Origin of the sequence: Brevundimonas sp. UBA7506, assembly GCF_002479495.1 — a bacterium.
Classification (GTDB): domain Bacteria; phylum Pseudomonadota; class Alphaproteobacteria; order Caulobacterales; family Caulobacteraceae; genus Brevundimonas.
The window spans coordinates 1-112772 of the sequence record NZ_DLNQ01000001.1 but is presented as its reverse complement, the minus strand read 5'-3'; the positions used below and the strand labels follow the sequence as shown (position 1 = coordinate 112772).

General features: G+C 67.7%; 100 protein-coding genes and 1 pseudogene (1 of these 101 running past the window's edge). 55 read left to right on the top strand and 46 right to left on the bottom strand.

Annotated elements, in window-relative coordinates:
• From bioA to B3K53_RS00485, 5 genes are all read right to left on the bottom strand, one after another.
• Positions 1-558 carry the 5' portion of an adenosylmethionine--8-amino-7-oxononanoate transaminase gene (gene bioA / locus B3K53_RS00505; protein WP_292081926.1) on the bottom strand. It extends 732 nt beyond the left edge of the window, so 558 of the gene's 1290 nt are visible here — the first part of the coding sequence; it begins with the start codon at positions 556-558; its stop codon lies beyond the left edge, outside the window.
• Positions 558-1178 (bottom strand): dethiobiotin synthase, encoded by a 621-nt coding sequence (gene bioD, locus B3K53_RS00500; protein ID WP_292081923.1) that lies wholly within the window; start codon positions 1176-1178, stop codon positions 558-560. The genes bioA and bioD overlap by 1 nt, the downstream gene beginning before the upstream one ends.
• Complete coding sequence (locus B3K53_RS00495; RefSeq protein WP_292081921.1) at positions 1175-2311, bottom strand: 8-amino-7-oxononanoate synthase; 1137 nt, start codon at positions 2309-2311, stop codon at positions 1175-1177. The genes bioD and B3K53_RS00495 overlap by 4 nt, the downstream gene beginning before the upstream one ends.
• Positions 2308-3306: a biotin synthase BioB gene (bioB, locus tag B3K53_RS00490; protein ID WP_292081919.1), complete on the bottom strand. Its 999-nt coding sequence runs from the start codon at positions 3304-3306 to the stop codon at positions 2308-2310. Before bioB ends, B3K53_RS00495 begins: the two co-directional genes overlap by 4 nt.
• A 219-nt stretch (positions 3307-3525) precedes the next feature.
• The gene (locus B3K53_RS00485; RefSeq protein ID WP_292081918.1) at positions 3526-5127 is read right to left on the bottom strand and encodes a M20/M25/M40 family metallo-hydrolase; all 1602 of its coding nucleotides are present in this window, start codon (positions 5125-5127) and stop codon (positions 3526-3528) included.
• Between the two features lie 153 nt (positions 5128-5280).
• On the opposite strand from B3K53_RS00485, the gene B3K53_RS00480 reads away from it, so the two are divergent.
• The gene (locus B3K53_RS00480) at positions 5281-6756 is read left to right on the top strand and encodes a cobyric acid synthase (protein WP_292081915.1); all 1476 of its coding nucleotides are present in this window, start codon (positions 5281-5283) and stop codon (positions 6754-6756) included.
• A 6-nt stretch (positions 6757-6762) separates the two neighbouring features.
• Here B3K53_RS00480 and B3K53_RS00475 read toward each other — a convergent pair whose 3' ends face one another.
• The 3 genes from B3K53_RS00475 to B3K53_RS00465 form a co-directional block, all read right to left on the bottom strand.
• Positions 6763-7161, bottom strand: coding sequence for an OsmC family protein (locus tag B3K53_RS00475; RefSeq protein ID WP_292081913.1), 399 nt, complete (start codon positions 7159-7161; stop codon positions 6763-6765).
• A 14-nt stretch (positions 7162-7175) separates the two neighbouring features.
• Entirely contained in the window at positions 7176-8072 is an 897-nt protein-coding gene (locus B3K53_RS00470) for a pirin family protein (RefSeq protein WP_292081911.1), read from the bottom strand.
• Positions 8073-8135: 63 nt separating this feature from the next.
• Positions 8136-8990 carry a pirin family protein gene (locus B3K53_RS00465; protein WP_292081909.1) on the bottom strand — a complete coding sequence of 285 codons (855 nt, stop codon included), beginning with the start codon at positions 8988-8990 and terminating at the stop codon, positions 8136-8138.
• On the opposite strand from B3K53_RS00465, the gene B3K53_RS00460 reads away from it, so the two are divergent.
• On the top strand, positions 8967-9905 hold the full coding sequence (locus B3K53_RS00460; RefSeq protein WP_292081907.1) for a LysR substrate-binding domain-containing protein: 939 nt from the start codon (positions 8967-8969) through the stop codon (positions 9903-9905). The two genes, B3K53_RS00465 and B3K53_RS00460, sit on opposite strands and share 24 nt — an antisense overlap.
• Entirely contained in the window at positions 9905-10453 is a 549-nt protein-coding gene (locus B3K53_RS00455; protein ID WP_292081906.1) for an NADPH-dependent FMN reductase, read from the top strand. The genes B3K53_RS00460 and B3K53_RS00455 overlap by 1 nt, the downstream gene beginning before the upstream one ends.
• A gap of 68 nt (positions 10454-10521) precedes the next feature.
• Here the strand turns inward: B3K53_RS00455 and B3K53_RS00450 are convergent, their stop codons facing one another.
• A complete protein-coding gene (locus B3K53_RS00450; protein ID WP_292081905.1) occupies positions 10522-13380 on the bottom strand; it encodes a TonB-dependent receptor in 2859 nt (952 codons plus the stop codon).
• 347 nt (positions 13381-13727) lie between these two features.
• On the opposite strand from B3K53_RS00450, the gene uxaC reads away from it, so the two are divergent.
• From uxaC to B3K53_RS00435, 3 genes are read left to right on the top strand one after another with little or no spacing between them, the layout of a single operon-like run.
• Positions 13728-15143: a glucuronate isomerase gene (gene uxaC / locus B3K53_RS00445; protein WP_292081904.1), complete on the top strand. Its 1416-nt coding sequence runs from the start codon at positions 13728-13730 to the stop codon at positions 15141-15143.
• Positions 15140-16609, top strand: coding sequence for a mannitol dehydrogenase family protein (locus B3K53_RS00440; protein ID WP_292081903.1), 1470 nt, complete (start codon positions 15140-15142; stop codon positions 16607-16609). The genes uxaC and B3K53_RS00440 overlap by 4 nt, the downstream gene beginning before the upstream one ends.
• Before the next feature lie 3 nt (positions 16610-16612).
• Positions 16613-18112 carry a UxaA family hydrolase gene (locus tag B3K53_RS00435; protein WP_292081902.1) on the top strand — a complete coding sequence of 500 codons (1500 nt, stop codon included), beginning with the start codon at positions 16613-16615 and terminating at the stop codon, positions 18110-18112.
• A 19-nt stretch (positions 18113-18131) separates the two neighbouring features.
• On the opposite strand, the gene B3K53_RS00430 is transcribed toward B3K53_RS00435, so the two are convergent.
• The 4 genes from B3K53_RS00430 to kduI form a co-directional block, all read right to left on the bottom strand.
• The gene (locus B3K53_RS00430; protein ID WP_292081901.1) at positions 18132-19781 is read right to left on the bottom strand and encodes a pectate lyase; all 1650 of its coding nucleotides are present in this window, start codon (positions 19779-19781) and stop codon (positions 18132-18134) included.
• Between the two features lie 128 nt (positions 19782-19909).
• Positions 19910-20956, bottom strand: a complete 1047-nt coding sequence (locus B3K53_RS00425) for a sugar kinase (protein ID WP_292081900.1) — start codon at positions 20954-20956, stop codon at positions 19910-19912.
• Between the two features lie 21 nt (positions 20957-20977).
• A complete protein-coding gene (gene kduD, locus B3K53_RS00420; protein WP_292081899.1) occupies positions 20978-21736 on the bottom strand; it encodes a 2-dehydro-3-deoxy-D-gluconate 5-dehydrogenase KduD in 759 nt (252 codons plus the stop codon).
• A 12-nt stretch (positions 21737-21748) separates the two neighbouring features.
• The gene (gene kduI / locus B3K53_RS00415; RefSeq protein WP_292081971.1) at positions 21749-22594 is read right to left on the bottom strand and encodes a 5-dehydro-4-deoxy-D-glucuronate isomerase; all 846 of its coding nucleotides are present in this window, start codon (positions 22592-22594) and stop codon (positions 21749-21751) included.
• A gap of 177 nt (positions 22595-22771) precedes the next feature.
• Between kduI and B3K53_RS00410 the strand changes: the two genes are divergently transcribed.
• Positions 22772-23413 (top strand): RpiB/LacA/LacB family sugar-phosphate isomerase, encoded by a 642-nt coding sequence (locus B3K53_RS00410; RefSeq protein ID WP_292081898.1) that lies wholly within the window; start codon positions 22772-22774, stop codon positions 23411-23413.
• Positions 23414-23483: 70 nt separating this feature from the next.
• Here B3K53_RS00410 and B3K53_RS00405 read toward each other — a convergent pair whose 3' ends face one another.
• Complete coding sequence (locus B3K53_RS00405; protein ID WP_292081896.1) at positions 23484-24533, bottom strand: LacI family DNA-binding transcriptional regulator; 1050 nt, start codon at positions 24531-24533, stop codon at positions 23484-23486.
• Between the two features lie 171 nt (positions 24534-24704).
• Between B3K53_RS00405 and B3K53_RS00400 the strand changes: the two genes are divergently transcribed.
• The 3 genes from B3K53_RS00400 (at position 24705) to B3K53_RS00390 (ending at position 27976) form a co-directional block, all read left to right on the top strand.
• A complete protein-coding gene (locus B3K53_RS00400; RefSeq protein ID WP_292081894.1) occupies positions 24705-25532 on the top strand; it encodes a 2-keto-4-pentenoate hydratase in 828 nt (275 codons plus the stop codon).
• Positions 25533-25673: 141 nt separating this feature from the next.
• A complete protein-coding gene (locus B3K53_RS00395) occupies positions 25674-26924 on the top strand; it encodes an MFS transporter (RefSeq protein WP_292081970.1) in 1251 nt (416 codons plus the stop codon).
• Between the two features lie 71 nt (positions 26925-26995).
• Entirely contained in the window at positions 26996-27976 is a 981-nt protein-coding gene (locus B3K53_RS00390) for an alpha/beta hydrolase (RefSeq protein WP_292081892.1), read from the top strand.
• Here B3K53_RS00390 and B3K53_RS00385 read toward each other — a convergent pair.
• Positions 27973-29529, bottom strand: coding sequence for a carboxylesterase/lipase family protein (locus tag B3K53_RS00385; RefSeq protein WP_409515791.1), 1557 nt, complete (start codon positions 29527-29529; stop codon positions 27973-27975). The two genes, B3K53_RS00390 and B3K53_RS00385, sit on opposite strands and share 4 nt — an antisense overlap.
• Positions 29530-29698: 169 nt before the next feature.
• On the opposite strand from B3K53_RS00385, the gene B3K53_RS00380 reads away from it, so the two are divergent.
• The 5 genes from B3K53_RS00380 to B3K53_RS00360 all read left to right on the top strand — a co-directional run bounded on the left by B3K53_RS00380 (position 29699) and on the right by B3K53_RS00360 (position 36945).
• Positions 29699-30592, top strand: coding sequence for an ABC transporter ATP-binding protein (locus B3K53_RS00380; RefSeq protein ID WP_292081888.1), 894 nt, complete (start codon positions 29699-29701; stop codon positions 30590-30592).
• 10 nt (positions 30593-30602) lie between these two features.
• Positions 30603-34178 (top strand): ABC transporter permease/M1 family aminopeptidase, encoded by a 3576-nt coding sequence (locus B3K53_RS00375; RefSeq protein WP_292081886.1) that lies wholly within the window; start codon positions 30603-30605, stop codon positions 34176-34178.
• 135 nt (positions 34179-34313) lie between these two features.
• Positions 34314-34688: a BlaI/MecI/CopY family transcriptional regulator gene (locus B3K53_RS00370; RefSeq protein ID WP_292081884.1), complete on the top strand. Its 375-nt coding sequence runs from the start codon at positions 34314-34316 to the stop codon at positions 34686-34688.
• Positions 34685-36352 (top strand): M56 family metallopeptidase, encoded by a 1668-nt coding sequence (locus B3K53_RS00365; protein WP_292081881.1) that lies wholly within the window; start codon positions 34685-34687, stop codon positions 36350-36352. Before B3K53_RS00370 ends, B3K53_RS00365 begins: the two co-directional genes overlap by 4 nt.
• A gap of 95 nt (positions 36353-36447) precedes the next feature.
• Complete coding sequence (locus B3K53_RS00360; protein ID WP_292081878.1) at positions 36448-36945, top strand: DUF4136 domain-containing protein; 498 nt, start codon at positions 36448-36450, stop codon at positions 36943-36945.
• Here the strand turns inward: B3K53_RS00360 and B3K53_RS00355 are convergent.
• The 4 genes from B3K53_RS00355 to B3K53_RS00340 all read right to left on the bottom strand — a co-directional run bounded on the left by B3K53_RS00355 (position 36942) and on the right by B3K53_RS00340 (position 42357).
• The gene (locus tag B3K53_RS00355) at positions 36942-39215 is read right to left on the bottom strand and encodes a CHASE2 domain-containing protein (RefSeq protein ID WP_292081876.1); all 2274 of its coding nucleotides are present in this window, start codon (positions 39213-39215) and stop codon (positions 36942-36944) included. The two genes, B3K53_RS00360 and B3K53_RS00355, sit on opposite strands and share 4 nt — an antisense overlap.
• A 3-nt stretch (positions 39216-39218) precedes the next feature.
• A complete protein-coding gene (locus B3K53_RS00350; protein ID WP_292081874.1) occupies positions 39219-40562 on the bottom strand; it encodes a FecR domain-containing protein in 1344 nt (447 codons plus the stop codon).
• On the bottom strand, positions 40559-41308 hold the full coding sequence (locus B3K53_RS00345; protein ID WP_292081872.1) for a response regulator transcription factor: 750 nt from the start codon (positions 41306-41308) through the stop codon (positions 40559-40561). The genes B3K53_RS00350 and B3K53_RS00345 overlap by 4 nt, the downstream gene beginning before the upstream one ends.
• A 164-nt stretch (positions 41309-41472) precedes the next feature.
• On the bottom strand, positions 41473-42357 hold the full coding sequence (locus tag B3K53_RS00340; protein ID WP_292081870.1) for a LysR family transcriptional regulator: 885 nt from the start codon (positions 42355-42357) through the stop codon (positions 41473-41475).
• Positions 42358-42460: 103 nt separating this feature from the next.
• Here B3K53_RS00340 and B3K53_RS00335 point away from each other — a divergent pair, with 103 nt between their 5' ends.
• Positions 42461-43963: a CoA-acylating methylmalonate-semialdehyde dehydrogenase gene (locus B3K53_RS00335; protein WP_292081868.1), complete on the top strand. Its 1503-nt coding sequence runs from the start codon at positions 42461-42463 to the stop codon at positions 43961-43963.
• Positions 43964-44173: 210 nt separating this feature from the next.
• Here the strand turns inward: B3K53_RS00335 and B3K53_RS00330 are convergent, their stop codons facing one another.
• Positions 44174-45583, bottom strand: coding sequence for a short-chain fatty acyl-CoA regulator family protein (locus B3K53_RS00330; protein WP_292081866.1), 1410 nt, complete (start codon positions 45581-45583; stop codon positions 44174-44176).
• A gap of 131 nt (positions 45584-45714) precedes the next feature.
• Here B3K53_RS00330 and B3K53_RS00325 point away from each other — a divergent pair, with 131 nt between their 5' ends.
• The 6 genes from B3K53_RS00325 (at position 45715) to mce (ending at position 53441) form a co-directional block, all read left to right on the top strand.
• Complete coding sequence (locus B3K53_RS00325) at positions 45715-47250, top strand: acyl-CoA carboxylase subunit beta (RefSeq protein ID WP_292081865.1); 1536 nt, start codon at positions 45715-45717, stop codon at positions 47248-47250.
• A 9-nt stretch (positions 47251-47259) separates the two neighbouring features.
• Positions 47260-49236 (top strand): acetyl-CoA carboxylase biotin carboxylase subunit, encoded by a 1977-nt coding sequence (locus B3K53_RS00320; protein WP_292081864.1) that lies wholly within the window; start codon positions 47260-47262, stop codon positions 49234-49236.
• A gap of 95 nt (positions 49237-49331) precedes the next feature.
• Positions 49332-49487 (top strand): hypothetical protein, encoded by a 156-nt coding sequence (locus B3K53_RS00315; protein WP_292081863.1) that lies wholly within the window; start codon positions 49332-49334, stop codon positions 49485-49487.
• Entirely contained in the window at positions 49484-50863 is a 1380-nt protein-coding gene (locus B3K53_RS00310) for a methylmalonyl-CoA mutase family protein (RefSeq protein ID WP_292081862.1), read from the top strand. The genes B3K53_RS00315 and B3K53_RS00310 overlap by 4 nt, the downstream gene beginning before the upstream one ends.
• Positions 50860-53019 (top strand): methylmalonyl-CoA mutase, encoded by a 2160-nt coding sequence (gene scpA, locus B3K53_RS00305; protein ID WP_292081860.1) that lies wholly within the window; start codon positions 50860-50862, stop codon positions 53017-53019. Before B3K53_RS00310 ends, scpA begins: the two co-directional genes overlap by 4 nt.
• Positions 53019-53441, top strand: a complete 423-nt coding sequence (gene mce / locus B3K53_RS00300) for a methylmalonyl-CoA epimerase (protein ID WP_292081858.1) — start codon at positions 53019-53021, stop codon at positions 53439-53441. The genes scpA and mce overlap by 1 nt, the downstream gene beginning before the upstream one ends.
• Positions 53442-53479: 38 nt before the next feature.
• On the opposite strand, the gene B3K53_RS00295 is transcribed toward mce, so the two are convergent.
• Entirely contained in the window at positions 53480-56011 is a 2532-nt protein-coding gene (locus B3K53_RS00295; RefSeq protein ID WP_292081856.1) for a TonB-dependent receptor, read from the bottom strand.
• Positions 56012-56210: 199 nt separating this feature from the next.
• Positions 56211-58286 (bottom strand): TonB-dependent receptor domain-containing protein, encoded by a 2076-nt coding sequence (locus tag B3K53_RS00290; RefSeq protein WP_292081854.1) that lies wholly within the window; start codon positions 58284-58286, stop codon positions 56211-56213.
• Between the two features lie 129 nt (positions 58287-58415).
• On the opposite strand from B3K53_RS00290, the gene B3K53_RS00285 reads away from it, so the two are divergent.
• Together B3K53_RS00285 and B3K53_RS00280 are read left to right on the top strand one after the other, a co-directional pair.
• Entirely contained in the window at positions 58416-59273 is an 858-nt protein-coding gene (locus B3K53_RS00285) for a DUF4232 domain-containing protein (protein WP_292081852.1), read from the top strand.
• 45 nt (positions 59274-59318) lie between these two features.
• Positions 59319-60521 (top strand): glycine C-acetyltransferase, encoded by a 1203-nt coding sequence (locus tag B3K53_RS00280; RefSeq protein WP_292081849.1) that lies wholly within the window; start codon positions 59319-59321, stop codon positions 60519-60521.
• Between the two features lie 12 nt (positions 60522-60533).
• On the opposite strand, the gene B3K53_RS00275 is transcribed toward B3K53_RS00280, so the two are convergent.
• The 3 genes from B3K53_RS00275 to B3K53_RS00265 all read right to left on the bottom strand — a co-directional run bounded on the left by B3K53_RS00275 (position 60534) and on the right by B3K53_RS00265 (position 62548).
• Entirely contained in the window at positions 60534-61184 is a 651-nt protein-coding gene (locus B3K53_RS00275) for an exosortase H-associated membrane protein (protein WP_292081847.1), read from the bottom strand.
• The gene (gene xrtH, locus B3K53_RS00270) at positions 61184-61726 is read right to left on the bottom strand and encodes an exosortase H (protein ID WP_292081846.1); all 543 of its coding nucleotides are present in this window, start codon (positions 61724-61726) and stop codon (positions 61184-61186) included. The genes B3K53_RS00275 and xrtH overlap by 1 nt, the downstream gene beginning before the upstream one ends.
• A gap of 90 nt (positions 61727-61816) precedes the next feature.
• Positions 61817-62548 carry an IPTL-CTERM sorting domain-containing protein gene (locus B3K53_RS00265; protein WP_292081845.1) on the bottom strand — a complete coding sequence of 244 codons (732 nt, stop codon included), beginning with the start codon at positions 62546-62548 and terminating at the stop codon, positions 61817-61819.
• Between the two features lie 128 nt (positions 62549-62676).
• On the opposite strand from B3K53_RS00265, the gene tdh reads away from it, so the two are divergent.
• On the top strand, positions 62677-63711 hold the full coding sequence (gene tdh / locus B3K53_RS00260; RefSeq protein ID WP_349680912.1) for an L-threonine 3-dehydrogenase: 1035 nt from the start codon (positions 62677-62679) through the stop codon (positions 63709-63711).
• Positions 63712-63770: 59 nt separating this feature from the next.
• Here tdh and B3K53_RS00255 read toward each other — a convergent pair whose 3' ends face one another.
• Positions 63771-64175 (bottom strand): hypothetical protein, encoded by a 405-nt coding sequence (locus B3K53_RS00255; RefSeq protein WP_292081843.1) that lies wholly within the window; start codon positions 64173-64175, stop codon positions 63771-63773.
• An 80-nt stretch (positions 64176-64255) separates the two neighbouring features.
• A complete protein-coding gene (locus B3K53_RS00250; RefSeq protein WP_292081842.1) occupies positions 64256-65278 on the bottom strand; it encodes a DNA topoisomerase IB in 1023 nt (340 codons plus the stop codon).
• Positions 65279-65367: 89 nt separating this feature from the next.
• Here B3K53_RS00250 and rlmJ point away from each other — a divergent pair, with 89 nt between their 5' ends.
• Positions 65368-66189 (top strand): 23S rRNA (adenine(2030)-N(6))-methyltransferase RlmJ, encoded by an 822-nt coding sequence (rlmJ, locus tag B3K53_RS00245; RefSeq protein WP_292081841.1) that lies wholly within the window; start codon positions 65368-65370, stop codon positions 66187-66189.
• Here rlmJ and B3K53_RS00240 read toward each other — a convergent pair.
• Complete coding sequence (locus tag B3K53_RS00240; protein ID WP_292081840.1) at positions 66186-66503, bottom strand: antibiotic biosynthesis monooxygenase family protein; 318 nt, start codon at positions 66501-66503, stop codon at positions 66186-66188. The two genes, rlmJ and B3K53_RS00240, sit on opposite strands and share 4 nt — an antisense overlap.
• 83 nt (positions 66504-66586) lie before the next feature.
• Here B3K53_RS00240 and B3K53_RS00235 point away from each other — a divergent pair, with 83 nt between their 5' ends.
• Positions 66587-67318, top strand: coding sequence for a type 1 glutamine amidotransferase (locus B3K53_RS00235; protein WP_292081839.1), 732 nt, complete (start codon positions 66587-66589; stop codon positions 67316-67318).
• 76 nt (positions 67319-67394) lie between these two features.
• Entirely contained in the window at positions 67395-69878 is a 2484-nt protein-coding gene (locus B3K53_RS00230; RefSeq protein ID WP_292081838.1) for a hybrid sensor histidine kinase/response regulator, read from the top strand.
• A 7-nt stretch (positions 69879-69885) separates the two neighbouring features.
• On the opposite strand, the gene hemF is transcribed toward B3K53_RS00230, so the two are convergent.
• Entirely contained in the window at positions 69886-70740 is an 855-nt protein-coding gene (hemF, locus tag B3K53_RS00225; protein ID WP_292081967.1) for an oxygen-dependent coproporphyrinogen oxidase, read from the bottom strand.
• Between the two features lie 179 nt (positions 70741-70919).
• Between hemF and B3K53_RS00220 the strand changes: the two genes are divergently transcribed.
• On the top strand, positions 70920-72197 hold the full coding sequence (locus tag B3K53_RS00220; RefSeq protein ID WP_292081837.1) for a dipeptidase: 1278 nt from the start codon (positions 70920-70922) through the stop codon (positions 72195-72197).
• Between the two features lie 3 nt (positions 72198-72200).
• Here B3K53_RS00220 and B3K53_RS00215 read toward each other — a convergent pair whose 3' ends face one another.
• Together B3K53_RS00215 and B3K53_RS00210 are read right to left on the bottom strand one after the other, a co-directional pair.
• Positions 72201-72614, bottom strand: a complete 414-nt coding sequence (locus B3K53_RS00215; protein WP_292081836.1) for a DUF2726 domain-containing protein — start codon at positions 72612-72614, stop codon at positions 72201-72203.
• A gap of 315 nt (positions 72615-72929) precedes the next feature.
• On the bottom strand, positions 72930-73388 hold the full coding sequence (locus B3K53_RS00210) for a tRNA (cytidine(34)-2'-O)-methyltransferase (protein WP_292081834.1): 459 nt from the start codon (positions 73386-73388) through the stop codon (positions 72930-72932).
• 194 nt (positions 73389-73582) lie between these two features.
• Between B3K53_RS00210 and petA the strand changes: the two genes are divergently transcribed.
• The 7 genes from petA (at position 73583) to B3K53_RS00175 (ending at position 81027) form a co-directional block, all read left to right on the top strand.
• Positions 73583-74137, top strand: coding sequence for a ubiquinol-cytochrome c reductase iron-sulfur subunit (gene petA / locus B3K53_RS00205; RefSeq protein WP_292081833.1), 555 nt, complete (start codon positions 73583-73585; stop codon positions 74135-74137).
• A gap of 17 nt (positions 74138-74154) precedes the next feature.
• Entirely contained in the window at positions 74155-75450 is a 1296-nt protein-coding gene (locus B3K53_RS00200) for a cytochrome b (protein WP_292081831.1), read from the top strand.
• Between the two features lie 5 nt (positions 75451-75455).
• Positions 75456-76334 carry a cytochrome c1 gene (locus tag B3K53_RS00195; RefSeq protein WP_292081829.1) on the top strand — a complete coding sequence of 293 codons (879 nt, stop codon included), beginning with the start codon at positions 75456-75458 and terminating at the stop codon, positions 76332-76334.
• 114 nt (positions 76335-76448) lie between these two features.
• On the top strand, positions 76449-77027 hold the full coding sequence (locus tag B3K53_RS00190; protein ID WP_292081826.1) for a DUF1579 domain-containing protein: 579 nt from the start codon (positions 76449-76451) through the stop codon (positions 77025-77027).
• An 84-nt stretch (positions 77028-77111) separates the two neighbouring features.
• Positions 77112-78752, top strand: a complete 1641-nt coding sequence (locus tag B3K53_RS00185) for a M28 family metallopeptidase (RefSeq protein WP_292081824.1) — start codon at positions 77112-77114, stop codon at positions 78750-78752.
• Between the two features lie 113 nt (positions 78753-78865).
• Positions 78866-80476: a M28 family peptidase gene (locus B3K53_RS00180; protein WP_292081822.1), complete on the top strand. Its 1611-nt coding sequence runs from the start codon at positions 78866-78868 to the stop codon at positions 80474-80476.
• A 101-nt stretch (positions 80477-80577) separates the two neighbouring features.
• Complete coding sequence (locus B3K53_RS00175) at positions 80578-81027, top strand: hypothetical protein (protein ID WP_292081819.1); 450 nt, start codon at positions 80578-80580, stop codon at positions 81025-81027.
• Positions 81028-81030: 3 nt separating this feature from the next.
• Here the strand turns inward: B3K53_RS00175 and B3K53_RS00170 are convergent, their stop codons facing one another.
• The 6 genes from B3K53_RS00170 to B3K53_RS00145 form a co-directional block, all read right to left on the bottom strand.
• Positions 81031-82302: an O-acetylhomoserine aminocarboxypropyltransferase/cysteine synthase family protein gene (locus B3K53_RS00170; RefSeq protein WP_292081818.1), complete on the bottom strand. Its 1272-nt coding sequence runs from the start codon at positions 82300-82302 to the stop codon at positions 81031-81033.
• A 90-nt stretch (positions 82303-82392) separates the two neighbouring features.
• Positions 82393-83490: a redox-regulated ATPase YchF gene (gene ychF, locus B3K53_RS00165; RefSeq protein ID WP_292081815.1), complete on the bottom strand. Its 1098-nt coding sequence runs from the start codon at positions 83488-83490 to the stop codon at positions 82393-82395.
• A gap of 109 nt (positions 83491-83599) precedes the next feature.
• Positions 83600-84064, bottom strand: coding sequence for a copper chaperone PCu(A)C (locus tag B3K53_RS00160; RefSeq protein ID WP_292081813.1), 465 nt, complete (start codon positions 84062-84064; stop codon positions 83600-83602).
• A gap of 16 nt (positions 84065-84080) precedes the next feature.
• Positions 84081-85418, bottom strand: coding sequence for a PepSY-associated TM helix domain-containing protein (locus tag B3K53_RS00155; RefSeq protein WP_292081811.1), 1338 nt, complete (start codon positions 85416-85418; stop codon positions 84081-84083).
• Between the two features lie 35 nt (positions 85419-85453).
• Positions 85454-87517, bottom strand: coding sequence for a TonB-dependent receptor family protein (locus B3K53_RS00150; protein ID WP_292081809.1), 2064 nt, complete (start codon positions 87515-87517; stop codon positions 85454-85456).
• An 80-nt stretch (positions 87518-87597) separates the two neighbouring features.
• The gene (locus tag B3K53_RS00145) at positions 87598-87984 is read right to left on the bottom strand and encodes a hypothetical protein (protein ID WP_292081807.1); all 387 of its coding nucleotides are present in this window, start codon (positions 87982-87984) and stop codon (positions 87598-87600) included.
• Positions 87985-88101: 117 nt separating this feature from the next.
• Between B3K53_RS00145 and B3K53_RS00140 the strand changes: the two genes are divergently transcribed.
• Together B3K53_RS00140 and B3K53_RS00135 are read left to right on the top strand one after the other, a co-directional pair.
• Complete coding sequence (locus tag B3K53_RS00140) at positions 88102-89511, top strand: DUF4139 domain-containing protein (RefSeq protein ID WP_292081804.1); 1410 nt, start codon at positions 88102-88104, stop codon at positions 89509-89511.
• Positions 89512-89515: 4 nt separating this feature from the next.
• On the top strand, positions 89516-91144 hold the full coding sequence (locus B3K53_RS00135) for a DUF4139 domain-containing protein (RefSeq protein ID WP_292081802.1): 1629 nt from the start codon (positions 89516-89518) through the stop codon (positions 91142-91144).
• Between the two features lie 44 nt (positions 91145-91188).
• Here B3K53_RS00135 and pth read toward each other — a convergent pair whose 3' ends face one another.
• From pth to B3K53_RS00115, 4 genes are all read right to left on the bottom strand, one after another.
• Positions 91189-91794, bottom strand: a complete 606-nt coding sequence (gene pth, locus B3K53_RS00130; protein ID WP_292081800.1) for an aminoacyl-tRNA hydrolase — start codon at positions 91792-91794, stop codon at positions 91189-91191.
• Between the two features lie 87 nt (positions 91795-91881).
• Complete coding sequence (locus tag B3K53_RS00125; protein ID WP_292081799.1) at positions 91882-92490, bottom strand: 50S ribosomal protein L25/general stress protein Ctc; 609 nt, start codon at positions 92488-92490, stop codon at positions 91882-91884.
• A 145-nt stretch (positions 92491-92635) separates the two neighbouring features.
• Positions 92636-93670, bottom strand: coding sequence for a hypothetical protein (locus tag B3K53_RS00120; protein ID WP_292081797.1), 1035 nt, complete (start codon positions 93668-93670; stop codon positions 92636-92638).
• Positions 93671-93778: 108 nt separating this feature from the next.
• On the bottom strand, positions 93779-94714 hold the full coding sequence (locus tag B3K53_RS00115) for a ribose-phosphate pyrophosphokinase (RefSeq protein WP_292081794.1): 936 nt from the start codon (positions 94712-94714) through the stop codon (positions 93779-93781).
• Positions 94715-94955: 241 nt separating this feature from the next.
• Between B3K53_RS00115 and B3K53_RS00110 the strand changes: the two genes are divergently transcribed.
• The 3 genes from B3K53_RS00110 (at position 94956) to B3K53_RS00100 (ending at position 97867) form a co-directional block, all read left to right on the top strand.
• The gene (locus tag B3K53_RS00110; protein ID WP_292081965.1) at positions 94956-95771 is read left to right on the top strand and encodes an outer membrane protein assembly factor BamD; all 816 of its coding nucleotides are present in this window, start codon (positions 94956-94958) and stop codon (positions 95769-95771) included.
• Positions 95772-95858: 87 nt separating this feature from the next.
• Positions 95859-97556 carry a DNA repair protein RecN gene (gene recN, locus B3K53_RS00105; RefSeq protein ID WP_292081792.1) on the top strand — a complete coding sequence of 566 codons (1698 nt, stop codon included), beginning with the start codon at positions 95859-95861 and terminating at the stop codon, positions 97554-97556.
• A 5-nt stretch (positions 97557-97561) separates the two neighbouring features.
• Entirely contained in the window at positions 97562-97867 is a 306-nt protein-coding gene (locus B3K53_RS00100; RefSeq protein ID WP_292081791.1) for a GIY-YIG nuclease family protein, read from the top strand.
• 158 nt (positions 97868-98025) lie between these two features.
• On the opposite strand, the gene B3K53_RS00095 is transcribed toward B3K53_RS00100, so the two are convergent.
• The 4 genes from B3K53_RS00095 to B3K53_RS00080 all read right to left on the bottom strand — a co-directional run bounded on the left by B3K53_RS00095 (position 98026) and on the right by B3K53_RS00080 (position 101395).
• Positions 98026-98946: a cobalamin biosynthesis protein CbiG gene (locus B3K53_RS00095; protein WP_292081788.1), complete on the bottom strand. Its 921-nt coding sequence runs from the start codon at positions 98944-98946 to the stop codon at positions 98026-98028.
• 78 nt (positions 98947-99024) lie between these two features.
• Positions 99025-99540 carry a hypothetical protein gene (locus tag B3K53_RS00090; protein ID WP_292081786.1) on the bottom strand — a complete coding sequence of 172 codons (516 nt, stop codon included), beginning with the start codon at positions 99538-99540 and terminating at the stop codon, positions 99025-99027.
• A gap of 3 nt (positions 99541-99543) precedes the next feature.
• Positions 99544-100329, bottom strand: coding sequence for an exodeoxyribonuclease III (locus B3K53_RS00085; RefSeq protein ID WP_292081784.1), 786 nt, complete (start codon positions 100327-100329; stop codon positions 99544-99546).
• Between the two features lie 103 nt (positions 100330-100432).
• On the bottom strand, positions 100433-101395 hold the full coding sequence (locus B3K53_RS00080) for a hypothetical protein (protein ID WP_292081782.1): 963 nt from the start codon (positions 101393-101395) through the stop codon (positions 100433-100435).
• A gap of 131 nt (positions 101396-101526) precedes the next feature.
• On the opposite strand from B3K53_RS00080, the gene B3K53_RS00075 reads away from it, so the two are divergent.
• Genes B3K53_RS00075 through B3K53_RS00050 form a run of 6 tightly spaced genes read left to right on the top strand, consistent with a single transcriptional unit; the run spans position 101527 to position 106395 of the window.
• Positions 101527-102600 carry an MBL fold metallo-hydrolase gene (locus B3K53_RS00075; protein ID WP_292081780.1) on the top strand — a complete coding sequence of 358 codons (1074 nt, stop codon included), beginning with the start codon at positions 101527-101529 and terminating at the stop codon, positions 102598-102600.
• The gene (locus B3K53_RS00070; protein ID WP_292081778.1) at positions 102597-103373 is read left to right on the top strand and encodes an enoyl-CoA hydratase; all 777 of its coding nucleotides are present in this window, start codon (positions 102597-102599) and stop codon (positions 103371-103373) included. The genes B3K53_RS00075 and B3K53_RS00070 overlap by 4 nt, the downstream gene beginning before the upstream one ends.
• Positions 103374-103424: 51 nt before the next feature.
• The gene (locus B3K53_RS00065) at positions 103425-103934 is read left to right on the top strand and encodes a GNAT family N-acetyltransferase (protein WP_292081775.1); all 510 of its coding nucleotides are present in this window, start codon (positions 103425-103427) and stop codon (positions 103932-103934) included.
• Between the two features lie 48 nt (positions 103935-103982).
• Entirely contained in the window at positions 103983-104534 is a 552-nt protein-coding gene (locus B3K53_RS00060) for a DUF1285 domain-containing protein (RefSeq protein ID WP_292081773.1), read from the top strand.
• The gene (locus tag B3K53_RS00055; protein WP_292081771.1) at positions 104531-105193 is read left to right on the top strand and encodes an NUDIX hydrolase; all 663 of its coding nucleotides are present in this window, start codon (positions 104531-104533) and stop codon (positions 105191-105193) included. The genes B3K53_RS00060 and B3K53_RS00055 overlap by 4 nt, the downstream gene beginning before the upstream one ends.
• The gene (locus tag B3K53_RS00050; RefSeq protein WP_292081769.1) at positions 105190-106395 is read left to right on the top strand and encodes a CCA tRNA nucleotidyltransferase; all 1206 of its coding nucleotides are present in this window, start codon (positions 105190-105192) and stop codon (positions 106393-106395) included. The genes B3K53_RS00055 and B3K53_RS00050 overlap by 4 nt, the downstream gene beginning before the upstream one ends.
• On the opposite strand, the gene B3K53_RS00045 is transcribed toward B3K53_RS00050, so the two are convergent.
• The gene (locus B3K53_RS00045; protein WP_292081767.1) at positions 106370-107329 is read right to left on the bottom strand and encodes an endonuclease/exonuclease/phosphatase family protein; all 960 of its coding nucleotides are present in this window, start codon (positions 107327-107329) and stop codon (positions 106370-106372) included. The genes B3K53_RS00050 and B3K53_RS00045 overlap by 26 nt on opposite strands.
• Positions 107330-107550: 221 nt before the next feature.
• Between B3K53_RS00045 and B3K53_RS00040 the strand changes: the two genes are divergently transcribed.
• The 8 genes and pseudogenes from B3K53_RS00040 to B3K53_RS00005 form a co-directional block, all read left to right on the top strand.
• On the top strand, positions 107551-109050 hold the full coding sequence (locus B3K53_RS00040; RefSeq protein ID WP_292081765.1) for a DUF2793 domain-containing protein: 1500 nt from the start codon (positions 107551-107553) through the stop codon (positions 109048-109050).
• A 5-nt stretch (positions 109051-109055) separates the two neighbouring features.
• Complete coding sequence (locus B3K53_RS00035; RefSeq protein ID WP_292081763.1) at positions 109056-109211, top strand: hypothetical protein; 156 nt, start codon at positions 109056-109058, stop codon at positions 109209-109211.
• A complete protein-coding gene (locus B3K53_RS00030) occupies positions 109208-109480 on the top strand; it encodes a hypothetical protein (RefSeq protein WP_292081761.1) in 273 nt (90 codons plus the stop codon). Before B3K53_RS00035 ends, B3K53_RS00030 begins: the two co-directional genes overlap by 4 nt.
• Positions 109477-110232: a M15 family metallopeptidase gene (locus B3K53_RS00025; RefSeq protein ID WP_292081759.1), complete on the top strand. Its 756-nt coding sequence runs from the start codon at positions 109477-109479 to the stop codon at positions 110230-110232. Before B3K53_RS00030 ends, B3K53_RS00025 begins: the two co-directional genes overlap by 4 nt.
• A complete protein-coding gene (locus B3K53_RS00020; RefSeq protein ID WP_292081757.1) occupies positions 110165-110443 on the top strand; it encodes a hypothetical protein in 279 nt (92 codons plus the stop codon). Before B3K53_RS00025 ends, B3K53_RS00020 begins: the two co-directional genes overlap by 68 nt.
• 234 nt (positions 110444-110677) lie before the next feature.
• A complete protein-coding gene (locus B3K53_RS00015) occupies positions 110678-111535 on the top strand; it encodes a flagellin (protein ID WP_292081754.1) in 858 nt (285 codons plus the stop codon).
• A gap of 109 nt (positions 111536-111644) precedes the next feature.
• Positions 111645-112454 carry a flagellin gene (locus tag B3K53_RS00010; RefSeq protein WP_292081752.1) on the top strand — a complete coding sequence of 270 codons (810 nt, stop codon included), beginning with the start codon at positions 111645-111647 and terminating at the stop codon, positions 112452-112454.
• 110 nt (positions 112455-112564) lie between these two features.
• A pseudogene (locus B3K53_RS00005) lies at positions 112565-112772 on the top strand (flagellin); the annotation flags it as partial.

Below are 112772 nucleotides of genomic sequence, written 5' to 3'. Positions count from 1 at the left end.
CCAGTCGGCGCCGAAGGGGATGGGCGGGGCGGCGACGAAGTGTTCGACCTGCAACGCGCGACCGTACTGGCCGTGCATGCCGGTGTCGGGGTCGCACAGGCTCATCGCCTTCCAGGTGTCGCCGTGATATCCGCCGCGCACGGTGGCGAAGGCGGTGCGGGCGGGAAAGCCACGCGCCACCTGGGCCTGAAGCGCCATCTTCAGCGCCACCTCGACGGCGACGGAGCCGCTGTCGGAATAGAAGATGCGGTTCAACCCGTCGGGCAACATCGCGACCAGCCGCCGCCCCAGATCGATGGCGGGATCATGGGTCAGGCCGCCGAACATGACGTGCGGCATGCGGTTGAGCTGAGCCGTCATGGCGGCGACGATCTGCGGATGGCGATGGCCGTGGGCCGCGCACCACCAGGAGGACATGGCGTCGATCATCCGAGTGCCGTCGGCCAGGGTCAGCCAGACGCCCTGGGCTTCGACCACGTGATGGACCGGGCCGGGTTCGCGCATCCCGGCGTAGGGGCGCCAAAGGTGGCGACGGTCGAAGGCGATGGCGTCGTCCATCACAGGGTCTCGCGGATGGCGGCGACGTCGATGGCCTCGAAGGCGGCGGTCAAGGCGTCAGGGGTCAGGTCAGCGAGGAAGGGCAGCCGGCCCAGATCGCGCGCCTGGCCCATCTCGGCGATCGTGCGGCGGCTGTCGGCCATCTCCTCGCCGACGAAGGCGACGCCCGCGACCGTGCAGCCCCTGGCGCGCAGGGCGGTCAGCGACAGCAGGCTGTGGTTGATGGTGCCCAGACTGGTGCGCGCCACCAGAACCACGGGAGCCTTCCATCCGGCGATGACGTCGAGGAAGAGGTGCTGCCGCGTCAGCGGCGCCATCAGCCCTCCGGCGCCCTCGATCACCAGCGGCCCCTCGACCGGGGGCGGGGTCAGGCGGGCTATGTCGATCTCGACACCCTCAGCCTCCGCCGACAGGTGGGGGGAGGCGGGCATCTGCAGGCGATAGGCCTCGGGCAGGACGGGGCAGCCCGACAGGCACGCCACAGTTTCGCTGTCGGTGGCTTCTTCCAGCCCGGACTGGACCGGCTTCCAGTAGGTGGCGCCGAGCGCGCGGGTCAGTCCGGCGCTGAAGACGGTCTTGCCGATGCCGGTGTCGGTGCCGGTGACGATGACAGTGCTCATAGGTAGGCGGATCCGACGTTTGACAGGGTTTCGAACAGGCCGGTGACGGCGGCCTGATCCGCGGCGCCGGTCAGCGAGATGCGCAGGCGCGCCGTGCCCTTGGGCACGGTCGGCGGGCGCACGGCGCGCACGTCGTAGCCGCGCGATTGCAGCGTCCGGGCCAGGGCGACGGCCTCGCCGTCCGCGCCGACATGGATCGGCAGGATCTGGCTTTCGAAGCCGTCTAGCCCGCACAGGCGCCGGGCCTCGGCGTGGGCGTGGGCGATGCGGGCCCAGGCGCGCTCGCGCAGGTCGGGCCGGTCGTGCAAGGCTCTCAGGCTGGCGCGCACCACGGCGGCGTTCAGCGGCGAGGGGGCGGTGGCGAAGATGAAGGGGCGGGCCTTGTTGACCAGGGTCTCGATCAGGACCGCGTCGCCGCAGATCAGGGCGCCGACCGCCCCCAGCCCCTTGCCGCAGGTGTGCAGGGTCAGCAGGTTCGGGTCATGCGGCTGCGCCAGAGCGCGGCCCGCGCCCATGGGGCCGAACAGGCCTGTGGCGTGAGCCTCGTCCACCACCAGAACGGCGTCGTGGCGGCGGGCCAGCGCCGCAAGCTGATCCAGCGGCGCGAGGTCGCCCTCCATCGAATAGAGGCTCTCTACCGCCAGCCAGACGCGGCCCGTTCCGCCCGCAGAACGCCAGGACCGGATCTCGGCCTCGGCGGCGACGACGTCATTGTGGGCGAAGGCGCGGGTCTCGGCCCGGCCCAGCCGCATCCCGTCATGGGCGCTGGCGTGGATCAGGGCGTCGTACAGGATCAGATCGCCCTGCATCGGCAAGGCCGAGAAAAGAGCGTGGTTGGCCTGAAAGCCGCCGCCGATGAAGAGGGCGGCCTCGGCGCCGAAGAAGGCGGCGGCTTCTTCCTCCAGAGCTTCGTGTTCCGGGTGGTTGCCGCGCAGCAGCCGCGACCCGGTCGCGCCCACAGGCACGCCCCGGTTCAGGGCGTCGAGGGCGGCCTGTTTCAGCAGCTCGGACCCGGCCAGCCCCAGATAGTCGTTGGAGGCGAAGTCGAGTCCGGCCGTCGGGGCTCGGGCCCGCAACCGATCGCGCGCGGCCAGGGCGTCCAGGCCGGCGCGATGGCGCGGGTGGGCGATCACGCGGCCTGCTCTTGGGCCTGCTCCTGGGGCTGCTCCACGGCTGGCTTGGGGCAGGCCGGGGCGACCTCGGCGCGCAGGTTCAGCTTGTTGAACAGCAGGGCGTCCTTGTCCTGGCCGGGGTTGTCGGCGGTCAGCAGGGTGTCGCCGACGAAGATCGAGTTGGCGCCGGCGAAGAAGCACATCGCCTGAAGCTCGTCGCTCATCTCCGAACGGCCAGCCGAAAGGCGAACATAGGCGCGCGGCATCAGGATGCGGGCCGTGGCGATGGTGCGGACCATCTCGATCGGGTCCAGCGGGGCCATGTCGGCCATCGGCGTGCCCTTCATCGGCATCAGCATGTTGATCGGCACGGATTCCGGCGGCTCTTCCATCTCGGCCAGGGTGCGCAGCATGTCGATACGGTCGTCGGCCGTCTCGCCCATGCCGACGATGCCGCCCGAGCAGACGTTGATCCCCGCCGCGCGGACGCGGTCCAGCGTGTTCAGCCGGTCGGCGAAGGTGCGGCTGGTGATGACTTCGGAATAGTAGCGCTCCGAGGTATCGATGTTGTGGTTGTAGTAGTCGAGGCCAGCCTCGCGCAGCTGGGCCGCCTGGTCGTCGCTGAGCATGCCCAGGGTCATGCAGGTCTCCAGACCCATGGCCTTGACGCCCCTGACCATGGCCAGGACGCCCGGCATGTCGCGTTCCTTGGGCGAGCGCCAGGCGGCGCCCATGCAGTAGCGCGTCGCGCCCGCCGCCTTGGCCTTGCGCGCCTCGTTCAGAACCTTCTGGACCTCCATCATCTTGGAGGCTGACAGCTCGCTGTCGTAGCGCGCCGACTGCGAGCAGTAGGAGCAGTCCTCGGGGCAGCCCCCGGTCTTGATGGACAGCAGCTTGGAGCACTGGATCGTGCTCGGATCGAAGTGGGCCCGGTGCACCGTCTGGGCCCGATAGAGCAGTTCCATGAATGGCGCGTTGTAGATCGCGGCTGCGTCGGGTTTTGAATTATCTATCATTTTGAGCGCTCAAACTGCAATGCCAGCGACAGCGATCTAAATGATAGATATGATTCTGTAAAATCGGGTACTTACGCCAATATTATATATCATTTTGATTGGGGAAGGGGCGATCAGTCTTGGCAGCGGTCTTCGTTTTCAAAAAAAGGCGGCGCTAAACGAAAACACCCCCGCACGAGGTGTGCGGGGGTGTCCGACCGTTTCGCTTGTCAGTGCGCCTTAGTCAGCCGGGTACGCGAACGGGTCGGTCGGCGTCGGTTCGGTCGGCAGCGGCATGCGCGGCAAGGGGGCGTCGCGGTTGGCCGCGTTCAGCAGGAAGCTGGCCAGGATGATCGCCGCCTGACGCAGGTCTTCGGGCTTCAGGTGGTCATAGCTGTCGATGCTGGTGTGGTGGATGCGGCTGGAATAGTCGAGCGGGTCCTGGATGAACTGATAGCCGGGCACGCCGACCGTCTGCATATAGACGTGGTCGGTGCCGCCCGAGGGACGCAGCGAGACGGTGGTGGCGCCCATGCTGGCGAACGGCGCCAGCCATTCCTGGAAGATGGGGGCGGCGGCGACATTGCCCTCGGCGTTGATGCCGCGAATCTTGCCCGAGCCGTTGTCCAGGTTGAAATAGGCGACCAGGTCGCGATAGCCGGGGCGCGGCTCGACCGGCCAGCGGTTGCGCCAGGTGCGGTTGCCGGGCAGGGCGGCCAGGGCCGGGTCCGACGCGGGCGCGCGCGTGGCCAGATAGCGGTCGACATAGGCCAGCGAGCCCAGGATGCCCTGTTCCTCGCCGTTCCACAGGGCGAAGCGGATGGTGCGCTTGGGCTTGACCTTCATCTGCGACAGGATGCGGGCGGCCTCCATGACCACGGCGCTGCCGGCGGCGTTGTCCTGGGCGCCGTCCGAGGCGACCCAGCTGTCGAGGTGGGCGCCGGCCATGACGTATTCGCCCGAACGGTCCGAGCCGGGAATGTCGGCCAGGATGTTGTAGGCGTTGACGTCTTCGTCGTGGAACTGGACCTCGCTGAGCAGCGACAGCATCGGCGGGGTGTCGGTCAGGGCCAGGCGGGCGAGGCGACGATAGTCCTCGGCCGCGATCTCCATGCCCGGCAGCTTGGGCGTGGCGCCGACCTGATAGGTATAACCGGTGCCGTGCAGCAGGCCGCCGTCACGTTGCGACATCCGCACCCAAGCCAGGGCGCCTTCGTCAGCCAGGAAGGCGTCGAGGCGGGCGGCGAACTCGGCCATTTTCAGCTGGCGTTCGACGGGGACATGGGCGTGTTGCGGCTGGACGTAGGTGTTGCGGTCGCGCAGTTCGGCGTCGGTCCAGCGACGGAAGGCCGGCTCGGTCGGCTCGGAGCCGGTGTCGGGACGGGACAGCATGACGATCTTGCCCGACAGCTTGCCGCGCCACTTGTCGAAGTCCTCGACCTTGGTGATCGGGGCGACGACGACGCCGGCGTTGATGGTCCCGTTGGTCGAGGGGGTCCAGGCCACCGGAATGGCGCGCAGTTCAATGCCGCGAGGCGCGGTCATCCGCGCGCTGGAGCGGACGATGGACCAGCCCCGGCCGAACTCGAACCCTTCGGCGCGGACGTTCGACAGGCCCCAGTCGCGGAACTGCTGCTGGCTCCACTGCTCGGCCTGACGCATCTGCGGCGAGTTGGTCATCCGCCCGCCGATCCGGTCGGTCAGATAGGCGGCGGTCTGCATGACCTCGCTATGGTTCAGGCCCTGATCAATGATGCCGTTGATGGCGACCCGGTCGACCGACTGCGCCAGGGCAGGCGTGGCGATGCACAGGGCCGACAGGCCGACGAGCAGACGTTTCATGTGTGGAAGCCCCCGAGAATCAAAACTGCGGGGATTTGACGCCATGCGCGGGCGCTCTGCAAATCGCGGCGATGCTGGCGTCCGGTCTTTGGTTGACCCAGACCAGGGCGCGGCCCTAGGTCCAATGATGAACGGGATGTACGCGGAGGGCCGATGGCGGCGCTGATGATTCAGGGCTGCGGCTCGGACGTGGGCAAGTCCGTGCTGGTCGCGGGTCTGTGCCGGCTGTTCGCCAATCGCGGCCTGACGGTGCGGCCGTTCAAGCCGCAGAACATGTCCAACAACGCTGCGGTCACCGCGCCGGACGCCGAAGGCTATGTGGGTGAAATCGGCCGCGCCCAGGCGCTGCAGGCCCTGGCCTGTCGCACCCCGCCGACCGTGGACATGAACCCTGTCCTGTTGAAGCCGCAGAGCGACACGGGGGCTCAACTGATCGTGCGCGGCCGGGTCGAGGGCGTCTGGCAGGCGGCGGGCTATCAGGACCGCAAGGCCGCTCTGCTGGACGTGGTGCTCGACAGCTTCCGTCACCTTCAGGCCGAGGCCGATCTGGTCATCGTCGAGGGGGCGGGCAGTCCGGCGGAGACCAATCTGCGTGCCGGCGACATCGCCAACATGGGCTTCGCTCGCGCCGCCGATGTGCCGGTGGTGCTGGTCGGCGACATCGACCGGGGCCATGTCATCGCCGCCCTGGTCGGCGCGCATGCCGTTCTGGATGAGGGCGACCGGGGGATGATCCAGGGCTTTCTGATCAACAAGTTCCGGGGCGATCCATCCCTGTTCAATGAAGGTCGAGCCGAGATCGAACGCCGCACCGGCTGGGCCGATCTGGGCATGGCGCCCTGGCTGGCCGATGCGCGATCCCTGCCGGCCGAGGATGCGGTAGTGCTGGATCGGGCCGCCGGGCGCGGGGCGGCGCGGCGCGTGCGCATAGCCGTGCCCATGCTGTCGCGCATCGCCAATTTCGACGACTTCAATCCCTTAAGGCACGAGCCGGGCGTGGACTTCGACTTCGTCCCGCCGGGGGCGGCCCTGCCGGGCGACGCCGACCTGATCATCCTGCCGGGGACCAAGGCGACGTTGGCCGATCTGGCCTTCCTGCGCGCTCAGGGTTGGGACGTCGACATCGCCGCCCACGTGCGGCGCGGCGGTCGGGTGCTGGGCGTCTGCGGCGGTTATCAGATGCTGGGCCGCATGATCAGCGACCCTGACGGCGTCGAGGGCGTGGCGGGCTCGGCGCCGGGCCTTGGTTTGCTCGACGTTGAGACCGTGCTGGCCGGTGAGAAGACTCTGCGCCAGACCACGGGGGCGCTGGCGGCCTCTGACGCGGCCTTCGCGGGCTATGAGATCCACATCGGCCAGACCGACGGCCCGGATACGAGCCGCCCCTTCGCCCGCATCGAGGGGCGTCCGCATGGCGCGATGTCGGCCGATGGTCGGATCGCCGGCCTCTATGTCCATGGCCTGTTCGATCAGGCCGAGGCGCGGGCGGCGATCTTGGCCGATCTAGGGGCTTCGTCGGACGGGGTGGACCAGAGCGAGCGCGTCGACCGTGCCCTGGACCGGATCGCCGAGGTGCTGGAAGCGCACTTCGACATTCCGGCCGTCAGCCGGATCGCCGGCCTGACCTGAGCGGCTCTAGGCGACCAGGGTGGTGTGGACCGGCACGCCGTTCTTGATCGCCAGGGTGACGGGCGTGCGCTCGGCCACCTCGGCCAGACGGGCGCGCTGGGCGTCGTCCAGAGGCCCTTCGGGCGTCAGCACGCGTTCGATGCGCGGCGGGGTTTCGCCGCCCCGGTATTCCAACTTGACGTCCAGGCCCTCCAGCGGCCAGCCCTTCTTCTCGGCGTACATGGTCAGGGTGATGGCGGTGCACGCCCCCAGCGCCGAAATCAGCAGATCGAACGGGGCAGGGCCGCTGTCTGCGCCGCCCAGGCGTTCGGGCTCGTCCGCGGTCAGTTCGTGTTTCAAATCTCCGCCCGTCCGGATCGAGGTCCGGTAGCGGGCGGTTCCGATATGGGCGTGGGCGATGGCCATGTTGAGGGCTCCGGTCAGGACATCGGAGGGGCGGAATCGGGGCGATCGGGCGGCAGGGGAATGAACTCCTGATCGTCCATGTCGGGCAGCTTCATGCGCCCGGCGCGCCAGTCAGCCTTGGCCTGTTCGATGCGGTCCCTCGACGAGGAAACGAAGTTCCATTCGATAAAGCGTTCGCCCACCGGCTCGCCGCCCAGCACCATGACGGTGGTCGGTTGCAGGGCGTGGATCACCGACGGGGCTCCCCTGGACAACACCGCCATCTGGCCGTGACCCAGAGGCTTGCCGTCGTCGATCTCGACCAGACCCTGGACGACGTAAACCGCGCTTTCCGAATGGTCGGTCGGAGTCTGGAAGCGGGCGCCGGGCTCCAGTTCCAGATGCATGTAGTGCAGGGGCGAGAAGGTGCTGACCCCCGCCTTCATGCCCATGGTTTCGCCGGCGACCAGACGCCCCTTCACGCCGTTCTCGATCCAGGTGGGCAGGTCGGCCGATCCGACGTGCTGGAAGGACGGGTCGATCTCTTCCTGACCATTGGGCAGGGCCAGCCAGGCCTGGATGCCCTCCAGCCGCAGACCTTCCATGCGGGCACGTTCGAAGCGCTCGGAATGGGTCACGCCGCTGCCGGCGGTCATCCAGTTGACCTCGGCCGGGCGGATGTCCTGCTGCACGCCCAGGCTGTCGCGGTGCGTGATTTCGCCGTCGAACAGATAGGTCAGGGTCGAGATGCCGATGTGCGGGTGCGGGCGCACATCGACGCTGCGCGGGATGCCGGCTGGCATGTCGACCGGCCCCATGTGGTCGAAGAAGACGAAGGGGCCGACCATGCGGCGCTTCGCATAGGGCAGGACGCGCCCCACCTCGAAGCCGCCGAGATCCTTGCGACGCTGGTCGATGACGAGTTCGATCATGGTGTTTCCTCGATTGGGGGCGGCGGTCCGGGGAACGCGCCGGACCGCCTGTTGTTCAGCTTGTCACACGGCGGCGGGAATGTCGCCGAAGCGGCCGCTGTTGAAGTCCGTGATCGCCGTGCGGATCTCGTCCTCGCTGTTCATCACGAAGGGGCCGTAGCCGACGATGGGCTCGTCGATCGGCTCTCCGGTCAGGATCAGCAGGGTCGTGTCCGCATCGGCGTGCAGGGTGACGCTGTCGCCCTGGCGGTCCAGCAGCAGGGCCTCGGCGGACCCGGCGGGCTGATCGCCGTTGACAGTGACGTGGCCCGACAGAACCACCACCATGGCGGTGTGGCCTTCCGGCAGGTCCAGCGTCGTCTCGGCGTCCCGGTTCAGCCGCACGTCCCACACATTTATGGGGGTGAAGGTGCTGGCCGGACCTTTCGAGCGGTCCATGGCGCCGGCGATGATCCGGGCCGTGCCTGCGTTGTCGGGCAGGGATACGGTCGGAATGTCGGCGTTCAGGATCGACTGGTAGCCGGGGCGGGTCATCTTGTCCCTGGCGGGCAGGTTGACCCACAGCTGCACCATGCGGAACGGACCGCCGGTGCGCGAGAAGGCCGGAGAATGGAACTCCTCGTGCAGGATGCCGCCGCCCGCCGTCATCCACTGGACGTCGCCGGGGCCGATGATGCCGCCCTGACCGGTCGAGTCGCGGTGCTCGACCTCGCCGTCATAGACTATGGTCACGGTCTCGAAGCCGCGGTGCGGATGCTGGCCCACGCCGCGCCGCTCGGTCGTCGGCTCGAAGTTGTAGGGGCCGGCGTAGTCGAGCAGCAGGAAGGGGGTGACGTGCTTGCCTGCGGCGTCATAGGAAAACAGCGAGCGCACCGGGAAGCCGTCGCCGACCCAGTGGCTGTCCAGGTGGTGGATCACGGCGGCTTCGCCCCCGCGGCGCGGGCTCTGGGGACGCAGAAGTCCAAGCTGAGCCGACGTATCGCCTTTCTGGAGGACCAGCTGGGCACGCGCCTGATCCAGCGGTCGTCGCGCCGTTTCTCGGTCACCGAGGTCGGTCAGGAATACTACCGGCACTGTCTGGCCATGCTGGTCGAGGCCGAGGCGGCGCAGGCCGTGATCGACGGGGCCCGATCCGAGCCCTGCGGCACGGTCCGCGTGGCTTGCGCGCCGGGACTGCTGACCTATCAGATGGGCGGGCTGATCGCCCGCTTCATGGCCCGCTATCCCGAGGTCGATGTGCAACTGGACAGCACCAGCCGCCGGGTGGACGTCATCGGCGAGGGCTTCGACCTGGCCATCCGCGTGCGCGAGCCGCCGCTGGAGCAGACGGATCTGGTCATGCGCAAGCTGGACGAGAGCGTGCACCGTCTGGTCGCGGCGCCCGACCTGATCGCGCGGTTCGCGGCGCCCGCCGGCCCCGCGGACCTGGCCGGCTGGCCCAGTCTGGACTTCGGTCCGGCGCATCGCGACCACGTCTGGGCCCTGCACCACAGGGACGGGATGACCGCCTCGGTGCGTCATGCGCCGCGGCTGGTGACCGACGACCTGCATATGCTCCACGAGGGTGCGCGTCAGGGACTGGGCGTGGCCCTGCTGCCGACGGTGGCGGTGGCCGGCGACCTGGCGGCCGGGCGGCTGATCGACATCCTTCCGGACTGGCGGCCCAGGAAGTGGATCGTCCACGCGGTCTTCCCGTCGCGGCGCGGCCTGCTGCCCTCGGTGCGGCTGTTGCTCGACTTCCTCGCCGAAGGTTGCGCCGAGCAGCAGATTCACGGTGAAACGCCTGCGTCGCCGCGCGCGACTCCCTATGCCTTTGCGGAGACGAAGGACTGATGCGTCTGGTCGGAGTGTCGGGCAGCCTGCGGGCCGCCTCCTATAACAGCGCCCTGCTGCGGGCGGCCCAGGGCATGACGCCCGAGGGCGTGGACCTGATCGAGGGCTCGATCAGGGGGATTCCCCTCTATGACGGCGACGTCGAGCGGGATCAGGGCCTTCCCGAGGCGGTGGTCGCGCTGAAGGATCTGATCGCCGACTGCGACGGCCTGCTGCTGTTCACGCCCGAGTACAACAATGGCGTTCCTGGCGTGTTCAAGAACGCCATCGACTGGCTCAGCCGTCCAGCCTCGGACATCGAGCGGGTGTTCGGCGGGCGGCCGGTGGCGGTCCTGGGCGCCTCGCCCGGTCCCTTCGGCACGATGATGAGCCAGGCCGCCTGGCTGCCGGTCCTGCGGACCCTGGGAACCGCGCCCTGGTTCGGCGGGCGCATGATGCTGCCTCACGCGGGCTCGGCCTTCGACGCGGACGGTCAGCTGACGGACGAGGACGCCCGCCGCCGTCTGGCGCGCTTCATCAATGGCTTCGTCGAGCACTGCCGGACATAAAAAGAAGGCGCTGGCGGTCAGACCGCCAGCGCCGAAGTTCACCGCTCAGGAGTGCGATGTAAGTCGGATCAGAACTTGTAGCGGGCGCCCACGAAGATCTGGCGGCCTGTGTGGTGATAGACGTAGGTGCTGTCACGCACGCCATCGAGTTCGCTGTGGTTCTGACGGTTGAACTCGTCGGTCAGGTTGATGCCCTCGATTGACAGGGCCAGCTTGTCGTTGACGTCGAAGGAGGCCGAGGCGTCGATGCTGAGGGTCTCGGTCTTGCCGGTGACGGCGATGCCGCGCGTGCCGCCGTTGGCGCCCGGCACCTGCTGATAATAGGTGTCGCGATAGGCGGCCGAGACGCGGGCGTTGAAGCGACCGTCGTCGTAATACAGCGTGGCGTTCCAGGCGTCGGGCGACAGGTTCACCAGGTTCGCCGTCACATAGACGTTGCAGGCGGCCGTGGTGCAGTAGTCGATTTCCGACTCGACGTGCGTGAAGTTGGCTTGCACGCCCAGGTTCGAGAAGGCGCCCGGCAGGAAGGTGAAGGGCTGCTGATAGCTGATCTCGAAGCCCGTCAGCGGTCCGCCCGGCGTATTGGTCGGGGTGCTGAAGACATACTGATCCGAAGGCGGACGGTCGGCGGCGGCAGGGAAGGCGGCCGGGTTCATGGCCGTCAGCTCCGCATAGGTCAGCGTCTGCTGCGTGGTCTGAACATAGGTGGAGATGTCCTTGTAGAACAGCGCCAGGGACAGCAGGGATTCCGGCGCGAAATACCACTCCAGCGACAGGTCGAAGGTATCGGCGCGGTAGGGGTCCAGGTTCACATTGCCCAGCGACGCCGTACGGTTGGCGGCGTTCGGCGCGCTCAGCGAGAAGACCGGCACCAGGTTGGTGACTGGCGGGCGCGACATGACGCGAGCCGCGCCGAAGCGAACCATGACGTCTTCAATGGGCTCGATCGACAGGTTCAGTGACGGCAGGATGTCGTCATAGTTGTTGGCGCCGGTGACGCGGGTGGTCACGCCGCTGAGGGCGGAGTAGCCGGCGGCCTCGACCTCGGTGTTCACCCAGCGCGCGCCGAAGTTGCCGCGAACAGGCATGCCGGCCCATTCGGTGTTCCAGTCCATCTGGGCCCACAGACCGGTGTCCTTCTCGGTCACGTCGCGCCAGTTGCCCAGAGCCGTGGACCCGTTCTCAAGTCCCAGCAGACGGAAATCGCCGCCAGCCACACCGGTGTTGCACAGGCAGTCGGCGCCATAGGCTTTCATGATCGCGTCGAGGTTGGGCGAGATCCAGGCCGTAGCCGAGCCCGAGGGCAGGTCCAGGTTCTTGCCGAAACCGTCGAGCAGATAGGTCAGGCTGCCGATCGTCGCCCCGGCCGGCATGGCGGGCGCGGCGTTGGTTTGACGGGCATAGCCAGAGCCTTGCGACTGGTATTCCTTGTAGCTGGCGCCGACCTTGAAGGTCATGCGGTCATCGATGTCGAACTCGAAGCCGCCCTCGAAGGTCGTGTAGGTGTTGGATTGTTCGCTGGACAGAATGCGCAGTTCCGACAGCGGCTGGGCGCCGGCCGGGCCCGTGATCTTCCACTGGTTCGCGTCGGTGACGTCGAAGCCATAGACGATCTTGGGCAGGTTGCGGTTTTCGCGGAAGTCGATCGACCAGCCGTCGCCGTCCTGATGGTCGATGATGGCGTTGACCTGCAGCGGGTTGCCGAACTCCGATTTGGAGCGGCCGGCCACGCCGCGGAAGCGGACGGTGTCCGAGAAGTCGTGTTCGACTTCCAGGGTGTATTGCGAGAACTCGCTCTTGAGGATGTCGAAGCGTTCCTCGGTGCGCATGTCCATGTCGTCGAGGCGCAGATAGACCAGTTCGCCCGTATTCGGGTCGGCGATGGCTTCGACGATGTCGACCTGCGGCTTGCCGCCCTGGGAGGCGTTGCGGCTCAGCGACCAGGCTTCGAGGAAGTTCTCTTTCCGGGTCGAATCGAGCTTGGAGTAAAGACCGTCCAGGCTGATGGTCGTCGCATCCGACGGGCGCCATTGCAGCGACAGGGTCGCGCCGATGCGCTCCTGCTCATGGCTCAGGCGGCCGTAGCGCGGGATGCGGGGGTGGAACAGGCCGCCCGCTGCGGCTGAACCGCCGGGCAGGGCGCCCGGGTTCTGGAAGCCGTTGTCGCCGTTGGCGGGGCCCCAGCGCACCGAGCTGAAGCCCTCTTCGATCGAGCTCTTGTCGCTGTAGGCCAGCGACAGCAGGGCGCCGAACTTGCCGTCCATCCAGGTGTCGGAGATCAGGCCGGCGAAGCGGGGGCTCCACTCTTCGGACAGGTCGTTGTAGCCGCCCTGCACCGAGGCGACGGCGGTGAAGCCCTGATAGTCAAACGGACGCGCGGTGCGCAGGTCGACGGTGGCGCCCAGCGAGCCTTCCTCGACCTCGGCCGAGGCGGTCTTGCGGACCGTGATGTTGTTGAAGAGTTCCGAGGCGAAGACGTTGAAGTCGAAGCCGCGGCCGCGGTTCACGCCGCCCGAGGAGTCGGTCGCGCCGGTCGTGGCCTGGGCCTCGATGCCGTTGATGCGGGTGCGGGTGAACTCCGAGCTCAGGCCGCGCACGGTGATCGAGCGGCCTTCGCCGGCGTCACGGTCGATCGACACGCCCGGAATGCGCTGGATGGATTCCGCCAGGTTGGTGTCGGGGAAGTCGGCGATGTCCTCGGCCGAGATGGCGTCGACCACGCCGGCTTCTCGGCGCTTGATGTTCAGGGCGTTCTGCAGGCTGGCGCGGAAGCCGGTGACGACGATCTCGTCGACCGTGGTGGCGTCCTGTTCGTCGGCCGGGCTGGCGTCCTGCGCATGAGCGGCACCGGCCAGTGCGAGGGTCAGGGCGCCGAGCGAGGCGCCGAGGGTCAGCGCGTAGCGCGCACGGGTAGCGTGGTGGGTCATCTATGTCCTCCTCCCAGTTGGGCCTTTCGGAGATCGAGCGCCTCCGTTCCAGCCTCCGCGATCGCGGGAACCGGTGTCATTTGGCGTTTGTCAGCCTCTGCCACCGGTGTCATATAAAGCTACGCACAGTTTCCGGTGTGTGGCAAGATGATGACGAACGCTGATCGCATCGAAGCCGCACGACGGTTCTGCGCCCGAAGAAAACAACCAAACGACCACCCCCGTCAGAGGGGCGGCGAAAGGGGAAGCGGCCCTGTCGGCTTCGGATCAATGGGTCCGACGACAATGCGATTCGCCGAGCCTTGCGTCCTGCTCTGACTGTTCGAAATCCAGTCTCGAGTTGTCGCATGACCCAGCCGCTTCGCCTGAACCCCGACCGCCTGTTTCCGGCCGACGCCGACGCGCGGGCCGTCGCGCGCCGCCTCTACGCCGAGGTGAAGGGGCTGCCGATCATCAGCCCCCACGGCCACACGGACCCCAGCTGGTTCGCGGGCAATGAGAACTTCGCCAACCCCGCTGAGCTGCTGATCACGCCTGATCACTACGTCTTCCGCATGCTGCACTCGCAGGGCATGGCGATGGAGGACCTGGGCGTGCCGCGCGCCGACGGCGGTCCGGTCGAGGCTGATCCGCGCAAGATCTGGCGCCGCTTCGCCGAGAACTATCACCTGTTCCGCGGAACGCCGTCGCGCATGTGGCACGACTGGGTCTACGCCGAGGCCTTCGGCATCGACGTGCGCCTGTCGGCCGAGACGGCGGATCACTATTACGACGTCATCGACGCCGCGCTGAAGACCGAGGCCTTCAAGCCGCGCGCCCTGTTCGACCGCTACAACATCGAGGTCCTGACTACGACCGAGAGCCCGCTCGACACGCTGGAGCACCACAAGGTCATCAACGCCTCGGGCTGGAAGGGCAGGGTCCTGACCGCCTATCGCCCCGACCCGGTGCTGGACCCGGACTACGAGGGCTTCCGCGACAATCTGAAGGTTCTGGCCGAGCAGACCGGCCGCGACACGATGAACTGGGAGGGCTATCTGCAGGCCTTGCGCGATCGCCGCGCCTTCTTCATCGAAATGGGCGCGACCTCGACGGACCACGGTCACCCGACCGCCTTCACCGCCGACCTGTCGAAGGCGGACGCCGAGGCCCTGTTCAAGCGCGTCTCCACCGCCCCGGCCAGCGCCGCCGACGCCGAGCTGTTCCGCGGCCAGATGCTGACCGAGATGGCCGCCATGTCGGTCGAGGACGGTCTGGTGATGCAGTTGCACCCCGGTAGCTTCCGCAACCACTCGGCCACGGTCTTCAACCGCTTCGGCCGCGACAAGGGCTGCGATATCCCGACCCGGACGGACTATGTGCGGGCGCTCAAGCCGCTGTTGGACCGTTTCGGGTCGGACACGCGCCTGACCCTGATCCTGTTCACCCTGGACGAGACCTCCTACAGCCGCGAACTGGCGCCCCTGGCCGGACACTATCCGGCGCTGAAGCTGGGGCCGAGCTGGTGGTTCCACGACAGCCCCGAGGGCATGCGTCGTTTCCGCGAGCAGGTCACCGAGACGGCGGGCTTCTACAACACTGTCGGCTTCAACGACGACACGCGGGCCTTCCTGTCGATCCCGGCGCGTCACGACGTGGCCCGGCGCATGGACTGCGGCTTCCTGGCCAAGCTGGTGGTCGAGCATCGCATGGAGGAGGACGAGGCCCACGAGCTGGCCCAAGCCCTGACCTATGGTCTGGTCAAGGCGGCCTACAAGCTGTGACCCGCCTCAATGACGCGGCCCTAGAGGGGCTGCCCGCCGATGTCGCGCGCCCGGCCTATGACCGCGCGGCGGTGAAGACCGGCGTGGTCCATCTGGGCATCGGCGCCTTCCACCGCGCCCATCAGGCGGTGGTGTTCGACGACGCCCTGGCCAGCGGTGATCTGCGTTGGGGCGTGCTGGGGGCCTCGCTGCGCTCGCCCGGCGTGCGCGACCAACTGAACCCCCAGGACGGGCTCTACACCCTGGTCGTGCGCGACGGGGCGGCGGAGCATCTGCGCGTGATTGGCGCCGGCCGCGGCGTTCTGGTCGGGCCGGAAGACCCTGCGGCTCTGGTTGCGGCCATGGCCGACGCCGAGGTCCACATCGTTACCCTGACGGTGACGGAGAAGGGCTATCGCCTGGACCCGGCGACGGGCGATCTGTTGGTGGACGATCCGGACGTGGCCGCCGACCTGGCCAACATCGCCTCGCCGCGCACCGCGCCGGGCTTCATCGTCGCGGCCCTGCAGGCGAGGAAGGCGGCGGGGCTCGCGCCCTTCACCGTCATCAGCTGCGATAACATCCCCCACAACGGCAAGCGCATCCGGGCCGGCGTCATCGCCATGGCCCGGCGCATTGATCTGTCGCTGGCCGACTGGATCGAGGCCGAGGGCGCCTTCCCCCAGACCATGATCGACCGGATCGTGCCGGCCACCATTCCTGACGACGTGGCCCGCCTGACCGCGCGGCTGGGCGTCGAGGATCAGGGCATGGTCAAGGCCGAACCCTTTACCCAGTGGGTGATCGAGGACTGGTTCGCGGGAGAGCGGCCGGACTTCGCCGCCTTCGGCGTGCAACTGACCGATGCGGTCGAGCCGTGGGAAGACGCCAAGCTGCGCCTGCTCAACGGCGCACACTCGGCGACGGCCTATCTCGGCGCCCTGTCGGGTTACGAACACGTGCATGAGGCTGTGGCGGTTCCGGCCTTCCGCGCCTTCATCGAGGCCCTGTGGGACGAGGCGCAGACCACGCTGAACCCGCCGCCGGGGCTGGACGTGGCCGCCTATCGCCTGGAACTGATGGCCCGCTTCTCCAACTCGGCCCTGATGCACCGGACGCGCCAGATCGCCATGGACGGGTCGCAGAAGCTGCCCCAGCGTCTCCTGGCGGGTGCGGCAGAACGGCTGGCGGCCGGGCAGGGGATCGAGGCTCTGGCCCTGGGCGTCGCCGCCTGGATGCGCTGGCAGGAGGGCGTGACCGAAAGCGGCGAGGCTGTCGTGGTCGACGATCCTCTTGCGGCGCGCACCGCCGAACTGATCGCGGCGTCCGAGAACGATGAGGCCGAGGTCCGCGCCCTGCTGACCCTGTCGGCCGTCTTCCCCGAGGCTCTGGGCAGCGACCGGCGCTTCGTCGATGCGGTCACCGGCGCCTTCCTGTCCTTGAGAGAGCACGGCGCGGTCGAGGCCGCGCGCCGCGTGACGGAGTAGAGCATGAGCCGCGTCCTGGTCCTGAACCCCGCCGATGATGTCGCCATCGCCCTTGACGACATCGCCGTGGGCGAGACGCCCGAAGGTCTGGCTGCACCCGCGCGCGCCGAGATCGCCACGGGTCACAAGATCGCTCGCCATGCCGTAGAGGCGGGCGGTCTGGTCCGTCGCTACGGCCAGGTCATCGGGCGAGCCAAGGCGGCGATCGCCGCTGGGGATCATGTCCACGTCCACAACCTGGCCATGGCCGAGGACGGACGCGAGGCCGAGGTCGGGGCGGACGTTCATGCGCCGACGCCTCTGTCTGGAGCGACCTTCAACGGCATTGTTCGCGCCGATGGTCGGGTGGGGACGCGGAACTATATCGGGGTCCTGACCAGCGTGAACTGCTCGGCCACGGTGGCGCGGCGGATCGCCGACGCCTTCCCTGACGCCAGCCTGCCGAAGGGCGTGGACGGGGTGGTGGCCTTCACCCATCAGGGCGGTTGCGGCGGGTCCTCACTGTCGAGCGACACGGTCCTGCTGCAGCGGACACTGGCTGGATACGCCCGGCATCCGAACTTCCATTCGATTCTGATCGTCGGCCTGGGCTGCGAGGCCAACCAGATCCCGGCCTGGCTGGCCAACGAAGGGCTGGAGGCAGGACCTTCCCTGCGCGCCCTGACCATTCAGGAAGCCGGGGGCACGGCCCGCGCGATTGAGGCGGGCATTGAGATCGTCCGCGAACTGGTGAGCGAAGCCGCCAAGGTCCAGCGCCAGCCGGTGTCGGCCTCGCACCTGACTGTGGGCCTGCAATGCGGCGGGTCGGACGGCTGGTCCGGCGTCACCGCCAATCCAGCCCTGGGCGCGGCGGTCGACCTGCTGGTCGCCTACGGCGGCTCGGCCATGCTGTCGGAGACGCCGGAGATCTGGGGCGCGGAACATCTGCTGCTGCGTCGCGCGGCGTCGCAGGACGTGGCGGACAGGCTGAACGCCCGTCTGGAATGGTGGCGGGCCTATGCCGACAAGCACGGCATGGAGCTGAACAACAACCCGTCGCCCGGCAATCTGAAGGGCGGCCTGACGACCATCCTGGAGAAGTCGCTGGGGGCGGTGGCCAAGTCGGGTTCGACCCCGCTCAATGACGTGATCGGCTATGCCGAGCCGCTGACGACCCAGGGGCTGAGCTTCATGGACAGTCCCGGATACGACCCCTGCTCGGCGACGGGGCAGATCGCCTCGGGCGCCAATCTGATCGTCTTCACCACGGGGCGGGGATCGGTCTTTGGAGCCAAGCCCGCGCCGTCGATCAAGGTCGCCTCCAACGCCAGGCTGGCGAACTGGATGGACGAGGACATGGACATCGACGCCTCTCCGGTGCTGACCGGCGTGGCGATGGAGGAGGTCGGCCGCGCCATCTTCGAGCGGATGCTGGCCGTGGCCTCGGGCGAGCCGTCCAAGTCCGAAGCCCTCGGTATCGGTGACAACGAGTTCGTGCCTTGGCAGGTCGGCGCCTATCTCTAGGCGCCGACGCTACCCCTAATCAGCCTTCCAGCGTCTCGATCAGTTCGCCCATGTTCCTGATGAAGACCTGGGTCGAGACGCACTCGACCGGATAGTCGGTGTTGTAGGGCGAGGTGTCCCACAGGTCGCCGACGCGGGTGGTCTGGTACTCGCCGCCCGTGACCGCCGCCGGGGCCTCGCCGATATAGGGGTTGGAGGTCGTGGTCAGGGGCGAGGGCCAGTAGCCGCGCGCGTTTAGCCCGGCGACCAGTTCGGCGGCGCGGCCCGGTGCAGGCTTGGCTAGACGACGCGCGTCCGACGACATGTCCCAGACATCGACGTCCTGCAGGGTGAAATACTTCGGCAGCTTCAGCGACCCGGCGCGGGCCTTCAGCGGCGAGTTGCGGCTGACCTCTTCGGGCGACTGGGCGGCCAGTTCCTCGTACTCGCGGCGCAGGGCGGCGGTGTCGACGTTGCGGAACGAGCCGTAGTGGACGATCAGGTTGTTGGGGTTGGTGTCCGCGTAATACTGGCCGTTGGTGATGTTGGACCCGCGCCGGTGGATATAGACCGGGGTGTTCGAGCCCTCGAGGATGAAGGTCGGATGGGTGCGTCCCGGCGCGATCAGGTTCTGCGGCGTTTTCACCTGATCCAGCCAGTCCAGGGCTTCGGGCAGACGCGCCATGTATTTGCGATCGCCGGTCAGGCGGTAGAAGCCCAGCATCGACTTGATATTGGCGCCCGTGGTGTGCGTGGCGAAGGCTTGCGGCTCGATGGTCCGCGCGCCCGCGGGCTTCAGGGTGTCGGGGAAGTGCTGCAGGCCCCAGGCCGGTTGCGGCATGGGCTGCTGGGTCTTCACATAGATGTCCATGCCGCGATGGATGGCGTCCAGCAGGCGGGCATCGCCGCGACCGTTCACCGCCAGCCCCTGATAGGCGTAGAGCAGGAACTCTAGGTTCTCGCCCGCCACGTCGTCGTTGAAGGTGATGTAGGGGGTGTAGTCCTCGTGGCCGTGGATGCCGCCGTTTTCGACGAAGGGATAGCGCTGTGGCCAGCCGCCGTTGGCGTACTGGGCGTCGAGGACGAACTGGATCGCCTTGTCCAGCGGGGCGCGATACTTGCGCTCGCGTTTCTCCAGATAGACCCGCAGCAGCAGCTGCGAGGCCTCGGCCGTGCCCGCGTCGTCGAAGGTGGCGTTGCCGTAATAGCGGTGGAATTCCTCCATTCGCCAGGCGTTCTTGCCGTAGGTGGCGTACCAGCGCTTGAGCGATTCCTCGCCCGCAGTGTCGATGACGTAGTTCCAGCCGCCCGCCGGATGCTGGCCGCGCACCAGGGCGTCGGCGGCGGACTTGGCGGCCTCATAGAACTGTTCGTCGCCGGTGGCGTGGTAGGCGTCCAGATAGAGGTGGCCGACGGTGGCCGTGCCGGGGGGCTGGACCCAGATCATGGTCGGCGAGGCTTCCAGCTCGCCCCAGCGGCGCGAGAAGTCGGGCAGGACGTTCCAGACATAGCCGCCCTCGACGGCGGCTTCGTCGGTCATGAAGCGGGTGGCGCGCTTCATCGCCGCCAAGACAGCCGCGCGGTCGGGCGCGGCCTGAAGGACGGTTTTAGCCAGGGCGGGAGCGGAGGCGGCCGTAAAGGTCGCGGCGGCGCCGGCGGCCAGCAGGGCGCGGCGGTTCATGAGCGTCATGGTGTCTTCCTCGGATGCGTCGCCTCGCAGCTCTGACGGCTGCTTGAGTTCAGCGAAGCTAAACACGATTGACACCGGTTTCCTAGTGGCGGGGCGCCCTTGAAAACGCCCCGGTTTTCACGAAACCGTCAGCGACGAATGTCGAAGCCGCCGTCGCCCATGGCTGCGCGCACCTCGGCGGCGGTGAACAGGTTGAAGTCGCCGGGCACCGAGTGTTTCAGACCCGCCGCCGCCAGACCGAAGTCCAGGGCGTCCTGGTCGGACCAGCCGCTCCACAGGCCGAACAGCACGCCCGAGGCGAAGGCGTCGCCGCCGCCGACCCGGTCCACCACGCCCGTCATGTGAATGGCCTCGGCGCAGGTTTCGACCACTTCGCCATTCGGGCCGCGCGTCAGCATGACCGCCGACAGGGCCTGATCGGCCACGCTTTCCTGCACGCGCAGGGTGCAGGCGATGCGTTGCAGGCGGGGGAAGGCGTCAAACGCCGCGGCGGCGGCCAGACGGCGGCGCGCATTGGGATCGGCGTCCTCGAACTTGGTCTTCAACACCAGGGCGAAGTCACGGTCGTCGGCGAAGGCGATCTCGGCCCCGGCCAGCATCTTGCCGAGGGTGGCGGGCGGATCACCGGCCCACTGCTCCCACAGCTTGCCGCGGAAATTGCCGTCGTAGCTGACGCGGACGCCGTTGCGGACGGCGGCCTCGACCAGTTCGACCGCCGCGCGCGAACCGTTGGGGCCTGTGGCCGGGGTCACGCCCGAGACGTGAAGCCATTCATAGCCGTCCAGCAGGGCATCCCAGTCAAAGGCGTCGGCGACGCGCTCGACAAAGGCCGAACCGGCGCGGTCGTAGAGGACTTCGGACGGGCGACGCACGGCACCCGGCGTCAGGAAATAGAGGCCCATGCGGCCAGGCGAGAAGACGATGGGCGTGGTGTCCACGCCGTAGCGCCGCACCTCGTCGCGGGCGGCCTGACCCAGGGCGTTGTCGGGCAGGACCGTCGCCATCGCCGCCGGCGCGCCGAAGCGGGCCAGGGCGACGGCGACATTGGCCTCGGCCCCGCCTGGACGCGCGGTCAGGGCCGGGGACTGCAGCAGCAGTTCGTTCTGGTTCGGACTGAACCGCAGCAGCATCTCGCCGAAGCAGAGGATGCGACCGCCCGATTTCGTCTGGGTCATGGTCGGAACGCTAGCGCGGGATCAGCGCGCCAGCCAGCCGCCGTCGACCGGCAGGGTGATGCCCTGCACATAGTCGCTGGCGCGGCTGGCGAGGAAGACGGCGGCTCCGCCGATGTCCGACGGGTCGCCCCAGCGGCCGGCGGGGATGCGGCCCAGGATTTCCTTGGAGCGCACCGGGTCCTCTTGCAGGGCCTGGGTGTTGTCCGTGGCGAAGTAGCCCGGCGCGATGGCGTTGGCGTTGATGCCGTGTTTGGCCCACTCGTTGGCCATCAGCTTGGTCAGGCCCGCCACGCCGGATTTCGACGCGGTGTAGGACGGCACGCGGATGCCGCCCTGATAGGACAGCATGGAGGCGGTGTTGATGATCTTGCCGCCACGGTTGTCGGCGATCATCCGCTTGGCCGTGGCCTGGCTGAGGAAGAAGAGGACCTTGAGGTTGACGTTCATGACGTCGTCCCAGTCCTGCTCCGAGAAGTCGACGGCGTCGGCGCGGCGTATGATGCCGGCGTTGTTCACCAGAATGTCGACGGGGCCGAGGGCGGCGGTCGCCTCGTCCAGAACGCGCTCGACCGGTTCGATCGAGGTGAGGTCGGCCTGGATGGAGACGGCCTTGCGGCCCTTGGCCAGCACCTTGCCGACCGTGTCGTCCGAGGCGCGGCGCGCGACCGAGGCGATGTCGGCCCCCGCTGCGGCCAGAGCCAGGGCGATGCCCTGACCGATGCCCGTGTTGCCGCCGGTGACCAGTGCGACCTTGCCGGTCAGATCAAAAGGATTGGCCATGCCCATAGGTCCTTATTTCAGCTGACAGATGTCGAGCTTGTCCATGTCAGTGTAGTCCAGGTTTTCGCCGCCCATGCCCCAGATGAAGGTATAGTTCGACGTGCCCGCGCCCATGTGGATCGACCACGGCGGGCAGATCACGGCCTCGCCGTCGGCGACGACGATATTGCGGGACTTGTCCGGCTCGCCCATGAAGTGAAAGACGCGGTCGTCCTGGCCCAGGCCGAAGTAGAGGTAGGCTTCCGAGCGGCGGTCGTGAATGTGCGGCGGCATGGTGTTCCACACCGAGCCGGGCTTGAGAACCGTCACCCCCAGCAGCAGCTGGCAGGACTTCACCTTGGCCGGAACGATGTACTGATAGATCGTCCGCTCGTTGGACGTCTCCAGCGCGCCCATTTCCAGCGGCACGGCGTCGGCGATCGAGATCTTGGTCAGGTCGTACCGGGCGTGGGCCAGGGTGGCGACCAGATAGAACTTGGCGGGCTCGGCAGCGTCCTTCGAGGTGAAGGAGACATCGATAGAGCCCATCGGCACATAGGCGCCGTCGCGGAAACCCAGTTCGAGCACCTCGCCGTCGACGGTGACCGCTCCGGCGCCGCCGATATTGACGATGCCCAGTTCACGGCCTTGCAGGAGGGGCGCGCCGGCCAGCGAAGCCGGTACGGAATGGGTCGGCAGGGTCAGGGGGCTCGTCGTCGGGGTCGCGCCGCCCATGATCATCCGCTCGTGGTGCGAATAGTTCAGACTGACCTTGCCCGGCACGAACAGGCCCTGGATCAGGTAGCGATCCCGCAGCTGCTGGTTCGAGGCGCCGTCCATCATGTCGGGATGGGTGGCCTGATAGACCTTGTCGTACATGGGGTCGTAATACATGCCGGGCTCCCTGGGGGCTCGCTGGGCGAGCCGCCGTGACGGATCTTGCGTCCGTCCTTCAGTGGACTAGGTAACCGGTGTCATATTATGATGCAATCGGTTAGACCATAATCGCCGGCATCAGATCGGCATCGCTTCGCCACCGTCTTGAGGATCGCCCCCATGAAAATCGCTCTCATCATTGAAAACAGCCAGGCCGCGAAGAGCGAGACGGTGCATTCCGCCCTGACCGCCGTTGCCGAGCCCCTGGGCCATCAGGTCTTCCACTACGGCATGTACACGCCCGAGGATAAGGCCTCGCTGACCTACGTCATGAACGGGCTTCTGGCGGGCATCCTGCTGAACTCGGGCGCCGCCGACTTCGTCGTCACGGGCTGCGGCACGGGCATGGGCTCCATGCTGGCCGCCAACTCCATGCCGGGCGTCTTCTGCGGCCTGGTCATCGACCCGACCGACGCCTTCCTGTTCGGCCAGATCAACGACGGCAACGCCATCTCCATGCCCTACGCCAAGGGCTTCGGCTGGGCGGCCGAGCTGAACCTGCAGGACGTCTATCGCAAGCTGTTCGAGGGCGAGCGCGGTCTGGGCTATCCCAAGGAACGCGCTGAGATCATGGCCAAGAACCGCGGCATCCTGAAGAGCCTGAAGGCCGTCACCTGCAACGACATGCTGACCGTCCTGAAGTCCATCGACCAGGACCTGCTCAAGGCGACCGTGGCCGGTGAAAAGTTCCAGGAATACTTCTTCGCCAACGCCACTGACGAAGGCATCCGCGAGTATCTGAAGGGCGTCATCAACGCCTGATCGGCGTTCGATACGGCATAGAAAAAGGGCGGTCGGCGCGCAGGCGCCGGCCGCCTTTGTCGTTGAGTGGCTAGGCCAGTGGCGCGGCGGATTGGCGCACGACCAGGGCCGGACGGACCTCGGGCTGCTGCAATTTGGCGGGATCGACGCCGCGCGTGGGCGCCAGCAGCTTTTCTGCGGCCATCCTCCCCATGTCGCGGATAGGCAACCGCACCGAGGTCAGGTTCGGCCAGACCCGCGCCGCCATCGGCAGATCGTCGAAGCCGACCACCGACAGGTCGCGCGGTAATTCCATGCCTCGCTCGCGCGCCGCCTGCATGACGCCGAGCGCCATGTCGTCGTTCAGGGTGAAGATGGCGGTCGGCGGCTGGGGCAGGGACAGCAGGGCATGGCCCGCCTCGACGCCCGATTCGTAGGTATAGGCGCCCTGCAGGTCATATTCCGGTGGCAGGGCGATGCCGCGTTCCGCTAGGGCGTCGATGAAGCCCTGACCGCGCACGACGGACGAACGGAAGGAAGCCAGGCCGCGCACCAGGGCGATTCGGCGGTGGCCCAGGTCGGCCAGATGGCGCGCGGCTTCCGCGGCGCCGATCCAGTCATTGGTGACGACCATGTTCTGGGGCTCATCCAGCGTCAGCGAGGCGATGCGGACATAGGGGCAGTCCAGCTCACGCAGCAGTTCCATCACCGAATCGTCTTCGGACACCGAGGGCGGCATGATGACGCCGAACAGGCGCTGGCGTTCGATGAAGCCGCGAATGTCCTTGAGCAGGGTGGGGGAGTTGCGGCTGCACGGATGGACCACCAGCTCGAAGCCCGAGCCCTTCAGAGCGTCCAGAATTCCCTGCTGCATGTTGACGACATAGGTGGGGCTGGGCTGGTCATAGATCATGCCCACCAGGAAGGACCGACGGAAGGCCAGACCGCGCGCCTGCGGGTCGGGGACGAAGCCCAGCTCGTCGATGGCGGCCTGGACGCGCTCGCGCGTGTCCTCGCGCACGAAGGGCGACTGGTTGATGACGCGCGACACCGTCTTCTTTGAGACCTCGGCCACGCGGGCGACGTCGTTGATGGTGGCGCGCTTGCCCGGTTTTGCTGTGCGCGAATCGTCTTCCGACAACAGCGTTCCCCTTCGTGTTCTTGTTGACGCTAGGCATAGCTCCGCTCGGCGTCGGGCGCCATGGGCTGTTTTCAAGGCGGATTGACACCGGTTTCCTAAGCCGCCCATTATCCGGCGTTTTCCAATGGGGCGTCATTTGACCGACCAGATCATTCATTCGGAGCGCTGCGCATGACGGCCGCTCCCGTGCAGGCGCCGATCTCGGATCAGGCTGTCGCCGAGACCTTTGTCAGCGCGCGTCTCGCCGCGCGCGCCGTGCCGGGCTATCCGGGCGACGTCCCTCAACAAATGGCCCGTTCCTACGCCATTCAGGACGCCGCCATCGCCCTCTATCCGGACCGTGTCGTAGGCTGGAAGGTCGGCGGCGTGCCCCCGGCGCAGCAGCCGGCCCTGGGCATCCATCGCCTGGCCGGCGCCATCTTCGCCGGCAATGTCTGGGCCGTCGGTGAGGCCCCGACGCCTCTGCCCGCCATCGAGGGCGGATTCGCCGCCGTCGAGGCCGAGTTCATCGCCCGCATCGGCGCTGACGCGGACCCGGCCAAGACCGACTGGACCGTCGAGGAGGCCGCCGACCAGATCGACGCCGTCTTCATCGGCGTGGAACTGGCGGGCAGCCCGCTGTCGGCCATCAACGACCTGGGATCGGCCGTGGTCGCCTCGGATTTCGGGAACAACGGCGGTCTGGTGATCGGCCCGGAGCTGACCGACTGGCGCGACCGCATGGATGCGATCAAGGTCGAGACCATCATCGACGGCGTCAGCGTCGGCACGGGCGGCTCGCTGTCGCTGGCCGGCGGCGCGCTGGAGTCTGTGCGCTTCCTGCTGGAGCATTGCGCGCGCTGGGGCCGTCCGCTGACCGCGGGGACGCTGGTTTCGACCGGCGCCGTCACCGGCGTGCATCGCATCTACGCCGGCAGTGAATCGACGTGCGTGTTCGAAGGCGTGGGAGAAGTCCGCTGCACGGTCGTGAAGGCCGCGCCGCATCCGACGTCAGACTAGTATCTAATCACTGCGTGAACCTGTCCGCCGTTCAGGGTGGTCAAGAAGACGGGGCGCGCCGAGGAAATCAAAGGGAATGGGTCTCGTACCATGAGTGACGCTTCGAAAGCCGCACCCGCCGGGGAGGGGCCGATCCGCGTGATGGCGCCGCCGGCGGGCAAGTACCGCTGGATCGTGATGTGGCTGCTGTTCGCGGCCATGGTCATCAACTACGTCGATCGTCAGATGATCGGCTTCCTCAAGCCGACGCTGTCGGCTGAGTTCGGCTGGTCCGAGACGGACTATGCGGACATCGTCTTCTGGTTCCAGGCCTCCTACGCCGTCTTCTATCTGATCTTCGGACGGATCATGGACCGGGTTGGCGCGCGCTGGGGTCTGGGCGTCGCCTTCTTCATCTGGCAGATCGGCCACATGATGCACGGCGCGGCCCGTGACCTGTCGCACTTCATCATGGCCCGCATGGTGCTGGGCGTCGGCGAGGCCGGCGGCTTCCCCGGCGGCATCAAGGCTGTGGCGGAGTGGTTCCCCAAGAAGGAACGCGCCTTCGCCACCGGCCTGTTCAACGCCGGCACCAATATCGGCGCCATCGTCACCCCCTTGCTGGTTCCGGTTCTGGTGCTCAGCTTCGGCTGGCAGATGGCCTTCGTCGTCACCGGTCTGATGGGTCTGATCTGGCTGCCGATCTGGCTGCTGGTCTATCGCCGTCCGCGTGAAGTGAAGAAGCTGTCCACGGCCGAGCTGGAATGGATCGAGCAGGACCCGGCCGACACCGTCGAGAAGATCGGCTGGAAGAAGCTGCTGACGGTCAAGGAAACCTGGGCCTATGCCGCGGGCAAGTTCCTGATCGACCCGATCTGGTGGATGTTCCTGTTCTGGCTGCCTGACTTCCTGGGCAAGAGCTACGGCCTGGACCTGAAGACCTTCGGTCCGCCGATCGTGGCCATCTATCTGCTGTCGGACGTCGGTTCGGTCGGCGGCGGCTGGATGTCGGGACAGTTCATGAAGCGCGGCATGAACCTCAACAAGGCGCGCAAGCTGACCATGCTGATCTGCGCCCTGTGCGCCGTGCCGGTCGCCTTCGCCGCCTTCGCGTCCAACCTGTGGGTGGCGGTGCTGATCATCGGTCTGGCCACGGCGGCTCACCAGGGCTTCTCGGCCAACCTCTACGCCTTCCCCGGCGACGTCTTCCCGCGTTCGGCGGTGGGCTCGGTCGTCGGCATCGGCGGCATGCTGGGCGGCATCGGCGGCATGATCATGGCCAAGTACGCCGGCTTCGTGCTGGACAAGATCGGCACCTACACCCCGATCTTCGTGGTGGCGGCCTCGGCCTATCTGGTGGCGCTGCTGGTGGTTCACATCATCTCGCCACGATACGAACCGGCCAAGGTTTGATGACCTGACGCCGAGAGGGGCGCTCGTCTGAGGGGGCGAGCGCCCTTCTTCAATTCTGGAGGGAGGCGGACGTGGATCTGCATCGACGTGGTTTGCTGATCATGGGGGCAGCAGCCCCTGCGCTGGCGACAGCCCTGCCGGTCAGCGCAGGGATGCAGACCGTCGCGCCCTCTGATCCGACCGAGGTCGTCCGTCTGTGGCCCAATGGCGCGCCGGGCGGGGAGGGGGTGACGGTCGTCCCCGTCGTCCCCGAGCGCTCGACCGACCCGGCCTATCGCGACCGCTACGCCCAATACACCACCGATCCGATCATGACGGTGATGCGGCCCGACAAGCCCAACGGTTCGGCCATGCTGCTGATCCCCGGTGGCGGCTATCGCTGGTCGGTGCTGGACAAGGAGGGCTTCGACGTCGCCCGCGTCTTCGCCGCCAGCGGCACGACCTGTTTCGTCCTGCGCTATCGCCTGCCCGCCGACGGCTGGGCGGCGGGGGCGGATGCGCCCTTGCAGGACGCCCAGCGCGCCATCCGCCTGATCCGCAGCCGGGCGGCCGAGTTCGGCGTTCGCCCCGACCGGATTGCGGTTCTGGGCGCCTCGGCGGGCGGGCATCTGGCGGGGCTGGCCAGCGCACGGTCGGACGCGGCCTACGCCCCGGTCGACGCGGCGGACGAGGTCTCGCTGCGTCCCGACCTGACGGTGTTGATGTATCCGGTGGCGACCATGAGTGACCCGCACGTCCACGCGGGGTCGCGCACGCACCTGCTGGGAGAAACACCGAGCGAGGCGCGCATCGCCGCCTATTCTCTGGAGCAGATGTCCTGGACCGGCGCGGCGCCGGTCTTCCTGCTGCACGCCGTGGACGACGTCTCGGTGCCGGTCGAGAACAGCCTGATGTTGCTAACCACGCTGAAGGCCGCCTCGGTGAAGGCCGAGGCCCACCTGTTCCAGGAAGGCGGCCACGGCTTCGGCATCCGCCTGATCCAGGGAAGACCGGCAGCGGTCTGGCCTGAGCTGGCGCGCGCCTGGGCCGCCCGTCTGGACTTCGCTCTTTAGGTTCCCGGCTGGATGTAGGGGATGGCCGAGAAGAAGGCCCGCTCGTCGCCGCGCGGGTCGTTGGCCATCCGGGGCTCCACGTCGAACAACAGGGTCTGGCGCGTCGGCAGCTCATAGTGCTCCCAGCGCGGCAGGCTCGCGTGGTTGGGGTCGCCAGTGCGCGCCAGTGCGATGAAGGCGTCGCTCATCTGATCCGACACGGCCTGAGCGCCCGGTCCATTCGTGCGCGATCCGGTCGCGTTCACATTGTCGAACACCAAGGGGATGTCCGCGGTGTGGAAGGCGCCCTTTCGGCCCGAGGCCGTCTCGCCGGGGAAGTCCAGTTGATAGACCCAGGCGGGGGCTCCGGCCCTCGCCCGTTCCTCAGCCTCGATCACCGCGCCGCGCCATGAACGTCCGGCCGTGGTGGCGGCGATCAGGACCTGATCGGGCGACCAGTCGGGGTGCATACGGCGATAGGCGGCGATGACGGCTTCCGGGGTGATGTCGATACGCATGACGCCGGGCGACAGGCGGGCGGGCAGGGTCTCCCAGGTCAGGCCGACATTCCTGGGATCATTGCCCATGAAGCCGAGGGTTTCCTCGCGCGTATTGCCGATGATCATGGGGATGGTCAGGCCCTGCGGCGCGGCGTCGGGATAGAAGGGGTGGCGCGGCAGGCTGCGGAAATCCAGCACGGGTCCGAAGTAGAGCCCGCCGTAGCCGAGGATGGGATCCTCGACCGATTGCGCTTCCAGCAGTCGTTCGAGCGGCAGGCTTGCGGCCTCGTGCGCCCGGTCGGGTGTCAGGCCCAGGGCCTTCAGCCAGGCGGTCGCGCGGGCCGTGGCGTTGAGGGGGCCGGACGCCGTGACCTGTTGACCGCTCATGGTCGCGGCGCGGTGGAAAAGGCCTTTCGCCTCGGGCACGGCCATCAGGGTCGCGATCTTGGCCCCGCCGCCCGACTGGCCGAAGACCATGACCCGCTCGGGGTCGCCGCCGAAGGCCGCGATGTTGTCGCGCACCCAGCGCAGGGCCAGGATCAGGTCCAACTGGCCGACATTGCCAGAGTCCTCGAACCCCGGCGCCAGCCGCGCCAGATAGGCGTAGCCGAGGGCGTTCAGCCGGTGGTTCAGCGTCACCACCACCACATCGCCGCGCGCCGCCAGCCGTGTCCCGTCATAGAGGGGATCGGACCCCGATCCGCTCGAATAGGCGCCGCCGTGGATATAGACCATGACCGGCCGACGCCCCGCGTCGAGACCCGGTGTCCAGACGTTGAGAAACAGGCAGTCCTCGCTCTGGTTCGGCTCGTCGCCTCGTTGCGGGCTGGCGGCGCCATAGTCGAAGGCGGGGGCCGCATCGCGCCACGGCGTCGGCGGCTCGGGCGGCTGGAAACGCCGCGTCGGCGCGCCGTAACGCACGCCCTTGAAGACGTTGATCCCGTCCTGACGCCGCCCCAGGACCGGACCGGCCGTCGTGACGGCGCGGGGATCTCGCGGCGCGGCATGAACAGCGGTCGCCGTCGCCGTGGCGGCCATCCCCGCCAGAACCGCGGCGCGTCGCGTCATTCCCATGGTCACCCTCCCAAGAAACCGGTGTCATTGACTGTAGCAGGCAATGGCTTGCGGGCTCCAGAGGTCCGCTGAAACGGTTGCCCGGCGCCAAACCTGTCCAATCTGTAACTTGTCGAGGGGGCGGGGAAGCCGTCAGTGTGAAGTGTCTTTTACATCGCGGGGGCGCGTCATGCTGTCGATCAACAATCTGGTTCATGTCTACGGCAACGGAACACGGGCGCTGGACGACGTCAGCCTGACCATTCCGACCGGCATGTTCGGCCTGCTGGGCCCGAACGGGGCGGGCAAGTCGACGCTGATGCGCACCATCGCGACCCTGCAGAGCCCGACCTCGGGCGAGATCCGCTTCGGCGACATCGACGTGATCCGCCAGCCGGAGCTGCTGCGTCGCACCCTGGGCTATCTGCCTCAGGACTTCGGCGTCTATCCGCGCGTCTCGGCCTACGACATGCTGGACCACATGGCGGTGCTGAAGGGCATCGCCGACGGCAAGGAGCGCAAGCAGACGGTCGAGGCCCTGCTGAACCAGGTCAACCTGTGGAGCGTCCGCAAGAAGGCTTTGGCCGGGTTCTCGGGCGGGATGCGCCAGCGCTTCGGCATCGCCCAGGCCCTGATCGGCAACCCGCGCCTGATCATTGTCGATGAGCCGACCGCCGGTCTGGACCCGGAGGAGCGCAACCGCTTCCTCAACCTGCTGGCCGAGATCGGCGAGAACGTGGTGGTCATCCTGTCCACCCACATCGTCGAGGACGTGGCCGATCTGTGCCCGCGCATGGCGGTGCTGGCGGGCGGCAAGATCCAGCTGGAAGGCGCGCCGCTGGAGCTGATGAAGCAGATGTCCGGCCGCGTCTGGAAGAAGGCCATCGCCAAGGAGGCCCTGCCGGAACACCGCGCCCGCTTCGAGGTCATCTCGACGCGCCTGTTCGCGGGGCAGACCGTGATCCACGTCCTGGCCGACGCCAAGCCGGGCGAGGGCTTCGAGCCGGCCTCGGGCGGTCTGGAGGACGTCTACTTCTCGACGCTGGCCGCCTCGCGCCGCCCCGCCGCCGCTCAAGCCGCCTGAGGCCCGGATCATGTTCGGGAAAGTCGCGGCCTTCGAGTTCCGCTATCAGCTTCGCCAGCCCGCCTTCTGGGTCATATCCATCCTCTTCTTCCTGCTGAGCTTCGGCACGGTCGCCAGCCCCAACATCAGCCTCGGTTCGGGCGGCAACGTCTTCAAGAACGCGCCCTTCGCGATCGCGCAGGCGATGCTGGCCTTCAATCTCTTCTTCATGCTGGCGACCACGGCCATCGTCGCCAACGTCGTCGTGCGCGACGCCTCGACGGGCTTCGGTCCGATGATCCAGGCCAGTCGTCTGTCGAAGTTCGACTACCTCTACGGACGCTTCCTCGGCGCCTTCGCCGTGGTGGCCCTGGCCTTCCTGTCGGTGGCTCTGGGCATCCTGATCGGCACGCTGATGCCCTGGGTGGACAAGGAGACGGTGGGGCCGTTCCGTCCGCTGGATTACCTTTACGGTTTCGTCGTGATGGGCTTGCCGGGGCTGCTGTTCAGCTCGGCGGTCTTCTTTACCTTGGCGACCGTCACGCGCTCGATGATGGCGACCTATGTCGGCGTCGTCGGGGTCTTCATCTTCTATATGACCACCACCTCGGTGTTCGGCTCCAAGCCGGAGCTGGAAACCCTGGTGGCCTGGCTGGAGCCCTTCGGCGCCGGCGCCTATGGTCTGGCGACCCGCTACTGGACCTCGGCCGAGCGCAACACGATCAACGCCCCGCTGACCGGCCTGCTGCTGGGCAACAAGCTGCTGTGGCTGGGCGTCAGTCTGGCCTTCCTGGCCGCCGCCTTCCCGCTGTATCGCCCGTCGCCGCGCGGCTCGAAGCTGCGCAAGCAGGAGAAGCTGAAGGCGATGGCCGAGGCCTCGGCGGACGCCGGCGCGCCTGTCGCGCCGCTGGCCGCGCCGTCCTATGGCTTCAAGGCGGGCTGGACCCAGCTGATCTCGCGCACCCTTTTCGAGATGAAGGCGGTGTTCAAGAGCCCGGCCTACTTCGTCATGCTGGCTCTGGGCTTCGCCTTCGGCATCGCCGTCCTGCTGTTCGCGGGCGAGATGTACGGGGCGCCCGTCCTGCCGGTCACGCGCGTGGTGATCGAGACCCTGGGCAGCTCCTTCGGTCTGATCGTCATGATCATCTCGATCTACTATTCGGGCGAACTGGTCTGGCGCGACCGTGAGCGGCGCACGCATGAGATCATCGATTCCACCTCGACGCCCGACTGGACCTTCCTGCTGCCCAAGACCCTGGCCCTGGTTCTGGTGCTGGTGTCGACCCTGCTCGCCGCGTCGCTGGCCGGGATGATCGTGCAAACGATCAAGGGCTACACCAACTTCGAGATCGGCAAATACCTGTTCTGGTACGTCGTGCCGCAGTCGATCAGCTTTGCGTTGATGGCCGTGCTGGCCATCTTCGTGCAGGCCCTGTCGCCGAACAAGTTCGTCGGCTGGGCCGTCATGGTGGTTTATCTGATCTCGACCATCGTCCTGTCCAACATGGGCTTCGACCATGTCCTGTACCGTTATGGTTCGGGGACGGGCATGCCGCTGTCGGACATGAACGGTCTGGGCAAGTTCGCCGGCTACGCCGCCTGGATGCAGGCCTACTGGACGTCCTTCGCCGTCGTCCTGCTGGTCATCGCCTACGGCCTGTGGCGTCGTGGCGCCGAGACGCGCTTCCTGCCGCGCCTGAAGCGTCTGCCGCGTCGCCTGATGGGGTCTGCAGGCGCGATCGGCGGCGTCGCCCTGACCGCCTTCGTGGCCCTGGGCGTCTTCAGCTTCATCAACACCAATGTGTGGAACGAGTACCGCAGCCGCGATCAGCGCGAACAGCTGATGGCGGACTATGAGAAGACCCTGCTGAAGTACGAGAAGACGCCTCAGCCCGCGATCACCGACGTCAAGCTGGACCTGGACCTCTATCCGCATCAGCCGCGCCTGACGACCAAGGGGACTTACGTCATCGAGAACCGCACGGGCGCGCCCCTGGGCGAAGTCCATCTGCGCTGGAGCCAGGACCTGAAGATCGCCAGGCTGGACGTCCAGGGTGCGACGGTCGCGAAGGAATGGCCGCAGTTCGAGTACCGCATCTATCGCTTCGCCACGCCGATGCAGCCGGGCGAGAAGCGCACCATCGCCTTTGAGACGGTGCTGGAACAGCGCGGCTTCAAGAACAGCGGCGACACCACGCGGATCGTCGACAACGGCACCTTCGTCAACAATGGCGAGTTCGGCCTGACCATCGGCATGGGCCGCGACGGCCTGCTGTCGGATCGTTCGAAGCGCCGCAAGCACGGCCTGCCGGCCGGGCTGCGCATGGCCAAGCTGGAGGACGAAAGCGCGCGGGCTCACAACTATATCGGCGCCGACTGGGTCAACGCCGACATCACCGTGACCACGGTCGCCGATCAGACGCCGATCGCGCCGGGCTACAAGGTGTCGGACGTGACGAAGAACGGCCGTCGCACGGCCCGCTTCGTCACCGAGGCGCCGGTGCTGAACTTCTTCTCGGTCCAGTCCGCCGACTATCAGGTGGCCCGGGAGCAGCACGGTCCGATCGAACTGGCCGTCTATTACCACAAGGGCCATGAGCGGAACGTCGAGCGCATGCTGAACGGCATGAAGTCGGCGCTGGATTACTACGGCACGGCCTTCAGCCCGTACCAGTTCCGTCAGGCCCGGATCATCGAGTTCCCGGCCTACGCCAGCTTCGCCCAGGCCTTCGCCAACACCATGCCCTACTCGGAAGGCCTCGGCTTCATCGCCGACCTGACCGACGAGGAGAAGATCGACTACGTCACCTACGTCACCGCTCACGAGGTCGGTCACCAGTGGTGGGCGCACCAGGTGGTCGGCTCGGACCAGCAGGGCTCGACCCTGCTCTCGGAATCCCTGGCGCAGTACTCGGCGCTGATGGTGATGGAGAAGCTGTACGGGCCCGACAAGATCCGTCGCTTCCTGAAGTACGAGCTGGATCGCTATCTGCGCTCGCGCGGCATGGAGCGGCTGGAGGAGATGCCGCTGATGCGCATCGAGAACCAGCAGTACATCCACTATCAGAAGGGCGGTCTGGTCATGTACCTGCTGCGCGATCAGATCGGCGAGGAGGCGGTCAACCGCGCCCTGCGTCGGGTGCTGGCGCAGTACGCCTTCAAGTCCGCGCCCTATCCGCGCTCGCTGGATCTTATCAACGCGATCCGCGCAGAGGCGCCGGCCGACAAGCAGGCCCTGATCACCGACCTGTTCGAAAAGATCACCCTGTATGACGTGAAGTCGAAGTCGGTCACGGCGACCAAGCGCGCCGACGGCAAGTGGGACGTCGCCCTGACGGTCGAGGCCCGCAAGCTGTACGCCGACGGCAAGGGCGAGGAGACCGAGGCCCCGTTGAACGAGACCTTCGACGTCGGCCTGTTCTCGGCCGAGCCGGGCAAGGGGGCGTTCGACCAGAAGTCGGTCATCCTGATGGAGCGCCGTCCCCTGCGCAGCGGAACCCAGGTCTTCCGCTTCGTCACGGACAAGAAGCCGGCCTTTGCAGGCATCGATCCCTACAACCGCTGGATCGACCGCAACTCGGACGACAACGTCAAGCCGGTCGGCTGACGCCTGCGCCTTCTCCTCCCGCCGACCGGCGGGAGGAGGGGCCTACGGCGAGTTAATCTCGTCGCCTCATTTTCGACTCGATCCGCTACAAACGTAGCGCTACAAAAGTAGCGTCAACCGATGCGGAGAGTCCCCATGATCGAGTCCTTGCCCCGACGTGAACGGGAGGTCTTCGAGACCCTGTGTCGGCTGGAGACGGGCACCGCCGCGGGGGTGCGCAACGCCCTGACCGACACGCTCAGCGACTCCGCGATCCGCACCCTGCTGGCCCGGCTGGAGGCCAAGGGCCTGGTCGAACGTTCGGCGGGCACCGAGGGCTTCGTCTATCGTCCGGTGCCCCGCACCGAGGCCGTCGCCGCCGGCGCCCTGCAGCGGATGATCGACACCTTCTTCGCCGGCTCCGCCGCCAGCGCGGCCACGGCCCTGCTGGGTCTGGGGCAGCGTCTGACGGCCGATGAAGCCGCCGCTCTCGAACGCGCCATCGACGAAGCCGTGGAGCGCAAGCCGTGAGCCTGGCCCTGTTTCTGTCTCTGCTGGTCAAGTCCAGCCTGATCGCGGCGACGGGGCTGATCGTCGCCCGCTTCGTGGCGCGTCGCGCCGTCGATCGCGTCGACATTCTGCGCGCGACCGTCTGCCTGCTTCTGGCCCTGCCGGTTCTGGCGGCGGTCCTGCCCGCCCTGGAGCTGGCGCTGCTTCCAGCCTCGTCCGTCGCGGACAGCGCTCCGCTGACGCCGCTCTGGTCGGGCGAGGTCGGGTCTGTCGCGGGCGTCGCGGTCACGGCCAACCTGCCGTGGCCGTCCTGGGCGACCGTGGCCGCCGGCCTGTGGCTGACCGGCGTGGCGGCGGTCGTGGGGCGGCTGCTGCTGGGCCTGAACACGCTCAGTCGCTGGACCGAGCAGGGACGGGCGGTTCAATGCCCCGCCTGGCGTTCGCCGCTGGAGCCGCTGGCCCCCGCCGCGCGCCCGCGTCTGGTCAGCAGCGAGCGGGTGTCCAGCCCGCTGAGCTGGGGCGTGGCCCCCGGGGTCATCGTCCTCGACCCCGCCAGCCTGGCCGAGCCGAAAACCGCCTCCGCCGTTCTGGCGCACGAACTGGCCCATCTGCGGCGCAAGGACTGGGTCTTCCTGATCCTGTCGCGGCTGGCGCTGGCGCTGTTCTGGTTCAACCCTCTGGTCTGGCGTCTGTCCGTTGTCCTGACTGAGGCCTCTGAAGAGGCCGCCGACGCCGAGGCCGTTCGCACCGTGGACCGCAAGGACTACGCCCGCGTCCTGGTCCGTCTGGCCGCCAATCCCGCCGTCTGTCCCGCGACCGCCATGGCCGCCGACACCCACACGCTCGAAAAAAGGATCGCCTGCATCATGACGAACACCTCTGCTCGCCGTCGCCCGCTGGCGGTCGCCCTGACCGTCGCCGCGCTCGCCGCCGTCGCCACGCCGCTGGCGGCGCTGGATCTGCGCGAGCAGGCGTCCGCCTATGCCCCGGCGCCGCCCGCACCCCCCGCACCTCCAGCCCCGCCCGCTCCGCCGCCGCCCCCGCCTGCCGCGCCGCCTGCGCCGCCCGCGCCCCCGGCCCCGCCTGCGCCTCCGCCCGGACGCGTGACCACCTACTATTCCTCAAACGGCTACTACTTCGAGAACGGCACGCCCGAGCAGCGCGCCGAGGCTGAGGCGGCGCGCGAGGTGGCCCGTCAGGCCCGGGCTCTGGCCGCCGACGCCCGTCGGCAGGGCGAAGAGGCGCGCCAACAGGCGGTCCAGGCTCGCGCCCATGCGGCCGTCGCTCGTCAACAAGGCGAGGAGGCCCGTCGGCAGGCGGTGCAGGTCCGCGCCCAGGCCGCCGTCGCCCGCCAACAGGCCGAACAGGCGCGGGCCCAGGCCCTCGTCGCGCGTCGGCAGGGCGACGAAGCCCGCGTCATCGCGGCTCGGGCTCGCGTCCAGGCGCGCGAACAGATGGGGCGCGGCGCGGAGAACATGCATCGCGGCGCGGACAACATGCGCGAGGAGGCGGTTCGCCTGCGCGACCCGGCCTATCGCGCCGAGCAGATCGCCCGCAATCGCGAGCAGGGCAACATCGTCACCGACGCGGATCTGATCGCCCTGAGCCCCAGGCTGGTTGAACGGGCCGCCGACCTGGACCGTCGCGCGGAAGAGCTGGCGGCGCGCGCCAAGAGCCCGATCTGATCTGGATACACAGGGCGAGGCGCCGTCGTGCAACAGGGCTGTGCGGCGGCGCTTTCGTCTATGGCTCAGCTCGCGGCGGGGCTGTAGGTTGAGGCATGGCCCGTCCCTTGCTGATCCTGTCCGTCGCCGCCGTTTCTTTGTCGGCGTGCGCCTCCGGCCCCGACATCGTGACCACGGCGCCCGTGGCCTTCCCGGCTGCGACGACGACTTATCGCCTGATCGAGCCTGAACCGGCGTCAGCGACCGATCAGGCCATGCTCGCGGCGGTGCGCGATCAGCTGGCGGCCAAGGGGTGGCGCGAAACGCGCGACGGTCCGGCGTGGCGGATCGAGGCGGCCTATGCCGTTCGGCCGCAGGCGACGGGCGCCTATTCCGATGCCTCGGCTCGCGACGGCGACTGGCTGGATGCGCCGATCGTGCCGCAGTGGTGGGGACGCAAGCGGCTGGCGCACAGCCTCACCCTGACCCTGCATGGACCCGAGGCCGCGCCCGGCGCCTATCAGGCGAGCGCGGCCACGACGGTGGCGCCGCGACAGGCCGACGTCGCCTTGCCGGCCCTGGCCGCCGCCGCCGTTTCCGAACTGACGCCCTAGTCGGCCTCGATCAGGCGGGGCAGGGTCAGGACGAAGGTCGCGCCGACCTCGCCGGCCTCGTAGCGGATCCGGCCGCCGTGACGCTCGGCGACGGTGCGGACGAAGGCCAGGCCCAGGCCGGCGCCCCGGTGGTCGGCGTCGCCGTGACCGAAGGGCTGGAACAGCCGCCGCGCCGCCTCCGCTGACAGGCCCGGCCCCTGATCGCGGATGCGCAGAATGCAGACAGGGCCGTCGTCGGTTTCATCCGTGTCGAGCGTGCAGGTGATGACGCCCCTTGGCGGGCCGTACTTCAACGCATTGTCGAGCAGATTGGTCATCAGCCGACGCAGCAGGGCGGGATCGCCCTCGACCAGATATTCCTCTTCGCCCATCGGCGTCTGGATGGTCGCGCCCTTGGCGGAGGCCTGGGGCCACAGGGTGTCGGCGGCGTCCATCAGCACCTGACCGAGGTCCAGGACGACGGCGCGATAGGGCTGGGATTCAGCGCGGGCCAGCTGGACGTAGCCCTCGGCCAGATCCAGCGTCTGGCGCGCATAGTCGCCGATGCGGCGCTCAAAGGCGGGGTCGGCGCGGTTTTGGCCGCCTTCCAGCAGGGTCAGGATCGAGACCTGGGGCGCGCGCATGTCGTGGCTGAGCAGTTGCAGCGCCTGTTCACGCTGCCGTTCGGCGGCGCGGAACCTGGTCATGTCGGCGAAGCGGACAATGTGGCCGACAGGTTCGCCCGTGGCGTTGGTCAGGGCGGCGGCGGCGACCTTCAGCACCCGTCCGCCGGGTCCTTGGATGTCGCCCGGATCGCCCCCTTCTGAAACCAGGAAGCGCCGCCACGACGGTTCGCCGAGCGACTGGAACAGTTCGGTCAGGTTCGCCTCGTCCTTCAGCGCGTCGCCGAACAGGGCTTGCGCCCGGTCGTTGGACAGCAGCACCCGGCCCGCAGGATCGGCCACCACGGTGGCGTCTGGCAGGCTGCGCAGAGCGTCGGAGATGAACCGGTCCAGATCGCGAAGCTGCTTCAGCGCGGCGCGCAGGGTGTCCACCTGCTTGGCCACCACGTCGCCCTGCGGCCGGAACGACGACCGCGCCGCGCCGGGCAGGGCAGGCGCGTCGCGTTCGAAGGTCTCGACCTCGCTTTGCATATAGGCCGAGGCGGCGGCCAGGCGTCGCCAGCTCCAGAAGGGATAGGCCAGGGCCAGGCCCGCGACGGCGGCTGCGGGCGGGAACCACAGGCCGGCGCTCAGGAAGGCGATCAGGCTGCCCGCCAGCGTCAGGACGATCAGTCCCGCGCCCAGCACCATGTTGACGACGGGGCGCAGGAACAGGAACCCGCCAACCAGCAGGGCCAACGGCAACAAGGATAGAGCCAGAACCCAAGGCGGCGCCAAGGGACGGGGGCCGCCGCCTTCCAGCAGGGTCTGCAGCAGGGCGGCCTGAATCTCGACGCCGGGGCTCAGTTCGCCGTGGGGCGCCGCCGGGGTGGCGTAGCGGTCGCCCAGGCCGGGGGCGGTCGCGCCGACCAGCACAAGCCTGTCCTTCAGAAAGCCGGGGGGGACCTCGCCGTTCAACACGTCGACGAAGGACAGGGTGCGGAACCGTCCCGGCGGACCGCGATAGGCGATGGCCTCGGGCCGTGCGGCGATCAGGGCGTCGGGCGTGGCGGCGTCCGGATCAGGCGCGGGCGTGGCGACACGCGTCCGGGCCAGCGGCAGGATAAGCTGCGGCCAGACCTGATCCCCACCCTGCATATAGAGGGGCAGGCGGCGGATCACGCCATCGCCGTCCACCGTCAGGTTGACGTGCCCGAGGCCCGCGGCGCTCCCGACCAGGGCGTCGGGTTCGCTGACCCGCCAAGGGGCCCCGTTCTCGCCGGGCGCGTCGACCAGAAGCGGCAGGTGGACATTGCCCGAACGCGCCAGCGCGGCGGCCAGAGACGGATCGTCGGCCTCGGGCTCGGTGAACAGAACATCGTAGGCGACGGCCCGAGGACCAGCCTCGGACAGGCGGTCGATCAGGGCTGCGTGGGTCGCGCGCGGCCATGGCCAACGGCCCAGGCTCTGCAGGCTGCGGTCGTCGATGGCGACGATGACGATGGCCTCGTCCGTCGGGCCGCCCTGCAGCCGGATCAGGGCGTCATAGACCAGATTATCGGCGCGGTCGGCGGTCGGGCTGAGCGCCAGCCAGCATACGACCAGACCGGTCAGGCTCGCCACCAGCGCCCATTCGATCAGGGCGCGCCGTCCCGTCAGTCTGGCTCCCAGCTGGCGAACGCCGGCCACGGGTCAGCGTCCGATGCGCAGCTGCTGCGGCTCGGACCAGACCTGCAACAGGCGGCCGAAACGATGACGCGAGCCCTGCACCCTCCAGGTGTAAACCCCAGGCGGCAGGTCCGTCAGGCTGAAGGCCTGATCGGCCAGACCGGGCTGGTCGACCAGGGGAACCCCTTCGCGCGCGCCGTCGGCGTCTTCGCGGGACAGTTGGAAACGGAAACTGGCCTCGCCCTCGCCCTCGGCCTCCCAACGGAAGCGATAGACGCGGCGGCCGTCCACCATGGCGTTGCTGGCCGCCAGACCGCCGACGCCGTTACGGGCGCGAATGAAGCTGTAGGTGGTGCTGCGGCCTTCGACCCCCTCGGGCGACAGGGCGCTGAGCCGCAGGAAATAGGCCCCGTCCGTCAGGTCGCTGAAGGTCAGGGACGCGGCACCGGCCGCGCTGTCCGTCTCGGCGAAGGCGTCGATCATGCCGGCGTCTGTCGCCAGACGCCCGCGATAGCGACCAGCGCCCGGCAAGGCGTCGATCTCGAACACCGCTGCAGGCCCGGACTGCACTTCGTCGGGGCGAGCCAGGGCGGGCGCGGGCAGCAGGGGCGCCAGACGCGCGGCCGTGGCGCTGGCCGTCACGCCCTCAGAGGCGACAGCCGTGGCCTCCACCCGCCCGTCGCCCGATTCGACCTCGACCCTGCCTTCGATGACCTCGGTCGCCGATCGGTCGGCGGCGTCGTCGAAGGCGACGCGGAAGTCCGTGCCTCGGACGGCCGAGACCGAAACCGGCGTGCGGACAACGAAGCCGCCGGGGCGGCGGCGCGGCGTCACGCGGGACTCCGCGCGGCCCGCCTCAACCGTCATGGCGTGATCGACGGCCCCGTTGATGGCGTAGCGCCGCAGGCGGGTCAGCCGCACCCGGCTGTTCGACGGCGCCACGACATAGCTGCCGTCCGACAGGGCCAGGCGCACGAAGGCGTTGGCGCCGGTGGTCAGTACGGCGCCTTCGGACACCATCTGCCCCTGGGTCGGAGCACTGGTCGACGTCCCCTGGGTCAGGGTCACGGCGCCGCGAAAGCCGACAATCCGCGCCTGGTCCGGGTCAGCCCGCAGCAGTTCTACGGGAATGGCCAGCGTCCGGCCCACGCTCATGCGGCGGGGGTCGGCGACGCGGTTGCCGCGCTGGACCTGCCGGTAGTCGGCGGGACGATTCAGATAGGCGACGGCCAGGTTGATCAGGGTGTCGCCGCGCTGCACCTGATAGTCGATGGTCCCGGCGGCCGGATCCGCCAGAGATTGCGCGAAGGAGGAGGGGGCGCAGAATGCCGCCGCCAGAGCCCCGGCGACCAGCGCCCGTCCCATCATTCCGTCGTCTCTTCCACGCTGGGGGCCTCGTCCCGGATCGCCGGTTCGACCTCGTCTGTCGCGCCTATGCGCTCAAGGCGATAACCGTAGCTGTAAATGGGTGTCAGGCGAAACCCCTGCTCGGGACGCAGGTTCAGCTTGGTGCGGATTCGCGAGATGTGCATGTCCAGCGACCGACTGTTCAGATTGGGCTCGTTGCCCCAGACCGTTTCAAGGATGTAGGTCCGCGACAGGGCGCGGTGAAGGTTGCGGAACAGTAGAAGCGCCAGGGCGAATTCCTTGGCCGTCAGCACTACGGTCTGGCCGTCGCGCACCACGGCGCCGGCGGACTCGTCGAACAGGGTATCGGCATGGACCTCGGCGCCTGGCGCGGAGGGCTGGGCGTAAACCCGACGCATCAGGGCGCTGATGCGGGCCGCCAGAACCGGCGGCGACAGGGGTTTGGGCAAGTAGTCGTCGGCGCCGGCGTTCAGGCCGGCGACGATGTCGTCGTCCTCGGAGCGGCTGGTGACCAGCAGCATGGGGGGCGGCGGCCGCAGATTGGTGCGCGCCCAGGCCAGAACCTCCAGCCCGGAGCGGTCGGGCAGGTTCCAGTCCACGATCAGGAGGTCGAAAGTATCCTTGCGCAGCGCGGAGATCAGCGCCTGCGCGCGTGAGAACAGTACGGCGCGATACCCGAGGTCCTGGGCTGTGGCGGCCATGGTTTCCAGCTGGACTGGGTCGTCGTCGAGCAGGGCAATTTTCATTTTACTTCAACACTCCGGAGCGCCCTGACCATAGCTTGCGCTTTGCGGGATGTGGTCGGCGTCAGCGGTCCAGAATGTAAAATTGCGTCACATTCCGACCTGCCGATGAAGCTTGACCTTATGCCTGAGCTTGGGCGGAATTGGGTTCCGGCAGGGGGGCGACTTTAGTCGGACCAGGGCGACAGGCGTTCGGCGGCGTCGCGACACAGGGCCTTGATCCAGCGCCGCGCCGCCTTCAGCCGCGCCGTGCCGTGGACTTCGCGGTGGGTGCTCAGCCAGAAGCGGCGCTCGATCAGCACCTGATCCGGCAGGACCCGCGTCAGCCCCTCGGCCAGGAAGCAGGGCAGGACCCCGATCCCGCCGCCCGCCGCGATCATGTCCCGCTGGGCCCGGATCGAGGAGGAGGCCAGGCGCGGGCGCAGGTTGGGGCGGATCTCGTCCAGATAATGCAGCTCCGGCGCGTAGATCAGATCGTCGACGTAGCCGACGATGTCGCAGTTCGGCAGGTCCTCCACCCGTTCGGGCGCGCCATGACGCTCCAGATGGCCGGGCGCGGCGTAGAGGGCCAGCTGATAGGGCGTCAGCGGCTCAACGATCAGCCGCGGGCTGGCGGCGGGGCTGAGGGTGATGGCCATGTCCACTTCGCGGCGGCTGGGCGACAGGAAGCCGGAACTGGCGGCCAGTTCGATGTTCAACCCCGGATGCGCCGCCAGCAGACCGGGCAGGGCAGGGGCCAGGACGGCGCCGCCGAAGCCCTCAGAGGCGCTGATCCGCACCGTGCCGGCGATCAGGTCGGGGCGGGTGACCCGCTCGGCGGCCTCCATGGCGCTTTCGGCGTCCAGCGCCGTTTCCAGCAGTTGCGCCCCCGCCGCCGTCAGCAGCAGGCCGGACGCCGAGCGCACCACCAGGGTCGACTTCAACGCCGTCTCCAGCCGCGCCACGCGCCGCCCGACCGTGGCTGCGTCTATGCCCAGCCGCTGTGCCGCCGTGGCCAGTGAGCCCGCCCGCGCGGCGGCGATGAAGATGCGAACGTCGTCCCAGTCGAACATTGCAGGAATGCACAGCATAGGATGCACGATTGCAATGGGTGGTTTGGCGTTGGTCTGCTAGGCCATGCTGGAACGAACCACGACATCACAGGGAAACGCCTCCATGCGCGACATTCGCCACTTCATCGACGGTGCGGCCTTCGACGGCGCATCGGGCCGCTTCGGCGACGTGTTCAACCCCAACACCGGCGAGGTTCAGGCCCGCGTCCAGCTGGCCACCGTCGCCGAGATGGACCGCGCGGTCCAATCGGCCCAAGCCGCGTTTGAGGGCTGGGCCAGCACCAACCCGCAACGCCGCGCCCGCGTCATGTTCGAGTTCAAGCGCCTGGTCGAGGCCAATATGAACGAGCTGGCCGAGCTGCTGTCCTCGGAACACGGCAAGGTCATCGCCGACTCCAAGGGTGACATCCAGCGCGGTCTTGAGGTCATCGAGTTCGCCTGCGGCATCCCTCACGCGTTGAAGGGCGAATACACGCAAGGCGCCGGCCCCGGCATCGACGTCTATTCCATGCGTCAGCCGCTGGGCGTGGTGGCGGGCATCACCCCGTTCAACTTCCCCGGCATGATCCCGATGTGGATGTTCGGCATGGCGATCGCCGCCGGCAACACCTTCATCCTGAAGCCGTCGGAGCGTGACCCGTCACTGCCGGTCCGTCTGGGCGAACTGATGATGGAGGCGGGCGCGCCCAAGGGCGTGCTGAACGTCGTCCACGGCGACAAGGTGGCGGTCGACGCCATCCTGACCCATCCCGACATCCACGCCGTCAGCTTTGTCGGTTCGTCCGACATCGCTCACTACGTCTATCAGATGGGCGCCCAGCACGGGAAACGCGTCCAGGCCATGGGCGGCGCCAAGAACCACGGCATCGTCCTGCCTGACGCCGACATGGATCAGGTCATCAAGGATCTGACCGGCGCGGCCTATGGTTCGGCCGGCGAACGCTGCATGGCCCTGCCGGTCGTGGTGCCGGTCGGCCAGCGCACCGCCGACGAACTGCGCGAGCGTCTGGTCTCGGAAATCCCCAACCTGCGCGTCGGCGTCTCGACCGACGCCGAGGCCCACTACGGCCCGGTCGTCACCCAGACCCACAAGGACAAGGTCCTGGGCTGGATCAACAAGGGCGTCGAGGAAGGCGCTGAACTGGTCGTCGACGGCCGCGACTTCAGCCTGCAGGGCCACGAGAAGGGCTTCTTCATCGGCCCGTCGCTGTTCGACCACGTCAAGCCTGAGATGGAATCTTACAAGGAAGAGATCTTCGGCCCAGTGCTGCAGATCATGCGCGCCGCCAGCTTCGAGGAGGCGCTGAGCCTGCCGAGCAAGCACCAGTACGGCAACGGCGTCGCCATCTTCACCCAGAACGGCCGCGCGGCCCGCGACTTCGCCGCCCGCGTCAACGTCGGCATGGTCGGCATCAACGTGCCGATCCCGGTGCCGGTGGCCTATCATTCGTTCGGCGGCTGGAAGCGTTCGGCCTTCGGCGACATCAATCAGCACGGCATGGAAGGTCTGCGCTTCTGGACCAAGACCAAGACCGTCACGGCCCGCTGGCCCGATAGCGCGCTGGAACACGCCGACAGCTCCTTCGTCATCCCGACGATGGGGTAAATCCAAGACCCTCTCCCGATGGGAGAGGGCTTGAGCCTCCAAGAGCGAAGCGATTGGTTAGGCGACCCGAAGGGCGGCGCGTAGCAGCCAAAGGGTGAGGGTTCGACCTTTCAGTCGGCATCAGCCGTTGCACGACGGCTTGCGCGATGCCGGCCCACGACCCTCATCCGGCCTTCGGGCCACCTTCTCCTATCGGGAGAAGGATCAAGCTCAGCTCAATGTATAGGGAATGACTCCTCGCTCATGGTCCGGCACGCGCAGCGTCCGGTCGATGGGCGGGAAGGCCCGCTGGGCGCAGTCGGTGCGCTCGCAGATGCGGCAGCTGACGCCCATGCGCGTCGGCGGACCGTTCAGGTCGAGGCCCGCCGCATAGACCAGCTGATCCGCATGCTCGATCTCGCAGCCGAGGCCGAGCGCATAGCGGCGGTCGGGCTCCAGATAGGACCCGCCCGGCTTGGACACGCTCTTGGCGATGCAGATGTAGCGCGAGCCGTCCGGCATCTCCGACAGATTGACCAGGATGCGGTCCGGCGCGCCGAAGGCCTCGTGCACGTTCCACAGGGGGCAGGCGCCGCCGAAGCGGGCGAACTGGAACCGGGTGGCGCTGTGCCGCTTGGTGATGTTCCCGGCCATGTCCACTCGCGCGAAGTAAAACGGCACGCCGCGCCAGCCGGGGCGTTGCAGGGTCGAGAGCCGGTGGCAGACCTGCTCGAAGCTGACATGGAAGCGGTTCCTTAGGCGGTCCACGTCGTGACGCAGTTCGCGCGCCGCCTCGAGGAAGCGGCGGTAGGGCAGCAGCAGCGCCCCTGCCGCATAGTTGGCCAGACCGACGCGGCACACGTCGCGCGCGGCGGGAATGTCGAAGGCGGCGCGGTCCAGTTCGTGCTCGATCAGATCGTGGAAGCGCAAAAGCACCAGTTGGTGCGCCATCAGGAAGGACCGGGTCGCGCCGGGCAGGCTGGCGTCGACATAGAGGATGCGCGCCGCCGGATCGAAGCGCCGCATGGCACCGCGCCCTTCGCCGGTGGCCAGCCGGACGCCGCACAGGTCGTTCAGCGCGGCCTCCAGATCGCGCTCGGGATGACCGCCGGCGCCGAGGCCCAGCTGCTCGGCCAGCGCCTCCGCCGCCTGATCCAGAACGTCGATGTAGTTGTCGCGATAGTGGAAGAAGTCGCGCACCGCCTCATAGGGCAGGGCAGGCGCCGCTTGCGCCCGCTCGTCCCGGCCCAGGGTCTCGTTCAGGGTCTTCAGCCGCTCGTCCAGCCGACGATAGTCCTGATGCAGGGCCAGGAACTGACGCGCCAGTCGCGGCGTCGTGGTCACGGCCTGCTTCAGTTCGACCGGCGACGGCGCCTCGGCGTGACCGGCGACGTCGGTGACGGCCTCGCGCAGGTCGGCGATCAGGCGGGCGTCGCCGTCCAGATCGAACAGGCTGGCGTCCACGTCAAAGGCCCGCGTCAGGGCGATCAGAACCCGCGCCGTCGCCGGGCGTTGATTGGTCTCGATCTGCGACAGATAGCTGGGCGACAGGGCCAGTCGACCGGCGCAGGCTTCCAGCGTCCAGCCGCGCGCCTCGCGCAGCTTGCGCACCTTGGCCCCGAGATAGAGTTTTTCCGCCATCGCAACTTTGCAAAACAGCCCATCGACCTTGGCAGGCTTACGCACTTACGCCCCTTTTGCAAAGTTGCGATTGCCTTTTTGCAACGAAGCGGCTTGGTGATCACGAAAGATTTCAGGGAGTCGCCCAAACCATGAGCCAGGCCATCCTCGAGGAACTCGAGCGCCGTCGCGCCGCCGCCAAAATGGGCGGTGGTCAAAAGCGCATCGAGAGCCAGCACGCCAAGGGCAAGCTGACCGCGCGCGAACGGATCGAAGTCCTGCTGGACGAAGGCAGCTTCGAAGAGACCGACATGTTCGTGGAGCATCGCAGCCACGACTTCGGCATGGACCAGCAGCGCATCCCCGGCGACGGCGTCGTCACCGGACGCGGCACCATCGGCGGCCGTCTGGTCTATGTCTTCTCCAAGGACTTCACCGTCTTCGGCGGCTCGCTGTCGGGCGCCCATGCGGCCAAGATCGTCAAGATCCAGAAGATGGCCCTGACGGCCGGCGCGCCGATCATCGGCCTGTTCGATGCGGGCGGCGCCCGTATTCAGGAAGGCGTGGAATCGCTCGCTGGTTACGCCGACATCTTCCTGCAGAACACCCTGGCCTCGGGCGTCATCCCGCAGATCTCGGTCATCATGGGTCCGTGCGCGGGCGGCGACGTCTATTCGCCCGCCATCACCGACTTCATCTTCATGGTGAAGGACACGTCCTACATGTACGTGACCGGCCCGGACGTGGTGAAAACCGTCACCAACGAGGTGGTCAGCCACGAGGACCTGGGCGGCGCCCGCGTCCACGCCGGCAAGTCGGGCGTCGCCGACGGCGCCTTCGAGAATGATCTGGAGGCTCTGTCCGAGGTCCGCCGCCTGATCGGCTTCCTGCCCCTGTCGAACCGCGAAAAGCCGCCGATCCGCGACAGCTATGACGAGGCGGATCGCGATGAAGCCTCGCTGGACACCCTGGTCCCGACCAATCCGAACCAGCCCTATGACATGAAGGAGCTGATCCTGAAGACGGTCGACGAGGCCGACTTCTTCGAGATCGGCGCCGATTTCGCCAAGAACATCATCTGCGGCTTCGGCCGTCTGGACGGCCAGAGCGTCGGCATCGTCGCCAACCAGCCTCAGGTTCTGGCGGGCGTGCTGGACATCGACAGCAGCCGCAAGGCCGCGCGCTTCGTCCGATTCTGCGACGCCTTCCACATCCCCCTGGTGACGCTGGTGGACGTGCCGGGCTTCATGCCGGGCACCAAGCAGGAGTACGGCGCCCTGATCAAGCACGGCGCCAAGCTGCTGTTCGCCTATGCCGAGGCCACCGTGCCCAAGCTGACGGTCATCACGCGCAAGGCCTATGGCGGCGCCTATGACGTCATGAGCTCCAAGCACCTGCGCGGCGACGTCAACTACGCCTGGCCCACCGCCGAGATCGCGGTCATGGGCGCCAAGGGCGCGGTCGAGATCATCTTCCGCAAGGAGGCCGTCGATCCCGAGGCCCTGGCCGCGCGCGAGGCCGAGTACAAGGAACGCTTCGCCAACCCCTTCGTGGCGGCCGGTCTGGGCTATATCGACGACGTCATCATGCCCCACGGCACCCGCCGCCGCCTGATCAAGGCCCTGAAGACGCTGAAGAACAAGACCCAGGAAAATCCCTGGAAGAAGCACGACAACATTCCCCTGTAAGGCCCAGAAATGTTCAAGAAAATTCTGATCGCCAACCGGGGCGAGATCGCGGTTCGCATCATCAAGACCTGCCGCAAGATGGGCATCAAGACGGTGCTCGTTTACTCGGACGCCGACGCCGGGTCGCTGGCCTGCGAGATGGCCGACGAGACCATCCACATCGGGCCGTCGCCCGCCGCCCAGTCCTATCTGATCCAGGACAAGATCGTGGACGCGGTGCGTCAGTCGGGCGCCGAGGCGGTTCACCCCGGCTTTGGCTTCCTGTCGGAAAACCCGGTCTTCGCGCGTCGTCTGGAGGCCGAGGGCATCACCTTCATCGGCCCGAACCCGCACGCCATCGAGGCCATGGGCGACAAGATCACGTCCAAGAAGTTCGCGGCTGAAGCGGGCGTCTCGACCGTGCCGGGCCACATGGGTCTGATCGAGTCGACCGAAGAGGCGGTGAAGATCGCCAACGAGATCGGCTATCCGGTCATGATCAAGGCCAGCGCCGGCGGCGGCGGCAAGGGCATCCGCGTCGCTCATTCCGACGCCGACATGGCCGAGGGCTTTGCGGCGGTGAAGGCCGAGGCCCTGACCGCCTTTGGCGACGACCGGGTCTTCCTCGAGAAGTTCATCGTCAATCCGCGCCACATCGAGATTCAGGTGCTGGGCGACAAGCACGGCAACATCGTCTCGCTGTTCGACCGCGAATGCTCGATCCAGCGCCGCAACCAGAAGGTCATCGAAGAGGCGCCGTCGCCCCTGCTGGACGACGCGACGCGCAAGGCCATGGGCGATCAGGCCGTGGCCCTGGCCCGCGCCGTGAACTATGACTCGGCCGGGACGGTCGAGTTTGTGGCCGGTCAGGACCGCAGCTTCTACTTCCTGGAAATGAACACCCGTCTGCAGGTCGAGCATCCGGTGACGGAGCTGATCACCGGCGTCGATCTGGTCGAACAGATGATCCGCTCGGCGGCGGGCGAGACCATGGGCTTCAAGCAGGAAGACCTGTCGATCAACGGCTGGGCCATCGAAAGCCGCATCTACGCCGAGGACCCCTATCGCGGCTTCCTGCCGTCGATCGGCCGTCTGGTGCGCTATGAGCAGCCGGAAGAGGGCGATCAGGGCGACTACACCGTCCGCAACGATTCCGGCGTCCGCGAGGGCGACGAGATCAGCATGTTCTACGACCCCATGATCGCCAAGCTGTGCGCCTGGGGCGAGACGCGCGACGCTGCTGTCGAGGGCATGGCCCGCGCTCTGGAGGACACTCACCTGTCGGGTCTGGGCCACAACGTGCCCTTCCTGTCGGCGGTGATGGATCAGGAGCGCTTCAAGTCGGGCCAGCTGTCGACCAGCTACATCAAGGACGAGTTCCCCGACGGCTTCCGCGGTCTGGAGCCCAGCGAGGCGCAGAAGGACATCTTCGTCACCGTGGCCGCGGCGATGAACGAGGTCCTGGCCGAGCAGGCGGGCGATCCTTCGGAACGCACCGATTGGACCGTCCTGATCGACCGCGAGGCCCATGAGGTGTCGCTGTCCTATGACGAGGCCGAGGATCTGGTCATCTCGCTGGATGATCGCGACCTGACCCTGTCGGAAATCGACTGGCGCCCGGGCATGGCCCAGTTCCGGGCCGTTCTGGATGAGGAGCCCTTCACCGCCGAGGTCAAGCGCGCGCCGGACGGCTTCGACATCCGCCATCGCGCCGCCAGGGCCCGGGTTCGCGTCCTGACGCCGCGCGCCGCCGACATGTATCAGCGCCTGCCGGAAAAGGTCGCCGCCGACACCTCCAAGCTGGTGCTGTCGCCCATGCCGGGTCTGGTGGTCGACATCCCCGTAAGCGTGGGCCAGGAGGTCAAGTCGGGCGAGACCGTCGCCATCATCGAAGCCATGAAGATGCAGAACATCCTCAAGGCCGAGCGTGACGGCGTGGTGAAGGCGGTCGGCGCCAAGGCCGGTGATCCGGTCGCCGCCGACGACGTGCTGGTGGAGTTTGCGTGATGCGGCAGGCGTTTAGCTTTCGCGGAGCGCTAACGGGGCGCGGAGCCCTGAGCGCGCTCGCTATCCTGGTCGTGGGTCAGATGTTGATCGTGGGCATGCTGGTCTGGGCCTTCTCGACGCCGAGCGGCACGACGCTGTCTACGCTTTTGGCCGCTTTGATCGGCATGACGTGGATGGCGCTGGCCGTTTGGATACTGGCCGCCACTGTGACGAAACTGGTGCGACGGCTTAGTGGAGGGGCGAAGGCATGACCTTTCCCACGCCGAGCCCGCTGGAATGGCGGGAACAGGCCGAGAAGGCGCTGAAGGGGCGGGCGATCGAAAGCCTGCTTCACCTCGACGCCGACGGCCTGATCATCCGGCCGCTCTATGCCGAGGCGACCGGGGTGCAGGCGCTTCGCGCGCCGCGCACTACGGACGCCGAGGGGCGGGCGTGGGACCTGCGCACCCTGGTCGAGGGCGACGAGGCGGCGGCGATCAACGCCGCCGTCCTGACCGACCTTGAAAACGGCGCCGCCTCGGTGGTGCTGAAGGGCGCGTTCACGACGGACGAGGCCGCGCTGGCCGCCGCCCTGGACGGCGTGGCGCTGGAACTGGCGCCGGTGGCGCTGGATGCGGGCTTTGACGGCGTGAAAGCCGCCGAGGCTCTGGCGGCGGTAGCCAAGGGTTCGCCTCGGGCGCAGCTGCAATTCCACCTCGACCCGATCTCGGCCTATGCCGAGGCGGGGGAAGGCGAGATTGACGCCGCCGTGACCGAGGCGGCTGAGGCCGCTGTGCGTCTGGCCGGGACCTATCCTGACGCCAAACTCTTCCTCGCCTCGGGCCGCGTGGTCCATGAGGCGGGTGGTTCGGCGGGGCAGGAACTGGCCTTCGCCGCCGGCAGCGCCGTCGCCTACGTCAAGGCTGCCGTGCTGGCCGGACTGAGCGTCGAACAGGCGCTGAAGGGCGTGGTGCTGGGCGTCTCGGTCGACGCCGAATATTTCGACGCCCTGGCCAAGGTGCGGGCCATGCGCCTGATCTGGGCCAGCGTCAGCAAGGCCTTTGGCCATGAGACCCCCGCTGTCATCGAGGCCCGCTCGTCGCGGCGGATGCTGTCGGCGCGCGATCCCTGGCCCAATCTGCTGCGCCTGACCGCCGCCGGTTTCGCCGGGGCCGTGGGCGGCGCCGACGTGGTGGTGCTGGACGCCTTCACCCGCGCCGAGGGCCGTCCCGACGCCTTCGCCCGCCGTCAGGCCCGCAACACCCAGCTGGTGCTGATGGAAGAGGCCAATCTGGGCCGGGTCGATGATCCTGCCGCCGGCTCCTGGTTCCTGGACAGCCGCACCCGCGATCTGGCCGAGGCCGGCTGGAAGGAGTTCCAGTCCATCGAAGCCGAAGGCGGCGTGGTCGACGCCCTGAAGCACCACCTGATCCAGCCCCGCGTCGAACGTGCGCGCGGTCAGCTGGAAGCGGCGCTGAAGGACGGCGCCCGCCACATGGTCGGCGTCACCAAATACGTCGATCCCGATCCGCGCCCGGCCCCGGTCGAGGCCGTTGATCCCGCCTTCGTCCCGGTGCGCCACGGCGCCCTGACCCCGGTGCGCTTCGCCGCGCCCTTTGAAGTCGCGTCCGAGGAGGCCGCCCAATGAGCTTCCCCGACTTCTCCAAGGTGGACCTCGACCTGACCGCGACGGGTGAAGGCCCGAGCCGCGATCCCTGGCTGACGCCCGAGGGCCTGACGGTAGAAACCGCCTATGGCCCCGAGGCGCTGGAAGGCCTCGACGCCATCCACGGCCTGCCGGGTTTCGCCCCCTATATGCGCGGTCCCTATCCGACCATGTACGCGGGCAATCCGTGGACGATCCGCCAGTATGCGGGCTTCTCGACCGCCGAGGAGTCCAACGCCTTCTATCGTCGCAACCTGGCGGCGGGTCAGAAGGGGCTGTCGATCGCCTTCGATCTGGCCACCCACCGGGGCTATGACAGCGACCATCCACGGGTGAAGGGCGACGTCGGCATGGCCGGCGTGGCCATCGACAGCATTCTGGACATGCGGACCCTGTTCGACGGCATTCCGCTGGATCAGATGTCGGTGTCCATGACCATGAACGGCGCGGTCCTGCCGATCCTGGCCCTCTATGTCGTGGCGGCCGAAGAGCAGGGCGTGCCGCACGCGGCCCTGACCGGAACCATTCAGAACGACATTCTGAAGGAGTTCATGGTCCGCAACACCTACATCTATCCGCCCGAACCCTCGATGCGGATCATCTCGGACATCTTCGCCTGGACCGCGCAGGAGACGCCGAAGTTCAACTCCATCTCCATCTCCGGCTATCACATGCAGGAGGCGGGGGCCTCGGCCGAGATCGAGCTGGCCTATACGCTGTCGGACGGGTTGGAATACATCAAGGCGGGCGTGGACGCCGGGATGGACGTGGACCGGTTCGCGCCGCGTCTGTCCTTCTTCTGGGCCATCGGCATGAACTACTTCATGGAGGTGGCCAAGATGCGGGCCGGCCGCCTGTTGTGGGCGGAAAAGGTCGCCGAGAAGTTCTCGCCCAAGGATCAGCGGTCGCTGTCGCTGCGCACCCACTGCCAGACCTCGGGCTGGTCGCTTGCCGCGCAGGACGTGTTCAACAACGTCTCGCGCACCATGGTCGAGGCCATGGCGGCGGCGGGCGGTCAGACCCAGAGCCTGCACACTAATGCTCTGGACGAAGCCCTGGCCCTGCCGACCGACTTCTCGGCCCGGATCGCGCGCAACACGCAGATCCTGCTGCAGATGGAGACGGGCCTGACCCGCACCATCGACCCCTGGGGCGGCAGCTTCTACGTCGAGCGTCTGACCCAGGATCTGGCTGAGCGCGCCCGCGCCCTGATGGACGAGGTCGAGGCGGCGGGCGGCATGGCCAAGGCCATCGAGGCCGGCATTCCCAAGCTGCGCATCGAAGAGGCTGCGGCCAAGACCCAGGCCCGCATCGACACCGGCCAGCAGACCGTGGTCGGCGTGAACCGCTATCTGAACGACACGCCCGACGACATTCCGATGCTGAAGGTCGACAACGCCGCCGTGCTGGCCGCCCAGATCGACAAGCTGAAGAAGCTGCGCGCCGAACGCGATCAGGCCGCGACCGACGCCGCTCTGGAAGCCCTGACGGCGGGCGCACGCGGAAACGCCAACCTGCTGGAGCTGGCGGTTCAGGCCGCTCGCGCCAAGGCGACGGTGGGCGAGATTTCCGACGCGCTGGAGGCCGCATTTGGTCGCCACGTGGCCACGGTGAAGACCGTCTCGGGCGTCTATGGCAAGGAGGCGGGCAATGATCCCAAGGTGGCCCGCGCCCGCGACATGGTCGCGACCTTCGTGGAAAACGACGGCGGCCCGCCGCGCATCCTGATCGCCAAGCTGGGTCAGGACGGCCACGACCGGGGCCAGAAGGTCGTCGCCACCGGCTATGGCGACATCGGCTTCGACGTCACCGCCGGGTCGCTGTTCCAGACGCCCGCCGAGGCCGCCAGGGACGCGGTCGAGAAGAATGTCCACGCGGTCGGCGCCTCGTCGCTGGCGGCGGGGCACCTGACCCTCGTGCCTGAACTGCGCGCCGAACTGGCCAAGCTGGGGCGCGAGGACATCATGATCGTGGTCGGCGGCGTCATCCCGCCGTCGGACGTGCAGCCTCTGCTCGATATGGGGGCCGCCGCCGTCTATCCGCCCGGCTCGGTCATCGCCGACACGGCGGCGGACCTGATTGAAAAACTGAACCTGCGTCTGGGCTATGCCCAGCCCGCGCCTAAGGATGTGAAGTGATGATTGGCGCCCTGAACCACGTCGGCGTCGCCACGCCCTCGATCGCGGACTCGATCAAGCTGTATCGCGACATCCTGGGCGCGACCAGGATCGGCGAGCCGTTCGACCTGCCGTCGCAGGGGGTGAAGGTCTGCTTTATCGACACGCCGACGGCTCAGATCGAGCTCATCGAACCGTTCGACGAGATCAGCCCCATCACGGGCTTCCTCGCCAAGAATCCCAAGGGCGGTCAGCACCACGTCTGCTTCGAGGTGGCCGACATCCACGACGCGATCACCCAGATGCGCGCCAAGGGCGTGACCATCCTGGGCACCGGCGAACCGCGCATCGGCGCCCACGGCACGCCGGTCGTCTTCCTGCATCCCAAGGAGATGGGCGGCGTCCTGATCGAACTGATGGAAACGCCGAAAGAGGCGCACTGAAGTCAAAAGGCCCGGTCGATGACCGGGCCTTTTTCTTGTCAGAACAGGATCTTGCGGAAGCTGACCCGGAAGGTCCGGCCCAGCGGGTCCAGATAGTCGGGCTGATAGGACAGGGGCGTCTCGCCCAGGCCGTTCCGCACGTCCAGCTTCTGGTCGAAGATGTTGTCGATGCCGACGCTGACCCGCGCGCCCTTCAGCCACGGATACTTCGCCACCAGGGTCTGACGCGACGACAGGTCGGCGAACAGGTTCAGGTTCACCGTCGTCAGGTCCGAGAAGGTCAGGTCGCTGGCCTCGCTGCCGCCGTTGATCCGGGTGGATTCCTTCCAGTTGGCGTTCAGGAAGCCGCCCATGCCGCTCTTGAACAGGCCCATCTGGAGCTGGACCTCGTTGCGCGCCTGACCCCCGCGCGAGCCCGTGGCGGCGCCGTCCAGCAGGTCCAGCACCGGCAGGCCGTCACGGATCGTGATCTCATCCTGGATGCGATAGGTGTGGTACAGCGAGACGTTGAAGCGCCCTTGGCCGGGCTGCATCGCAGGGCCGCGATTGCCGCGACCGCCCTGCATCCGCATGCCGCCGCCGGGCGGAGGACCGCCCACGCCGCCGCCCGGAGGCGGGCCGCCTTCCATGCGCATCACGACCGGAGCGCCGCCCGGGCGTGCGCCGCCCGCGCCGCCGGGGCCGCGTTGACCCATTCGCGCCGCCGCCGCCGGGTCGGGCTTGCCGAACGGCGTCGAGAAGTTCAGGCCCCAGCGGATTTCCTGCTGCTCGGCCTTCTGGAAGTTCAGCGGACGGGCGTCGATCGACAGCAGGGTGCCGTCCAGATCCCGCGTGAAGCGTTCGGGCAGGGCGGCTTCCAGTTCCGGAGTGATGGTCGGGAAGGCGGCGATGGAGCCCTCGACCTCGGTGCGGCTGTAGTTGGCCGTCAGGCGCAGGTCCTTGTCCTTCAGCGGGGTGAAGTTGAAGCCCAGCTTCAGGATGCGCTTGGTTTCCTCGGACAGGCCGGCGTTGCCGCCCTCGATGCGGGTGATGTTGACCGACTGGCCGGTGGCGAAGTCATAGACCGGCACGTTTGGGGTCGAGATGGTCGGATCGTTCAACTGCGACATCGACGGGGCGTTCTGCTCGTCGCTCCAACTGACGTTGAAGTTGAGCGGGCTCCACGGGGTCCAGTTCAGGCCCAGGGTATAGGCGCTCAGGCCGCCGAAGTCGGACAGGTCCTGATAGGCCAGGTTCAGGTTGGCTGACAGGTCGCCCAGCACGCCCAGGACCTCGCGGTCGCGGCTGGCGATCGGCAGGTTGAAGTTGCCGGACGCGCTAGTCCGGTCGCGCGACAGGGAACGTTCCGAGAAGACGCCCGAGCGCACGCTCTCGGAATCCAGCGTCTGGGTGTTGAAGCCGACCTTGAAGGTCGAGGTCAGCGAGCCCGCCGGGGCCTCCCAGGCGGTGCCGTTGATGACGCCTTCGAGATTGCCGCTGCTGGACACGGACCGTGCGGTGTCGAAAGGCAGGCGCGGCAGCAGGTCCGCGTCGCCGAACGGGTCGATCGCCCCCGTCGTCACCCCGGCCTGCAGGGTTTGCTGATCCAGGCCGCGCCCGGTGCGGGTCTTGGTCTCTGTGCGGTCATAGCCGCCGGTCAGCGTCCAGCGCCAGTCGCCCAGATAGCCGTCCACTAGGGCTCCGACCTTGCCCGCCAGGGTGTCGGTGGTGCGCGACAGGGCGTCGGGCGCGTTCAGATAAAGCTGTTCCGAGATGCTGGACGGCGGCAGGGCCAGCTGGACGCTGGGCAACCCTTGGTAGGACAGCCGCGAGGTGTCCTCCAGGCTTGCGCTCAGCGTCAGGGCGGTGGTGTCGTCCAGGTCGCGCACCACCGAACCGGCGACCGAGGCCTGTTCCTGTTTGGCCAGCAGGGTGCGGTAGGCGGTGGGATCGCCGTTCTCGCGCTGGATGTCGCGCTCGGTCTCGTAAAGGGGGGTGTCGTTCTCGTATTCCAGGTCCAGCGTCGTGCGCTGCTTGCCGGCGATGCGCAGGATGTTGCCTTCCAGATCGCTGACCGTGCGGCCGCCCTCTTCGGGGCGGCGGACGCTGGCCTGCATGGTCAGCGAGCGGAAGTTGGCCTTGAGAACGAAGTTCACCACCCGCTGGTCGGCGCTGTAGCCGTAGGAAAGGGCGGTTTCCTCGGGAAGGATCTCGGTGCGCTCGATGGCCTCGGGTGGGATGCCGCGGATTTCCTGGAAGCCCGAGATGCGTCGACCGTTGACCAGAAAGACCGGCGAGCCGCCTCGCGAGCTGCGCGTCACCGGCTCCAGAAGCGTCATCAGCTCCTGGATGCTGCTGGCGCCATAGGCTTTCAGCTGTTCCTCATCCAGCACCAGTTCGGGTTCGTAGTCGCCGAGGGCCGCGCCCCGGCGCTTGGTCGAAACGGCCTGGATCTCGCCCAGGTCATAGGCTTCCTGCTCGTTGATGGCCGGGACCGCAGGCGTCTGGGTCTGTGGCGCCGCCGTAGGGGTCGCCGTCTCCGCATTGGGGTCGAGCGAGGCGAGGGCGAGAAGCAGAACGACGGGCGACATAAGGAGTCCTGGCTAGACCGAAGGCTTGGGCGTCGACCTGCTTGAAGACCGATGTGCGCCGAATAAGGGCGACATGGGTTCAATCAGATTAACAGCCTGTAATGACGCGGAAATGTCACAGCAGGCTCGACAGCAGTCTAACGAACGAAGGGGCGGCGTCCGTCGCACGCCGCCCCTTCTTTTTTCGGCTCTGATGAAATCAGAAGCGGGCGCGGACCCCCACCACCAGGTTACGGCCCCGTTGCGGCGCGGTCTCGGCCAGGAAGGAGGCGTGGTTCAGCGCCAACTCGTCCAGCAGGTTGGTGCCGCGCAGGAAGACCTGCGACTTCACCCCGGCCAGTTCCACGTCATAGGCCACGGTGGCGTTGACCATGTTGTAGCCCGGCGTCTCGCTTTCGAAGGCGGCGATGTCGTTCTGCTTGAAGGTGCGGCTGTACTCCACGTCCCCCGACCACGGCCCGGCGAAGGCCTCGGCGCGGACGCCGAGGCGGGCGGCGGGAATGCGGGGCAGGTTGCCGCCGTCGCCCTTCAACTCGCCGCGCACATAGTCGCCGAAGACCGTGGCCGACAGCCAGGGCGTCAGCTGCTGGCGCACCTCGCCCTCGATCCCGGTGAAGGTGGCGTCGGCCTGGCTGTACTGGATCAGGCGGAAGTCCTCGAACTGGTCCAGCGTCCGGGCGAAGATGTAGTCGTCGTAGACGTAGTGATAGGCGCTGACCGAGGCGGTGGTGGACCCCGCCGTCTTGCGCAGGGTCAGCTCCAGCGCATTGGCGGTTTCGACGTCCAGACCGCTGTCGCCGATCTCATAGGTGTTGGTCGCCAGGTGGACGCCGTCGGCGTACATTTCCTGCGCCGAGGGCGCGCGCTGCGAGCGCGACAGAGAGACGGCGCCGGTCCAGCCGGGCATGAAGTGCCAGACCGCCGAGCCTGAGATCGAGAAGGGCTTGTGCTCGGTATCGGCCAGACCCAAGGCTGAGGCCTCTTGCCACTCCTGACGCAGGGCGCCTTCCAGATGCCAGTCGCCCAGTTCGTACTCCTCCATCACGAACAGGCCGGTGTTCTTGGTCGTGCTGGGGGCCAGGAAGCTCTCTTCACCGACGGCGGCGAAGTCGCTCTTGCTCAGTTGCAAGCCGACCACGCCCTTGAAGCCGGCGATCTCGCGATGCTGGGCCTCGATGCGGCCGTCATAGCCCTCGTTGGTGAAGGTGGTCGAGACGACGCCTTCCTCCAGCTCCTGATGCTGATAGTCGGTATAGCCGGCGCGCAGGCGCAGGTTCTCGAAGCCGGGCAGGGGATCGCGCAGTTCACCGCGCAGATCGACGCGGCGGCTCTTCAGGCGGACCTCGGGCACGCCGTGGTCGTGATCGTGCTCCTCGCCCTCTTCGTGATCGTGGCCGTCATGGTCGTGGTCGTCATGGCCGCCGCAATGCAGGTGGTCGCCGTGCGGGTGGCAACCCTCGTATTCGTGGGTGTGGCCCGCCAGACCGTAGCGGCTGGTCTGTTCGGTATAGGCCGCGCCCAGATAGCCGCGCGACCCGATGTATGAGGCGCCGAGCGTCGCGGTCGAGGTCTCATTGTAGGAGCCGTCCAGACGCGCTTCGTCCCAATCAGGCACCTTGTAGTCGTCGGCCTTGCGGGCCGCCGCCTCGATGCGGACGGCGAAGTTGCCGGCGCCCACCGTGGCGCCGACCACGCCCGCTTCCTCGTTGTCGACCGAGCCGCGGCGGTATTCGACCACGGCCTCGCCGCCGTTGGCCGGGACGCGGGTGGGGATCTTCTTGTCCAGCAGATTGACCGCGCCGCCGATGGCGCCGCCGCCATAGAGTAGGGCCGAGGGGCCGCGCAGGATCTCGATGCCTTCCAGCAGCAGGGGCTCGCCGGAAATGGCGTGGTCGGGCGAGACTTCGGAGGCGTCCATCAGGCCCGCGCCTTCGCTCAGCACCTTGACGCGCGGGGCGGCCTGACCGCGCACCACTGGGCGGCTGGCGCCGCCGCCGAAAGTGTCGGAATTGACGCCGGGAATGCCGCTGAGGGTGTCGCCCAGCGTAGATTGGCGGCGGTGCACCAGTTCATCGCCGCTCAGCAGGGCCACGTGCGAGCCCACGTCGTCGCCGGCGCGGCCCAGGGGCAGGGCGCGCACAACCACGTCGGCGATCTCGGTCGGCTCGTCCTGATGGGCGGTCTGGACGACCTCATCAGCCGCGAAGGCGGACGTCGAGAGGGCGGCCGCCCCGGCGGCGGTCAGCAGGAAGGTTTGAAGTCGCAAGGCACGCATCCCCGTTACAATGTCGCGAACTTGATATGTTATAGTATATCACCACGCAACCGCTCCGCTCGATTTCTTTTCAAGCGGAGCCTTTGGCAGGGTGTAGCGTTGGGACCGGACTGACTCGGAGAGACGCCTATGACCCGTTCCGCCGTTGCGCTGCTGTCCTGTCTCGGCCTGACCGTGGCCGCCTGTTCGCAGGAGGCACCGCCCGCGCCGACGTCGCCGGTCGAAGCGCCTACGGCCCAGACCGCCGCCGCCGTCGGCTACGCCTGCGAAAGCGGCAAGGTCGTCACTGCGACCTACCCCGACACCGAGACGGCGCGGGTGTCCTACGACGGGCGCGACTACGTCCTGACCAGCGCGGTCTCGGCCAGCGGTGCGCGTTACGCCGGGCAGGGACTGGAATGGTGGACCGCCAGCCGCAACGGGCACGAGAGCGGAACCCTCAGCCGACTGGCGGCGAACGATCAGACGGGCGGGACGATCATCGAACGTTGCAGCCGCCCGGTCCCGGTTCTGGCCCCATCGCCCGAGGCGCCCTGCGTCGAAACCAACCTGCGGCTGTCGGTCGAGGGCGGCGATGCGGGCATGGGCAATCGCGTCACCACCCTGGCCTTGCAGAATGCGGGGACGCAGACCTGCAGCCTGACCGGCTATCCCACCGTGACGCTGGCCGATGCGAATGGCGGCGCTCTGACGACCGTCAAGGCGGTGCAGGAGCCCGGCAACTACTTTGCGAAAGGAACTGTGCCGACGCCGGTCTCGCTGGACCCCCAAGCCAAGGCCTATTTCGATCTGGCGTGGAACGTCGTCCCGCATGAAGCCGAGGGCGAAAAGACCTGTCCCGAGGCCAAGACCCTGCGCCTGACGATGCCTGGCGACACGGCTGTGGTGAGCTTGCCGCTGGCCCTGACCCCGTGCGGGCGGCAGGTTCGTGTCGGCCCGTTGCGCCCAGTGGCCGACGCCTCGGCCAGACCTGCCCCTGCGAGCTGAAATCGGGGGTTCAAACCTGCCGGGATTCAGCGTAGCGGAGAAATCATGACCCAGAGCACCAATACGGCCTTCTACGACCGCATCTCCGCCGAACTGACCGACATCGACGCTCAGGGCCTGACCAAGCCCGAGCGGGTCATCGCCTCGCGTCAGGGGCCGGTGATCGCGGTCAACGGCCGCGAGGTCCTGAACTTCTGCGCCAACAACTACCTCGGCCTGGCCGGCGACGAGCGCGTCACCCAGGCGGGCATCAGGGCGATGCAGAAGTGGGGCGCGGGCACGGCCTCGGTCCGCTTCATCTGCGGCACGCTGGAGATCCACAAGGAGCTGGAACGCGCCATCGCCGACTACCTCGGCTTTGAAGACACCATCCTGTTCGCCGCCGCCTTCGACGCCAACGGCGGCATCTTCGAGCCTCTGTTCGGGGCCGAGGACGCCATCGTCTCGGACAGCCTGAACCACGCCTCGATCATCGACGGCGTGCGCCTGTGCAAGGCCAAGCGCTATCGCTTCGCCACCTCGGACATGGCCGATCTGGAGGCGCAGCTGAAGCAGGCTCGGGCCGACGGCGCACGCGAGATCATCATCGCCACCGACGGCGCCTTCTCGATGGACGGCTATATCGCCAAGCTGAAGGACATCCGCGCCCTGGCCGACCAGTACGGCGCCCTGATCATGGTCGATGACTGCCACGCCACCGGCTTCCTGGGCGAGAAGGGGCGCGGCTCCTATGCCTGGAACGAGGTCGAGGTGGACTTTGTCACCGGCACCTTCGGCAAGGCCCTGGGCGGCGCCATGGGCGGCTTCATCTGCGCCAGGGCCAATGTCGTGGCCCTGCTGAAGCAGCGGGCGCGGCCCTACCTCTTCTCCAACGCCCTGGCGCCCGCCGTCTGCGGTTCGTCGCTGGAAGCCATCCGCATCGCGGCCGGCGAAGAGGGCGACGCCCTGCGCGCCCAGCTGTTCGCCAACGCCGCGCGCTTCCGTTCGGCCATGACAGCGGCGGGCTTCACCCTGCAGCCGGGCGAGCACCCCATCATCCCCGTCATGCTGGGCGACGCCAAACTGGCCCAGGACATGGCGGCGCGGATGCTGGAACTGGGCGTCTATGTGATCGGCTTCAGCTTCCCGGTGGTGCCGCGCGGTCAGGCCCGCATCCGCACCCAGATGTCGGCGGCGCATACGTTCGAGCAGATCGACGCGGCCGTCGCCGCCTTCACCCAGGCAGGCAAGGAGCTGGGGGTCATCTGACCCCCGGCAAACCTACGACTTCAGGCTGTCGTCGGCCATGATGACCGAGCGCCCGGCGGGGTTGAGCGCGGCCCACAGCACGACCGCAGCGACCAGCGGCGCCACCGACATGCCGATGTAGCGGCCGATGATGGCGATCTGGGCCAGGATGGGATGCAGGGCTGGTTGATCCAGGGCCTGCCGCGCGTCCGCGCTGGGCGGGGCCAGGGCGGGGTTCAGCTGCGCCGCCAGATCGCCCCAGATCAGGCTGGTCAGCGACAGGATGAACAGCAGCGTCAGCACCACCACGGTCACGACCGCCGCCTTGAGCGGGTTCGGCGTGCGCGGCGGCGCGGTCAGAAAGGCCAGGGCCAGGGGGAAGCCCAGCAACAGCCGACGCAGCGAGGTATGGGGCACTTCGTAGGACACGGGGACGCCGCCGCTGGTCAGCTGCGTGCCGACGCTCCAGCCTCCGTCCGCCAGCACCGCGATCTCACCCGACAGGCCGAAGAGGCGGAACACCATACCCGCCAGCGGGCGCAGGGCCGTCGCGAACAGGTCCGCGCCCCACAGCCACCAGAGCGGCAGCACCAGCACGAACAGGCCCAGCGACCACAGGCCGAAGCGACGACGCGCGGCTTCTTCCGGCGTCCGGGCGCCGAGGGTTTCGAACCAGGCGGCCATCAGGCGGCGTCCTGAACGACGGTCTTGGGCGCATTGCCGGGCTGGCGACTCTGCCAGCGGGTCCAGAAGAAGAAGACCAACAGGCCCTCCAGCCCGATCATGGCGTCCCAGACATAGTGGTGGAAGAACTCGAACATCGATTCAGAGCCGCGCGACAGATACAGCAGGCTGATGATCCGCAGCAGGTTGACCAACTGCAGCGCGATCACGCCGACAGCTGCCCCGATCAGGCCGTCGCGCAGCCGACCCGGGAAGGCCAGGATGGCCGCGATCAGCAGGGCGCAGACCTCGACGGCGTTGCAACCCGCCAGCACCTGAACCGCGCCGTGCCCGTCGGCAAAGCGCAGGATGTCGCCCTGGGCCTGAACGCGGGGATCGAACGGCGCCAGCACAAAGGCGCAGATGTCGACCAGCAGCTGGGTGAAGGGCTGGACGAACAGTCGCTCGGCCCAGGGCGTGGCCAAAACGCTGAACAGCGTCACGGCCAGCAGGGCGAACAGGCCCAGATACTGGACGGCTGGGGATTTGAAAAAGCGCGGCATGGTCGGGCGTCGTCGCCTCTTCAGCGGGAGATGGAAGTTGGAAAACGGGGGCGAACCGCGGCGGCCCGCCCCTGCCGTCGTCTGATCCGATCAGACCGTGCGGCGACGCTTCTGAATGGTCAAGGCGGCGAAACCGCCCAGGGCGATCGTCAACAGGATCATGGCCCATTCCGTCAGGGTCGGAACGGGAGCGGGAGCACCGACGGTGACGCTGGGCATAGGGACCGCGTCGTCAATGGCTGTGCCATTGGGTTCGGCGGTCCGGAACATCGTGAAGGATTTGACGCCTGCCGTGGAAGGGGTGGCGTAGAGAGACGAGGCTAGATGAATTTCCACTGACGAACCGCCAGGGACAAGCGCATTGGTCCAGATCAGGAGCGTGCCGCCCGTAAACAGACTGCAGGTGGGAGCGCTGCCTGCCGTTTGCACGATGTTGTTAACCTTGAGCGTCACGCCCGTGCAGTCGCTAATTTGGTCGGCGGTGATTTTGGTGAAGCCTGCAGGCAACATGGCTCGCAACATGAATTCGCCGGAAGGAACGTCGGCTACTGTCGTGTAGGTGGCGGTGATCGTCGTGGGCTGCGACAAGCCGGTGTTCGACAGCGTCACGGACGGGTTGACCAGGGTTCCTGCCAGCGCGCTGGAAGCGGCCAGGGACAGAGCCGCAACGGTGGCGGCGGCGATAATCTTCTTCATGAGTTTTCGCTTGTATTCGGTCCGAAGCCGCTTCGAGACCATCTCGCTGCGGATCTCGTGATCCGGAGCGCCCGCTAACTGATTCGCATTTATATAGCCAAGCTTGTTTGAGGCTGATTGTCTCATTTTGTTACGGTCTGGGGCGGGGTGAACAGAGGTCGACGGTCGAAGGGCGCATGATCCGCTTGCGGTTCGGGCCAAGGGGGCCTAGCGGCTGCATCTAAGCAACGGGAGCACCCACCATGACCGACACCATGAAGGCCCTGGCCAAGACGAAACCGGCCGAGGGGCTGGAACTGATCGACGCCCCCATCCCCGTCGCGGGCGACGAGGACGTGCTGATCAAGGTGCACCGCACCGCCGTCTGCGGCACCGACATCCATATCTGGAACTGGGACGAATGGTCCCAGAAGAACGTGCCTGTACCGATGATCACGGGACACGAGTTCGCCGGCGAGATCGTCGCCATCGGCAAGGACGTGGATCGCCGCCTCAAGGTCGGCCAGCGCGTCTCGGCCGAGGGCCATGTCATCGACCTGAACTCCGAAGCGGCCCGCGCCGGTCACTTCCATCTGGACCCCGACACGCGCGGCATCGGCGTGAACCGTCAGGGCGCCTTCGCCGAATATGTGGTGGCCCCGGCCTTCAACGTCATCGAGCTGCCGGACGACGTTCCTTATGAGATTGGCTCGATCCTGGACCCCTTCGGCAACGCCGTGCACACGGCGCAGCAGTTCGACCTGCTGGGCGAGGACGTGCTGGTCACCGGCGCCGGCCCGATCGGCATGATGGCCGCCGCCGTGGCGCGCCATGCGGGCGCTCGCACCGTTGTCCTTACCGATATCAATGACTTCCGACTGGAACTTGCGCAAAAGGTTGCGCCGGGCGTGCGCACGGTGAACACCACCAAGGAAGACCTGCGCGACGTCATGCACGAGCTGGGCCTGAAGGTCGGCTTCGACGTGGCGCTGGAGATGTCGGGCTCGCCCATCGCCTTCAAGCAATGCGTCGACACCCTGATCATGGGCGGCGGCATGGCCCTGCTGGGCATTCCGTCCAAGCCGATGGAGACCGACTGGGGCACGATCATCCTGAAGGCCCTGACCATCAAGGGCGTCTATGGCCGCGAGATGTTCACCACCTGGCGCAAGATGCTGGGTCTGCTGAAGGCCGGGCTGGACCTGTCGCCGCTGATCACCCACCAGATGCCCTATCAGGACTTCCAGCAGGGCTTCGAGGCCATGAAGTCCGGTCAGTCGGGCAAGGTGGTTCTGAACTGGGCTGATTGATCGGTCGCTGACCCGCGAAGCCGAGGCCCCCTGACCGCAAGGCAGGGGGCTTTTTCGTATCAGGCCGCGGCGGAGCGCGGGCCGGTGGCGCGGAAGACGATGATCACGAACAGGATCATCGACAGCAGGGTCAGGGTCGGGCCCACCATCAGACCCAGGTTGGCCGCCGCCTGCACGTCCGCCCCGCCCAGCAGCTTGGCTGCAAGCGCCGGCATGAAGATCACCAGCCCGACCAGCGAAACCCAGAAGTGCGTCTGGGGCAGCCAGCCCAGCGCCGCCCCGGGCTGAACCCGATAGAAGAGGCCGTAAAGCGCCATCGACACCCAGCCCAGCAGGTTGATGTGGGCGTGGACCGGCGAGGCGGCGAACTGTTCGGTCGCCCCCATCCAGTAGCCCAACCCCATGCCGATCAGGGCGAACAGGACCGCCAGCCTCAGGAAGCGGTTTGAAAGGCGATAGTCCATCAGCGTATCCTCACAAGGGGCGGCCAGGCAGGCGGATTGGGCTGGAGAACGCCGATCTTCAAAATGAAAGAACCGTCATTTCATGGCGGCGACAGCAACCGGATCAGGGCCGGCTCGAACCCTTTCGCTTCTGCGCCAGGCAGGGCGTCGGCCAGGCTCCCGTCCTCGAACGTCGCCATCACGCGCGGATGGACATAGGCGGCGCGGCAGACCGTCGGCGTATTGCCCAGCAGGCCGGACACCGCCTTGACGCACAGGGTGATCTTGCGCCGCGCATCTGTGGACGAGGTCGGCGGCTCCATGCCGCGCAGGGCGCGCGCGGCGGACATGGTCCCGGCCCAGGTGCGGAAGTCCTTGGCCGAGAACTGCTCGCCCATGGCCTCGCGGATATAGGCGTTGACGTCGTCCGAGGTGACCGGGCGCAGGTCGCCCGCCGTGTCCCGGTATTTGAACAGATGCTGGCCGGGCAGGCCCTCCAGGGTGCGCATCGCCCGCGCCAGCCGCTGATCGCGAACGCTTATCTTGTGGTCCTTGCCGCTCTTGCCGCGAAACTCGAAGGTCAGGGCCGCGCCGTCCACATCCAGATGTCGCTTGTGCAGCGTGGTCAGGCCGAAGCTGCGGTTCTGGCGGGCGTATTCGGCGTTGCCGACGCGGATCAGGGTGATTTCCAGCAGGCGCACGGCGGTGGCCAGCACCTTGTCGCGGCACGGCCCGCGTCGAGACAGATCATGCTCCACCCTCTGGCGCAGCTTCGGCAGTCTGCGGGCGAAGTCGGACAGGCGGTCGAACTTGTGGCTGGCGGTGTGGCGGGTCCAGTCGGGGTGATAGCGGTACTGCTTGCGCCCTCGCGCGTCGCGCCCCGTCGCCTGGACATGGCCGTTGGCGCGCGGGCAGATCCAGACGTCCGTCCAGGCGGGCGGGACGGCCAGGGCGCGGATGCGGTCCAGCGTCTTGCGGTCTCCAATGGGGCGGTCGTCCCGGTCGCGATAGGAAAAGCCCTGGCCCGACCGGCGACGGGTGATGCCGGGGCTGTCGTCGCTGCACCAGCTCAGCCCCTCCGGGACGTCGTGGACGATTGGAAAAGCAGAGGGGCCGTCGGGCATGGGTCGGGTCCTGGTCGCCGGAGGCCAACGGGCCGCATCGCGCGCGGGTTCCTCTTGACCCAGCGCCCGGACCGAGGGACGGAGCGGACATGAACTATCGTCACAGCTTTCACGCCGGAAACTTCGCCGACCTGGTCAAGCACGCCCTGGTGCTGTGGCTGCTGAAGGAGCGGCAGGAGAGGGGGGCGGTTACGGTTCTCGACACCCATGCGGGCGCGGGCCTCTATGACCTGTCGGGCGACGGTGCGCGGTCGAAGGAGGCCGAGGCGGGCGTGGCGCGGCTGATGACCGCCGAGGAGCGGCCGCCGCTGATCGAGGCCCTGGCGGCCGAGGTCGCGGCGCTGAATCCGGACGGCGGGGCGCGCTTCTATCCGGGCTCGCCGCTGCTGATCGCTCGGGCGCTGCGTGAAGGCGACCGCTATCTGGGCTTTGAGTTCCATCCGCCGGTTCATGAAATGCTGGCCGAGGCCTTGGCCGATTGGCCCGCAGCCGAGGGTCGTCAGGGCGACGGATATGTCGAGGCGTTGAAGGCGGCCAGGGCGACCAAGGGGCCGTTGGTCCTGATCGATCCGCCGTTCGAGCGGCCCGACGACTACGTACGCTCAGCCGAGACGGCTGCGGCCATCCTGCGCCACGACCGCACGGCGACGGTGGCGGTCTGGACCCCCTTGAAGGACATGGAGACCTTCGACGGCTTCATCCGCCGTCTGGAGGAGGCCAGGGTCGGTCGGGTGCTGGTGGCCGAGGCGCGCCTGCGCCCGCTGAACAATCCGATGAAGATGAACGGCTGCACCATGACGGTGATCAATCCGCCCTCGGGCGCCGAGGCGGCCGCCGCCGAAATCTGCGGCTGGGTCGCGGCGACCTTGGGCGAGGCGGGCGCTCGGGCCGAGGTCTGGCGGGCCGGCTAAGCCTCGACCACCTCGCCGGGCTCATACAGGTGCGGCTCGAAGGTGGCGATGGCCAGGATCGGCTCCATGGCGGCCACGACCTGAGGATGACGGGTCATGACCTTCCAGTCCGTGGCGCTGGCCCAGACGGCGTGATTGGCGACGACACGTCCGTTCAGGCCGCGATGCAGGGTGCCCGAGACAAAGCCGGGCAGGGTGCGCTGCACCTGGGCCAGGGCTGTCAGATGCTCGATCAATTCCTCCTGACGGCGCGCGTCGCACTTGAAGATGTTGATCAGGACGACGGGAGATTCGACGGACGCGTCGGCGGTCATGAAGGGCAGCCTCGTTGCAATCGCCCGACTTCTACCCCAATCCAGAGACAGACGCTTCCTTCTCCCCGCTGGAAAACGCCGAAATGACCCGCATCGCCATTCTGGAAACCGGCCACCCGCCCGAGCATCTGCGGGACGCCTTCGACGACTATCCGGCGCGCTTCCGCTATCTGTTGGGCGAGAACGTGCCGACGACGCGCTTCGACGTGCAGTCGGGGCAACTGCCGGAAGACCCGTCCGTCTATACGGGCGTCATCGTCACCGGCTCGGCGGCTGGGGTCTATGACGACCTGCCGTGGATCTCGCCGCTGGTGGACTGGCTGAGGGCGGCGCGGGGCCAGACCCGCCTGCTGGGGATCTGCTTCGGCCATCAGGTCATCGCCCATGCCTTCGGCGGCAAGGTCGAGAAGTCGGACAAGGGCTGGGGCGTCGGCCTGCACCGCTACGACGTGGTCGGTCAGGAGCCCTGGATGCACCCGCGCGCGCCCTCCATCGCCATTCCGGTGTCGCATCAGGATCAGGTGGTGGCGGTCGCGCCCGACGCGCGCGTCATCGCCTCCAGCGCCTTCACCCCCTATGCCGGTCTGGCATGGGGCGAGGACGCGGTCAGCTTCCAGTGCCACCCGGAGTTCCAGCCGGCCTACGCCGCCGCCCTGATCGAGGGACGACGCGGCCATCGCATCCCGCACGATCTGGCGGACGAAGCCCTGCTGAGCCTCGAAGGGGCGAACGACCGGGCAGTGCTGACGGCCTGGATCCGCGCCTATCTGCTGCTGACTCCGCCGCCGGTCGAGGCTGACGGCAGCGGCATCTGACGCGGGCGCGTTCGTCGAACGCTAAACCTTGCTCAACTTCTGCTGTGCCAATCTGGGGCGTCAGTCCGGAAGTGATATGTCGCCAATCAAAGCTGCGGTCCTCGCGACCGCCATTCTTCTGTCTCCGGGCCTGGCTCAGGCGCAGGCGCCCGCGCCGCGCGATGACTTGCTGCGGGCCGTCGAGCAGCGCGCCTCGCAGACCAGCTTCGCCGCGCTCGAAGCCTTCGGCGAGGCGGCCTACAAGCGCCACGACCGCGAGGGACTGAATCGCCTCTATCACGTCGTCTGGATCATTCAGAACCAGGGCGAGTTCGAGCGCGCGGGCTTCTGGAACGCGCGATTGGCCGAAAACGCGCGCGCACAAAACGACCGTCGCTACATCGAGATCGCGCGACTGAATGATCTGACCGCCCGCTACGACCAAGGCGATCTTAGCGTCGACGCTGAGATGGCCCGCATGACCGCCGTGGGATCTGACTGGTTCGTGCGGGCTCACGCCGCGCGTCTCACGGCCATGGCTCTCATGGACCAGGACAAGGTGGGCGAGGGCCTGAAGCTGCTCAGTCAGGCCGAGACCGAGATTCAGGACGAAGATCCTTTCGCCGCCACCGCCCATTCGGGGCTGTGGGAGATGACCGGCATGGGGTTGATGAAGCTGAACGACGTGGTGGGGGCGACGATCGCCTTCCGTCGCTTCGAGCTCGACTACGCCAATCCGGCCTATCCGCGCCCCGACTTCGACAGCCTGTACAACCTGACCAAGATGGCGGTGCAGGTCGGCGACCTGAGCCGGGCCCAGGCCTATTACGCCGCCCACCGCCGCCTCAGCATGCGCACGGGTCTGGATAACCTGCTGGTCTATGATGCCAGCCTGTGCGCCCAGGTGGCGGATGCCAGGGACGAGCCGCTGGAGGTGCTGGCTTGCGTCGCGCCCTATGGCGAGGACATGGGCTCGGCCGCCTTCCTGAAGCTGGAGCTGTTGCCTTTGCGGGCTGTGGCCCGCGCGCGGACCGGCGACCTCGACGGGGCGCGTCGTGATCTGGCCCAACTGCGCGTGCTGGACCGCGAGGGGGGCGTGGATTCCCACGTGGCCCTGGTCGAGGCCGAACTTCTGTTCGCCTCTGGCCAGTCGGCCGAGGCCTATGCGGTGTTGCGGACCTATCAACGCGAACGGGATGTCCAGACGGCCCAGAGGTTCAGCGCGGGCATTCGTCAGGTCACCGGCGACATCCAGGAACAGTTGGATCGGCGGCGACAGCAACTGGAGACCGCTCGCGCCAATACCGAGCTGCAGCGCACGGTCATCCGTTGGCAGAACTGGATCGTCGGCATCGGCGTGGTCTTCATGCTGTCGGCGCTGCTGACCCTGCTGTGGCAGTGGCGTCAGGGGGGCGAACTGCGCCGCGCCCGCCGCCGCGCCGAGGAGGCCAATCGCGCCAAGAGCGAGTTCCTGGCCAATATGAGCCATGAGATCCGCACTCCGCTGAACGGGGTCGTGGCCATGGCCGACGCCTTGGGTCAGCGCCAGCTGAACGCCGACGAGCATGACATGGTCGAGGTCATTCGCTCATCCGGCGCCATGCTGGAACGCCTGTTGTCCGACATCCTGGACAGCGCCCGTATCGAGTCCGGCCAGGTCACGATCGAACCCGCGCCCTTCCATCTGGGCCGCGCGGTGCAGGACGTGGCGGCCCTGTGGCGCATTCCGGCCGAAGCCAAGGGTGTGGAGGTCGTCTTGCACGCCCATCCCGTCTTTGAGCGCCAGGTGCTAGGAGACGCCGTGCGCGTGCGTCAGGTTCTGACCAATCTGGTCAGCAACGCGCTGAAGTTCACGTCGCAGGGCAAGGTCAGCCTGGCGGTCGAACCGGGCCTTGAGGGGGACGTGCGGTTTATCGTCACCGACACCGGCGTCGGCTTCGACGAGGAGCAGAAGGCGCGCATCTTCGGCCGCTTCCAGCAGGCCGACGGCTCGATCACGCGGCGCTTCGGCGGCACCGGCCTGGGTCTGGCCATCTCGCGCGAACTCGTCGAGCTCATGGGCGGCTGGCTGGAATGCGACAGCACGCCCGGCGTGGGCTCGCGCTTCTGGTTCGAGATTCCATTGCCGCCCGTCGGGGAAGCGATCGAGGCCGTCGATGAGGTTAAGCCCGTCGGCGATGTGCGCGAACAGCCGCTGCGGGTATTGCTGGCCGACGACCACCCGGCCAACCGCAAGGTCATCGAGATCATGCTGGGTGCGACCGCGATGGAACTGGTCGCCGTCGAGGACGGAGCGCAGGCGCTGGAGACTTTCAAGCGCGAGGCCTTCGATCTGGTCCTGATGGACATGCAGATGCCGGTGATGGACGGCCTGACCGCCACCGCGGGCATTCGCGCCTTCGAGGCGCAGCACGGCCGCGCTCGGACGCCGATCCTGATGCTGACCGCCAACGCCATGGCCGAGCACGTCGAGGCGGGGCGGGCGGCAGGCTCGGACGGCCATCTGACCAAGCCCCTGACCCTCGCCGCCCTGTTCGACGGGATAGATCAGGTGATGACCCGGCGCGACCGCGCCGCCTAGGGCCTGATCAGGGCCACTTCACCACGGGCGGCATGGAACTGAGGATCGACTCGACATTGCCGCCGGTCTTCAGCCCGAACATGGTGCCGCGATCGTAGAGCAGGTTGAACTCGACGTAGCGGCCGCGACGGATCAGCTGTTCCTCGCGTTCCTCGGGCGTCCAGGCCTCGGTCATGCGACCGGCGACGATCTTGGAATAGACGTCAAGGAAGGCCTTGCCGACGTCCTGGGTGAAGGCGAAGTCGCGTTCCCAGTCGCCGCTGTCGTGATGGTCGTAGAAGATGCCGCCGGTGCCGCGCGGTTCGTTGCGGTGGGGCAGGAAGAAGTATTCGTCGCACCACTGCTTGTATTTGGCGTGCCATGCCGGGTCATAGGCGTCGCAGGCGCCCTTCATTGCGGCGTGGAAGGCGAGGGTGTCGGGGTGGTCGTCGCGACGGTCCGCGTCCAGCACCGGCGTCAGGTCGCCGCCGCCGCCGAACCAGGTTTTCGTGGTCGAAATCAGTCGGGTGTTCATGTGCACCGCGGGCACGCGCGGGCTGACCGGATGGCAGATCAGGCTGATGCCGGTGGCGAAAAAGCGCGGGTCTTCCTCGGCGCCCGGGACATTCTTCGCATAGTCGGCGGGGAAGGTCCCGTGGACGGTCGAGCAGTGGACGCCCACCTTTTCGAACAGGCGGCCGCTCATCATGCCCATGACGCCGCCGCCGCCTTCCTTGCGGTCCCAGGGCGTGCGCACGAAGCGGCCGGCCTCGCCGGGGAAGAGGTCGGCGGGGGCGGCGTCTTCCAGGGCTTCGAAACCGGCGTGAATCTGATCACGCAGGGTCTCGAACCAGACGCGGGCGCGCTCGCGGTGCTCGACCATCAGGGTGGGGGTGTCTTGGATCATGAGGGCTTCAACCATGACGGGCGGCCTTTGTGAACAGTGTGCGGTCCGCGCTTCATGCGCCCCGGCCCAAAACAGGGCCTTGATCCAGATCAGACCAGGTTTCCATGCCGCCTCGCCTGTGTCAGCGTGACCTTATCAGTCTTCAGGGGACCCTCATGATCCGCACCGCTCTGCTCGCCGCTGTCTCGCTCGCTGTCCTGGCCGGACCCGCGCTGGCCCAAACCCCGGCCGGCGACAGCACCGCAGGGCAGGAGCGGGTGATGCAGATCCTGCGCCGCACGCCGCTGATCGACGGTCACAACGACCTGCCTTGGGCCTTGCGTCAGGGCTTTGGCAATGACCCCTATCGCGTTGATCTGGCGACCAATCTGGCGGCGACGACGCGGCTTCACACCGACATCCCGCGCCTGCGCGCGGGCGGCGTCGGGGCCCAGTTCTGGTCGGTCTATGTCCCCGCCAGCCTGGAGCCGGTGGAGGCCGCCAAGGCCACCTTCGAGCAGATCGACACGGTCAAGCGCATCGCCGCCGCCTATCCCTCGGTGTTCGAGATCGCTGTCACCGCCGACGACATCGCCCGCATCCACAAGGCGGGGCGCATCGCCAGCCTGATCGGCATGGAAGGCGGCTATTCGATCGACGATTCCCTGGGCCTGCTGCGCGAGTTCTATGATTCGGGTTCGCGCTACATGACGCTGACCCACTCCAAGACCACGACCTGGGCCGACAGCGCCACGGACGCGCCCAAGTGGGGCGGCCTGTCGCCCTTCGGCGAGCAGGTGGTCAAGGAGATGAACCGCCTCGGCATGATGGTGGACCTGAGCCACGTCTCGGAAGAGACCATGACCGACGCCATCCGCGTCTCGACGGCCCCGGTCATCTTCTCGCACTCGTCGGCGCGCGCCGTGACGGGCCACCCACGCAACGTGCCCGACGCCGTGCTGCGGATGATGCCGGCCAACGGCGGCATCGTCATGGTGACCTTCGTGCCCGGTTTCATCAGCGAGCCGGTGCGCCAGTGGGGCTCTTTGCGCTCCGCCGAGCTTTCGCGGCTCTCGGCTCTGAACCAGGGCGATCCTGACGCGGTGAAGGCGGGCATTGACGCCTGGACGGCCGCCAACCCTTCGCCCAAGGCCACGCTGGACGACGTCGTGGCCCACATTCAGCACGTTCGCGACGTGGCGGGCATCGACCATGTGGGGCTGGGCGGCGATTTCGACGGCGTCGACAGCCTGCCTGAGGGCGTGGAGAGCGTGGAGGCCTATCCCCGCATCCTGGCTGAACTGATGCGTCGTGGCTGGACCGAGGCCGATATCCGCAAGATCTCGGGCGAGAACCTGCTGCGCACCATGCGCGCCGTCGAACGCGCCGCCACCGCCCAGCGCGGCGAGCGTCCCAACCTGGCGCAACTGCCCAACGACGGCGCGCCGGAGTAGGCCTCAGGCGGGCTGCGGCGCTGACGGGGCTTTCAGACGAACCAGCCGGGCGATCTCGAAGGCGAGATCCTCTTCTGAATGGTGCGGCTTGACCTCGATGAAGTCGACGCCCGCGCGTCGCAGGGCCTCGCGTTTGACGGCGTCGCGCGCGGCGGCTGTGCCCAGGTAGTGACCCGAGCCCTGGAATTCCACGGCCGCCAGCGGTTGCCCGTCGCGCGCGATGACCAGCATGTCCACGCGCTTGCTGTTCACGGCAGCGAAGGCCTTGGCGTCGGTCGTGGTCAGCACCTCGCCGAGCGAGACCTGCGCCATCACGCGCCAGCCGTTCGCATGACCGCGCAGAAGGCGTTCGATTTGCAGGAAGGTGCGGGCTTCGCTTTTCGACATCAGCCGCTTGGGCTGGAACTCGGCATTCATGACGATGGCGAGTTGAGCCGTAGGATCAACGCGGTCGCTTTGGATAGGCGAGGGGGCTGATGGGCCCGTCTTCACCCTCTTGGGTCCCCGCCAGCGTCCTGGTCGCCGCGAACGGCGAGGGTTGTGTCGGCTGCGAGTGACGCCGATCCCTGCCAGAAAGCCTGACAGGGCGAAGAAGGCCAGCAACAGGAGCAGGTTCTCGGCCTGAACGATCGCCCGCACGAAGGCTTCCAAATTCATCGCTCCGGTTTTCAGAAGCGCAGAGCGTGCCATCCACAACTTGGCGCTCGATGAACTAGCGTGGTTAAGGCCGGCTCAGGGCCTCGTCGGCAACCCGCCCAACTGACGCAGGCCTTCCCACAGGGCGATGCCCGCGCTGACCGACAGGTTCAGCGACCGTGTCTCCGGCCGGATGGGGATGAAGACCCGGGCGTCGGCGGCGTCGTGGACGTAGTCGGGCGCCCCGGCGCTTTCCTTGCCGAACAGCAGGACGTCGTCGGGCCGGAACTCGAATTCAGGCAGGGGCGTGGCGCCCTTGGTCGTGAACAGGACCAGCCGTCCGGGCGCGCGGTCGCGCTGGAAGGCCTCCCAGTCGGCGTGGCGGGTCATGTGCGACAGCGGGCCGTAGTCCAGCGCCGCGCGTTTCATGGCGCGGTCGTCGAAACGGAAGCCGGTAGGCTCGATGACGTGCAATTCCACGCCGAAACAGGCGCTCTGGCGGATGCAGGCGCCCACATTCTGCGGGATGTCAGGTTGAAAAAGGGCGAGACGCATTCTAAGGCCGTCATACGCGCGGGGCGGGGTCTTGTCGCGGTCTTTGTTGCGACCGTTTCGCAAGTTGTGTCAGCAACTTGTGTCTATTGGGGTAAAACAAGGGCCGCGGGCATCTTTTGCCGTCTCGCAGGGACGATCCATGCCGACGACTAACCCCTTCCGGGGCGGGCGATCGGGAGTGCAGAGGTGAGAGCGTGGCCGAATCGGTCGTGAATGCTGAAGGGCCCGAGGGCCAACACGGGGGCGGCGACGCCACCCGCCGCGATTTCATCCACATCGCCGCCGGCGCCGCCGCGGTCGGTGCTGGCGTGATGGTGGCCTGGCCGCTGATCAACCAGATGAACCCCGCCGCCGACACCCTGGCCCTGGCGTCGATCGAATTCGATCTGACCAAGGTTCAGGAAGGCCAGCAGGTCGTCATCAAGTGGCAGGGCAAGCCGGTCTTCGTGCGCTACCGCACCCCGGCCGAGCTGACCAAGGTCATCGACGAGGGCGCCGTGGGCAGCCCGCCGCAGACCGACGCCGAGCGCACCAAGGCCGGCCATGAGAAATATCTGGTCGTCGTCGGTTCGTGCACCCACCTGGGCTGCGTGCCGACCTTCAACGCCGGCGACTACGGCGGCTGGTTCTGCCCCTGCCACGGCTCGCACTACGACGCCTCGGGCCGCATCCGTAAGGGCCCGGCGCCGCTGAACCTGATCGTGCCGAACTACGAATACGTGTCCGACACCCGCGTGAAGATCGGCTGAGGACGGACAGAGGAACCATGAGCGATCACGAATCCACCTACGTCCCCAAAACCGCCATCGAGCGGTGGATGGACACCCGCCTGCCGATCATCCGTTTCGGCATGGACTACGCCAACCTGCCGACCCCCCGGAACCTGAACTACTGGTGGACCTTCGGCGGCATCCTGGCCCTCTGCCTGATGACCCAGATCATCACCGGCATCGTCCTGGCCATGCACTACACCCCGCACATCGACCTGGCCTTCGCCTCGGTCGAGCGCATCATGCGCGACGTCAACGGCGGCTGGCTGATCCGCTATGTCCACGCCAACGGCGCGTCGATGTTCTTCATCGCCGTCTACCTGCACATGCTGCGCGGCCTCTACTACGGGTCCTACAAGGCCCCGCGCGAGATGATCTGGATCATCGGCTGCGTCATCTTCTTCCTGATGATCGCCACCGCCTTCCTGGGCTACGTCCTGCCCTGGGGCCAGATGTCCTTCTGGGGCGCTGAGGTCATCACCAACCTGATCGGCGCCATTCCGGTCGTCGGCGAGCCGATCCTGATCTGGCTGCGCGGCGGCCCGGCGATCGACAACGCGACGCTGAACCGCTTCTTCTCGCTGCACTACCTGCTGCCGTTCGTCATCGCCGGCTGCGTGGTGCTGCACCTGTGGGCCCTGCACGCCGCCGGTCAGAACAACCCGGTCGGCATCCTGATCCCGAAGGACCGCCAGAAGAAGGACATGCTGCCCTTCCACCCCTACTTCACGGTCAAGGACGGCTTCGCCATCATCCTGTTCCTGATCCTGTTCGCGGTCTTCGTCTTCTATCAGCCGAACGCCCTGGGCCACGCCGACAACTACATTCCGGCCAACCCGCTGCAGACCCCGGCGCACATCGTGCCTGAGTGGTACATGCTGCCCTTCTACGCGATCCTGCGCGCCATCCCCGACAAGTTCGGCGGCGTGGTGGCCATGTTCGCGGCCATCGGCGTCCTGTTCGTCCTGCCCTGGCTGGACACGTCCAAGGTGCGCTCGATGCGCTACCGCCCGACGATGAAGACCTTCTTCATCATCTTCCTGTTCGTCTGCTTCGGCCTCGGCTGGTGCGGCGCCCAGCTGCCGGACGCTCCGGTGATCGGTAGCTTCAAGACCTTCACCCTGATCGATGGCGACCTGAACTCCTACCTGTGGCTGACGCGCTTCCTGACGGCCTACTACTTCATCTTCTTCCTGGTGCTGATGCCGCTGATCGGCCTGCGCGAGAAGCCGCTGCCGGTCCCGGCGACGATCTCGGAGCCGGTACTGCCCGTCACCGAGCAGAAGGGCTGAGCGCGATGATTTCGAACGAGAAGAAAACCGTGTCCTTCCGCAAAACCCTGGTCGTTCTGACGGCCGCTCTGGGCCTGGCCGCCACCGCCGCTCCGGCGCTGGCCGCCGGGGGCGCCAAGCATCCGCGCAGCGGCGGCTTCAGCTTCGAGGGGCCGTTCGGCACCTATGATCAGGGCCAGCTGCAGCGCGGCTACAAGGTCTACAAGGAAGTCTGCGCCTCGTGCCACGGCATGAACCTGGTGCACTTCCGCAACCTGGGCGACAAGCACGGGCCGTTCTGGAACCCGGAATATCCGAACCCGAACGACAACCCGGTCGTGAAAGCCCTGGCCAAGGAAGTTCAGGTCGCGGACATCGACAGCGAGACGGGCGAGGCGCTGATGCGTGACGCCACCACTGCTGACAAGTTCCCGTCGCCCTATCCTAACGCTACGGCCGCAGCCGCCGCCAACGGCGGCGCGACCCCGCCGGACCTCTCGGTCATGGCCAAGGCCCGTCACGACGGCGCCAACTACATCTACTCCCTGCTGTCGGGTTATGTGACGCCGCCGGAAGGTCTGACCATGACCTCGAGCCAGCACTACAACCCCTACATGGCGGGCGACCTGACCCCGTTCTGGGACAAGAAGAAGGGCCACGTGCCTCCGGGCGGCTTCATCGCCATGCCCGCGCCGCTGCGCGACGGTCAGGTCACCTATGACGACGGCACCAAGGCCAGCGTCGACCAGATGGCCAAGGACGTCGCCGCCTTCATCGCCTGGACCTCCGAGCCCAAGGCGACCGAGCGCAAGCAGATGGGCTTCGGCGTGATCATCTTCCTGCTGCTGTTCGCAGGGATCACCTACGCCAGCTATCGCCGCATCTGGAAGGGCGTCGCCCACTAAGGCGAAACCATTCAAGACGAGATGACCCGCCGGAGCGATCCGGCGGGTTTTTTCTTGTACGTTGCGATGGTCCCAAAAGTTCTTTATAACGCAAAGCGCAAAGGAGATCCGCTGATGAAGTCGCATGCCTGTCTGGCGCTGGCCGCCGCTCTTCTGATTGCTCCCGTATCTGTCCATGCCCAGATGCCCGCATCGCCCAACGGGTCCGAGGCCCAGCGCGCGGCCATCAATCGTCTGAACTTCATGGATGGCGAATGGCGCGGCGAGGCGGTCGTCCATGGCCCGACGGGAACCATGACCCTGACCCAGACGGAGCGGGTCGGCTCCATGCTGGGCGGGTCCATCAAGGTGATCGAGGGTCGTGGTTACGCCGCCGACGGCTCAACCCAGTTCAACGCCATGGCCGTCGTGTCATGGGACGCCCGCGCCGGCCGCTACGGGTTCCGTTCGTACGCTCAGGGGTATTCGGGCGATTACGCCTTCGAAGCCACGGAGGACGGCTTCCGCTGGGAGACGCCGGCAGGGCCCAATGCCAGGATGCAGTACGTCGCCGTGGTGCGCGACGGAACCTGGCACGAGGTCGGCACATACGTCGCCGAGGGCCAGCCCCCGCGTAAGGCCATTGAGATGCGGCTGACGCGGGTCGGCGACACCGATTGGCCGGCGGGCGGGGCGGTCTCGCCGACACCTTGAACGGCGAGGAGGGGGCGTCGCATCGACACGATGGAGCAGGGCCTCTAGGGTCCGTCCCTCTGATTTGCCCGAGGGGTCCGTTTCATGCGCCTGATGTCGTCCGCCGCCGTCCTTTTGTTCGCCGCCTCGCTGGCGTCGGGCGCAGCCGCCCAGACCCCCGATTTTGATGCCGCGCGCATCTCCAACGACATCAAGGTTCTGTCGGACGACAGCTTCGAGGGGCGGGGCATCGCCACCCCGGCCGAGCAGAAGGTCATCGATTATCTGAGCCAACAGTACGCTGCGGCCGGCTTCGCGCCCGGCGGCGAAAACGGCGGCTGGACCCAGGCGGTGGGCCTGAACCGCTTCACCGTCTCCAACGTCAGCGGCCAGATCAAGGTCGGCGACTGGACGCAAGCCCTGGCCCAGGGCCAGCAGGCCACGATCACCACCCGCCTGCCGAGCAATGGCGTCGACCTGCGCGGCAAGCCCCTGGTCTTCGTCGGCTACGGCACCAACGCGCCGGAGCGCGACTGGAACGACTTCAAGACCGACGTGCGCGGCAAGGTCATCGTCGTCCTGGTCAACGACGCCGACTTCGAGGAGCCCTCGCTGAACACCTTCGGCGGCGTGGCCATGACCTACTACGGCCGCTGGACCTACAAGTACGAAGAGGCGGCGCGTCAGGGCGCGGCGGGCGTGCTGATCGTCCACGAGACCAGGCCGGCCTCCTACGGCTGGACCACCGTGGCCAACTCCTGGTCCGTGCCGCAGTTCGACATCGTGCGTCAGAACCCCTCGGCCGAGCGGGTGCCGATGGAGGCCTGGATCCAGCGCGACGTGGCCGTCGAGATGTTCCGCCAAGCCGGGCTCGACTTCGAGCAGGAGAAGATCAAGGCGCGCAGCCGCGACTTCCGGCCGGTCGAGCTGAAGGGCGCGACCATCGACGCCAAATTCGACGTGAAGACCGACCAGATCACGACCCACAACGTCGTGGCCAAGCTGGAAGGCGCGACCCATCCGGACGAGACCATCCTCTACACCGGCCACTGGGACCACATCGGCATGGGCGAGCCGGACGCCAACGGCGACCGCATCTTCAACGGCGCCGTGGACAACGCCTCGGGCACGGCGGGCCTGCTGGAGCTGGCGCGTCAATGGGCCAAGGGCCCGAAGCCCGAACGCAGCATCGTCATGATCAGCTTCACCGGCGAGGAAAGCGGCCTGCTGGGCTCGGAATTCTACGCCGCCAATCCGCTGTATCCGCTGGAAACCACGGTTGCGGGCTTCAATCTGGACGCCACGAACGTGCTGGGCCGGATGAGCAAGCTGGGCGTCACCGGCTATGGTCAGTCCGATCTGGACGAGCGCGTCATCGCCCTGGCGTCGGCCCAAGGGCGCGGCTTCGAGGGAGACGCAGGCGCGGGCGCGGGCATATACTTCCGCTCGGACCACTTCCCGCTGGCCAAGAAGGGCGTGCCGATGGGCTACCTTTCCTCGACGGGCGAATACATTGACGAGCCGATCGCCCAGCGCCAGGCCGCGGCCAACGAATATCGCGCCAACCGCTATCACCAGGCCGCCGACGAGTGGGAGTCCAACTGGGATTATCGCGGCATGATTCAGGATCTGTCGGTCGTCTATGACGCCGGTCAGGCCCTGGCCAACAGCCGCGACTGGCCGCAGTGGAAGCCGGGGTCCGAGTTCGGCCCGGCGCGCGCTGTCAGCGCCGATCAGCGCAAGTAGGCCGGGTCCCCGCCGCCTTCGCGGAACATGACAAAAATGTAAGGGGCGGTCTCACGGGGGGCCGCCCTATTACTTTGCGCGAAAGCCCCCGTGGGGAGGGCTCGGGAGTTTCCATGAATCGTCGGTTCATCAGCGGCGTCGCCGCTACCGCTCTTCTGCTGGTCGCCGGTTCGGCCGCGGCTCAGGACTTTTCGGCCCAGCGGCTGTCGGACGAAATCCGCACCATCAGCGCCGACGACTTCCAGGGCCGCTATCCCGGCACGGACGGCGAGAAGAAGACGTTGGACTGGCTGCAGGCCCAGTACGAGGCCATGGGCATGGCCCCGGGCGGTCCGAACGGTCAGTGGCTGCAGGTCGTCGACCTGAAGCGCTTCACCCCCGTCGCGGACGCCGCCAGGGCCAGCTGGACCGGCGCGGACGGTCAGGCGCACGCTCTGACGCCCGGAACCGACATCACCCTGCGGGCGGTCAGCAATGACGGCAAGGCGTCGATTGCTGGCGCGGGCCTGGTCTTCGCCGGCTACGGCATCAACGCCCCCGAGCGCGGCTGGGACGACTACGGCGGCCTCGACGTGACCGGCAAGATCGTCCTCGTCGTCGGCGGCGAGCCGGACGGCGACCTGTTCAACGGCCCCTACACGACCAACTACCAGTCCGGCGCCTATAAGGCGGACGAGGCCAAGCGCCGCGGCGCCCTGGGCGTCATCACCGTGTCCAAGGCGACCGCCACCGACACCGCCTGGACCCGCATGGTCCAGGGCAACGCCCGCACCCGCACGCTGACGCCGGGCGCGGCGGATCTGGAGTTCTCGGGCGCGATCAACGCCGACACGGCCAAGGCTCTGGGCCTGGACATGGCTGAACTGACGTCTCGGATCAGTACCGGCGACTTCCGCGCCTTCGTCGTGCCGGGCGTGACCCTGTCGGTCGAGACGGCCGAGACCACGGACACCCTGCGCACCCATAACCTGCTGGCCAAAATCCCGGGCGCCAGGCGGCCGAACGAGACCATCATCTATTCGGCCCACTGGGACCACGTCGGCGTCAACGAGCACGCCGCCGGCGACGACAAGGTCTTCAACGGCGCCTGGGACAACGCCTCGGGCACCATCGGCGTGCTGGAGATGGCCCGTCAGCTGAAGGCCGCGCCCGCGCCCGACCGCACCATCGTCTTCGCCCACATGGCGGCCGAGGAAATGGGCCTGCTGGGCGCCTACGCCTATGCCGCGGATCCGGTCTATCCGCTGGAAACGACGGTGGCCGACATCAACATCGACATGCTGCCCCTGTCCGGTCCGACCCGCGACGTGCCGATCTTCGGCAAGGGCCAGAACAGCCTGGAAGACGACCTTCAGGCCCTGGCGGTCAAGGAGGGCCGCTACGTGTCGGATGACGGCCAGCCGGAGCAGGGCTTCTACTACCGTTCCGACCACTTCCCCTTCGCCCGCGCGGGCGTGCCGGCCCTGATGCCCTGGCACGGCGTGGATTGGGTGGATGGCGGCAAGGAGGCCGGTCTGGCGGCGTGGAAGGCCAGGTTCGCGGCCGACTATCACAAGCCCAGCGACGAATGGTCGGCCGACTGGGACCTGCGTTCGGCGGTCGAGAACCTGACCCTGCTATATCGCCTGGGCCTGCAACTGGCCAACAGCGATGAATGGCCGACCTGGAAGCCGACCTCTGAGTTCGGCCAGGTCCGCGCGGCCAGCGACGCGGCGCGGCGTTGATCTAAAGCGCCGCGGGACGGGTTCCGCGGCCCGTCCCCGGTGGTGATGAACCAGGCCAGCTCTCGTTCGTTTTCAACGGCATGAGAGGCTTGGTCATCCTGATGCTGGCGGTTGCCGGGCTTGCCGCCTGTGATCGTCAGCCGCGCGTCAATCCGCCGACGGAACCGGCGGCTCCGATCGACGGGCCGGAGGCGAAGGCCTCTTCTGCGCAGCGCCCGCCCGGCGCAGATACCATGTTGCCGGGGGCGGGGCCCGTCAGCTTCGTCGGCCGCTGGGCGGCCGAGGCGGACTGGTGCTTCAATCCGCGCGGCGACCGCGTGCCGATCGAGATCACCACGACCGAGTTGCGCGGCTATGAGAACCGCTGCGACATCCAGCGCATCACCGAGATCAGCGAAGGCTATGAGGCCGCTTTGAAATGCGACGCCGAGGGCGAGGCGCGCTACGAGCGGGTGCGGCTGACGGCCACCAAGCAGACCCTGGCCATCACCTGGATGGACCGCAGCGACCGGCCGGTCCGGCTGCTGCGGTGCACCACCCTGGCGGGCTGAGGCTCAGACCGCGGCCAGCGCCTGTTCCAGATCGGCGATCAGGTCGTCGATGTGTTCGATCCCGACCGACAGGCGCACGGTGTCCTCGGCCACCCCCGCCTTCTTCAGTTCGTCCGGCGACAGCTGGCGGTGGGTGGTCGAGGCCGGGTGGCAGACCAGGGACTTGGCGTCGCCGATATTGACCAGCCGGGTGAACAGCTTGACCGCGTCCTGGAAGCGCCCGCCGGCCTCTCGTCCCCCCTCAACGCCGAAGGTCAGCAGGCCCGACGCCTTGCCGCCGAAATACTTCTGGATCAGCGGGTGGGACGGATGGTCGGGCAGCCCGGCGTAGTTGACCCACTTCACCTTGGAATGGCCCTTCAGATAGGTCGCCACGGCCACGGCGTTCTCGACGTGGCGGTCCATGCGCAGGGCCAGGGTTTCCAGCCCCTGCAGGATCAGGAAGCTGTTGAACGGCGAGATTGCCGCGCCGGTGTTCCGCAACAGCACGGTCCGCACCCGGCCGATATAGGCCGCCGGACCAAGCGCTTCAGTATAGACCACGCCATGATAGCTGACCTCGGGCTCGTTCAGGCGGCGGAAGCGCGCCCTTTGTTCGGCCCATGGGAAGTTCCCGCTGTCGATGATGGCCCCGCCGATGCTGGTGCCGTGCCCGCCGATATACTTGGTCAGAGACTGCACCACGATGTCGGCGCCGTGCTCGATGGGCCGCGTCAGGTAGGGCGTCGGCACGGTGTTGTCGACGATCAGCGGCAGGCCCTGTGCGTGGGCCGCGTGAGCCAGGGCGGCGAAGTCCACCACATTGCCCAGGGGATTGCCGATGGACTCGCAGAAGACCGCCTTGGTCCGCTCATCCGTATTGGCCGCGACCGCCGCCACGTCGTCGGCGTCGATGAAGCGGACCTCGATGCCATACTGGGGCAGGGTGTGGGCGAACAGGTTGTAGGTGCCGCCGTAAAGCGTCGAGGTGGCGATGATGTTGTCGCCCGCCTCTGCAATCGTCAGGATCGCATAGGTGATCGCCGCCTGGCCCGAGGCCACCGTCAGGGCCGCGATCCCGCCCTCCAGCGCCGCCAGACGCTGCTCCAGCACGTCTGACGTCGGGTTCATGATCCGCGTGTAGATGTTGCCCGCCACCTTCAGGTCGAACAGGTCGGCCCCGTGCTGGGTGTCGTCGAAGGCGTAGCTGGTGGTCTGATAGATGGGCACCGCCACCGACTTCGTCGTCGGGTCGGGCGCATAGCCGGCGTGGACGGCGAGGGTGTCGAACTTCATGGCGGGCTCCGGGCGATGGCGAAGCCCAGACGCTAGCAAGGCCGCCCGAGGGGCGGCCTTGCAGAAATTCTCAACTGAAGCGGAGAAGCTCTAGTTGTTGAACAGGAAGTGCATCACGTCGCCGTCCTTGACGACATAGGCCTTGCCTTCCGCCCGCATCTTGCCGGCTTCCTTGGCGCCCGCCTCGCCCTTCAGCGCGACATAGTCGTCGAAGGCGATGGTTTCGCCGCGGATGAAGCCCTTTTCGAAGTCGGTGTGGATGACGCCGGCGGCCTGGGGCGCGGTGGCGCCGACCGGGATGGTCCAGGCGCGCGCTTCCTTGGGGCCGACCGTGAAGTAGGTCTGCAGGCCCAGCAGCTTGTAGGCCTCGCGGATCAGGCGGTTCAGGCCGGGCTCTTCCAGACCCAGGGTCTCGAGGAACTCTTTCTGCTCCTCGTCGTCCAGGACGGCGATTTCCGACTCGATCTGGGCCGAGATGACCACCGAGTTGGCGTTGTCCTCGGCGGCGCGCTTGGCCACCAGGTCGGACAGATCATTGCCCTTGTCGGCCGAGCCTTCTTCCACGTTGGCGACGTAGAGGGCGGGCAGGGCGGTCAGCAGCTGCAGCATGTCCCAAGCCTTCTTGTCCTCCTTGGACACCTCGGCCAGACGCGCGGGCTTGCCGTCGCGCAGCTTCTCCAGCGCGGCGTCGATCAGCTTCAGCGTCAGCTGGGATTCCTTGTCACCGCCCTTGGCGCGCTTCTCGACCTGAACGCGACGGCGCTCCAGGCTTTCCAGGTCGGCCAGCATCAGTTCGGTTTCGATGATCTCGAGGTCCGAGATGGGGTCGATGCGGTTCTCGACGTGGGTAATGTCGTCATCGACGAAGCAGCGGGCGACGAAGGCCACGGCGTCGCAGTCGCGGATATTGGCCAGGAACTGGTTGCCCAGACCCTCGCCCTTCGACGCGCCGCGCACCAGACCGGCCACATCGACGAAGGTGATCCGCGCGGGGATGATTTCCTTGGATCCGGCGATCTCCGCCAGGGTGTTCAGACGGGCTTCCGGCACGGCCACGTCGCCGGTGTTCGGCTCGATGGTGCAGAACGGATAGTTGGCGGCCTGGGCCGCCGCCGTCTTGGTCAGGGCGTTGAACAGGGTGGACTTGCCGACGTTGGGCAGGCCGACGATCGCGACTTTAAGAGCCATGGGATTCCTCGTGAGCGCGAGCCTTTAGCGGGTTCAGCCCCGTTTGTCAGGTGCGGGGACGCAACGGTCCTTCCTCCCCACGACGCGGGGAGGAAGGACGCGTGTCTGACTACTCCTCGCTATCCACCACCGGCGGCTGCTTGATCGCCGCGTGGACGCCGATAGCCGGGGCCTTTTTGAAGGTCAGGGTGAAGGAGGCGACGCCGCCGTCCACCAGAGGATCACGAAGACCCATCAGCATGACGTGGGTCGAGCCCGGCTTCAGCTCGACCTTCTGGCCGGCGGGCAGGGGCAGGCCGTCTTTCAGCTCGCCCATGCTCATGACCCCGTTCTCCATCTTCATCTCATGGATCTGGGCGCTTTCGGCCAAGGCCGTCGAGACGCTGAGCAGGCGGTCGTCCGATCCGGCCGTCAGGGTGACGTAGCAGCCCCCCGCCTTGGCGCCGTTCGGCGTCGGGCGGCACCAGGCGTCGGCGACCGTGACGGTTCCGGGGACGGCCTCTGCGGGCTTTTCGGCGGCCTGACCACAGGCGCCAAGGGCGAGGAAGGCGGACAGGGCGAGAATGCGTTTCATGGCGGGTCTCTTCTTTTCAGGAAACGGCGGGACGAGGCCGCATGAGGCGTCTTGCGGCGAAATCCAGCAGCAGGACGGTCACGAGGCTCAGTCCCGTCAGGGGATAGAGGATGCAAAGCGGGATGACGATCCCCAGCACGGCGAACCGCACGCGAGGACCAGGCGGGGCCGTCGGCGCCCCCAGACGGGCGCGGGGGCGGGCGCGAGACAGGCTGGGCGGGCGGCGTTTCCACCACATCATCAGGCCGCTGACGCCCAGCAGCCAGACGCCGATGCAACCGGCCAGCATGAGCAGGCGGTTGATCTGGCCGAACTGCGTGCCCTGATGGGTGTAGATACCCCATTCGATGGCCTTGGCCCCGGCGCCGAAGCGGTCGAAACCGATGTCGGCCAGAACAGCGCCCGTCGCCGGATCGACATAGAGGGTGCGGCTGTCCTGCACCCGACGGACCTGGGCGACGACGGTATAGGCCGTGCCAGCCTGGGCCGGGATCGACACCGTATAGGGGCGAGGCAGGTTCCGGGCTTCGGCAGCTGCAACCACGACGGTCAGGCTCTGGCCATGGGACGGCGACGGCAAGACGACGCCCTCCATGGTCCACCCTGCGCCGGCGGGGTGATCATGATGCTCGGCCCTTTGCCAGGCGCCCGCCACCGGCGCCGGCGGGCGGCCCCAGCCGCTGGCCTTGACCGCGCCCATGACCTGATCGCCCCAGACGGCGGACCACGGCATCCCCGTCACGGCCAGAAACAGGATGATACCCCCGACATAGAGGCCGACCAGGGCGTGCAGATCGCGCCAGAAGGGGCGACGGCGCACATCGGTCTCATGCAGGATCAGCACCGCGCCCTGACGTCGCCTCGGCCACCACAAATACAGGCCGGTGGCGCACAGGACGATGGTCCATCCGGCCACGATCTCGATCAGGATGTTCAGCGCCTTTCCGGTCGTCCCGCCGAACAGGCTCAGCGAGTGCAGCTTCTTGATGGTTTCGGTGACGCCGCCCTGGTCGATGACGCCCGTCACGCGGGCCGTGTGCGGATCGACAAAGACAGTCTTCTGCGATCCGTCCGGGCGGTCGATGCGCACCCGCACCGCCTGATCGGGCGAGGCCGGCAGGGTCAGATTGGTCGCGCGGCCGCCACCGGCCCGGGCGGCGCTGGCGAGCCAGTCGTCCGGCGCGGCCCGTGTCGCCGCCGGCGCGACCTCGATCATCCGCCGGTTGGCGAACTGATCGATCTCGTCCTTGAACAGATAGAGCCCGCCGGTCAGCGCCAGCAGCATCAGGAAGGGCATCACCAGCACCCCGGCGTAGAAGTGCCAGCGCCAGACGGCCCGATAGGCACCAGACATAATGTGCGGCGCCCTTCCCTTGATCGGAGCAGGCATCAGTAGGCCAACCGCAGGCCGACAAAGACCGAACGGCCCTCGCCGGGGAAGAAGACGGCGGTCGACGCCGAACGGGCGTCGGTCACGGCCGAGAATTCGCCGACGTAACGCTCGTCCGTCAGGTTCCGCGCATCGACATAGATCGAGGCGTTCGGGCCGATGTCGAAGCCGCCCGTCAGACCCAGCAGGGCGTAGTCGGGCGCCTTCATCGTATTGGCGTAATCGACATAGGGACTGCTGATCCGCCACTCGACCGAGGGCGCGACGAAGACGCCCGACGGATGGCGCCAGGTCAGCTCGGCCCGGTACTGATGCTCGGGCACCACCGGCAGGCGGCTGTCGCCCCAGCGCGCGTCGCCGTCGAAGCGGAAGTCGCTCCAGTTGTAGGTCTGGCGCAGCAGCAGCGAGCCGTCTGCGATCTCGACCGGCAGGCGCCAGTCCAGACCGGCCTCGAGGCCCTGGTGGATGGTTCGGTCGGCGTTGAAGGTCGCGGCCGGAATGTCCGGCCCGACGATGAAGTTCAGCATCTCGCCGTCGATCTGGCTGCGCCAGGCGGTCAGGTCCCAGGCGAAGGCGCCGCGTCTGCCGCGCGTGCCGATCTCGGCGGTCCAGGCATCATGAACCTCGACGGGCGTAAAGCCCGTCAGCGGGGCCTGCACGAGCGCCCCATAGGTCGGCGGCTCGACCGAGCGGGTCACGTTGGCGAAGACCTGGGCGCCGTCCTCGGCTTCCCACAACAGGCCCAGACGCGGCGAGAACCAGTCGTAGTCGATGCTGTCGTCATTGGCCGGAGCCAGATGGTCGCGATAGTCGCGCGTGGCCCGTCCCCAGGACCCGCCCGCGACCAGGGCCAGCCGGTCGGTGACGAACAACCGTCCCTCGGCGAAGACGTCGAGGCCAGACGCCTCCTGCCGCGCATCCGCCGTCCTGGCGCCGCGCAGGCCGCTCAGGTTGACGTAACGCAGAGCCTCGACCTCGCCGTCCCGCCACGAAAAGCCGTAGAAGGCGTCGGCGCGCAGGCCCGCCACCTGACCCGTCCAGTCGATCCGGCCGAAAGCGCCGCGCGTGGCGCTGTCCTGATCCATGACCTGGAAGATCGGGTGATAGAGCGACTTCTCCCAGCCCCAGACGGCGCCCTCGAACAGGGTGGACTCGCTGAAGCGCCAGCGGGTCTGCAATGTCAGGCGCTTGACCGTCAGGTCGCGGGCCTGATCCCCCGACAGAGCCGAGGTGGAGGCCATGCGCGGCGTCTTCAGGGCCTGATCCAGCGTCAGGGCGCCGGGGATGTCCTGCTTGATATCCGCCGCCTGGGCGATCAGGCGCACCTCGCGATCCTCGCCGAACGAACGCCCGGCGTTGACGGTCAGGCGGCCCTGCGACTGTTCGCTATGGTCGCGCCAGCCGTCGCTCTGCATGGCGGAGGCGGCGGCATAGACGTCCCAGTCGCCGGACGTGCGGGCCACCGCGGCGTGGCCGCGTACAGAGCCGAAACTGCCGCCCTCCAGCTGCCACAGGTTCTCTTGCAGCGCCGTGCGGCCCGTCGGCGTGACCAGATTGATCGCCCCGCCCAGTTGCGCCCCGCCAAAGCGCAGTGTGTTCGACCCCTTCCACACCTCGATGTAGCGGGCGCTCAGGGCGTCCACGCCCTGAAAGTCGGAAAAGCCGTCGGCGTCGGCGAAGGGCACGCCGTCCTGGGCCAGCAGGACGCCGCGCTGGTGGAAGCCCTGGGCGATGCCCGAGCCGCGAATGGAAAGGCGGCTTTCCTCGCCATAGCGCTTTTGCGCGAGCAAGCCGGGGACGTTCCTCAGGGTGTCGGAAAAGCCCTGGGCGAAGCGGTCGGCGTAACTCTCGGCCGAGACGACGGCCACGGCGCCGGGGGTGCGGCTGAGCCGGTCGCGCGCCTCGGCCACGACGGCGGGGTCTTCGGCGTTGCGGCGGCCGGTGACAATGATGCTGTCGACAACGGTCGTTGGGCCCTCAGCCTCGGAGGCGTGAGCAAAGCCCGGCACCAGGCAGGCGCCGATGAGCAGCGCGCACGGCGCCGCGGTGGTCTTGAAAGACATGGAAGATCAAATCCTGAAAACAGAGGTGCGGTCGCGGGCGTCGTCATGGGACGCGCGCGAGGCGGCAGAGGTTCTGGTTTTCAGGCGTGGGGAGGCGCGGTGGACGGCGGACGCGGCGGGGCGCGGGCCGGCGGCGGGGGGCTGACGCGGAAGGGCGCATAGGCGACCGGCTCGACCATGCGGACGGTCGGGGCGGGCGCCGGCGCTGGCGGTTCGGGCAAGGCGGCCAGCAGGGGCATGACGCAGGCCGCGCACTTGGCCCCGACATGCTTGTTGATGGGGCCGTCCACCCCGCCCGCGAGGATCGTCTGAGGCCCTTCGGCCGAGCAGATGACGATGGGCTGGCCCGGAGTCGACGCCGCCAGAGCCGCGAACGGCATCAGGGTTCCGATCACGATGGCGAACGTCGCGGCCAGGAAGGCCAGCGAACGCGCAATCGACCAGTTTTCACTCTGGGACCGGGTCACGAGCCTGGGCTTAAACCTTCCCGCAATGTGAAGCTATAGCGACCGGACGCCGCGCACCCTCGACAATGGCTGTTTCTCCGTGCCAGCGTGGTCGCCGGACAAGCTCAGGGGGAACCCATGATCCGCGCACTCGGACCCTTCGCCGTCGCCATGCTGCTGGCCGCGCCCGCAGCCGCTCAGCAGGTAGAGGAGGGGCCGGGCGGTCCCGACCGTGTCTCCCTGACCGTCTATAACCAGAACATCGCTTTGGTTGAGGACGTGCGGAACCTCAACGTGCCCGCCGGGCGGTCGCGTCAGGAGTTTCCGGGCGTGTCGGCCAGCATCCGGCCCGAGACGGTCGGCCTGTCGGGACGGGGCCTGTCGGTGGTGGAGCAGAACTTCGACTATGACCTGCTGACGCCGGGCAAGCTGATGGAAAGCGCCGTCGGCGGCGACATCGGCATCGTCCGCACCAATCCCGGCTCGGGCGCACAGACGACCGAGCGCGCCCGCGTCCTGGCGGCGAATCAGGGCGTGGTTCTGCAGATCGGCAACCGCATTGAGGTGCTGCGCGACGACGGGGTGCCGACGCGGGTCATCTTCGACCGGGTGCCGGAAAATCTGCGCCCGCGCCCGACGCTCAGCGTCACTTTGGACGCCGAGGGCGCCGGTCGCCGCGAGACGACGCTCAGCTATCTGACCACCGGCCTGGCGTGGAAGGCCGACTATGTCGCCCGCTTCGACGAGAAGGCGGGCAAGCTGGACCTGACCGGCTGGGTCACCATCACCAACAACTCGGGCGCGACCTTCTCCAACGCCCAGACGCGGGTGGTGGCCGGCGACATTAATCTGGTCAACCAGGGCGGCTATAATCCACGCCAGGTGCGTGCGGGCGCCGTGCGGGGGAACGGCACGCAGACGGGCGGGCAGGGCGCCCTGGCCGACGTCTATGTCTATCCGCTGCCGGAAGCCGTCACTGTCGCCAACAGCCAGACCAAGCAGGTCGGTCTGCTGGACGCGGTCGGCGTCCCGGCCAGCAAGCGCTACCTCTATGTGGCCAACGGCTTCCAGACCGCCGAGGAGCCCAGCGCGGCCGAAGTGGGCGTCATCTTCAGCAACGCCTCGGGAGCGGCGGCGCGCGCCCTGCCGGCGGGCGTCATGCGCGTCTATGTGAAGGACGAGGCGGGCGAGCCGCGCTTCATCGGCGAGGATCAGGTCGATCACGCCCCCGCCGGATCAGAGATCGTCATCACGACCGGCGAGGCCTTTGACGTCACGGTGCAGCCGCGCGTGGTTTCCAGCGCCGCCGCGTCCAAGTCGTCCTACTATCGTTGGCGCACCCGCTACGCGATGGAATACACCGTCCGTAACGCCCGCTCGCAGCCGGTGACGGTCGAGGTGCGCCAGCGGGGTCTGGGCCGGGACACGGAACTGAGCGAGCAGAGCATCGACGGCGACCTGCGCGACGCCCAAACCGTGGTCTGGCGCGTGCCCGTGCCCGCCAACGGCGAGACCAAGCTGACCGCGACCATCACGACCGGCGGCTGATCCCATGCGCCGCCTGCTGGCGATCACCACGGCCCTGACGCTGCTCGGCCCTGCGGTCTGGGCTCCCGTCTCCATGGCCCAGACGGAAAGCGTCTCCGCGCGCCCGGACGGAGCGACGGTGGTCATCTACCGCGACCGCCCCGTGAACACCGTCGAACTGATGGCCCAGTCGCGTCAGTCCTGGAACCTGTTGGACCAGCAGGGTCTGGCCCTGATCGTCGAGACGCGCACCGTCGACCTGCCGGCGGGCGAGGGGATCATCCGCTTTCGAGGTCTGGCCACCGGGGTGGTGCCGCAGAGCGCGGTGCTGGAGGGCCTGCCTGCCCATGTGGTCGAGCGCAACGCCGACTTCGACCTTCTGTCGCCCGCCAGCCTGATGGAGAAGTCGGTAGGCGAGGTCGTGCGCGTCGTCCGCACCAATCCCGCGACCGGCGAACAGGTCGAGAAGGCCGCCGTCATCCGCGCGGGCGCCCAAGGGACCGTGCTGGAGATCGACGGCCGGTTCGAGGCCCTGGACTGCTCGGGTCAGACCGAGCGCGTCATCTTCGACCGCGTGCCGGAAGGTCTGGGCGACCAGCCGGTGCTGTCCGTCCGCACCCGCGCCGAGCAGGCCGGCCGCCACACCGTCACCCTGGCCTATCTGGCCACGGGGCTGCAGTGGTCGGCCGACTATGTGGCGCGGCTGAACCCCGACGGGCGGACGCTGGACCTGACGGGGTGGGTGACCCTGGCCAACTTCGGCGGCACCGGCTTCCCTGACGCTCCGGTTCAGGTGGTGGCCGGCACGCTGAGGAAGGACGACGGCACCGTGCCGGTTGAGCCGGTGATCCGCTATCCGCAGACCGGCTGCTGGCCACAGGGGACGACGACCTTCGGTTCGGGAGAGTTCGCAAACTATGGCGGGCCTCCGCCGCCGTCGCCCCCGCCTCCGCCGCCCATGGCCGCTCCCATGATGCGGATGGCGGTCGAGAGCGCTGTGGACGAGATCGTCGTCACCGGCAGCCGGGTCGTTCGTCAGGGCGAACTGGGCGACTACAAGATCTACACCCTGCCGGAGCCGACCACGGTGGCCGCGCGCCAGACCAAGCAGGTGCGGTTCATAGAGCGCGAGGGCGTGGCCTATGACCGCGTCTATCGCGCCTGGGTTGATGACAATGATAGCGCCGAGGCTGAGCCGGCCGAGATCCAGCTGCGGCTTCGCAACGAGGCGCGCACGGGCCTGGGCCTGGCCCTGCCCGGCGGCACGGTGGCGGTGATGCAGCCCGACGGCGTGGGCGGCGCCCTGCTGGCGGGCGAAGACCGATTCGAGGACAAGGGCGTGGGCCTGCCGGTGCGTCTGACGTTCGGCCAGTCGCCTGACGTGCGGGTCGCGACGCGGCGTGGGTCGTCCAGTTCGACCCGGGACAAGGGGATCCGCACGCGCCGCGCGGATATGGAGATCACCGTCACCAATGCGCGCAGCGAGGCCGTGACCGTTGATCTGTCGCCTCAGGCGGCGGGACGGCGGGGCTTCCGCATTCTCAGCCAGTCGATCCGCAGCCGCATCGACGACACCGGCTATCCGGTCTGGACGATGACCGTGCCCGCCAACGGCGCGGCGACCCTTAAGGCGACCTGGACGACGACGGACTGAGGCTGTGATTCTCCCTTCCCTTCGTGGGGAGGGAGAGGCTTGCGCTATTCCCCCCGCGCCGCCTGCCTGGGGCTGAACTTGGGCGCCGGGGCCAGGCGCATGACCTCGCCCTGATAGCGTTCGTCTTCGCCGTTCACCGCAAAGGGCAGGGCGTCGGCGCAGGCCTGCAGCATGGCGTCCAGCCAGGGCTTGTCGGCCTTGTGGAAGTCGCCAAGGACGTGAGCGTGGACCAGTTGCGGCTCGCCGGGGTGGCCGATGCCCATGCGGGCGCGGCGGAAGTCGGCGCCCAGGTGGCTGATCAGGCTGCGCACGCCGTTCTGACCCGCCGCGCCGCCGCCGGTCTTCATGCGGAAACGACCGGGGGCCAGGTCGATCTCGTCGTGGAAGATGATGATTTCGCTGGGCTTGATCTTGTAGAAGCGCGCCGCCTCGCCGACCGCCCGGCCGCTCTCGTTCATATAGGTCTGGGGCTTCATCAGCAGGACATTGGTCCCCTCGACCTCGCCCTCGCTGACGATGGACTGGAACTTGGCCCGCTCGGGGCCGAAACGCCAGCGGCTGGCGATCTCGTCCACGGCCATGAAGCCGATGTTGTGGCGGTTCTTTTCGTACTTGGCGCCCGGATTGCCGAGCCCTGCGATGATGATCATGCCGCCCTCATGCCCTGTGCTTCGGGCAAAGAAAAGCCCCGCTCCGGCGAACCGGGCGGGGCTGAAATCTTCCGAAGAAGAAGCCTATCAGGCTTCGGCTTCAGCGGTGGTGTCACCGGCGTCCGACTGCGAGGCAGCCGAGTTCTTGATCGTGGCGATCACGAAGTCGCGGTCGGTGATGGTGGCCGAGGCGCCCTTCGGCAGGGCGATGTCCGACATGCGGATGGTTTCGCCGATTTCGCGACCCTTCAGGTCGACAACCAGCTCTTCCGGGATCTGGTCGGCGGCGACCAGGATCTCGACCGAGTGACGGACGACTTCCAGCATGCCGCCGGCGCGGGTGTAGGGCGCTTCGTCAGCGTTCTTGAAGTGAACGTTGATTTCGATCTTGATCGGAGCCTTGGCGTCGACGCGCATCAGGTCGAAGTGCATCGGACGGTCCGACACCGGGTCGAAGTCGACGGTCTTGGCGATGACCGGCTGGGTCTCTTCGCCGTACTTCAGGGTCACCAGGTGGCCCAGCAGCTTGCCGGTGTAGAGCGACTTGCGGAAGTCCTTCTCGTTCACCGAGATGGCGACGGGGGCCTTGTCGCCGCCGTACAGGATGCCAGGGACAGCGCCCGCGCGACGCACTGCACGTGCGTTGCCGGTACCAACGCCTTCACGGACGTCAACGTTCAGAATGATCTCGGCCATCGGGCTCGCCTCAACAACAACAGTAACGCCGCGCCAACCGGGGCCCGCGCAGCGGGGTCATGAACCCTCGAATTCAAGAGGGCGGGCTATTACACGGAACATGGGGAGGACGCAACCGCCCCGGTCGTTTCAGCCCGCCTTGTCGTCACTTCATGCCGCTTCCCGGCATGGGATTGGACTCGGCGATAGTGACGGTTGGGGTGGTTTGAGCGGGCGCGGGCCCGGTATACTGGGCCGTGCAGGTCGCCAGATCGCGCAGGATATGGCGACCTGTGCAGAACATGTCCTCATAGCTGGGGCGCGATGCGGCGAGGCACTGGTACAGCATCAGCTTCGACATGCTGAGGCAGAACTCGTTGTTCGATTCGGTCGACAGGGCGTTCGTGTTGGCTTGCGCGTCTTCGCCGGCGGCTCCCAGAGCGGCCAGGGCGGCGATCGCCAGGGAGTTGACCACTGCAGGCGTGAACGGCGCGCCGCGCTGCGCCGGCGTCAGGTTCAGCCCCGAGCCGCTGTTGGCGGCGGCGAACAGGCGGGCGCTTTCCTCTGCCGAGGGCAGGCGCGCCACCGCCAGGGCCTTGGCGCCTTCCAGTCGGCCGCTGCGGTCCGCCACGGGCTGCACCGCCCAGCGGCGCCGCGGGTCGCGACGTTCCTGAATCGTATAGGCGTCGCCTTCAACCGCTTCGGCGATCGCCGTCAGAGCGGCGATGTCCTTGCCGAGCGTCGAGGTGATCAGGCCTGCGGCGGCGTCGGCGCCGGGCAGGGTGGCGGCGTAGGCCGGGTCGGCGACGATGCGCGAGATCATTTCCTGCCGCAGGGCAGGCGTCGAGGCGAACTGGCGTACGCCGGCGACATATTCGGGCGATTGCAGCGCGAGGATCGAGCCGTAGGCGATCATGCCGCGCGACAGCTGGCCTGGCTCGGAGGCGGCGCCTTTGCGGATCGCCGCCTGAATGGACTCAGCGTCGGCGAATCCCGCCTGTATGGTGCCGACTTCGCGCACGTAGGCGACATAGACCGAGGCTGCCTGGGCCACGCCCTGGTTCAGGCTTACCGCGGGCAGGGGGGCGACCACCGGCGGCGGCGGCGGCGCTTCCGGTTCGGGCGTCGAGCAACTGGCCAGAAGGGCGGCGGCGGCGATGGCGGCGACGGACAGGCCGCGGCGCAAGAAGGCCTGGGTCATCGGCGAACTTCCCTCAAATCAAACGCGGGGCGCGCCCCTTGAGGCCAAGGTAGGCGCGCTCCAGAAACTGATGCGTCTTATATCGCTGAGGGAATGGTTATTCGAAGGTTAATCGAACAGCTTCGAGACCGATTCCTCATTGGCGATACGGCGGATAGCTTCGCCGATCAGAGGGGCCACGGAAACCGTGCGGATCTTCCCGCACTTCAAAACTTCGTCAGGCTGTTCGATGGAATCGGTGATCACCAATTCCTTGAGCGGGCCGTTGGTGACGCGCTGCACCGCCGGACCCGAGAGGACGCCGTGGCTGATGTAGGCAGAGACCTCGGTGGCGCCGCGATCGATCAGGGCCTGGGCGGCGTTCACCAGGGTGCCGCCCGAATCGACGATGTCGTCGAACAGGATGCAGCGGCGGCCTTCGACGTCGCCGATGATGTTCATGACCTCGCTCTCGCCTGCCTTGGGACGGCGCTTGTCGACGATGGCTAGGTCCGCGTCCAGTCGCTTGGCCAGCGAGCGGGCGCGCACCACGCCGCCGACGTCCGGCGAGACGATCATCAGATCATCGCCGCGCGGATAGTGATCCTTGATGTCTTGGGCCAGCACGGGCGTGGCCACCAGGTTGTCGGTCGGAATGTCGAAGAAGCCCTGAATCTGGCCGGCGTGCAGATCCATGGTCAGGACGCGATCAGCGCCGGCGCGGGTGATCAGGTTGGCCACCAGCTTGGCCGAGATCGGCGTGCGGCCGCCGGTCTTCCGGTCCTGACGGGCGTAGCCGAAGTAGGGCATGACCGCCGTGATCCGCCGCGCCGACGCCCGCACCAGGGCGTCGGTCATGATCAGCAGCTCCATCAGGTTGTCGTTGGCCGGATAGGAGGTCGACTGGATGACGAAGACGTCTTCGCCGCGGACGTTCTCCTCGATGACGGCGAAAACCTCATTATCGGCGAATCGCTTCACCTGGGCCTTGGTCAGGGGCATGTCGAGGTGGGACCCGATGGCCTGGGACAGAGTCCGGTTCGAATTGCCAGAGAGCAGCTTCATGACCGGTCATCCTTTTGCCGTCATCGCTGCGCCAATGAGCGCAGTCGTTTCTGGACGCGCTCTTTAGCAGCGGATCGCCTCGCATCAACCCGTCATGACGGATTTCGCTGCATTGGCATGGTCGCCGTCGCTGCTATAGAGATCGCCGTAACGACTGCGGCGCACCGGGGGTGTGCCGTGACCAAGGCATCTTAAGAGGTCGCCCTTGCCCGCTTCGAAGTCCCGTACCGGCCTGACCCTGATGACGGTCGCCGTCGCCGCCCTGACGGTTTCCGCCTGTTCCGGGACCAAGCCGCGCCAGCGACTGGCCTATGAGGAGCGCCCCGTCGAGGCGCTCTACAACACCGGCTATCAGCGACTGCAGTCCAAGCGCTGGACCGACGCCGTGGACTATTTCCAGGAAGTGGAGCGTCAGCACCCCTATTCGGAATGGTCGCGTCGGGCGATCCTGATGCAGGTCTACGCCTATTATCAGAACAACAACTATCAGGACGCCATGGCGGCGGCTGATCGTTTCATCGCCCTGTTCCCGGGCAACCCGTCTGCGGCCTACGCCTTCTACATGCGCGCCATCTGCAACTTCGAGCAGATCGTCGACGTGGGCCGGGACCAGGCCTACGCCGAGGCCGCACTGGCTGGCTTGCGCGACGTCGCGCGCCGCTATCCCAACACGCCCTACGCCACCGACGCCCGCGTCAAGATCGACATGGTCAACGACCAGCTGGCCGGCAAGGAGATGACCGTGGGTCGCTTCTATCAGCGGGCCAACCAGCCGCTGGCCGCGATCAACCGCTACAAGACGGTCATCAATAGCGAAGCCTTCCAGCGCAGCTCGCACACACCGGAAGCCCTGTACCGTCTGGTGGAGGTCAACCTCGCCCTGGGCCTGAACGAAGAGGCTACCCGCAACGCCGCCGTCCTGGGTCACAACTATCCGGGCAGCCCCTGGTACGCAGAGGCCTACGCCCTGCTGACCGAACGTGGCCAGCGCCCGGACGTTCAGCCCGAGGCCAAGCGCGAAAGCTGGCTGCAGCGGATCATCCCCGGCGGGGCCTGATGCTTTAGGGGGACGCATGCGGAAAGACGCTGCGTTCCCTTTCTGCTTCCGGCTACAGTGGGCTGTAAAGTCGAATCAAGCTGGCCCATGCTGACCACACTCTCGATCCGTGACGTCGTTCTCATCGACGCCCTCGACCTGGAGGTCGGCGAGGGGCTGACCGTGCTGACCGGCGAGACCGGCGCCGGCAAATCCATCATTCTCGACGCTCTGGGCCTGGCGCTCGGCGCGCGCAGCGATGCGGGGCTGGTGCGCGCGGGCGCCAAGCAGGCGGTCGCCACCGCCGTCTTCACCGCCCCCGACGACGCCGCCCTGATCGCCCTTCTGGCCGAGCGCGGCTTCGAGGTCGCGCCGGGCGAGGAGTTGATCCTGCGCCGCGTCGTCTCGGCCGACGGCCGCAGCCGCGCCTACGTCAACGACCAGCCCGCGGGCGTCACCGCCCTGCGCGAGATCGGCGCCCTGTTGGTCGAGGTGCATGGCCAGCACGAAACCGTCGGCCTGCTGGACTGGAAGACCCACCGCGCCCTGCTGGACAATTATGGCGGCCTGCAGCCCCAGCTGTCGGGCGTGGCCGCCGCCGCCGAGCGTCTGAAGGCCGCTCAGGGGCGTTTGGACCAACTGGAAGCCTCCGCCGCTGAAGCCGCCGCCAAGGCGGAGGAGATCGCGCTCAACCTCGCCGACCTTGACGCCCTGGACCCGCAAGCTGACGAGGAAACCGAACTGGCGGGCGAACGCGCCATCCTGGGCGCGGCGGAAAAGGCTGTCGCCGACCTGGCCGACGCCCGCAACCTGCTAGGCGGGGACAAGCTGAGCCAGCGTCTGGCTTCGGCCCTGCGCGCCGTCGAACATGCCCGCCAGCGCGCCGTTCAGGCCGGGGCTGAGGGCGACAACCCCATCATCGTCAAGCTGGCCCTGGCGGCCGAGGCCGTGGACCGCGCGCTGGTCGAGGCGACCGAGGCCGTCGCCGCCGTCGACGCCGCCGCCGACGCCTTCGACTTCGAGCCGGGCCGTCTGGACAAGGCCGAGGAGCGCCTGTTCAGCCTGCGCGCCGCCGCCCGCAAGCTGAACACCACGGTCGACGCCCTGCCGGCGCTGCGCGTCCGTCTGCGCGAGCAACTGCGCCTGATCGAGGACGGGGCCGAGGCCCTGACCAACGCCCGTCGTGACGTGGCCGTGGCGATCGAGGCCTATGATGTGGCCGCCATGCTGCTGACCTCGGCGCGCGAGGCGGCGGGCGATCGTCTGGTCGCAGCCGTCATGGCCGAGTTGGGTCCGCTCAAACTGGATCGCGCCCGTTTCCGCGTGATGCTGGAGCCCATCGAAGGCCGGCGCGGCTCTCTGGGCGTCGAGACGGTGCGTTTCGAGGTCGCCACCAACGCCGGCACGCCCTTCGGCCCGTTGGACACCGTGGCCTCAGGCGGCGAACTGGCGCGCTTCGCGCTCGCCATGAAGGCGGCGCTCGCCAGCCGCGAAGATCAGCGCCAGCCGGTCATGATCTTCGACGAGGTGGATCAGGGTGTCGGCGGCGCCGTGGCCGAGGCCGTTGGCGGGCGCCTGCAACGTTTGTCCAAGGGCGCCCAGGTCCTGGTCGTGACCCATAGCCCCCAAGTCGCCTCGCGCGGTCACGCCCACTGGAAGGTCCGCAAGGCCGATGTGGACGGCCACACCCGCACCTCCATCGATGTGCTGGAATCCCATCCCCGCCAGGAAGAAATCGCCCGGATGCTGTCGGGCGCCGAGATCACCGACGAGGCGCGGGCGGCGGCGCGGGTGCTGATCGGATAAGGGCGATGCGCGACGACGGCACGGTAGGTTTCTGGGTCTACATCGTCGCCAATCATCGCAACGGCGCCATCTACACGGGCCACACAGAAAACCTGGGGCGTCGTGCGCATGAGCATGCGTCCGGTTTGATGCCCGGCTTCACGCGCGACCACGGATGCAAGACCCTGGTCTGGGCCGAATGGCACGAAACCCGCGAAAGCGCTTTTCGGCGCGAGCGCGCTATCAAGGAATGGCGACGCGCATGGAAGCTGCGCCTGATCGAAGAATGCAATCCGACCTGGCGGGATATGTTAGCGGACTATGTGACGTAGGGCCCAACCCAAGCTCGCTCATCCCGGCGAAGGCCGGGATCCAGATCATAGGGTGGAGTGGTGAATTCTAGAGGGCGGGACTGCGCCAGCTGAATAGGCGGCACCACCTTACAATCTGGATCCCGGCCTTCGCCGGGATGAGCGGATTAAGGGGATGCTTAGACGCCCAGAATCCAGCCTTCTTCGTTCTCGACCTGGGCCAGCAGGGCTTCGTCCGCGCTCTTCGGCGGCGCAAACGCCTTCTGCAGCGTGCCGGCGTCGTCCATTTGGGCGAAGGCTTCGGCGGCGGTGCGGACCTGGGCCTGGGTCTTGTATTCCTTGACGCCCTCGGCGCTGACCTGACGCTTGGCGTCGAACAGGGCGGGCCAGACCTCGACCACGACGGCCGACAGGGGCTCGACGTCGGCTTCGGTCAGCTCGCGCCAGCCCGTGCCGAAGGGCCAGACGGCGGCCGAGGCGCCCAGCTTGTCCAGCAGGCGGCGCAGCATGGGCACGCCCAGCAGGGTCAGGCCGCCGACAGCGCCCGCGCCGTGCATCTGCCAGACGCTCTTGGGCGGCAGCTTGTCCTTGCGCGCGGCCAGTTCGGTGGCGCGGAACTCGGGGATGTCGGCGCCGGCGCCTTCGGGCGGCTTGGTCGTGGTCAGCCAGCGTTGCGCCTGGCTGGCCGGCGAGCCCCAGAAGGGCCAGGCCTCGTCCGTCATCAGACGGTTCATCTTGGCCGCGACCTGATAGCGGTTGTTCGTGTTGTCGGCCTTGTCGACAATGTTGGCGGCCAAGAACTTGCCCATGACGTCCCAGGGGCGACCGTCCAGCTTCAGACGCGCCGCCGTGCCGGCGGGGAAGCCGAAGTCGAAGTCGAAGCCGACCAGGACGCGGTCGCCGCGCTTGCGGTGTTCAGCCAGCAGGTCGGCGATCAGCTTCTCGCCCTCGGCGCGCGTGGCGACGTTGTGGGTCTCGGTATAGAGGCGGAAACGCACGTCGCGCTTGGCCACGCCGACCCACAGGGTCTGCTCGCCCAGCTTCTTGCCTTCGGCGGCGGTCCAGTCGGCGATGATGTAGGCGTCGAAGAGACGGGCCACGGCGGGCTCCTGAAGAAACGCAGTAAACAGCAGAGGCGGGGGTTCTAGCCTTCCGCGACGAGGCCGGGAAGGGGGCGATCAGCGCTTCATCAGGGCTTCGACATGCGACAACCAGCGCCGCCCCAGCCGCAGGGCCTCGGTCGGCGAGCCGGTCGAGGCCGGCAGGTCGGCGTTCCACAAGGCCAGTTCGAACTCGGGGCTGCGGGTGTCGGCGAACATCAGGCGCAGCACCACCTGCTCGGCCTCGGGCACGACCACGTCCAGGTCCTTGCGCAGGGCGCCGCGCCGGGCACGGGCCACGACGTGGCCGTCGACGATGATCTCGCCGCCCTCGACCTCATCGAAGGCATAGACCAGTCCCTGCGAACCGCGCTTCCACAGCACCACCACCTGTCCGCCGTCGAAATCCAGACCCGCGGCGCGGCCCTCGGCGGGCGACAGGGCTTCGGTGTCGGCCTTAACGCCCAGCGACTTGAGCAGGGCCCGCTTCAGCCGCCGTTCCGGCTCCATCCACCAGGACAGCAACAGGGCGCCGGTCGTCAGGAAGGCGGCGGTCAGGGCGATCAGCAGGATGACCCTGAACGTCTCGCCCATGGGTCAGGCCTCCATATCCAGCTCGACCACCACGGGGACGTGGTCGCTGGGCTTGTCCATGTCGCGGGCCTCGCGATGGGTCTCGACGCCCCGGAACCTGTCCGTGGCCTGGGGCGACAGGAGGGCGTAGTCGATGCGGATGCCGTTGTTCCTCTGCCAGGCGCCGGCCTGATAGTCCCAGAAGGTATAGGTCCCCTTGGGCTCCCCGCCCAGGTCGTGGGCGTCGGCAAGGCCCAGCCACTTCATGGCGTTCAGGGCCGCGCGCGTTTCCGGCTGGAACAGGGCGTCGTTGACCCAGTCCTCCGGCTTGGCCGCGTCGTCGGGCGTCAGGATGCAGTTGTAGTCGCCGCACAGGGCAAGCGGCTCCTCGAAGGCCAGCAGGGCCTTGGCGTGGTCGTGCAGGCGTTGGAACCAGGCCAGCTTGTACGGAAACTTCTCGGTGCCCAGGGGATTGCCGTTCGGCAGATAGATGGACGCCACGCGCACCGGAACCGGGGCCTCGATCAGGGCCTCCAGATAGCGGGCCTGTTCGTCTGCGTCGTCGCCGGGCAGGCCGCGTCGGATGTCGGACAGCGGGAATTTCGACAGGATGGCGACGCCGTTATAGGTCTTCTGACCGTGGGTCTCGACGTTGTAGCCCAGGCTCTCGAAGGCCTCGCGCGGGAATTTCTCGTCCACGCATTTGATTTCCTGGAAGCAGACGACGTCGGGATTGGCGGCTTCCAGCCAGGCCAGCACGGTGGGCAGGCGGGCGTTGACCGAGTTCACGTTCCAGGTGGCGATGCGCATGGCCTAAGGCTAAGCCGCGTCGCGTTCGGCGAAAAGAGGTCGCCAAAAACAAAGACGCCGCCGGATTGCTCCGGCGGCGCCTCGTTTGACGATCAGGCGTCGCTTAGGCTTGCGGCGTCGCGGCCGGAGGCGTGGTCGTCAGCTTGCAGCCGCCGCCGATCTGCTGGGCCGTGGCGCAGGGATAGACCTGTTGCACGACACGCTCGGCGTTCTGGCGAATGATGAAGCCGTCAGCGCCGGCGCAGGTCATTTCGATGAAACGGCCGTTTGCGTTCTGACCCATCAGACGGACCTGCTGCACGTCGCAGGCAGCGGCGTCCGTGCCGGGCAGCCAGGCCTTAACCGTCGCAGCCTGTTCAGCGGGCGTGGTGAACAGGCAGGTCGAGTTCTGGCTGAGGATTTGCAGGCATTCGGTCTTTTCCCAGCCCGAAGCGCTCTTTTCGATCCAGTAGCCGTCAGCGCCGGCGCAGCCCACTTCATAAATGACGGCGCCGTCGCCCGATTGGCCCCTCACTTTGACTTCATCGACGGTGCAGGGGACGCTGGCCTGGGTCGCATAGGCCTTCAGGAAGCCTTGAATGTCCAGGTTGCCCGGAAGGGTGCAGGTCGGCCCGGTGGGGGCTTCAGGATTGGCCGCGCGAGCGGCTTGAGCTTGGCTGTCGAGAATGACGCAGTCGACGGCTTGGGGCGGCGTGGAGGCGACTACAATATAGCCCGGCGCGCCGGAGCAGGCCGTTTCGTAAATTTTGGTCTGTTCAGCAGTTTGCCCCAGCAACTTCGAGTCGGTCACCTGGCACGTGACCGATGCAGAAGCGAGAACCGCTTCAGCTTCGGCCTTGATGACCGCCGGATCCACTGGAGCGGGCGCCTGGTTGCGTTGCTCGCGATTCTGGCGTTGGCGATCCATGCGTGACGGGGTGACGCGGCTGGACGGAGCCGAGATCGCGGACTGTGAGGAGGCCGGTCCGTTGCCGGTCCCGGTGCCGTCTTGCGCGTTGGCAGGTGAGGCGACCAGAGCCGCCAGGGTGAGCGCGCCGCCCAGCGCCGCCAGAGTTTTGTTCAACACGGGGTTCTCCTCAAACCAATTCCGTTAGCCTTGGCGACCGGATTCCTCGCGGTCAAGATAGCGATGGGGGGCTGAAACTCGCTGGACGTTGAAATAGCTGTTGGCTAAAACAGTTTTTTTTGGAGACGGACTTGGCCGACGGTGTCGCAGGATCAGAGGGGCGTACCGAGCGCGGCCTGACCTATCCATCGGGGCCGCCGCCCGAGGCTGGTCACGCGGTCGAGGTCGCGCCCGGCGTGCTGTGGCTGCGTTTGCCGCTGCCGATGACGCTCAACCACATCAACGTCTACGCCCTGGCCGACGGCGACGGCTGGACCCTGGTCGATACGGGGCTGAAGACCACCGCCTCGCGCGAGGCCTGGGAGGCGGCGTTTGCGGGGCCGTTGGGCGACAGGCCGGTCAAGCGCGTCATCTGCACCCATATGCACCCTGACCACATCGGCCTAGCAGGCTGGCTGTGTGAACGGTTTAACGCACCGCTGCTGATGTCGCGGTTGGAGTACGTGACGGCGCGGATGCTGATCGCCGACGAGGGGCGTCCCGCGCCTGACGAGGGCGAGGTCTTCTATCGCGCCGCCGGCTGGAACGACGAGCAGATCGCGCGCTGGCGCACCGGCTACGGCGGGTTCGGCAAGGCGGTGGCGGCCATGCCTTCGGCCTATCTTCGGCTCAGCGAAGGCGATGTGGTGCGCATCGGCGACGAGGAATGGCGCGTGGTGATTGGGGAGGGGCACTGTCCCGAACATGTCTGTCTGTGGCGCGAGCGCGACGGCGTGCTTCTGTCGGGCGACCAGATCCTGCCGCGCATTTCCTCGAACGTCTCCGTCTGGCCGACCGAGCCGGAGAGCGATCCCCTCGGCGAATGGCTGCGGTCTCTGGCGGTGCTGAAGGCGCGGTTGCCCGGCGACCTGTTCGTCCTGCCGTCGCACGGCGAACCCTTCTATGGCGTCACCACGCGACTGGAGGCCCTGATCCGGGGTCATGAGGTGGCGCTGAAACGACTGGAGCGAACACTGAGGACGCCCTCGCGCGCCGTGGATGTGTTTCCGGCCCTGTTCGCACGCCCGGTGGGCGACGAGGTGCTGAGCATGGCGACTGGCGAGGCGATCGCGCACTTGAACTATTTGGCCCGCGAGGGGCGGGCCCGGCGCAGCCGCGATGAAGCGGGCGTCGATTGGTGGATGCTGACGGAGGCTGGACAATGAGCGAGCACATCAAACTCGAACGGGACGGCGGCGTCATGACGGTCGCCTTCGACCGAGCAGACAAGAAGAACGCCATCACCCAGGCCATGTACACGGCCTTGGCCGAGGCCGTCGAAGGCGCCAAGACCGACGACGCCGTGCGCGTCGTCCTGTTCCGCAGCGAGGGCGACTCCTTCTCAGCCGGCAACGACATCGCCGACTTCATCGCCTTGGGCTCTCAGAGCAGCGGCGATCTGGTCGAGATGGGCGTGTTCCGTTTCCTCAAGGCCCTGGCGGATCTGGACAAGCCCGCCGTGGCGGCGGTTCGCGGGCGCGCCGTGGGCATCGGCCTGACCTTGCTGCTCCATTGTGACATGGTGGTGGTGGCCGAGGACGCCCTGCTTTCTGTTCCCTTCGTCAATCTGGCCCTGGCCCCCGAGGCGGCGTCGTCTCTGCTGCTGCCGGCGACCATCGGCCATCAAAGAGCGTTCGAGCTGTTCGCCTTGGGCGAGGCCATCGACGGCAAGACGGCCCTGGCCTGGGGTATCGCCAATCGGGCGGTTCCGGCCGATCAGGTCGATGCCACGGCGCGCGAACTGGCTGGCAAGCTGGCGGCGCGAGCGCCCAACTCGATCCGCAAGACCAAGGCCCTGATGCGCGACGCCGAGACCCTGTGGTCCCTGATGCAGCGCGAAGCCCAGGCCTTTGGCTCGCAGATGCGCAGCCCCGAGGCGATGGAAGCCTTCATGGCCTTCAGCCAGAAACGCGCGCCGGATTTCACCAAAGCGGGCTGAATTCGCGCAAACGCGATTGATTCGAGGGGGCTGGGGGTCTAGGCGCCGCGCATGAACGCCGTCGTCGCCCCCGTGTCCGTCGAATCCGCAGTCCCCGTCCGCATCGTGCGAGAACGAACGGGCGATGCTGCGGCCATCGACGCCTTGGTGCTGGCGGCCTTCGGTCCAGGCCGGTTCGCCAAGACGGCGGAGCGGCTGCGGGAAGTCGCGGCTCTGGCTGCGGGCTTTTCGGCCTTTGAGGGCGAACGGCTGATCGGCTCGGTGCGGCTGTGGTCGATCACGGTCGGCGTGGCGCGTTCGGTGTTTCTGGGTCCCATCGCCGTGGACGCCTCCAGCCGCCGCGGCGGACTGGGCGCCGAACTGGTGCAGGCCTGCATCGTCGAGGCCAGGGCCATGAAGCTGGACGGGGTGCTGCTGGTCGGCGATCCGCCCTATTTCTCGCGCTTCGGCTTTGTCGCGGCGCCCCGGGCCGTGTTCGCTGGGCCGGTGGATCAGCGCCGGGTGATGTGGCTGCCGATCAGCGAGGTCGAGCCGGCCGGGGCGGTGCGTCCCGTCGCCTGAGGTCGGACTGACCTTCCTTTGCCGGGCGACGCGTCCCATAGTTCGGATATGACGAACCCTGCGACAAAGCCTGGCCTGTCCGGCGTCGCCGAAGCCGCGCGACAGACGCCGGGGCACGGCCTGCCGCCGGTGCATCTGTGGCATCCCGAACATTGTGGCGACATCGATATCCTGATCCGGGCCGATGGCGTCTGGCTGCACGAGGGCTCCCCCATCGGCCGGACTGAACTGGTGCGACTGTTCTCGACGGTGCTGCGCAAGGACCCGGACGGCTATCACCTGGTCACGCCCGCCGAAAAGCTGAAGATCAAGGTCGAGGATCTGCCGTTTCGGGCTGTGTCCGTGCAGGCGGCGAACGGCGTGTTGAGCTTCACGACCGATGTCGGCGACGTGGTCGAGGCAGGGGCGGATCATCCCCTCGTGGTCGAGACCGACGCTGAAACCGGCGAGCCGTCGCCGCGCGTTCATGTACGGGCTGATCTCTGGGCGCGGATCGCGCGGCCGGTTTTCTATGAGCTGGTCGAAGGGGCCGAGGCGGTCGACGGGCAGTTGGTGGTGCGATCCAGCGGAGAGGCCTTCGCTCTGGGAGGGCTGGAATGAGCTGCGACAGCTTGAGGAAGCGGCTGGAGGCTCGGCTGGACCCGGTGACCTCATGGACGCCCGAACGGACCGCGATCCGGTCCGATTACGATCTGAACCCCGGCGCGGAACGACCCCCGCGCGAACTGCGGCCCGCCGCTGTTCTGGTGCCGATCATCATGCATGATGACGGCCCGACAGTTCTGATGACCCGGCGCTCGGACAGCCTGGCCAGCCACACCGGCCAGATCGCCTTTCCCGGTGGACGGCTGGACCCGGGCGAGACGGCGGGGCAGGCGGCGCTGCGAGAAGCCTTCGAGGAGGTGGCGCTGGACCCCGGCGTGGTCGAGCTGTTGGGGCTTGGCGATCCCTATGAGACGGGCACCGGGTTTCTGGTGACGCCGGTGGTCGGCTGGCTGACGAAACCGCCGCTGGTCACGCCTTCACCGGCTGAGGTGGCCGAGGTGTTCGAGGCGCCATGGGACTTCCTGATGGACCCGGTCAATCATCGTCGGGACTACTACGACCCGGAGGAGGGGCCGCGTCGTTGGTTCTGGGCCATGCCGTTCGAGGACCGCTATATCTGGGGCGTGACAGCGGGCATTCTGAAGGGCCTGTTCGGACGGCTGTACGGCGACGAGGCGGAGCCCCTGTCGGCTGCGGCCGAGGACGCCGCGTGAGCCGACGACTGCAAGGACAGGACTGGCTGACGGCCCCGGCGACGCGGGCGGTCATGGCGGCGCTGACGGCGGCGGGCGGGGCGGATTGCGCGCGCTTCGTCGGCGGCTGCGTGCGCAACGCCCTGATCGGGGCGCCCATCGACGACATCGACATCGCCACGACCCTGACCCCCGACGCGGTGGCAGTTGCGCTGAGGGCGGCGGGGCTGCGCTCGGTCCCGACCGGCATCGAGCACGGCACGGTGACCGCGATCTCGGAGCATCAGCCGTTCGAGATCACCACCCTGCGCCGCGATGTCTCGACCGACGGACGGCGCGCCACCGTGGCCTTCACGACCGACTGGGCCGAGGATGCAGGGCGGCGCGATTTCCGCCTGAACGCCCTCTATGCCGATGCGAACGGCGTCATTCTGGACCCTACGGAGCAGGGCTACGACGACGCGATGGCCGGGCGGATCGTCTTCGTCGGCGAACCCGAGGGCCGGATCCGCGAGGACTATCTGCGTATCCTGCGATTTTATCGCTTCTACGCCTGGTACGGCCGGGGCGCGCCGGATGCGGCGGCGGTGGCGGCTTGCGCGGCTCTGGCCGAGGGCGTCGAGCAGTTGTCGGCCGAGCGGGTGTCCAAGGAACTGCTGAAGTTGCTGGCGGCGCCTGATCCGCGTCCGGCTGTGCGGCTGATGGATCAAGCAAGCGTCTTGGAACGTGTGTTACGTCAACCTGTCGAACTGGCGCTGTTCGAGGCGATGACAGAGCTGAGCGGCGACGCAGTACTGCGGCTGTCGGCCCTGTTGCCGGACGATCCGGCGGGGGTGGCGGAAGTCGCCCGAGCGCTGCGGCTATCCAACGCGCAACGCCACCGTCTGGTCGAGGCGGTGGCTGGCCAGGCGACGACGACCCTGACGGATTCGCAGGCGCGCGCGGTCATCTATATCGACGGGCGACAGGCGTTCGAAGACCGCGTCATGCGGGCCTGGGCGGCAGGGGGCGACCCGGAAGCGGCGCAGCGTCTGTTAGCGCTGTCGAAAGACTGGACGCTGCCGACCATGCCTGTCGGCGGACGGGACCTTGTGCGGCTGGGTCTGAAGCCGGGGCCAGAGACGGGGCGGGTGCTGAAGGCCTTCGAGGCCGGCTGGATCGCGGACGACTTCCCTGATCATGGCCACGACGACCGGCTCAGGGCGCTTCTGCCGCCAGCGTGAAACGGGTTATGACAGGACGGTGGTCCGAGCCGTTCTTGCGGCCCAGTTTGCGCTCCAGCAGGGCGAGGTCGGGCGAGCGCCAGACCTGATCGATAGTCATGGCGGCGCCCGCCGGCAGGGCGGAGGGCCAGGTGCCGGGCCAGCCGGGGGCGGGGATCAGGCCGGTTTCAGCCTGGACCTGACGGCCGATGCGGGCGCTGGAAACGCTGTTGAAATCGCCCGCTGCGATGACAGGGCCGCTCATATCGCGACGAATGGCGGCCAGGGCCGTGGCCTGATTGATCTGTCCCCACTGATACTGGAATGGCCAGGGACGGGTCAGGTGGGCGCCGATGATGTTGACGGGGCCTAGCGGCGTGTGTGCCATAGCGGCGACGGAGACCAGGCCGTCGGGGCGGTCAGCGATGGCGGTCAGCGGATAGCGTGAGGCGATCGCGGCCCGCGCGGCTCCGCTGGGCCGGTCCACGCGGGCGTTCAGGACGCGATGCGGATAGCGCGCCAGCACCTGGTCGAGCTGAGCCGCCGGCGCGTCGCCCAACTCGACCAGGACGACGATGTCAGCATCGGACTCGGCGATGGAGCGGGTGATCGCCACGACGTCAGTATTGGGCGCCCAGAGATTGGCGGAGTAGAGCGTCAACGTCGGCGCGCCCTCGCGCGGAACGGCAGCGCCGCGTGGAAACCATTGGGGCCAGACGGCGAGAACCAGCAGGCCGGTGACCGTCAGCCCCGCGATCATGCCGGGTCGCAGTCGCAGCAGGGCATAGGCCAGCGTCAGAACCAGCGTCGCCGCAAGGGCCGGGGCGGGAAACTGGGCCAGCAGGTCTGTCCAGCGGTGCCCGATCCGCGTCAGGGCGGACATGGCGACGGCGGCGGGCGCGGCCATCAGGCCCAGCGCTGCCAGGTGGATCGCGGCCTTCAAAGGAGAGATCAAGCGGACTTCCTCGCGGACTGACGCGGCGGACCGCCCCCTTGGCCTATCCGACCCGAACGCGTCGTGTCGAGGGGCTTTCCTGTAAGTCCCAGGTGCGACAGCGCGCGCAATCGGACGCGCCAATGCCTTCTAATTTCCGGGTTTGCGGGGCGCCCGACGTGTTCAGCGCGCCGCAGCGACGGTCGTCAGCAGACTGATCCTCCAATCCTTGGAGATCTTCGATGAGCGACGACGTCAGCGCGCGGCTGGGCCTACCCTATCTGGCGGCAGGGCAACTGCAGAAACACGTGACCCTGAACGAGGCGTTGACGCGTCTGGACGCCCTGACCCAGACGGCGGTGGTCAGCCGCTCGACCGCCGCGCAACCGACATCGCCAGCAGATGGCGCCCTCTACATCCTGCCGCCCGGCGCGACTGGCGCGGACTGGGTCGGACGTCCGGCGGGCGCCTTGATGCGCGCCGAAGCCGGTGGCTGGCTGGCGCTCGACGCGCCCGACGGCCTGCTGGCCGTGGTGCTGGACAGCGACGACGTGCTGGTGCGTCGCGCCGGGACCTGGGGGCCGCTGTCCGGGGCAGTCGAGCCAGTGACGGCCCTGCAGAACCTGACCCGTCTGGGAGTGAACACTGCGGCGGATGCGACCAACGTCTTCGCGGCGCGCCTGAACAAGACGCTGTGGACGGCGCTGGAGAGCGAGAGCGGCGGCGACGGCGACCTGCGCTTCACTCTCAACAAGCAGGGGGCGTCGGACGTTCTGTCGTTGCTGTTCCAGAGCGGCTGGGGCGGCCGGGCCGAACTGGGCCTGATCGGCGACGACGACCTGAGGCTCAAGGTCAGCGCTGATGGTGGAACCTGGCGCGACGCCTTCTGGGTGGAGCGCGCGACCGGGCGGATGACGTTCGCGCGCGGCGCGGCCCGCTGCGAGACGACGGTTCTGACGGCTACCGGGGCCTGGACGCCTCCGGTCTGGGCGCGGTGGGTCGAGGCGGTCTGCGTGGGCGGCGGGGGAGGCGGCGGTGCTGGCGCGGCGGGCGCATTGGGCACGGCGCGCTATGGCGGCGGCGGTGGCGGGGCGGGCGGCGTCTCGGTTGCCCGCTGGCCGGTTGAGGCTCTGACCGGGGCGCTGGCCGCCATCGTCGGTAGCGGCGGGGCCGGAGGCGCAACGGCAGGCGCAAACGGCGCTGTCGGGGCGAACAGCAGTCTGTCCCTGGGCGGGACCGCCCTTCTGACAGGCGAAGGCGGCAAGGGCGGTGCGGGCGGCAGCGCGACATCTGGCTTTGGTGGTGCGGGCGGGGGTGGCCTGGTTCGTTCAAACGCGGGCGGCGACTCGTCGATCGCGGCGGCGGGAGGCGGGGGGGTGGCGTCGACCCGGCCGGATGGGCCGGGAGGCGGCGGCGCCGGCGGCGGCGTCAGCACCTCGAATGCGGGAACCAGCGGCGGATCGGGCGGCGACGGCGCGATCTTGCACGTCCGCGCGGCGGGCGGGCTGGGTCGGACGACGACGGGCCTGGCGGGCCAGTCTTCGCCTCTGCTTGGCTTGTCGTGGGCCGGCGGCGGCGGCGGCGGGGGCGGCGGGGCCGTTGAACTGTTCGGGGCCGGGTCCGCCGGCGCGTCCGGGGGCCTGTACGGCGGCGGCGGCGGCGGGGGCGGCGGCGCGGTGACGACGGTCGGCACAGGCGGCGCGGGCGCAGCGGGCGTCATCTGGCTGACGGCGATCGGATGAGCGCCATGACCCGATATTTCGACCGCCTCCTCGAACCTGACCTGCTGGACGAAGAGGTCTGGGCCGCGCCCGAGCGGCTGACCCCCGATGACTGTTTTGACCAACTGGGCAGCGACTGGCGCAGGCCCGTCGCTCCCTGCGACCCGGAGGATGAAGCATGAGGGTGGCCGGTGGAAACGAGATGGGCCTGGCCGAAGGGCGCTGGCTGTGGCGGCGTCTCTATATCTTCATCGCCAGCGCAGCGCTGTGGTGGTTGCTGGCGCGTGCGGTGGGGCGGACGGCCCCCGCCGACCTGCCGCGCGTGGCGGACGGCTTGATGGGGCTGATCGCCCTGATGCTGGTCCTCTATCTCGTGGCGCCGACAGCCCAGCAGATGGTGGCCATGCTGGCCAATCTGCGGCTGAGATTGGCGGCGGGAGGCAAGGCATGAGCTTTCGCCTGTCGCAGCGTTCGCGAGCGCGGATGCGGGGTGTTCACCCAGATCTGATCGCTGTTGTCGAGGCAGCGATCCGCCGGACCGAGGTGGACTTTATGGTCACGGAGGGCTTGCGCGATGCGGCCCGTCAGGCGGCCCTTGTCAGGGCGGGGGCCAGCCGCACGATCAACTCGCGCCACCTGACCGGTCACGCGATCGACGTGGCTGCCCTGGTCGACGGCCAGGTGCGCTGGGATTGGCCGCTGTATGGCCGTATCGCCGAGGCCTTCAAGGCGGCGGCGTGCGATCTGCGCATTCCGCTCACCTGGGGCGGCGACTGGACCCGGCTGCGGGACCTGATGCGGACGCTGACGCCATTGGGCTGGCTGGCCTTGGCAGGAGCGGCAGTGGTGCTGTTGACGATCACCGGTCGGGGGCTGGGGCTGAGATGGGATCCGTTCAGCCTGCAGCAGCGGCGGCTTGAAGTCGTCGAGGCGCGCGCGACCCAGGCCGCGAAGGATGCCGAGGCCCGTCGCCTCGAGGCCGAGGGCAGGGCGGGGCAGACGGCGCGTCTCGACATCTATCACCGACAAACCTTGGCCGTGGAACGGGCGACCGTCGCGGCCGTCACCCAGGCGAGGAGCGCCGAGGATGCGAACGACCTGCTGGACCCTGTGCGGTCTGATCGCCTGCGGGCTCATGACCGCGAACTGTGCCGGCTCACCCCCGATCTCGACGGTTGCGCCGCCGCGCCTGGTCCTGCCTGAGGCGGCGACGCGCCCCTGCGCCCTGGCGACCCTGCCCGAAGCGCCCGGCCTGGCGGATCTGGAGGCGGCCTACCTGACGCGCGGAGCTCAGATCGTCGCCTGTGACGGCGCGCGGCGGCTGGCGGTAGAGACCTTGACGGCCGAGCGGACGATGCAGGACCGGTGGGCCGGGGCGGGGAAGGGCTGGAAGAAACGGCCCAAACCCGGCTGATGCAGCGCTTTTTGCCGGGCGACCCGGAAAAATCTGCCGATCATGGTCGTTAGGCGGCAAAATATGCCGGGCTGGAAACGTGGTTTACCAAAACTAACGCATAAAAATCAGTAGCTTGAAAATCGAAGGGGTGTCGTCGCTTCTGGCCCTGTCCTTGCTGAGTGTCTTCCCGAGCAGAAAGCTCCCGGCAGCCAAAATGGCGTCGGACATGTCGAAGACACAAGGACAGCCAAAATGGCTAACAGCATCAATACGAATGCCGGGGCTCTTGTCGCCCTGCAAAATCTCAACGCGACCAGCCGTGACCTCAACGTCACGCAAAACCGCGTGAATACAGGCCTGAAGGTTTCCTCGGCCAAGGACAACGGCGCGATCTTCGCGATCGCCACCAATCAGCGCGCCGAGATGGGCGCCTTGGACGCCGTCAAGAATTCCATGCAGCGCGGCCAGTCGATCGTCGACGTGGCCCTGGCCGCCGGCGAGACCGTGGTCAAGGCTCTGGAAGAGCAGAAGAGCCTGGCGGTCGCCATTTCGAACGCCACCGGCGACGCCCTGAAGGCCTACGTCACCGACTACAACGCCCTGGGCGCCGAGATCACCAAGGCCCTAGCTGGCGCCACCTTCGACGGCGTGAACCTGTGGACCGACACCACGGCCGCCGGCGCCACCATCAGCGTCAAAACCGGCACGGGTACGACCGACAACTTCGTGCTGAAGGGCGGCGCGGCCGCCACGACCGCTACGGCTCCGGCCAGCGCCGCCGCCCTGGTCATTTCCAACTACACGACGCCCAGCGCCGCCGACATCACGGCCATGCAGGGCCTGACGACCGTCGTCACTGGCTCGATCACCTCATTCACCAGCGAACTGGGCGCCATGGGCACCAAGTCGAAGTCGCTCGAGCGTTCGCTGATCTTCACCAACAAGATCCAGGACGCGGTCGAGGTCGGCATCGGCAACCTGGTCGACGCCGATCTGGCCAAGGAAAGCGCCAAGCTGACGGCGCTGCAGACGAAACAACAACTCGGCGTCCAGGCGCTGGGCATCGCGAACCAGTCGAGCTCGATCCTGCTCGGCCTGTTCCGCGGTTAAGAATTGGGGGCGGGTTTCAAGAGGCTCGCCTTTCGATAAGCACTCCCCCGAGCAGAATGCTCGCGGCGCCAGAACGGCGTCGTCCATATAAAAAGTAAGGACCACCAGTATGGCCAACAGCATCAACACGAACGCCGGCGCTCTCGTTGCCCTGCAAAACCTGAACAACACGAGCCGTGATCTGTCGATCACCCAGAACCGTGTGAACACCGGCATGAAGGTTTCTTCGGCAAAGGATAATGGCGCCATCTTCGCCATCGCCACCAACCAGCGCGCCGAGATGGGCGCCCTGGACGCCGTCAAGCAGTCGATGCAGCGCGGCCAATCGATCGTCGACGTGGCCCTGGCCGCCGGCGAAACCATCACCAAGGCGCTTGAAGAGCAGAAGAGCCTGGCGGTGGCGATTGAATCCTCGGTCGCCGGTTCGGCGGCTGAGACGGCCTATCTGGCTGACTTCAACGCCCTGGGCAATGAAATCACCAAGGCCCTGGCGGGCGCCACCTTCGACGGCGTCAACCTGTATTCGGCCGCCGCGGCGGACGTCGAGGTCAAGACGGGCACCGGCGCAACGGACAAGTTCGTCCTGAAGGCCACCGGCGCGGCCACGGCCGTCGCCACGGCCGGCGGCGCGATCGTCCGCGCCGGCGCCACTGCCACGGCTGTGGACACGGCGCTGAAGGCCTTCACGGCCGAGCTGGGCGCCCTGGGCACCAAGTCCAAGTCGCTGGAACGCTCGCTGACCTTCACCGGCAAGATTCAGGACTCGATCGAAGTCGGCATCGGCAACCTGGTCGACGCGGATCTGGCCAAGGAAAGCGCCAAGCTGACGGCGCTGCAGACCAAACAACAACTCGGCGTCCAGGCGCTGGGCATCGCGAACCAGTCGAGCTCGGTCCTGCTCGGCCTGTTCCGCGGATAAGAATTGAAAGCGGGCCTGCGGGCCGGTTTTTGATGAAGGAGACTACCCCGAGCAGAACGCTCACGACGTCAAAATGACGTTGAAAATGTCAAAGACAAAGGAAAGCCAAAATGGCCAACAGCATCAATACCAATGCGGGCGCTCTGATTGCTCTGCAAAACCTCAACAACACGAGCCGCGATCTTGCGGTCACGCAAAATCGTGTGAACACCGGCCAGAAGGTGTCGTCCGCCAAGGACAACGGCGCCATCTTCGCCATCGCCACCAACCAGCGCGCCGAGATGGGCGCCCTGGATGCCGTCAAGCAGTCGATGCAGC

What these genes read in the sequence shown, in the direction of transcription:
- bioD (WP_292081923.1), bottom strand. Translation starts at nt 1,178, where the DNA reads ATGAGCACTGTCATCGTCACCGGCACCGACACCGGCATCGGCAAGACC.
- bioB (WP_292081919.1), bottom strand. Translation starts at nt 3,306, where the DNA reads ATGATAGATAATTCAAAACCCGACGCAGCCGCGATCTACAACGCGCCA.
- B3K53_RS00485 (WP_292081918.1), bottom strand. Translation starts at nt 5,127, where the DNA reads ATGAAACGTCTGCTCGTCGGCCTGTCGGCCCTGTGCATCGCCACGCCT.
- B3K53_RS00480 (WP_292081915.1), top strand. Translation starts at nt 5,281, where the DNA reads ATGGCGGCGCTGATGATTCAGGGCTGCGGCTCGGACGTGGGCAAGTCC.
- B3K53_RS00475 (WP_292081913.1), bottom strand. Translation starts at nt 7,161, where the DNA reads ATGGCCATCGCCCACGCCCATATCGGAACCGCCCGCTACCGGACCTCG.
- B3K53_RS00470 (WP_292081911.1), bottom strand. Translation starts at nt 8,072, where the DNA reads ATGATCGAACTCGTCATCGACCAGCGTCGCAAGGATCTCGGCGGCTTC.
- B3K53_RS00455 (WP_292081906.1), top strand. Translation starts at nt 9,905, where the DNA reads ATGCGTCTGGTCGGAGTGTCGGGCAGCCTGCGGGCCGCCTCCTATAAC.
- B3K53_RS00450 (WP_292081905.1), bottom strand. Translation starts at nt 13,380, where the DNA reads ATGACCCACCACGCTACCCGTGCGCGCTACGCGCTGACCCTCGGCGCC.
- uxaC (WP_292081904.1), top strand. Translation starts at nt 13,728, where the DNA reads ATGACCCAGCCGCTTCGCCTGAACCCCGACCGCCTGTTTCCGGCCGAC.
- B3K53_RS00435 (WP_292081902.1), top strand. Translation starts at nt 16,613, where the DNA reads ATGAGCCGCGTCCTGGTCCTGAACCCCGCCGATGATGTCGCCATCGCC.
- B3K53_RS00430 (WP_292081901.1), bottom strand. Translation starts at nt 19,781, where the DNA reads ATGACGCTCATGAACCGCCGCGCCCTGCTGGCCGCCGGCGCCGCCGCG.
- B3K53_RS00425 (WP_292081900.1), bottom strand. Translation starts at nt 20,956, where the DNA reads ATGACCCAGACGAAATCGGGCGGTCGCATCCTCTGCTTCGGCGAGATG.
- kduD (WP_292081899.1), bottom strand. Translation starts at nt 21,736, where the DNA reads ATGGCCAATCCTTTTGATCTGACCGGCAAGGTCGCACTGGTCACCGGC.
- kduI (WP_292081971.1), bottom strand. Translation starts at nt 22,594, where the DNA reads ATGTACGACAAGGTCTATCAGGCCACCCATCCCGACATGATGGACGGC.
- B3K53_RS00410 (WP_292081898.1), top strand. Translation starts at nt 22,772, where the DNA reads ATGAAAATCGCTCTCATCATTGAAAACAGCCAGGCCGCGAAGAGCGAG.
- B3K53_RS00400 (WP_292081894.1), top strand. Translation starts at nt 24,705, where the DNA reads ATGACGGCCGCTCCCGTGCAGGCGCCGATCTCGGATCAGGCTGTCGCC.
- B3K53_RS00395 (WP_292081970.1), top strand. Translation starts at nt 25,674, where the DNA reads ATGGCGCCGCCGGCGGGCAAGTACCGCTGGATCGTGATGTGGCTGCTG.
- B3K53_RS00385 (WP_409515791.1), bottom strand. Translation starts at nt 29,529, where the DNA reads ATGGGAATGACGCGACGCGCCGCGGTTCTGGCGGGGATGGCCGCCACG.
- B3K53_RS00380 (WP_292081888.1), top strand. Translation starts at nt 29,699, where the DNA reads ATGCTGTCGATCAACAATCTGGTTCATGTCTACGGCAACGGAACACGG.
- B3K53_RS00375 (WP_292081886.1), top strand. Translation starts at nt 30,603, where the DNA reads ATGTTCGGGAAAGTCGCGGCCTTCGAGTTCCGCTATCAGCTTCGCCAG.
- B3K53_RS00370 (WP_292081884.1), top strand. Translation starts at nt 34,314, where the DNA reads ATGATCGAGTCCTTGCCCCGACGTGAACGGGAGGTCTTCGAGACCCTG.
- B3K53_RS00360 (WP_292081878.1), top strand. Translation starts at nt 36,448, where the DNA reads ATGGCCCGTCCCTTGCTGATCCTGTCCGTCGCCGCCGTTTCTTTGTCG.
- B3K53_RS00350 (WP_292081874.1), bottom strand. Translation starts at nt 40,562, where the DNA reads ATGATGGGACGGGCGCTGGTCGCCGGGGCTCTGGCGGCGGCATTCTGC.
- B3K53_RS00345 (WP_292081872.1), bottom strand. Translation starts at nt 41,308, where the DNA reads ATGAAAATTGCCCTGCTCGACGACGACCCAGTCCAGCTGGAAACCATG.
- B3K53_RS00340 (WP_292081870.1), bottom strand. Translation starts at nt 42,357, where the DNA reads ATGTTCGACTGGGACGACGTTCGCATCTTCATCGCCGCCGCGCGGGCG.
- B3K53_RS00335 (WP_292081868.1), top strand. Translation starts at nt 42,461, where the DNA reads ATGCGCGACATTCGCCACTTCATCGACGGTGCGGCCTTCGACGGCGCA.
- B3K53_RS00330 (WP_292081866.1), bottom strand. Translation starts at nt 45,583, where the DNA reads ATGGCGGAAAAACTCTATCTCGGGGCCAAGGTGCGCAAGCTGCGCGAG.
- B3K53_RS00325 (WP_292081865.1), top strand. Translation starts at nt 45,715, where the DNA reads ATGAGCCAGGCCATCCTCGAGGAACTCGAGCGCCGTCGCGCCGCCGCC.
- B3K53_RS00320 (WP_292081864.1), top strand. Translation starts at nt 47,260, where the DNA reads ATGTTCAAGAAAATTCTGATCGCCAACCGGGGCGAGATCGCGGTTCGC.
- B3K53_RS00315 (WP_292081863.1), top strand. Translation starts at nt 49,332, where the DNA reads ATGCTGGTCTGGGCCTTCTCGACGCCGAGCGGCACGACGCTGTCTACG.
- B3K53_RS00310 (WP_292081862.1), top strand. Translation starts at nt 49,484, where the DNA reads ATGACCTTTCCCACGCCGAGCCCGCTGGAATGGCGGGAACAGGCCGAG.
- scpA (WP_292081860.1), top strand. Translation starts at nt 50,860, where the DNA reads ATGAGCTTCCCCGACTTCTCCAAGGTGGACCTCGACCTGACCGCGACG.
- mce (WP_292081858.1), top strand. Translation starts at nt 53,019, where the DNA reads ATGATTGGCGCCCTGAACCACGTCGGCGTCGCCACGCCCTCGATCGCG.
- B3K53_RS00295 (WP_292081856.1), bottom strand. Translation starts at nt 56,011, where the DNA reads ATGTCGCCCGTCGTTCTGCTTCTCGCCCTCGCCTCGCTCGACCCCAAT.
- B3K53_RS00290 (WP_292081854.1), bottom strand. Translation starts at nt 58,286, where the DNA reads ATGCGTGCCTTGCGACTTCAAACCTTCCTGCTGACCGCCGCCGGGGCG.
- B3K53_RS00285 (WP_292081852.1), top strand. Translation starts at nt 58,416, where the DNA reads ATGACCCGTTCCGCCGTTGCGCTGCTGTCCTGTCTCGGCCTGACCGTG.
- B3K53_RS00280 (WP_292081849.1), top strand. Translation starts at nt 59,319, where the DNA reads ATGACCCAGAGCACCAATACGGCCTTCTACGACCGCATCTCCGCCGAA.
- B3K53_RS00275 (WP_292081847.1), bottom strand. Translation starts at nt 61,184, where the DNA reads ATGGCCGCCTGGTTCGAAACCCTCGGCGCCCGGACGCCGGAAGAAGCC.
- xrtH (WP_292081846.1), bottom strand. Translation starts at nt 61,726, where the DNA reads ATGCCGCGCTTTTTCAAATCCCCAGCCGTCCAGTATCTGGGCCTGTTC.
- B3K53_RS00265 (WP_292081845.1), bottom strand. Translation starts at nt 62,548, where the DNA reads ATGAGACAATCAGCCTCAAACAAGCTTGGCTATATAAATGCGAATCAG.
- tdh (WP_349680912.1), top strand. Translation starts at nt 62,677, where the DNA reads ATGAAGGCCCTGGCCAAGACGAAACCGGCCGAGGGGCTGGAACTGATC.
- B3K53_RS00255 (WP_292081843.1), bottom strand. Translation starts at nt 64,175, where the DNA reads ATGGACTATCGCCTTTCAAACCGCTTCCTGAGGCTGGCGGTCCTGTTC.
- B3K53_RS00250 (WP_292081842.1), bottom strand. Translation starts at nt 65,278, where the DNA reads ATGCCCGACGGCCCCTCTGCTTTTCCAATCGTCCACGACGTCCCGGAG.
- rlmJ (WP_292081841.1), top strand. Translation starts at nt 65,368, where the DNA reads ATGAACTATCGTCACAGCTTTCACGCCGGAAACTTCGCCGACCTGGTC.
- B3K53_RS00240 (WP_292081840.1), bottom strand. Translation starts at nt 66,503, where the DNA reads ATGACCGCCGACGCGTCCGTCGAATCTCCCGTCGTCCTGATCAACATC.
- B3K53_RS00235 (WP_292081839.1), top strand. Translation starts at nt 66,587, where the DNA reads ATGACCCGCATCGCCATTCTGGAAACCGGCCACCCGCCCGAGCATCTG.
- B3K53_RS00230 (WP_292081838.1), top strand. Translation starts at nt 67,395, where the DNA reads ATGTCGCCAATCAAAGCTGCGGTCCTCGCGACCGCCATTCTTCTGTCT.
- hemF (WP_292081967.1), bottom strand. Translation starts at nt 70,740, where the DNA reads ATGGTCGAGCACCGCGAGCGCGCCCGCGTCTGGTTCGAGACCCTGCGT.
- B3K53_RS00220 (WP_292081837.1), top strand. Translation starts at nt 70,920, where the DNA reads ATGATCCGCACCGCTCTGCTCGCCGCTGTCTCGCTCGCTGTCCTGGCC.
- B3K53_RS00215 (WP_292081836.1), bottom strand. Translation starts at nt 72,614, where the DNA reads ATGAATGCCGAGTTCCAGCCCAAGCGGCTGATGTCGAAAAGCGAAGCC.
- B3K53_RS00210 (WP_292081834.1), bottom strand. Translation starts at nt 73,388, where the DNA reads ATGCGTCTCGCCCTTTTTCAACCTGACATCCCGCAGAATGTGGGCGCC.
- B3K53_RS00200 (WP_292081831.1), top strand. Translation starts at nt 74,155, where the DNA reads ATGAGCGATCACGAATCCACCTACGTCCCCAAAACCGCCATCGAGCGG.
- B3K53_RS00195 (WP_292081829.1), top strand. Translation starts at nt 75,456, where the DNA reads ATGATTTCGAACGAGAAGAAAACCGTGTCCTTCCGCAAAACCCTGGTC.
- B3K53_RS00190 (WP_292081826.1), top strand. Translation starts at nt 76,449, where the DNA reads ATGAAGTCGCATGCCTGTCTGGCGCTGGCCGCCGCTCTTCTGATTGCT.
- B3K53_RS00185 (WP_292081824.1), top strand. Translation starts at nt 77,112, where the DNA reads ATGCGCCTGATGTCGTCCGCCGCCGTCCTTTTGTTCGCCGCCTCGCTG.
- B3K53_RS00180 (WP_292081822.1), top strand. Translation starts at nt 78,866, where the DNA reads ATGAATCGTCGGTTCATCAGCGGCGTCGCCGCTACCGCTCTTCTGCTG.
- B3K53_RS00175 (WP_292081819.1), top strand. Translation starts at nt 80,578, where the DNA reads ATGCTGGCGGTTGCCGGGCTTGCCGCCTGTGATCGTCAGCCGCGCGTC.
- B3K53_RS00170 (WP_292081818.1), bottom strand. Translation starts at nt 82,302, where the DNA reads ATGAAGTTCGACACCCTCGCCGTCCACGCCGGCTATGCGCCCGACCCG.
- ychF (WP_292081815.1), bottom strand. Translation starts at nt 83,490, where the DNA reads ATGGCTCTTAAAGTCGCGATCGTCGGCCTGCCCAACGTCGGCAAGTCC.
- B3K53_RS00160 (WP_292081813.1), bottom strand. Translation starts at nt 84,064, where the DNA reads ATGAAACGCATTCTCGCCCTGTCCGCCTTCCTCGCCCTTGGCGCCTGT.
- B3K53_RS00155 (WP_292081811.1), bottom strand. Translation starts at nt 85,418, where the DNA reads ATGTCTGGTGCCTATCGGGCCGTCTGGCGCTGGCACTTCTACGCCGGG.
- B3K53_RS00150 (WP_292081809.1), bottom strand. Translation starts at nt 87,517, where the DNA reads ATGTCTTTCAAGACCACCGCGGCGCCGTGCGCGCTGCTCATCGGCGCC.
- B3K53_RS00140 (WP_292081804.1), top strand. Translation starts at nt 88,102, where the DNA reads ATGATCCGCGCACTCGGACCCTTCGCCGTCGCCATGCTGCTGGCCGCG.
- B3K53_RS00135 (WP_292081802.1), top strand. Translation starts at nt 89,516, where the DNA reads ATGCGCCGCCTGCTGGCGATCACCACGGCCCTGACGCTGCTCGGCCCT.
- pth (WP_292081800.1), bottom strand. Translation starts at nt 91,794, where the DNA reads ATGATCATCATCGCAGGGCTCGGCAATCCGGGCGCCAAGTACGAAAAG.
- B3K53_RS00125 (WP_292081799.1), bottom strand. Translation starts at nt 92,490, where the DNA reads ATGGCCGAGATCATTCTGAACGTTGACGTCCGTGAAGGCGTTGGTACC.
- B3K53_RS00120 (WP_292081797.1), bottom strand. Translation starts at nt 93,670, where the DNA reads ATGACCCAGGCCTTCTTGCGCCGCGGCCTGTCCGTCGCCGCCATCGCC.
- B3K53_RS00115 (WP_292081794.1), bottom strand. Translation starts at nt 94,714, where the DNA reads ATGAAGCTGCTCTCTGGCAATTCGAACCGGACTCTGTCCCAGGCCATC.
- B3K53_RS00110 (WP_292081965.1), top strand. Translation starts at nt 94,956, where the DNA reads ATGACGGTCGCCGTCGCCGCCCTGACGGTTTCCGCCTGTTCCGGGACC.
- recN (WP_292081792.1), top strand. Translation starts at nt 95,859, where the DNA reads ATGCTGACCACACTCTCGATCCGTGACGTCGTTCTCATCGACGCCCTC.
- B3K53_RS00100 (WP_292081791.1), top strand. Translation starts at nt 97,562, where the DNA reads ATGCGCGACGACGGCACGGTAGGTTTCTGGGTCTACATCGTCGCCAAT.
- B3K53_RS00090 (WP_292081786.1), bottom strand. Translation starts at nt 99,540, where the DNA reads ATGGGCGAGACGTTCAGGGTCATCCTGCTGATCGCCCTGACCGCCGCC.
- B3K53_RS00085 (WP_292081784.1), bottom strand. Translation starts at nt 100,329, where the DNA reads ATGCGCATCGCCACCTGGAACGTGAACTCGGTCAACGCCCGCCTGCCC.
- B3K53_RS00070 (WP_292081778.1), top strand. Translation starts at nt 102,597, where the DNA reads ATGAGCGAGCACATCAAACTCGAACGGGACGGCGGCGTCATGACGGTC.
- B3K53_RS00065 (WP_292081775.1), top strand. Translation starts at nt 103,425, where the DNA reads ATGAACGCCGTCGTCGCCCCCGTGTCCGTCGAATCCGCAGTCCCCGTC.
- B3K53_RS00060 (WP_292081773.1), top strand. Translation starts at nt 103,983, where the DNA reads ATGACGAACCCTGCGACAAAGCCTGGCCTGTCCGGCGTCGCCGAAGCC.
- B3K53_RS00055 (WP_292081771.1), top strand. Translation starts at nt 104,531, where the DNA reads ATGAGCTGCGACAGCTTGAGGAAGCGGCTGGAGGCTCGGCTGGACCCG.
- B3K53_RS00040 (WP_292081765.1), top strand. Translation starts at nt 107,551, where the DNA reads ATGAGCGACGACGTCAGCGCGCGGCTGGGCCTACCCTATCTGGCGGCA.
- B3K53_RS00035 (WP_292081763.1), top strand. Translation starts at nt 109,056, where the DNA reads ATGACCCGATATTTCGACCGCCTCCTCGAACCTGACCTGCTGGACGAA.
- B3K53_RS00030 (WP_292081761.1), top strand. Translation starts at nt 109,208, where the DNA reads ATGAGGGTGGCCGGTGGAAACGAGATGGGCCTGGCCGAAGGGCGCTGG.
- B3K53_RS00025 (WP_292081759.1), top strand. Translation starts at nt 109,477, where the DNA reads ATGAGCTTTCGCCTGTCGCAGCGTTCGCGAGCGCGGATGCGGGGTGTT.
- B3K53_RS00020 (WP_292081757.1), top strand. Translation starts at nt 110,165, where the DNA reads ATGACCGCGAACTGTGCCGGCTCACCCCCGATCTCGACGGTTGCGCCG.
- B3K53_RS00015 (WP_292081754.1), top strand. Translation starts at nt 110,678, where the DNA reads ATGGCTAACAGCATCAATACGAATGCCGGGGCTCTTGTCGCCCTGCAA.
- B3K53_RS00010 (WP_292081752.1), top strand. Translation starts at nt 111,645, where the DNA reads ATGGCCAACAGCATCAACACGAACGCCGGCGCTCTCGTTGCCCTGCAA.